The organism is Xanthomonas sp. F10, assembly GCF_014206815.1.
In the GTDB taxonomy this organism is placed as follows: Bacteria; Pseudomonadota; Gammaproteobacteria; order Xanthomonadales; family Xanthomonadaceae; genus Xanthomonas_A; species Xanthomonas_A indica.
Window position 1 is genome coordinate 2,332,368 of sequence record NZ_JACHNP010000001.1, and the last position, 112,899, is coordinate 2,445,266.

Below are 112,899 nucleotides of genomic sequence, written 5' to 3' on the forward strand. Positions count from 1 at the left end.
CACGGTGCCGGCGGTGCACGGCTCGGCCGTGCGGGCCAAGGACGGGCACGTCTACGTGGCGCTGACCAATCTGGACCCCAACCGCAGCGCCAACGTCGCGGTCCAGGTCGACGGCTTGCAGGCGCGCGGCGTCAGCGGCCAGATCCTGACCGCCCCGACCATCGACGCGCTCAACACGTTCGCCCAGCCGCAGGCGGTGCGCCCGGCCGCGTTCGACGGCGCCCACGTGCGCGGCGATACGTTGCAGGTGGCGCTGCCGGCCAAGGCGATCGTGATGCTGAAGCTGCAGTAGTCGCAGGCTACTGTCGCGCCCTCCCCCTGCTGCGTCGCGCAGCAGACCCTGGATGCATGCCACGACGTACACGCGGTGCGCGCTCCTGGCCCCTCTCCCCCCCCGGGAGAGGAGTTGGGGTGAGGGTCGGTCCGCGCCGCACATCCATCCCAGTCCCAAGTCGCCGCTCGAAGGCGCACGCGAGGGAGAGCTACCTGCCAACGCATCCCTCACCTCCCTGCCAGTGAGGGCGAACTGCTCCCATGCGCACGGCGCACTCGCCCCGCTCCCACCAGAGGGCTGGAGTCCTGGGCGGCGCGACCTCCTCCGCGCTAGTCCTCCGGATCGGTCAGCAGCGCGAACAGCGACTGCCCGTCCGGTGCGACCAGGTCACTGACCGCCCAGCAACCGTTGCCGCGGCGCTGCAACTCGATCTTGACCGAGCGCGCCCGCGCCGCGCGGCCGCCGAGCGCGAGCCGGTAGTCCATGCGCACCTCCACCACGGTGGCCTGCGAACCGCCCGAGACCAGGGTGAAGGTCGGCGCGCCCTGGATCTCGCCGTCCTGCGCGCTGGTCCACGGATCGAAGTCCAGCCGGCACACGCCCTCGCGTGCGGCGCAGCGCTGGTCGGCCTGCAACGCGTGCGCGAAGGCCGGCGTCAGCAAGCCGTCCAGGTTCTGCGGCTGCCAGTAGAAATCGCGCGCCTTGTACAGGCGTTCGGCCATCTGCAGCGGCGTCGCACATGCCGGCGGCTGCGCCGCGGCGAGCGCCGGCGACAGGGCAAGCAGGGTCAGGAGGGCAAGACGGCGATGCATGGGCGGCTCCGGCGATCGGGGCCGGCTATGAAGCCCGGTTCGCGACGCGGACGCAAGCACTGGGCATACGCGTGGCGAACAAAACGGTCGCGCGCCGTCACCAAGTGGGCGCGGATACTGCACAGGAACCGCAGTGGACACGTGATCCGTGAGGATCGCCAGCGCCGTCCACGCCCGCTTGGCGACCGCGTCGCGGTGTTGCTTGCCGCGCAAAAAAGAGGAGCCGGCGAACCGGCTCCTCGTCCTCCTGCCGCATTGCCGGATGGCAATCCGGCTCACGCGGCCTTGACCGGCGCATAGCCGTCGAAGGTCATGCTCGCCGATGCCCGTCCCTGGGTCAGCGAGCGCAACGCAGTGGCATAGGCCTGCAGTTGCGCCAGCGGCGCCTGCGCCACGACCTCGGCACGGGCCCCACGCTCTTCGATCGCCACCACGCGTCCCTCGCGCCGCTGCAGATCGCCGAGCACATCGCCGACGCTGTGCGCGGGCGTGTCGATCGCCACCGCCATCACCGGCTCCAGCAACTGCGTGCCGACCTGCGCCAGCGCCGCCTTCACCGCGTCCGACGCCGCGCGCTGGAACGCCAGGTCCGACGAATCCACCGCATGCGCCTGGCCATCGACCAGCACCACCTCCACACCGACCACAGGATGACCGAGCGGGCCTTGCGCCAGTGCCGCGCGCGCGCCCTTCTCGGTGGCGGCGACGAAGGCCTTCGGCACGACGCCGCCGCGGCTGCGGTCAGCGAAGATCACCGCGCCGTCCGCGCGCGGCAGCACATCCAGCACCACCTGCGCGAACTGGCCCTGGCCGCCGTTCTGCTTGGACAGCCGTGCGGCCACGCCCAGCGCGGCCGCACGCGGCGTTTCCTGGTAGGCCACGCGCGGCGCACCGGTGCGCACGTCCACGTGCCACTCGCTGCGCAAGCGCTCCACCATCACCTCCAGGTGCAACTCGCCCATGCCCCAGATCACCGCCTCGCCGGTCTCCGGATCGCTGTCGACGCGGAAGGACGGATCCTCCTGCGCCAGCCGCGCCAGGCCCTGACCCAGCCGCACCAGCTCGGCCGCATTGGCCGCGCCGAGCCGCCACGCCAGCACCGGCGGCTGCGTGCGGATGCGTTCCAGCACCCACCGCGCCTGCACGCCGCTGAGCGTCTCGCCGCTGACCGCGTCCTTCCAGCCGAGCACGGCGACGATCTCGCCGGCCTCGGCCTGCGCCACGTCGTGGGTCCGCTGCGCCTGCACCACCGCCAGCCGCCCGACCCGGCGCGGACGCCGGGCATGCGAGGTCCACACCGTGTCGCCGACGCGCAAGGTCCCCGAGTACACGCGCACGAACGCCAGCGGGCCCTGCGCGGTATGCGCGAACTTGAACACCAGCGCCGCCAGCGGGCCGGACGGATCCGGCGCCAGCAACGTCTCGTGTCCGCCTTCGCCATCGGCATCGCCGTCGGCGTCGGCCCGCGCAGCCACCGGCGGGCGGTCCAGCGGCGACGGCAACCAGTCGACGATCGCGTCCAGCAACGGCTCGATGCCCTTGCGCTTGAACGCCGACCCGGCCAGCACCGGCACGCCGGCGCCGGCCAGGGTGGCCCGGCGCAAGGCGCCGCGCAGCAGCTCGGCGTCGATCGCGCGCTCCTCGAGATAGGCCTGCGCCAGCGCCTCGTCGTGCTCGGCCACCGCAGCGATCAACTGCTCGCGCGCCTCCGCGAACGCGGCTGCCTCCTCGGCATGCCAGGCGCGCGTGTGCAGCTGCCCCTCGTCGTCCCAGGTCAGCAGGCGGCCGCCGACCAGGTCGCTCCAGCCGTCGAAGCCGGAGTCGCCCGGCAACGGCACGCCGACCGCCCAGACCGTCGCGTCGAGCTTGCTGCGCAACTGCGCCAGCACGCCGTCGAACGACGCGCCGGCACGGTCCATCTTGTTGACGAACGCGAGCATCGGCACGCCGTGGCGACGCGCCTGCCGCCACACGGTCTCGGATTGCGGCTGCACGCCGTCGACCGCGGAGAACACCGCGACCGCGCCGTCGAGCACGCGCAGCGAGCGTTCCACCTCGATCGCGAAATCGATGTGCCCGGGGGTGTCGATCAGGGTCAGGCGATGCGTCGGCTGCCCGGCGGGCGCCCACTGCACCTGCACCGCGGCCGCGCCGATGCTGATGCCGCGCGCGCGTTCGATGTCCGAGAAGTCGGTGGTGGCGGCGCCATCGTGGACTTCGCCGAGACGATGGATCGCACCGGCAGCCCACAACAGGCGTTCGGTGAGGGTGGTCTTGCCGGCGTCGATGTGGGCGATGATGCCGAGGTTGCGCCAGCGGGAAAGGGTGTTCGTGTTCATGAGAGAGGTTCCGCATTGCCAACACTGGGGAAGCCGCATGCCCCGGTTGGCGAGGCGGGCATGCGGCTAGGGTTCGGGTTCGGCGGCGTAGTGCATGGCACGTTCTCCTTGGCGTGTCGGAACGGTGGAACAGCGAAAAAAAGGCATAAAAAAAGCACCCATCGGGTGCTTGTCTGCGGCGGACCGGCGATGGCCGGCGTCAGCGCACGGCGTCGTCCATTCCTTCAGGCAGGCGCACCCGGCCTGCGCTGACGCGCAGGGCGTTGGGCAATATCAGCAGCGGTGCGTACGGCATGGCGGCGTGACGATGGGTGCGAATAAGGGCGACAAGTCTGAACCTGTGCGAGGGCCCGGTCAATGCGGGCGGCGCGGCGCCGCTGGAACGCTCGGAGGCGGTGCGTGCAACGCTGGCGCGCATGCACTCAATGCCGACGCCGCACGGACCTACTGCCGTATGCCCCTCCGGCGCCATGGGGCGGAACATTCCGCTCGCACCGCTTCGAATCGTCGCGCCGGTGCGGCAGAGGGCCTGCCGGCACCGGCGCGATGCGCGCATCACCACCCGATGTTGGTGTTCTGTACCAAGCCGGCAGCGGCGTTCGGGCCCTTCCAGAGCACGTTGCCCATCGCCACGCCGTACTGGCCGCCACCCCAGAACAGCGATTCCTTGCCGCTTGAGCGGCAATGGTTGCCGATGATGCTGACTCTGGAGATGTTGTTGAAGAACATCGCGGTGTCGCGCGTGTTGTTGAAGATGTTGTTGTGGACGGTGATGTCGTGGATGCGGCCAACGGTGTCGGAGACCACCGACAACTGGAAGTCGCCGCCTTCGAAGGTGTTGTCGGCGAAGGTGATCGAGTTGGCGTCCTGGCTCAACGAGCACACCACCGTGCCGGGTTGCCCCGACAGCCAGTTGCCGATGCATTTGACGTAGGAGCTGTTGTTGGTGACCTGCACCGAGGCCACCTTGACTTGGTCGATCACGTTGTGCGAGATGTTGATCTCCATGCCGCGGTCGACGTAGACGCCGATGCCCGAACCGGCGGAGGCGAGAATGGTGTTGTTGACGATCCTGACCCCTTCCGGCTGCGCCGACGTCGACCCCAGATAGACGCCCCCGCAGCCGAGCATGTAGTTGCCCTCGACGAACGAATTGATGCCACCGTCGCGGTTGTAGACCGCGTAGTCGCCGATGGAATTGAAGAAACACTCGCGGATCTGGTAGCCCTCGCCGCCGACGCAGTGGAAGCCGTTGGACAGGAACCGCGAGAACGCCACGCCGCGGATCAGGATGGTGCGGTCGTCCGGACGATCCGGTGCGGAGTACGCGTACTCCACGCCGTTCTGCGCGCGGTTCATGCCATCCAGCCCCAGGTCGAACAGTGCGGCATTGCCGCCGAGCACGTAGACCAGGGCCACGTTGGCCGGGAAGTTGTCGCCGGCGCGAATGGCGCAGTTCTGCCCCGCGCCGGCCACCACGAAACCGGCCGCGCTGTTGACCTTGCTCTTCACGAACAGCGGCGCGTCCACCCGATAGGAGCCCGCGGGAAAGAACACGTAGCCGCCATCGGTACCCACGCTGTCCAGGGCCGCCTGGATCGCCGGCTGGTCGTTGCTGGCACCATCGCCGACCGCGCCGAAATCCTTGACGTTGACGATGGCGGACGATGTTGCCGCTGCCTGCGTGGTGTTGGTGTTGGTGTTGGCGCCGGCGACGTCCACGCCGGCGAGCGCGGCCACCCCGGCCATGCCGCCAAGGCCCATGAAGCGGGAAAAATCACGGCGCGACATTCCCGCCGCGGGCCGCTGTCCATTCGAATGCTGTTGCATGTCCATCTCTCGTCTTGGTGAAAAGGGGGCTGCTGAAGAAGCCGCATCGGCGGCAGCGCATGTGATCCGAAAAAAGTTTCAGCCTGCACCGGCCAGCGACGGCGATCATGCCGGAGGCAGCGATGCGCTGTCCGGGGTCGGTCGGGGTCACACGTTCCAGATCTCGCCGAAGACCCGTTCGAAGTTCAGGCCCAGCACCTTGTCGGCGACGCGGGCGCTGTACCCCCGGCGCAGCAGTGCGTCGGCGACGCGTTCGAGCTTGCGCGGGGTATTGGCGTCGGGCAGATAGGGCAGCCGGTTCTCGCCCGGGGCGCCGATGCCGTCGCGGCGGCGCTGCACCAGGTCCGCCTCGAACGCGTGCCGGTCCTGCTCGGTGATCGGGAAAAACAGCGAGTCGGTGCCGATGCCGACATGGTCCTCGCCGCACACGTCCAGCGCGTGCTGCAGGTGGCGCATGTAGTCGGCCAGCTGTGGTTGGCGGCTGTCCTCGGTCAGGAACGGCAGCATGTAGACGCCCATCACCCCACCCTTGCTGGCCAGGGCGCGCAGCTCGGCGTCCTGCTTGTTGCGCGGATGCGCGAACACCGCGGCGCAGCCGGCGTGGGTGATGACCGGCGGGCGCTGCGACAGGGCGATGCCGTCGCGGGTGGTCTGCAGGTTGGAATGGCTCAGATCCAGCGCCACCCCGAGCCGGTTCATGCGCGCGATCGCGTCGCGGCCGAGCGCGGTGACGCCGCCGGTCTCGCCGTCCAGGCAGCCGACGCCGAACGGCGTGGTGCGGTTGTAGGTGAGTTGCATGACCCGCACGCCGAGCTGGCGGAACAGATCGATGCGCGCGGGCTTGTCCTCCAGCATCGCCGCCGACTCGAAGGAGAAGATCAGCGCGACGCGCCCCTCGCGCTTGGCGCGGCGCAGGTCGGCCGGTCGCAGCACCTTGAGGACGTGCTGCGGATAACGCTCGACCAGCGCCTGCGCGGCAGCGATGTCCTGCACGGCGGCCTCGAAGTCGCCAGCCGCACCGCCCAGCGTGGTCTTCAACGCCGACACGCCGGAGTCGCGGAGTTGCTGCAGCAGTTGCGGCGCATCCGCGCCCTCGAACACCTGCCCGATCGAGGCCAGGGCATTGGCATCGAGCACCAGCGCGTGCCGGTACAGCGCATCGGCATCGGCAGCGGCGGCGCTGGCGATGACCGCCCCTGGCAGCAAACCGGCCACTGCGCCCGCCGCACCGGCGCCCAGGCATTGCCGCCGCGTCCATCCCTTGCTCATCGCTCGCTCCCCGGTGCGTCCTGCGGTGTCGGTCCGCACGGGTGACGAGCATGCGCGATGCGCGCGCGAGGCGCCATACCGCGAACCCGCCCCGCCCACCACGTGAAGCGGCGCCCGCATGGATTTCGCGGCCCCGGCCTCCTATCATCCGCCGACACTTCCAGGACGGCCGCCCATGACCACCCCGCAGATGTCGGTGTACTTCTTCCTGCAGGCGGCGGTGATCCTGCTGGTGTGCCGCCTGGTCGGCCTGCTGGCCAGGCGCCTGGGCCAGCCGCAGGTGGTCGGCGAGATGATCGCCGGCGTCGCGTTGGGGCCATCGCTGTTCGGCGCGCTGCTGCCGGACCTGCAGCAGGCGCTGTTTCCCAAGCCGACGATGGACATGCTGTACGTGGCCGCGCAGTTCGGCGTGGGCCTGTACATGTTCCTGGTCGGCACCGATTTCCGCGGCGACCACTTCCGCACGCGCTACCGCAGCGCGATGGGCGTGTCGCTGGCCGGCATCGCCGTGCCGTTCGTGCTGGCGTTCGTGCTGGCGCCGTGGCTGCTGCACGTGCCGGGGCTGTTCTCGACCAAGACCAAGCTGCTGGAGGCCTCGCTGTTCCTGGGCGCGGCCATCGCCATCACCGCGTTCCCGATGCTGGCGCGGATCATCCACGAGCGCGGCCTCACCGGCAGCCCGCTGGGCACCCTGGCGCTGACCGCCGGCGCGGTCGACGACGCCGCGGCCTGGTGCATCCTGGCGGTGGTGCTGGCCAGCTTCGGCGGCAGTTGGGGCAGCGCCTATCTGGCGATCGGCGGCGGCGTGGGCTATGCGCTGTTCATGCTGCTGGTCGGCCGCCACTGGCTGCGCCGCCTGGCGGACCACGTGCGCCCCGACCAGCCGCTGAGCGCCGGCGTGCTGGCGGTGGTGCTGATGCTGTTCTGCACCAGCGCCTGGGCGATGGATGCGATCGGCATCCACGCGGTGTTCGGCGGCTTCCTGCTCGGCGCCTGCCTGCCCAAGGGCGCGCTGACCGAGAAGCTGCGCGAGCAGTTGCAGCCGTTCGTGGTGGTGTTCCTGCTGCCGATGTTCTTCACCTTCTCCGGCCTCAAGACCGAACTGAGCGTGCTGCTGGATCCGCAGATCCTGCTGGCCGCCGGCGTGGTGCTGCTGGCCTCGTTCCTGGGCAAGGGCATCGCCTGCTGGGGCGCGGCACGGCTCAGCGGCGAGAACAACCGCAATGCGATGGCGATCGGCGCGTTGATGAACGCGCGCGGCCTGATGGAGCTAATCATCATCAACATCGGCCTGCAGGCCGGGGTGATCGAACAGGGCCTGTTCTCGATCCTGGTGCTGATGGCCATCACCTCCACGCTGATGGCGACGCCGCTGTTCAACTGGGTGATGCGCCGTGTCGATGCGGGCGAGGCGGCGCCGGCGGTGGCCGGCGGCCGGTCGTAGCGCGATGCCTGCGGCCTGCGCCTACGCAGCAGGCACGCGCCACGCGGGCGGTAGCCCGGCGATCAGGTGCTCCTGCAGGGCGCGCACTTTCGGGGTGAAGTCGTGGCGGTCGGCCACACACAGGTACAGCCGCATCGGTTCGGGAATGGGGCTGGCCGCGCCGGCGGCGGTGTCTTCGAACAAGGCGCGCAAGGCGCCCCGCTGCAGGTAGGGCTGCGCCACGAACGTCGCAAGCCGGGTGATGCCGCCGCCGGCGGCCGCCATGCTAGCGAGCGCATCGATGTCGTCACCGACGAGCGCCGCTGTCACCTCCGCATCGAAGCGCAGCCCGTCGCGGACAAAGCCCCAGCGCAGATAGCGACCATCCACCGGCCAACGCAGCAGCAGGCAGGCGTGGTGCTTTAGTTGCTCCGGCGCCGTCGGCGTGCCGGCGCGCGCCAGGTACTGCGGGGCCGCACAGAACACGAACGGCACCGCAGCGATGCAGCGCGCGACCAGACCATCCTGCAGTTGCGGTTCGATGCGAATGCTCACGTCCACCCCCTCCTGCGCATGGTCGACGCGATGATCGGCGCTCAGCAGTTCGATCGACAGGCGTGGGTATCGCGCCGCCAGCGATGGCAGCAGCGGCGCCAGCACGTGCCGCCCGAACGCAGCGGTGCTGGCCACGCGCAGCCGTCCTTCCGGTGCCGCCTGCGGGTCGGCGACCGATCGCCGCGCACGCTCCAGATCCTGCTCCACCTGCCGTACTTGCGCCAGGTACAGCGCGCCGCGCTCTGTCAGCGCCAGGCTGCGCGTGGTGCGGTTGAGCAGGCGCACGCCCAGGTGCGCTTCCAGGCGCGCGATGTTCTGGCTCACCGCCGCCGCACTCACGCCCAGGGCCTTGGCGCCGCCGGCGACGCTGCCGGCCTCGGCGGTGTGGATGAAGCTGCGGATGGACTGGAGAAGGTTCACTGTACGAGCAGCTATACGCGATGCATTCGTAAGTTGCAGTTTACAAAGTCGCAAGCCGCCCGCGCCTACCGACCCTGCAGGCGCCTTGCTAACGTGCCGCCTCCCGCGCCGCCAGGCCGCAACGACCACCGAGGCATCGCTCATGCAGGATTTCGACAGCGCAACGCCCAGCCGCCCGAAGCTGGACGTCCGCACCACGCCCTTCGTCTTCGCCTTCTACATGGCCGCGATCATGGCCATGCTGATGTGTCTGGTGATCACCGCGGCCAATGCCGGACTCGGCGAGGACTATGTACAGCGCGTGCTCGACGCGTACCGGCTGGCGATGCCGACCGCGTTCTGCTGCATCCTGGTGGTACGGCCATTGGTGATGCGGCTGGTGGCGGCGACCGTGCATTCGCCGCGCTGAGCGGTGGTGGCTGGCGTCGTTGCAGCGCGACAGCGACTGAAGTGCCACATCCGATCTCCGCTGCGCCGCAACCGAGCGGATGCAGGGTGCGGGAGCGGCTTGGGCCGCGGCGGGGCGTGTCCGCTCGAGCCCATCGCGGCGAAAGTCGCTCCTGCAGCACGCTTCCCATCCTCGTTAGCCACGGCCTGAAGCCGCTCCACAGGGAAGCGACGCGCCCGCTTACAACGGCGTCAGCCGCCACAGCCCATAGGGATTGGCGAACAGATCGCCGGGTTGGAACTGGCTGCTGGCCTCGGCCTGGAGCCGATAGCGCGGCGCGCCGTGCGCGACGGCAAAGGTGTGGCCCTCGCGCACGTCGGGCGCTTCGTTGAACAGGTAGCAGGTGAAGGTGTGCAGCAGGCCGACCGGATCGGATGCCGCCTGCGCCGCGACGATCGCGTCCTTCATGCCGAACTGGTGCATGCCGCAGGAATGCACCTGCTCGCCGGTGATGTTGAGCACATAGGCGCGATGGGCACTGCCCAGCGACAGGTCCACGCACAACTGGCGCCAGTCGGCCGGGCTGTGGGCAACGCCGCTGCTTTCCACCTTGACCCCCAGGCCGCCGGCGTCCAGCAACGCCGCAGCCGCGCGCATCATCGTCTCGGCACGCACCCGCGAACCGCCGGCACCGATGAGGTAGACGACGGACGCATGCGTGCCGATGCGCGCCATGTCCGCGGAACCGCGCCAGTGCGGTCCGGCGGCGGCGAACGCGTCGGCCATGCGTGCATCGTACGGCTCGTGCTGCAGTTCGCATGCCTGGCCGCTGTCCATGTGCATCAGCACCTGCCCGGCGAACAGGTAGCCGCCGCTGTCCTGGACGATGCGCGCCAGCAGGTCGGTGCGATCCGGCCATGGCCCGGGAATGCAGAGCACGATCTTGGGAGGCTCGATCAAGGGAGGCGGCTCCTTGCCGTCAGATGGAATCACATGCGCGAGCAGTTCACCGGCATGGCCGCCGCCGCGACGACGCGTCGGCCATGACCGCCGCGATTCAGGTCAGCGCTGTCATCACGCCCTTGCGGTAGGCCGGGCGCTGCTGCAGGCGCTGGTACCAGGCCTGCAGGTGCGGCAGCGCCGGGCGCTCGATCGGCATCTCGAACCAGGCGTAGGCGAAGCTGCCGAGCGGGATGTCGCCCATCGCGAAGTGCTCGCCCGACAGCCACGGTTGCTGCGCCAGCGCAGCGTCGGCGGTGTGCAACAGCGCGGCCGATTGGTCCAGCGCGGCGGCGATCCGGGCGGCGTAGCGCTGCTCGGGCGCGGTGCGCAGCACGCCCCAGAACAGATCGCGGAAGACACCGGCGAAGCGCGAGGTGGTCCAGTCCATCCACTTGTCGCCCTGCGCGCGCAACGCCGGATCCTGCGGATACAGCGTGCCCGGGGCGTAGCGCGCGGCCAGGTAACGCACGATGGCGTTGGATTCCCACAATGCCAGGCCATCGTCCTCGATCGCCGGCACCAGGCCGTTGGGATTGAGCGCGCGATAGGCCGGTGCATCGTTGCCGCCGAACGCGCCGCCAACCTCGATGGAGGTGTAGGCCAGGCCGATCTCCTCGGCGCACCACAGCACCTTGCGCACGTTGCTCGAATTGTGCCGGCCCCAGATCTTCAGCATGTCGACGCTCCCGTTGGGTCGGGCAATTCTACGCCGCCGCGCCGCTCAATCGCCCATCGCGGCGTCCGGCAGGCGCCGGGTCAGCAGCCGCTGCAGCAGGCAGAACAGCAGCAGCAGGCCGCCGATCACGATGCGCGTCCACCACGAGCTGAGCGTGCCGTCGAACACGATCAGGGTCTGGATCGCGCCCAGGATCAGCACGCCGAACAAGGTGCCGATCACGTAGCCGCTGCCGCCGGCCAGCAGGGTGCCGCCGATCACCACCGCGGCGATGGCGTCCAGCTCCAGGCCTTGCGCGTGCAGGCTGTAGCCGGACAGCATGTAGAACGTGCATACCACCCCGGCCAGCGCCGAGCAGAAGCCACTGAAGGCGTAGACGCGCACCTGCGTCGCCTCCACCGGCAGGCCCATCAGCCGCGCCGAGGCCTCGCTGCCGCCGAGGGCGTACACGCAGCGGCCGAAGCGGGTGCACTGGGTCAGCCACATGCCCAGCGCCACCATCGCCAGTGCGATCAGCGCACCGACCGACAGCGAGGCGCCACCGCCCAGCGGCAGCCGCACCTGCGCGATCGCGGTGTACAGCGGGTCGGTGATCGGAATCGAATCGACGCTGATCAGCGTGCTGGCGCCGCGCGCCAGGAACATGCCGGCCAGGGTCACCACGAACGGCTGCAGACGGTAGCGCTGGATCAGCAGGCCCATGCCGGCGCCGAACGCGCTGCCGAGCAGCAGCACCAGCGGGATCGCCGCCAGCGGCGACCAGCCATGGCGCTCGACCAGGGACGCCGACAGCACCGTGGCGAAGGCCAGCACCGCACCCACCGACAGGTCGATGCCGCCGCTGAGGATCACCAGGCTCATGCCGACCGCGGCGATGCACAGGAAGGCGTTGTCGATCAGTAGATTGGCCAGCACCTGCGGCGCCAGGAAGCCGTCGTAGAGCACGCCGCCGGCCGCGAGCATGGCCACGAACAGCGCCACGGTGATCGCCAGCGGCAAACGCGCGCCCTGCAGCATGCCCACCTTGCGCAGGCCGGAGCCGGCCAGGCGCGGTGCCGCCGCACTCATGGCCGCACCTGCGGCGGCGGCCGCTTGATCCAGCCGCGCAGGTTGGCGCGGAAGGCCGGCGACTGCAGCAGCATCACCGCGAACACCAGCAGCGCCTTGATCAGCATGGTGACCTGCGCCGGCACGCCGAACGCGTAGATGGTCGCGGTCAGGGTCTGGATGATCAGCGCGCCGATCACGCTGCCGGCCAGGCTGAAGCGGCCGCCATCGAGCAGCGTGCCGCCGAGGGTGACCGCGAGGATCGCATCCAACTCCATCAGCTGCCCGGCGTTGTTGGCGTCGGCGCTCTTGACGTTGGAGCTGATCAGCAACCCGGCCAGGCCGGCGCTGAACGCGCAGAACACGTACAACAGCACGGCGATCAGCCGCGCCCGCACGCCCGCCACTCGCGCCGCCCGCGGGTTGTGCCCGATCGCACGCACGAACAGCCCCAGCGCGGTGCGCCCCAGCAGCAGTTGCAACGCCACGAACACCGCGGCGACCACGAACAAGGCGAACGGCAGGCCGAGCAGGAAGCCATTGCCGAGGTAGAAGTACGGCGGGTAGTAGATGGTCAGGATCTGCCCGTCGCCGATCAGTTGCGCGATGCCGCGCCCGGCCACCATCAGGATCAGCGTGGCGATGATCGGCTGCATGCCGACCTTGACCACCAGCAGCCCGTTCCACAGCCCGCACAGCGCCGCCACCAGCAGCGGCGCCAGCAGCACCGCCCACAGCGGGAAGCGGCTGTGTTCGCCGCCACCGATCATCCAGGCCGCCACCGTCGCGGCGATCGCCACCACCGCGCCGACGGAGATGTCCAGCCCGCGCACCGCGATCACCAGGGTCATGCCCATCGCCACCAGCGCCAGCGGCGCGGCACGGTTGCCGATGTCGACCAGGCTGCCGTACAGGTGGCCGTCGCGCCATTGCAGGCTCAGGAAACCCGGGTCGAACAGGCCGTTGCCGAGCAGCAGCACCGCCAGCGTCGCCAGCGGCCAGAACAACGGGTGCGCACGCAGCCGCGCCGGCCAGCGCGGCACGGTGGTGTCGGGCGTGGCGGCGGCGCTCATGCCGCACTCCCGGCGATCAGGTCGAAGATCGCACGCTCGCCGCAGCCGCCGGGCAGCTCGCCGACCAGGCGGCGTTCGCGCAGCACCGCGATGCGGTCGGCGATGCGCGCGATCTCGGCGACCTCGGCGGAGATGAACAGTACCGCCATGCCCTCGCGGGCCAAGGCCAGGATCCGGGTCATGATCTCCTGCTTGGCGGCGATGTCGATGCCGCGGGTGGGTTCGTCGAGGATCAGCAGCCGCGGCCGCGTCGCCAGCCAGCGCGCCAGCACCACCTTCTGCTGGTTGCCGCCGGACAGCAGCCCCACCGGCGTCTCCAGGCTGGCGGTCTTGATGCCCAGCACGTCCACGTAGCCCTGCGCGATGCGCACCTGCTCGGCCGGCGCCAGGAACCGGCGCAGACCCATGCGCGCCTGCAGCGCCAGCACGATGTTCTCGCGCACCGACAGCTCGGCGACGATGCCCTCGGTCTTGCGCTCTTCCGGGCACAGCGCCAGGCCGTGGGCGATCGCGTCGGGCGGGCCGCGCAGCGCCACGGCGCGGCCGTCGATCGCCACGCGACCACGATCGGCACGGTCCAGCCCGAACAGCAGCCGCGCCAGTTCGGTGCGGCCGGCGCCGAGCAGGCCGGCCAGGCCCAGCACCTGGCCGCGGCACACGTGCAGATCGACCGGCTGCAGCTGGCCGCGCCGGCCCAGGCCCTGCGCCTGCAGCAGCGGCGCCGCGTCCTCGGGCGCCGCTGCGCGTACCGCGGCGGCGGCCGCAGTGGCGGGATCGAGCGCGCGGCCGACCATCGCCGCGACCAGTTGTGGCGCCGGCAATTCCGCCGGCGTGTATTCGCCGACCAGGCGACCGTTGCGCAGCACGCTGATGCGGTCGGCCACCGCGTACACCTGGTCCAGGAAGTGGGTGACGAACAGGATCGCCATGCCGGCCTCGCGCAGCGCACGCATCACCCGGAACAGCTCGGCCACCTCGCCTTCGTCGAGGCTGGAGGTGGGTTCGTCGAGGATCAGCACCCGCGCCGACACGCCGACCGCGCGCGCGATCGCCACCATCTGCTGCACCGCCACCGGATAGCTGCCCAGCGCGCGGCGCACGTCGACGACGATGCCGAGGCGCTGCAGGCTAGCCTCGGCTTCGCGCTCGACCCGGCGCCAGTCGATGCGCCGCGGCCAGCCGCGCAGCGGATAGCGGCCGGCGAACAGGTTCTCGGCTACCGACAGGTTCGGGCACAGGTTCACTTCCTGGTACACGGTGCTGATGCCGAGGCGTTGCGCCTGCTGCGGCGAGGCCGGCGCGACGAGCGCGCCGTCCAGCGCGATGCGCCCGGCATCGGCCGCCGTCACCCCGGTGAGCAGCTTGATCAGCGTCGACTTGCCGGCGCCGTTCTGGCCCATCAGCGCGTGGATCTCGCCGCCGCGCAGGCGCAGCGCCACGTCCTCCAGCGCGGCCACGCCAGCGTAGGCCTTGCTCAGTCCCTGCGCCTCCAGCACCAGCGGATGCATGCGCGCGCCCTCAGTACTTGCGCTTGGGCAGTTCGGCCGCGGCCTGGTCCTGGGTGTACACCGACTCCTCGACCACGATGCGCTTGGGCAGCGGCTTGCCGGCCCTGAGGTCGCGGATGGCCTGCACCAGTTGCGGGCCGAGCAGCGGATTGCATTCGACGGTGACGTTGAGCTTGCCCGCCTGCATCGCCTCGAACGCGCCCTTCACTCCATCCACCGAGATCACCAGGATGTCCTTGCCCGGCTTCAGCCCGGCTTCCTCGATCGCCTGGATCGCGCCGATCGCCATGTCGTCGTTGTGCGCGTAGAGCACGTCGATGTTGCGCCCTTCCGCCTTCAGGAACGCCTCCATCACTTCCTTGCCCTTGGCGCGGGTGAAGTCGCCGCTCTGCGAGCGCACGATCTGGAAGCGCGGATGCGCCGCGATGATCTCCTTGAAGCCCTTCATGCGATCGATCGCCGGCGCCGAGCCCACCGTGCCCTGCAGTTCGACGATGCGCACCGGCTTGTCGCCGTCCTTCAGCGGCGAACGCTCGACCAGCCAGCGCGCCGCCTTGCGCCCTTCCTCGACGAAGTCCGAGCCGATCAGGGTGACGTAGAGGCTGTCGTCGGACACCTTCACCGCGCGGTCGGTGAGCACCACCGGGATATTGGCGGCCTTGGCCTCGCGCAGCACCGTCTCCCAGCCCGACTCCACCACCGGCGAAAACGCGATCACGTCCACGCGCTGGGCGATGAAAGAGCGCAGCGCCTTGATCTGGTTCTCCTGCTTCTGCTGCGCGTCGGAGAACTTCAGTTTCATGCCGGCATCGGCGACGGCCTGCTTGATCGAGGCGGTGTTGGCGGTGCGCCATTCGCTCTCGGCGCCGACCTGGCTGAAGCCGACCGTGAGATATCCCGACGCCTCGCCCGCGTCCTTGCCGCCGCCGGAACAGGCGGCCAGCGCCATGCCCAGCAGTGCCGCGATTCCCAGCGCCCGCATTCCCGACGTGTGCTTCTGCATAGCCCCTCCTCATTGATGGCACGCTGGCGGCGGACGGGCTCGGAGGCCGCGACGCGCCGCCCACCCTCCCAGGCCGGCGTGCGTTGGTTCGATCAGTTCATGGTGCGGACGTATAGGCAGTCTTGACCGTGGTGTAGAACTCCACCGCATAGCGGCCCTGCTCGCGCGGGCCGTAGCTGGACGCCTTGCGTCCGCCGAACGGCACGTGCGGGTCGACGCCGGCGGTGGGCAGGTTGACCATCACCATGCCCGCCTGCGCGTGCCGCTTGAAATGCGTGGCGTACTTCAGCGAGCGCGTGGCGATGCCGGCGCACAGGCCGAATTCGGTGTCGTTGGCCAGGGCCAACGCGTGTTCGTAGTCGTCGGCCACCAGCACCGCGGCGACCGGGCCGAACACTTCCTCGCGGGCGATGCGGTGCTGCGGCTGCGCGGCGACCAGCGCCGGGCGCAGGTAGTAACCACGGTGCGCACACTCCAGCGCCTCGCCGCCGTAGAGCAGTTCGGCGCCTTCCTCGCGGGCGATGCGCAGGTAGTCGCGGTCCTGTTCGAACTGGCTGGCGCTGGCGACCGGGCCGATGTCCACGCCCGGCTCCAGCGCATGGCCGATCTTCAGCGCGGCCAGCCGCGTGCGCAGGCGCGCGACGAAGTCGTCGTGCACCGCGCGTTCGACGATCAGCCGGCTCGATGCGGTACAGCGCTGGCCGGTGGAGAAATAGGAACCGTTGACCGCGATCTCCACCGCCAGGTCCAGGTCGGCATCGGCCAGCACCACCAGCGGATTCTTGCCGCCCATCTCCAACTGGATCTTCAGCCCGCGCTCGGCGGCCTGCTTGAGCAGCCGGTTGCCGGTCGGCACCGAGCCGGTGAAGCTCAGCGCATCGATGCCGCGCTCGCCGACCAGCGCCTGGCCGACCGTGCTGCCGCTGCCGAGCACCAGGTTGAACGCGCCATTGGGCAGGCCGGCGCGGCTGAGTATCTCGGCCAGCGCCCAGGCGCAGCCGGGCACGATCTCCGCGGGCTTGAACACCACCGTGTTGCCGTAGGCCAGCGCCGGCGCGATCTTCCACGCCGGGATCGCCAGCGGGAAATTCCACGGCGCGATGATGCCGACCGTGCCGACCGGCTCGCGGGTGATCTCGACGTTGACCCCGGGCCGGGTGGAGGCCAGCGTCTCGCCGGGAATACGCAGGGCCTCGCCGGCGAAGAACTTGAAGATCTGCCCGGCACGCGCCGCCTCGCCGATGCTCTCCGGCAAGGTCTTGCCCTCTTCCGAGGCCAGCAGCGCGCCCAGCTCCTGCTTGCGCGCCAGGATCTCGCTGCCGACCGCGTCCAGCGCATCGGCGCGCTGTTGCGGGGTGCTCGCGGCCCACGCCGACTGCGCCGCATTGGCCGCGGCGATCGCCTCGCGCACCGTGGCCGCGTCGACACGGCCGGCTTCGCCGACCGGGGACGACAGGTCGGAGGGATTCTCGTCGGGGGCGAGGTCGTCGCCGGCCACCCAGCGGCCGTCGAGGTAGCTCTGGAACTGTCGGGTCATGCCTACCTCCGTGCGGTTCTACAGCGCGCGCACGCCGCCCAAGGCGAATCCGCTGTCGACGCGCTGCAAGGGATTGACCAGCGCCGCGCCGAACTCGGCCAGTTCGATCTCGAAGCGGTCGCCGGGCTGCGCCTGCACGCCGTCGGCAAAGCTCAGCGTGGCGGTGCCGAAGAAATGCAGGTGCACGTCGCCGGGCACGCGGTGCGCGGCGTACTTGAAATGGTGGTACTCGAGATTGGCCAGCGAATGGCACATATTGGCCTCGCCGGTGACGAAGGGCTTCTCCCAGATCACCGTATCGCCGCGGCGGATGCGGCTGTGTCCGCGCAGGTCGCGCGGCAATGCGCCGCAGCGCAGTTCCGGGCCGACCGCGCAGGCGCGCAGCTTGGAATGGGCCAGGTACAGATAGTTCTGGCGCTCGGTGACGTGATCGGAGAACTCGTTGCCCAGCGCGAAGCCGAGCCGGTACGGCACGCCGTCGCCGCCGATCACGTACAGCCCGACCAGTTCCGGCTCCTCGCCGCCGTCCAGGGCGAAGTCCGGCGAGGGCAGCGGCGCGCCCGGCGCGACCAGGCTGCTGCCGTCGCCCTTGTAGAACCATTCCGGCTGCGCGCCGGGCTGGCCGTCGCGCGGGATGCCGCCGTCCACGCCGAGCTGGAAGATCTTCATCGAATCGGTGAGCGTGCCCTGCGCCGCCTGCTGCTGCAGGTTCTGGTGCATGGCGTCGCGGGTGGCGGCACTGCCCAGGTGGGTCAGGCCGGTGCCGGTGACCCGGCAATGCGCCGGGTCCGGATGGGTCAGCGGCGGCAGGACACGGCCGGCGGCCAGCAGTGCGGCGTAGTCGAGCACGCGCTCGCCGCGCAGTTGCTGCGCCTGCGCCTGCGCCTGCGCCTCCAGGCTGTTGCCGGCGGCCAGCGCCGCGTTGGCCAGCGCGTAGGTGGAGTCCACCTCGCGCAACAGCCGCACCTGGCGACCGTCGTCTTCCACCACGCCGACGCCGGGCGTGCCGGCGTCATCGAGCAACTGGATCAATCGCATGAATCGGTCGCCTGTCGGAATGCGGGCGCGCAGCGCGCGACGCGGAACCCGCGCGACGCGATACGCCGGTCCTATTCTGGCCGGACGACCTATATGCAACAAATATCGGTTTTGGCTTAAGGTATACGAACATTCGTATCTTTCTAAGCGCCATGCCCGCTGCCCCGCCCTGGTTCGTCCGCGCCCGCCTGAAGACCCGGCAATTGATGCTGCTGCTGGCGATCGAGGAGGAAGGCAACATCCACCGCGCCGCCGAGACCTTGAACATGTCGCAGCCGGCCGCGTCCAAGCTGCTCAAGGACCTGGAGGACATGCTGGCGGTGCCGCTATTCGAGCGCCTGCCGCGCGGCATGCGCGCGACCTGGTACGGCGAGGCGATGATCCGCCACGCGCGCATCGCCCTGGCCAGCCTCGGCGAGGCCGGCGCCGAGATCGAGGCGCTGAAGGCCGGCTATGCCGGCAGCGTCGGCGTCGGCGCGATCGCCGGCCCGGCGATGAGCCTGCTGCCGTCGGCGCTGGCCCAGGTCGGTGCGCAGCATCCGCTGCTGCGGGTGAGCCTGCGCGTGGACGGCAGCGACGTGCTGCTGGAGCACCTGGCGCAGAACAAGCTCGACATCGTGGTGGCGCGGCTGTTCGCGCGGCACGACAAGCGCCATCTGCACTACCAGGCGCTGGCCGAGGAAAAGGTCTGCGCCATCGCCCGCCCCGGCCATCCGCTGCTGACGGCGCCGGCGCCGACGCTGGCCGTGCTGGCCGAGGCACCGTGGATCGTGCCGCCGGACGGCAGCGTGCTGCGCCATCGCTTCGAACTGATGTTCCAGAACGCCGGGCTGGAGGCGCCCAAGCGGGTGATCGAGACCTCGGCGCTGGTGGTGCTGCCGCAGTTGCTGCGCCACGGCGACGCGCTGGCGGTGGTGCCGGAGGACGTGGCCCGGCATTTCGCCGACCACGGCAGCGTGGCGATCGTGCCGGTGGCGCTGTCCTGCCGCATGGACGCCTTCGGCCTGATCACCCGCCGCGACTGGCTGCTGTCGCCGGGCGCGCGGATCGTGCTGCGGGCGCTGCAGGAGGCGGCCGCAGCGGTCTACGGCGTCGCCGCGGCAGTGGACGCGCAGTCGCCACCGACGGACAGTGAATCGCGTCGGGACTGAAGTCCCTCCCACAACATTTCCGCCATACCGGCGCACGGCTTTTGTAGGAGCGGCTTCAGCCGCGACGCGCAGTGTGGGACTCACCTGCCACCACCCAAGGACAGCCGATCGCGTCGGGACTGAAGTCCCTCCCACAATGCTTCTTGCCCGTACCGGCGCGGTTCTTGTAGGAGCGGCTTCAGCCGCGACGCGCGCGAAGTGGGAATGCTGCGCCGCTCAGGTCCAGCCGCCGTCCACCACGAACTCCTGCGCGGTGATCGCGCGCGCCTCGTCCGACGCCAGGAACAGCGCCATGCGCGCGATGTCCTCCGGCATCACCTTGTCCGGCAGGCACTGGTTGCGCGCCAGTTCGCGCTCGCCGGCCTCGTCCAGCCACAGGGTCACCTGGCGCTCGGTCATCACCCAGCCCGGGGTCAGCACGTTGATGCGGATCCGCGCCGCGCCCAGGTCACGGGCCAGGCCGCGGGTCAGGCCGTTCACCGAGGACTTGGCGGTGGCGTACACCGGGTAGCCGCCGGTCTTGCTCTGCCAGCCGGTGGAGCCGAGGTTGACGATGGAACCGCCGCCCAGCCGCTGCATGCCCGGCACCACCGCCTGGATGGCGAAGAACGCCGCACGCTGGTTGATCGACACGCAGCGCTCCCAGTACTCCGGGGTCACCGCCTCCAGCGCATGGCGGTCGTCGCTGCCGACGTTGTTGAGCAGCACATGGAAATCGCCCAGCGCGGCCGCCGCGTCGCCGATCGCCGCCTGCAGCGCGGCCACGTCGGTGACGTCGCAGCGGCGCCACCACGGCGCGGTCAGGCCGGCCGCGGCCAGGCGCTCAGCCAGCGCGGCGCTGGCCTCGGCCGCGACATCGACGAAGGCCACCTGCGCGCCCTGCGCGGCGAAGGCCTCTACCAGTGCGGCGCCGATGCCGGAACCACCGCCGGTGATGAAGACGCGGCGCCCGTGCAGGCTGCCGTAGGTTGCGTTGCCGAGGGAGGAAGGCGCCGCGCTTGCCGAGTTGTCCATGCCGTTTCGCTCTAGGTGGATAGGATTTCGATATATGAAAACAAATATCCATTCGAAGATATTTGCTATTTTTCACGTATCAATATGCCCGCTAGCATCCCCCGCGTAAAGCATCCGGGGGCGGCTTGCGCACAAGGCGGATCCCGGCGTCCTGGACTCGAGGAATCCGCCGACATGGGCTCACCCAGCAAACCGCCGCGCCGCAGCCAGGCCTGGTTCGGGCGCGAAGGCAAGCAGGGCTTCTACTACCGCAGCTGGCTCAAGAGCGCCGGCCATCCGCACGACATGTTCGACGGCCGCCCGGTGATCGGCATCTGCAACACCTGGTCGGAACTGACCCCGTGCAACGGCCACCTGCGCGAACTGGCCGAACACGTCAAACGCGGCGTGTACGAGGCCGGCGGGTTCCCGCTGGAGTTCCCGGTGATGTCGCTGGGCGAGACGCAGATGCGCCCCACCGCGATGCTGTTCCGCAACCTCGCCAGCATGGACGTGGAGGAATCGATCCGCGCCAATCCGCTGGACGGGGTGGTGCTGCTGATGGGCTGCGACAAGACCACCCCGGCGCTGCTGATGGGCGCGGCCAGCGTGGACCTGCCGACCATCGGCGTGTCCGGCGGGCCGTCGCTGTCGGGCAACTGGCGCGGGCAGCCGCTGGGCTCGGGCACCGGCGTGATCGAGATGTCGGAGATGGTCCGCGCCGGCACCCTGAGCCAGGACGATTTCGTCGAGGCCGAAGCCTGCATGCAACGCTCCAAGGGCAGCTGCATGACCATGGGCACCGCCTCGACCATGGCCAGCATGGTCGAAGCACTGGGCATGTCGCTGCCGGAGAACGCGGCGATCCCGGCGGTGGACGCGCGCCGCGCGCGGCTGGCGCGGCTCAGCGGGCGGCGCATCGTGCAGATGGTGGAAGAGGACCTGCGCATGTCGCAGGTGCTGACCGCCGATGCCTTCGCCAACGCGATCAAGGTCAACGCGGCGATCGGCGGCTCCACCAATGCGGTGCTGCACCTGCTCGCCCTGGCCGGCCGGGTGGGCGTGCCGCTGCAGTTGGACGACTGGGACCGGCTCGGCTCGCACCTGCCGTGCCTGGTGAACCTCAAGCCGTCCGGCCAGTATCTGATGGAAGACTTCTACTACGCCGGCGGGCTGCCGGCGGTGATGCGCGAACTCGGTGCCGAACTGGCGTTGGACGCGCGCACCGTCAATGGCCAAACCCTGGGCGAGAACGTGGCGCAGGCGCCGTGCTGGAACCGCGAGGTGATCCACCCGCTGGAGGCGCCGGTGCGCGCGGAGGCCGGCATCGCCGTGCTGCGCGGCAACCTGGCGCCGGACGGCGCGGTGATCAAGCCCTCGGCCGCCTCGCCGCACCTGTTGCGGCACCGCGGGCGTGCGGTGGTGTTCGAAAGCATCGAGGACTTCAAGGCACGCATCGACGACGAGGCGCTGGACATCGACGCCGACTGCATCATGGTGCTCAAGCACTGCGGCCCGCGCGGCTACCCGGGCATGGCGGAGGTCGGCAACATGCCGCTACCGCCGAAGCTGCTGCGCGCCGGCATCACCGACATGGTGCGCATCTCCGACGCGCGCATGAGCGGCACCGCCTACGGCACCGTGGTGCTGCACGCCTCGCCCGAGGCCGCGGCCGGCGGCCCGCTGGCGCTGGTGCGCGACGGCGACATCATCGAACTCGACGTGCCCGGCCGCGCCCTGCACCTGGAGGTCAGCGACGAGGAACTGTTGCGCCGACGCAGCGAATGGACGCCGCCACCGGCCCCGACGCGCGGCTGGAGCAAGCTCTATGTGGAGCACGTGCAGCAGGCGCACCTGGGCGCGGACCTGGACTTCCTGGTCGGCGGCAGCGGCGACGCGGTGGCGCGCGATTCGCATTAGCGGTCGCGGTCAGATGCATCCGCCTTGGTTTCGTAGGAGCGGCTTCAGCCGCGACAGGCGTTACCGGTAGAGCCCATCGCGGCTAAAGCCGCTCCTACAGAGGCTCGCGGCGAGCCCACCAGATGCACTGTGGGAGGGACTTCAGTCCCGACGCATTGCGCCGTCGGAAAGCGCACCACTTCGCGCATCGCGGCTGCATGGCAGTCGACTTCGGTAGAAAGTAGCGAACGCCGCCTTCTTCCAGGCGCGACACCACCCCACGTCACCGAACCGTCATCTGCAGCTTCTAGCCTGCCCCGCACCCCAGGGACAAGGCAGGCTCGGTGGCGGCTCCCCCCAAACGCGCATGGGCGCGCATGTTCGCCGAACACGGCCCGGTGCTGCGCGGCTTCTTCGTGCGCCGCGGCGCGCGCGAAGACGCCGAGGACATGGTGCAGGAGACCTATCTGCGGCTGCTGCGCGCGCATCGGCAGCAGGGCGAGGCCATCGCCAATCCCGAAGCCTATCTGTACACCGTCGCGCAGAACCTGGCGCGCGAACAGGCCGCGCGTCGCCGCCAGGCGCCGCTGCGCATCGACGAGATGGAGCAGTTCTCGCAATTGCTGGCGGCGGGAGACGACGTGGAAGACAGCGCACACCGGCGGCAGCGCCAGCAGCACCTGCAGGCCCTGCTCGCCGACCTGCCCGCGCGCACCCGCGCGGTGCTGGTGATGCAGTATCGCGACGGGCTGAGCTACAAGCAGATCGCCGAACGCATGGGCGTGTCGCCGCACATGGTCAAGAAACACGTGGTGCGCGGTCTGTCCGCCTGCCGCCGCGCACTGGCCGACAGCGGAGAGCGCTGGTGAACGACAGCGCCTTCTCGTCGCGCAGCGCCATTGCCGAGGCCGCGCACTGGCATGCCTTGCAGCGCATGCAGCCGCTGGACGCAACACAGGAACAGCAGCTGCTGGACTGGCTGACCGCCTCGCCGCAGCACCTGCGCGAGTACCTGGCGATGCAGCGCGTGGCCGGCGACCTCGGCGAGGCGCTGCGCGGCATGGACCTGGACGTGGATGCCTTGCTGGCCAGCGACGCCGCCGCCGATGGCGCCGCAGCCAACAACGTGATCGCCCTGCCGTTGCCGCGGCGTGCGCCAGCGGCGGCAGAAACGCGCGCGCCGCGCCGCCATGCCGCGCCACGCTGGCGCCTGGCCGCGGCCGCCGCGGTCTGCGCGGTGGCGGTGCTGGTCGGCTGGGCCTGGCCGCGCCCCCAGACCTACCGCACCGCGCTCGGCGAACAACGCCGCGTGCAACTGGCCGACGGCAGCGTGGTGCGGCTCAATGCGCAGACCCGGGTGCGCGCCACGCTGACGCCGTGGAGCCGGACGCTGCAGTTGCTGCAGGGCCAGGCCAGCTTCGTGGTCGCCGCCGACCGCCGCCCGCTGCAGGTACAGGCCGGCGGCCTGCGCGTGGAGGACATCGGCACCACCTTCGACATCGCCCTGCACCGGAATCAGGCCCGCATCGAGGTGTCGTCCGGTCGCGTGCACGTGTGGCGCCAGGACCAGCCGCAGCAGCCGATGCTGGCCGATCTCGGCGCCGGCCAGAGCGCGCGCATCGATACCGCCGATGGGCGGGTCGAACTCGGCAACGAGGACGTCGCGGCCATGCATGCCTGGTGGCAGCACCGCATCGTGTTCCGCGACGAACCGCTGGCCAATGTCGCCGAAGACTTCAACCGGCTCAACCGCACCCGCCTGCTGATCGACGACGCCGACGCGGGTGCGATGCGGCTGACCGGCAACCTGCGCGGCGACGATCTCGCCGCGTTGCGCGCCTTCCTGGATGCGCAGCCGACATTGCAGGTACACGCAAGCGCCGACGGCATCCACGTGCGCAGCCGCGCGCAGACACCAGTGCGCCCGCAGTAGCGTGCAGGGACGTCGCGCGCTGCGCGACGCACGCGTCGTCCAGACCGAATGATCGGCACGCCGTCGCGTGCCATCAGCGCGTCACACGCGTGGTGCACGCGCGTCTTCGTGCGCGCGCGACGCCAGCCCCCGCCGCACGTGTCACAGAAAATTCATCGAAAAACGGTGCCCGATCGTCGCGGTCGCGCCTCGTAGTCCGGGGACAGCGCAGGCAAACGCCCGATGGCGATGCCACGCGCACCACCACCCCGCTCTCACAGGACCCGACGATGCGCCGCACCCTGTTCCTTTCCATCGCCCTCGCCCTGCATGCCGGCGCCGCCGGCGCGCAGACCGCGCCCGTCGCGGTCGGTGCGATTCCCGCGCAGCCGCTGGCGCGCGCGCTCAATGCGTTGTCGCGGCAGACCGGCCTGCAGTTCGTCTATGCCGCTGGCAACACCGGCAATCCGCAGACCCATGGCAGCCGCGCCGGCGCGGCGCCGGAACAGGCGCTGCAGCAACTGCTCGACGGCACCGGCCTGCGCTATCGCTTCCTGACCCCGACCACGGTGACGATCGAGGCGGCGAACGTGCCGGCCGAGGCCGCCGCCACCGTGCCGGCGACCATGACCGCCGCACCGACACCGACACCGACAACGCCGGCGGACGCGCCGGTCAAGCAACTGGACGGCATCCAGGTGCTCGGCAGCTACGCCGGCAGCCTCAGCGCCGCGCTGCGCGAGAAGCGCTATGCCGACAGCGTGGTCGACGTGATCGCCGCCGAGGACATCGGCAAGCTGCCGGCGCAGAACGTGGCCGAAGCGCTGCAGCGCGTGCCTGGCGTGTCGATCGTGCGCGACCGCGGCGAAGGCGTGTACGTGCGCGTGCGCGGCCTCGGCCCCAACTTCCAGGTGACCACGCTCAACGGCCAGACCATGGCGGTCAACGAGAACGTGCGCACCTCCGGCCAGACCGGCCGCCAGTTCCGCTACGACACGCTGCCGGCGGAACTGGTCGCCGGCCTGGACGTGATCAAGAGTCCCACCGCCGACCTGGACGAGGGCGCGATCGGCGGCATCGTCAACGTACGCACGTTTCGCCCGCTGGAACTGGGCAAACCCCTGACCAACGTCTCGCTGGAGTCGAGCCAGGCGCAGCGCACCCACGCCAACGATCCGCGCGTGTCCGGCCTGTTCAACTGGGTCAACGCCGACGGCACCTTCGGCCTGCTGCTCTCCGGCGCCTATGCGCAGCGCAGCCTGCGCCAGGACCGGGTCAACGAAGTGAGCTGGGACTACTACCGCGACGGCGTGCCGGGCGTGCCCGGCGCCCACTACGTGGCCACCGGCCTGCGCCCGACGCTGGAACTGGAGCAGCGCGAACGCACCGGCATCGCCGCCTCGCTGCAATGGAAGCCGAGCGCGGCCTGGGAAACCAACCTGGACCTGCTGTACGCCAAGCAGACCGTGCACTACGACGAATACAGCCTGGGCGTGGGCTTCGACAGCCTGGCCAAGCTCAGCAACCTGCGTGTGGCGCACGGCGGCGTCGCCGGCTTCGACTACCGCAATGGCCAAGTGCAGATCTCGCGCGAGACCTCCGGCATCACCGACGACAACCGCAGCGCGCGCCTGTCCAGCACCTGGAGCGGCGATGCGTGGACGCTGGGCGCGGTGGCGTTCCACTCGCAGGCGCACAGCTACGACTCCGATCCGATCCGGCGTACGCGCCTGCGCAGCGGCACCACCCTGTCGATGCGCGTGGACATGCCGCAGGCCGATGGCGACGACGTGCCCGACTGGCGCTTCACCAACGGCTTCGACCCGACCAACCCGGCCAGCGTGGCCGGGCGCCGCCTGGAATGGCGCGAGATCGATGCGCGCGACAAGGAGGACGCGCTGCAGCTCGACGCCAAGCGCGCGCTCGGCGACGGTTTCTTCCGCGACCTCAAGTTCGGCGCCAAGTACCGGCAGCGATCGCGCACCTACGATCGCGCCGACCTGCTGCTGACCAGCATCGCCGGCGTGCGCTTCCCGGCCGGCAACTTCACCGCGCTGCCGGTGGACGACATGCTCGCCGACGCCAACGGCAGCCTGCCGCGGCAGTGGCTGGCGCCGATCGAATCGACCTTCTTCGGCAGCTGGCCGACCGCCGCGGACCTGGCCAACACGCCCAACAGCGCCGACCTGCAGAACTCCTACGAAGTGAAGGAGAAAATCGGCTCGGCCTATGCGATGGCCGACTTCGGCAGCGAACTGGCCGGCCGCGAACTGCGCGGCAACCTCGGCGTGCGCCTGGTGCGCACCGAGCAGACCACCGACGGCCACGCCGACGTCAACGGCAGCGCGCAACCGGTGCACTTCGCGCGCAGCTACAGCAACGCGCTGCCCTCGTTCAACGCCGCCTGGGACGTGCGCGAGGACATGGTGCTGCGCAGCTCCGCGGCCAAGGTCATCACCCGCCCCGACCTTACCGACCTGTCGTCCAAGCTCACCTTCAATTCCAGCGGCGAGATCCTCACCGCCAGCGGCGGCAATCCGTCGCTGCGCCCGTTCGAGGCCTGGCAGTACGACCTGACCTTCGAGTGGTACATCGACGGCACCTCGGCGCTGACCGGCGGCGTGTTCTACAAGGACATCTCGCGCTTCATCCAGACCCAGCTGTCGAACCTGCAGTACCAGGGCCAGACCTACCTGCTCTCGTCCAAGACCAACGGCAGCCAGGCCAGCGTCAAGGGCGTGGAAGTGGCCTACCAGCAGGTCTTCGCCGGCCTGCCGGCGCCGCTGGACGGGCTGGGCATGCAGCTCAACTACACCTGGACCGACAGCGAAGCCACCTACCGCGACGGCAGCCGCACCTTCACCGACAGCCTCGAAGGCGTGGCCAAGAACACCTACAACGCGGTGCTGTTCTACGAGAAGGGACCGCTGATGGCGCGGGTGAGCTACAGCTGGAGCGACGACATCGTCAACGCGGTCGGCACCGCCAACGTCGCCACGCTCAACAGCGACCAGTTCGGCAGCCTCGACGCCAACGTGGCCTGGAAGGTCAACGACACCCTGTCGGTGTTCGTCAACGCGATCAATCTCACCGGTGCCGTGCAGCGCCAGTACGTCGGCGACCGCCTGTTCGGCGGCTACACCGACTACGGCTGCACCTGGTCGGTGGGCGTGCGCGCACGCTTCTGATCCGCCGCGCTGCCGCCGCGCGCGGCAGCCGCCCGGCGCCCGTTGCCTGCACGGCCGCGGGCGCCCGCCATCGCACCGTGCGCCGCGCGCGCGGCGCACCACCTCTGCCTGGAGCTTGCCGATGCCACCGCTGTCGCACCTCGCCGCCCTTGCCCTGATCGCCCTCGCGCCGCTGGCCTGCATCGCGGCACGCGCGCAACCGGTCGCGACAGAAACGCTGGAAAAAGTCGTCATCCTCAAGCGCCACGGCGTGCGCGCGGCGATGTCCAGCACCGAGCAACTGGAGCGCTACTCGGCGCGCCCCTGGCCGCGCTTCGCGGTGCCCGCCGGCTATCTCACCGCGAACGGCGCGGCACTGGAACGGCTGTTCGGCGCCTACTACCGCGCACGCTACGCGCCGCTGGGGCTGTTCGCCGGCGACGGCTGCGCGGCCGCGTACTACTGGGCCAACCGCACCCAGCGCACCGTGGCCTCGGCACAGGCGCTGGCCAGCACGCTGACCCCGGGCTGCGCCAACCCGGTGCACAGCGTCGCCGACGGCACCTCCGATCCGCTGTTCGACGGCGTGCCCGCCCTGCGCACTCCCGCCGCGGTGTCGCAGATGCGCGCGGCCATCGCCGGCCGCATTGGCGGCGATGCGCAGGCCTGGAATGCGGCCCAGGCCGACGCGGTGGACAGCCTGCAGCAACTGCTGCTGCAGTGCGCGCAACGGCCCTGCCCGGCCGACGCCGGCAGCGGCAAGCTGCGCCTGGATGCGGTGCCGGCACGACTGGGCGACGCCGAGGACGCGATCCCCGGCATCGAAGGCCCCGCCGCGGCCGCCTCCGGCCTCAGCGAAAGCCTGCTGATGGGCTGGGCCGACGGCCAGGATTTCGCCGCGCTCGGCTGGCGCGACGTGGACGAAGCCAGCCTGTTGCGCGCCTTCGCCCCGCACCAGGCGGAATTCGCGCTGCGCCTGCGCGCGCCGGCAGTGGCACGTATGGCCGCCTCGCCGCTGGCGGCGCGACTGCTGGCGACGCTGCTGGATGGCAGCGGCCAGGCCACGCACGCCGAACCGATCGGCGGCACGGCGCGGCTGGTGGTGTTGTCCGGCCACGACGGCACCCTGACCCTGCTGGCCGGCATGCTCGACCTGCACTGGCAACTGCCCGGCTACCAACCGGACCAGACCGTGCCCGGCGGCGCACTGGTGTTCGAGCGCTGGCGCCGCGCCGACGGCGAGCGGGTGATCCGCCTGCGCTACACCGCGCAGAGCCTGGCGCAGCTGCGCGAACGCCGCGCGTTGACGCTGCAGGCGCCGCCGCTGAGCTCGCCCGTGTTCATCCCGCAGTGCAGCCGCCCCGACGCCGCCTACGACTGCCCGCTGCCGGCCTTCGCCGCCGCGGTCGAGGCCGCGCTCGATCCGCGGTTCCTGACCCCATGACGCCACGTGCGCCGGCCCGCCCGGTCGCGCGGCGGCATCGGTGCCTTCCGGCACCGCCCCTGGCGCTCGCGCCATCCGCTGTTCCTCCCAACCCGCAAGAGGCGATTCATGATCCAGCATCTACGCACCCTCGTGAGCTACGGTATCGGATTGAGCCTGGCCTGCGCCGGCGTGGCCCACGCGCAATCGGACGTCGGCGTCCTCGACGTGCTCACCTACAACGTCGCCGGCCTGCCGCAGGGCATTTCCAGCAGCAACCCGGCCGCCAACACGGCGCAGATCGCACCGAAGCTGGCGCCCTACGGCCTGATCAACGTGCAGGAAGATTTCAACTACCACGCCACGTTGTACGCAGGCGACAAGCACCCCTACCGCACGCCCACCAGCGGCGGCGCGGCGATCGGCGATGGCCTCAACACGCTGAGCAACTACCGCTTCGACGACTTCACCCGCGTCAAGTGGGACAAGTGCAACGGCACCGACTGCCTCACTCCCAAGGGCTTCAGCTACATGCGCGTGCGCCTGGACGACGGCGTGCTGCTGGATGTGTACAACGCGCACCCCAACGCCGGCACCGAGAGCGGCGACCTGGCTGCGCGGCGCGCCAACATCAGCCAGCTCTCGCAGTTCATCCAGACCTGGTCGGCCGGCAACGCGGTGCTGGTGATGATGGATTCCAACACCCGCTACACCCGCGCCGACGACAACATCCGCGAACTGATCGCCGCCAACGGCCTGACCGACACCTGGGTCGAGCTGGTCAAGGGCAGCGCACCGGCCGCCGGCGCCGCACCGCTGCTGTGCGGCACCCCGCCGAGCAACGACTGCGAGGTGGTGGACAAGATCCTGTACCGCGACGCGCCGCAGCTGACCCTGGTCGCCAACCGCTACAAGCTCGACGACGGCAACTTCTACGACAGCGACGGCAAGCCGCTGTCCGACCACTACCCGCTGGCCGCGCAGTTCGGCTGGGCGGTCGGCACCACCGTGCGCACCAGCGACCAGTTCGGCGGCCCGCACGGCACCCCGTTCAACGACATCGCCAAGGGCGCCGAGCAGCGCACCATCGCCAGCGTGACCCTGCGTGGCGCCGAGCGCCTGGACGGCATCGCGCTGGGCCTGGACAACGGCAGCACCCTGGCCCATGGCGGCAGCGGCGGCGATCCGGTCGCCCTGCGCCTGGGCAGCAACGAGCGCCTGACCTCGGCGACGCTGAGCGTGGGCCAGTACAACGGCCATACCCGGCTGTTCTCGCTGAGCCTGCGCACCAACCAGGGCCGCAGCCTCAGCGCCGGCACGCCGACCACCGAGACCTACACGCTCACCGCGCCCAGCGGCTGGCACATCGCCGGCTTCACCGGCCGCGACGGCGACGAGATCGACAAGCTCGGCGTGGTGTACCGCAAGGATTGACCGACCCGCGGGCGCCATCGCGCCTGCGGCATCGCAACGGCAACGGCGCGCGTGGCGACGCGCGCCGTTCGCTGCGCGAAAACATCATGGCCTGACTGCGATCGATGGCCGATCGCACGCATTCGTGTGCAGCGAATGGATGCATTGCATGCTGCCGGGGCGAGCGGAGCGCTCCACGCCAGCCGCGCGATGCGACGGCGGCACGACCCGGGCCGCGCCATCGCACACACCACGCCGCGATCCGCAGCGATGACGCCCACAGGAGTGGCGAAGACGCGACCGCCGAAGCGGGGCTTATTCGCTTGCCGCTTCCAACGCCTGCGCCAGGCGTTCCACCGCGATCACCTCCATGCCCTTGACCGTGCCGGTCTTGGGCGCGTTGGCCTTGGGCACGATGGCGCGCTTGAAGCCGTGCGTGGCGGCCTCGCGCAACCGGTCCTCGCCGTTGGGCACCGGGCGGATCTCGCCGGACAGGCCGACCTCGCCGAAGGCGATGGTCTTCTCCGCCAGCGGCCGGTCGCGCAGCGACGACAGCACCGCCAGCAGCACCGGCAGATCGGCCGCGGTCTCCTGCACACGGATGCCGCCGACCACGTTGACGAACACGTCCTGGTCGCCGACCACGATACCGCCATGGCGGTGCAGCACCGCCAGCAGCATCGCCAGTCGGTTCTGCTCCAGCCCCACCGCCACGCGTCGCGGATTGGACAGCGGCGAGGCATCGACCAGCGCCTGCACTTCCACCATCAGCGGCCGCGTGCCTTCGCGGGTGACCATCACGCAACTGCCGGGCTGGTGCGCGCTGCCGCCGGAGAGGAAGATCGCCGACGGATTGGAGACTTCCTTCAGCCCCTTCTCGCCCATCGCGAAAACGCCCAGTTCGTTGACCGCGCCGAAGCGGTTCTTGAACGCGCGCAGCAGGCGGAAGCGGCTGCCGCTCTCGCCCTCGAAATACAGCACCGCATCGACCATGTGCTCGAGCACGCGCGGGCCAGCGATGCCGCCCTCCTTGGTGACGTGGCCGACCAGGAACACCGCGGTGCCGGTCTCCTTGGCATAGCGCACCAGCCGCGCCGCGCTCTCGCGCACCTGGCTGACCGAACCGGGCGCGGCGGTCAGCGCCTCGGTCCACAGTGTCTGCACCGAGTCGGCGACGATCAGCTTGGGCCGCGCGGCGCTGGCGTGCTGCAGGATGTGCTCGATACCGGTCTCGGCCAGCGCATTGAGCCCATCCAGCGGCAGGTCCAGGCGCACCGCGCGCCCGGCGACCTGGCCCAGCGATTCCTCGCCGGTCACGTACAGCACCGGCAGGGTGCCGGCCATCTTCGCCAGCGCCTGCAGCAACAGCGTGGACTTGCCGATGCCGGGATCACCGCCGATCAGCACCACCGCGCCTTCCACCAGGCCGCCACCGAGCACCCGGTCGAACTCGCCGATGCCGGTGGACACGCGCGCCTGGTCGCGATGCTCCACGTCCTTGAGCGCGGTGATCTTCGGCGTCTCGGCCTTGCCGGCCCAGCCGCTGCGGCGCGCCGCGGCCGGCGCCTTGGCCGTGGCCGCGCTCTCCAGCACGATCTCGCTCAGCGTGTTCCAGGCGCCGCATTCGACGCACTGGCCCTGCCATTTGGTGTATTCGGCGCCGCACTCGCCGCAGACATAGGCCGTTTTCGCTTTCGCCATCTGGTTCTGGTCCGCTCAGACAATGCATCAGCATAGTGGCTGGCGGTCTCAAGGTCCGCGACGGAGGTGCCCCACGCTGGTCCAACGGCATCGGCGAACCGAAAAACCACGCATTTTTGTAGGAGCGGCTTCAGCCGCGAACGGGCTTTGACGGTAATGCCCCGTCGCGGCTGAAGCCGCTCCTACGACAGACGCACCGTATGCCCCCTCAACGCAGCGACGGCGATCGATCACGCGCCGCACCGCACGGCGCAACGCGCTGCCCCGCCACCCGGCGGACCACGCCGGGCGAGGGACATCCGCCAACCTCAACGCGCCTTGTACAACTCGCTCAGGCGATCCGGGGTGCCGGCGATGCGCTCCAGGTGCGGATACTGCAGGCCGCCGTGGTAGGCGATGCGCAAGGTGTCGTAGCGGTCGCCGCGCTTGACCAGCAGTTCGATCGGGGCGCTGCCGCCCTTGGCCGCGGTGATCGCGTCCTTGAGCGCCTCGGCGCTGTACTCCTGGCCACCGACCGCGACCACGCGGTTGCCGGCGATGAGGCCGGCGTTGAACGCCGGGCTGTCCCACAGCACGGCCTGCACCTGGCCCTGCTGGTCCAGGCTCAAGCCCAGCGAATAGCTCAGGTCCAGGCTCTTGTTGCGCGCCTCGCTGGTCTTGTTGGCCGCGTTCGGCTGATCGGTATAGACCAGCTTCCAGCCGCTGGCCTCGATGCCGCCCACCAGCGAACCGTGCTCATCGAGACGGCTGCGCAGCAGGGTCGCCCAGTCGTACTTGGCGATGCCGTCGAGCGTGGCGACGATGTCGTCGAAGGTGTAGGGGTTCACGTCCCAGGCGCCGTCGTGCATGCCGAAGAACGCCTTGGCGAAGTCGTCCAGCGAGCGCTTGCCGCCGCTGAGCTCGCGCAGCTTGGCGTTGACCTCCAGCCAGACCATCTGCCCGCCGGAATAGTAGTCCTCGCTCAGCTGGTAGCTGCGGTAGGCGCGCGGCCGGCGCATCGACATGGTCGGGTCGTTGGTGGTGTCCTGCAGCGCGCGCCAGGCCAGGCCGGGCCGCCCGCGCTGGTAGGTGGCGGCGACGTTGGCCAGCATGTCGCGTGCCTGGTCCTGGGTCCACAGCCCCGCGCGCGCGGCGATCACCTCGCCCCAGAACTGGGTCTGGCCCTCGTACAGCCACAGCAGGCTGTCGCCCATCGGCACGTTGAAGTTGGGCGTGGCCAGGTCGGCGCCGCGGCGGTACTTGCCGTTCCAGGAGTGGTTGAACTCGTGCGCGAGCAGGTCGCGCATCTCCCAGCTCTTGTCCCACTCGGTGAAGTAGTCCAGCGGGCCGCTGTTCTCGCTGGAGCGGTGGTGCTCCAGGCCGATGCCGCCGAGCTTGTCGGTCAGCGCCAGCAGGAACTCGTAGTGGTCGAAGTGGCGCGCGCCGTACAGCTTGTCCATCTGCTGCACCAGGGCCACGTGCGCCTTGACCTGCTCGGGCTTGGCCTCCAGCGACTTGGGCTTGTCGGCGAACACGTTCAGCGCCACCGGCGCCTTGCCCTTGTCGTCCAGCACGATGCGCTTGTAGTACTTGCCGGCGAACATCGGCGAGTCGACCAGGTCGTCGAAATCGATCGGCTTGAAGGTCACCGTGTCGCCGGTTCGCGAGGCGGTCTCCAGCGCCGTGGCGTAGTCCCAGCCGGCCGGCAGGGTCACGCTGGCCTGCGCCTTGATGTTGCGCGCGTACACCCCGGCCGGATACAGCGCGGTGGTGTTCCACTGCAGGTTGAGCATCTCCGGGGTCATCATCACCCGGCCCTGGCCGTCGCCCTGCGAGGACAGGAACTGATACTCGGCGACGATCTCGCTGACGCCGGCGGGCACGTCGATCTTGAACGCATAGACGTCGTACTGATCGCGCGTCCACGGCAGCACCTTGCCGTTGGCCTTGATCACCAGCCCGGCCAGCTTGTCGATCGGGCCGGTCGGCGAATGGTTGCCGGGGATCCACTGCGGGTACAGCAGGGTCATCGGTCCCGGCGCGGCCGGGATGGTGGTGCGCACGCGGAAGATGCGGTGCGCCAGATCGGTGGCGTCGACATCGATCTTCAGCGTGCCGACGAACGGCACGTCGCGCGGCGGGGCGGTCTGCGCCGAGGCCTGGAACGCGACAGTGGCGGCCAGCAGCAACGGCGCCATCCAGGCGGTGGACTTTCTCATGGGGTCTCCAGGGGGGCGAACGACAGCGGACAAGCAAACCCCCATGCTATGCCCGCGCCGCCGCCGCGTGCCATGCCATAGGTCATGCCCGCGGCGATCGCCGCGCCTGGGCGCCGCGCTCGGCTAGACGCGAACCCAGCAGACGCAGCGGATCGCGCTTCAGTACCTGCGCACGGGAAAGCGCCCGGAGAACCCATCGAACACGGCACGCTCCACGTCGAGACGATGCCGAAACTCCGCCGAATCGGTCATTCCGAAGCCGAGTTCATCGGCCTGCCCCGCCGCGAGGCCGGCGAAGATGGCGTCGCAGAAGTCGTCCAGGTCCGCGCCATGGGCCATGCCAGGGCCTGCCAGGCCGGTGCGGACGGCGGGTGGGATGATTTCCACGACCCTGACCGGCGTCGCGGAGAGCGCGAAGCGGAGGTTGACCGTATAGCTGTGGAGCGCGGCCTTGCAGGCGCTGTAGACCGGGGCGAACGGCTGCGGAACGAAGGCGCCGCCGGAGGAGACATTGGCGACGAGCGCAGGCTCGCCATGCTGCCGCAACAGCGGGACCAGCAAATGGTTCAGATGCACGACGGCAGCGAACAGGATGTCGATCTCGCGCTGGCGCTCGGCCCAGGGCGCCTGGTCGTCGGCGAGCGCGACGCGTCGCTGGATGCCGGCGTTGTTGACGACCACGCGCAGCCCGGGATGCCGCGCGTGCAGGTACTGCGCGAGTCGCTCGCGCTCTTCGGCCACCCCGATGTCGTTGACCAGGGTCTGCAGGCCGGGCGCGGCCTTGGCCGCGCGGTCGAGCTTGCCGGCATCACGGCCGGTGACCAGCACGTTTGCGCCTGCGGCCAGGAAGCGCTGCGCAAGGCCGAACCCGATGCCGTCGCTGCCGCCGGTCAGCAACACTTCCACACCTGCAAAGGTCGTTGCAGACATCGTCCTCGCCTCCATCGAATGCGGGCCGCTCGGCAGGCATCGCCTGCCGGCCCATGGCCGCGCTCAAGTTGTCATGTCAACCCAGGAATACGCCCATCGGGTTGTCATGTCAACCGGCGGCGTCTATGGTGACCGCATGAAACACGCGCGACTTTCCACACGCGAGCTGGCGATCTGGCACGCCTTCAAGCAGATGGGCCAGACGGTGATGGCGGCCGTCGAAAAGGACCTGGCCGCCGGGGCCGGCCTGACCGGCAGCGACTTCGGCGTGCTGTCGCGGCTGGTGGATCTGGGCAAGGGCGAACTGCGCCAACAGGCGCTCGCCGATTCCATGGGATGGCACAAGAGTCGGCTGTCGCATCAGCTCACGCGCATGCAGGCGCGCGGCCTGGTCCGCCGCAACGGCAGCGAGCCGCGCGTGGTGACGGTCGCCATCACCGCCCTGGGCCAGGACAAGATCGCGGCGGCACGCTCGGTCCACGCCGCCTCGGTCAGAGCCCGGCTGCTCGACCGCCTCAGCGCGGAAGACGCGCAGACACTGCTGAAACTCGCCGCGACGCTCGGAGCAGACCAGCACTGACCTCGGCGCGCCGCGCCTCGTTTCCGCAGGGCGCACGGCGTAGCTGCAGGCTTGCGTCGCCTTGGTACGCCGATCGCGCTCGCGCAGGTGCCGGCCCGCCACGCCGATGTCGGGGCGCTTGGCCTGCCCTTGCAGCGCTGCCGGGCTGCGGCCCGTACAACGCAAAAGGCCGCCCGGAGGCGGCCTTTGCGAACCTGCGGCGGTGCCGCCCTCAATGCATCATGTTGACGTTGAGGTTGTGCATCACCCACAGCGAGCCGACCACCACGATGCCGATGATCAGCAGCGAGAACAGGCCCACGTGCACGTTGGAGCGCTGTTCGGCCGAACGGTCCATGTGCAGGAAGTAGATCAGGTGCACCAGCATCTGCACCGCGGCCAGCACCGCGATGACGATGACGGTGACGCCGCGCGGGAACGCCCCGCTCATCACCATGCCGAACGGGATCACCGTCAGGATCACCGCCAGCACGAAGCCGACCAGGTAGGACTTCAGGCCGCCGCCATGGCCGTGCTCGGCGTGCGCATCGGAGGACGAATGATGGTTGGCCATTACAGCGCTCCCAGCAGGTAGACGATGGTGAACACGCCGATCCAGATCACGTCCAGGAAGTGCCAGAACAGGCTCAGGCACGCCAGGCGGGTCATGTTGCGCGGGGTCAGGCCATTCTTGGCGATCTGGATCACCAGCACCGTCATCCACAGCAGGCCCGAGGCCACGTGCAGACCGTGGGTGCCGACCAGGGTGAAGAAGGCCGACAGGAACGCGCTGCGGCCGGGGCCGGCGCCCTCTTCGATCAGGTGGTGGAACTCGTAGAGCTCCATGCCCAGGAAGCCCAGGCCCAGCGCCGCGGTGACCGCCAGCCAGCCGTACAGGCCGCCCATGCTGCGCTTGTTCGCCGAGATCATCGCCAGGCCGAAGCCCAGGCTGCTGAACAGCAGCAGGAAGGTTTCCACCAGCACGAACTTGAGGTCGAACAGTTCCTTGGCGGTCGGGCCGTCCACCGTCGCACCGGCCAGCACCGCATAGGTGGCGAACAGGCCGGCGAAGATGAGGCAGTCGCTCATCAGGTAGACCCAGAACCCGAAGACGGTGTTGCCGCCCGCGTCGTGATGTTCGTGGTCGTGGTCGTGGCCGCCCGCGTGGGCGGCGTGGGGATCGAGCGTCGTGGAAGCCATGGTTCAGACCGCCTTTGCGGCGTTGGCCGCGTGTTGCTGTTCCAGCAGGGCGAAGCGCGCGTTCTCGATGCGCTCCACTTCCTCCGCCGGGACCCAGTAATCGATGTCGTCATCGAAGGTGCGCGCGATGAAGCTGCCGATCATGCCGACCAGGCCGATCACCGCCATCCACCAGATGTGCCAGGTCAGCGCAAAGCCCATGACGATGCTGAACGCGCCGATCCAGAAGCCCGCCGCCGTGTTGCGCGGCATGTGGATCGGTTCGTACTTGGCCGGACGCGTCCAGCCCTTGCCCTTGAGCTTGTCTTCCCAGAACTGGTCGCGGTCGTCGATGTGCGGCAGCACCGCGAAGTTGTAGAACGGCGGCGGCGAGGAGGTCGCCCACTCCAGGGTCCGGCCGTCCCACGGGTCGCCGGTCAGGTCCAGGTTGTCCTTGCGCTTCCAGATGCTGTAGCCGATCTGCACCAGGTTCAGGAAGATGCCGGTGCCGATGATCGCCGCACCCGCCGCGGCCACCATCAGCCACGGCGCCCACTCCGGATGGTTGTAGCTGTTCATGCGCCGGGTCATGCCCATGAAGCCGAGCACGTACAGCGGCATGAAGGCGATGAAGAAGCCGATGATCCAGCACCAGAACGAGGCCTTGCCCAGCTTCTCGTTGAGCTTGAAGCCGAACGCCTTCGGGAACCAGTAGGTCAGGCCTGCCAGGTAGCCGAACACCACGCCACCGATGATCACGTTATGGAAGTGCGCGATCAGGAACAGGCTGTTGTGCAGCACGAAGTCCACCGCCGGGATCGCCAGCATCACGCCGGTCATGCCGCCGATGACGAAGGTGATGATGAATCCGATGGTCCACAGCACCGGTGCGGTCATGTGCACGCGGCCGCGGAACATGGTGAACAGCCAGTTGAAGATCTTCACGCCGGTGGGGATCGAGATGATCATCGTCGTGATGCCGAAGAAGGCATTGACGTTGGCGCCCGAACCCATGGTGAAGAAGTGGTGCAGCCACACGATGAACGACAGCACGCCGATGCACGAGGTCGCGTACACCATCGAGGTGTAGCCGAACAGGCGCTTGCGGCTGAAGGTGGCGATCAGTTCGGAGAAGATGCCGAACGCCGGCAGGATCAGGATGTAGACCTCCGGGTGGCCCCAGATCCAGATCAGGTTGACGTACATCATGGCGTTGCCGCCACCGTCGTTGGTGAAGAAGTGCGTGCCCAGGTAACGGTCCGCACCCAGCAGCGCCAGCGCCACGGTCAGGATCGGGAACGCGGCGATGATCAGGATGTTGGTGATCAGCGCGGTCCAGGTGAAGATCGGCATGCGCATCAGGGTCATGCCCGGCGCGCGCATGCGCATGATCGTCACGAAGAAGTTGATGCCTGTGAGCAATGTGCCCAGGCCCGAGATCTGCAACGCCCAGATGTAGTAGTCGACACCGACGCCTGGACTGTATTCCAGCCCGGACAGCGGCGGGTAGGCCAGCCAGCCGGTCTGCGCGAACTCGCCCACGCCCAGGGAGATGTTGACCAGGGCCGCGCCGGCCACGAACAGCCAGAAGCTCAGCGAGTTCAGGAACGGGAACGCCACGTCGCGCGCGCCGATCTGCAGCGGCACGATCAGGTTCAGCAGGCCGGTCATGAACGGCATGGCCATGAAGAAGATCATGATCACGCCGTGCGCGGTGAAGATCTGATCGTAGTGGTGCGGCGGGAAGATGCCTTCGTTGCCGCCGTGCGCGATCGCCTGCTGGGTGCGCATCATCGCCGCGTCGGCGAAGCCGCGCAGCAGCATGACCAGCGCCACCACGATGTACATGACACCGATGCGCTTATGGTCGACCGAGGTGAACCACTCCTTCCAGAGATAGCCCCACAGCTTGTACTTGGTGACCGCGGCCACCACCAGCAGGCCGAGCAGGCCGGCGCCGCCGAGGGCCGCCATGATGATCGGCTCGTGGTAAGGAACCGCCTCGAGCGTGAGTTTGCCTAGCATCACTTGTCTCCAGAAGTGCACATGGCGACCGGCTCAGCAGCCGATGCCGGATGAGCGTCGTGGCCTTCCATCTTGTGGCCCTTGCCCATCATGTATTTGTCGATCAACGACTTGAACAGGCCGTCCTGCACCGAGGCGTAGTACGTCACCGGGTAGGCGGCCTTGTCGTTGCGGTTGGCCGCCAGCACCTGGAACTCGGCCTGGTTCAGCGTCTTCTGCGACGCCTTGACCTTGGCCACCCACGCGTCGAAGCCGGCGCGGTTGGTGGCGTGCGCGGCGAAGCCCATCTTCGAGAAGCCGTGGCCGCTGTAGTTCGCCGACAGGCCGAACATCTCGCCCGGCTCGTTGGCGATCAGGTGCAGCTTGGTCTCCATGCCGGCCATCGCGTAGATCTGCGTGCCCAGGTGCGGGATGAAGAACGAGTTCATCACCGTGTCGGAGGTGATCTTGAAGTTCAGCGGCGTGTCGACCGGGAACGCGATCTCGTTGACCGTGGCGATGCCCTGCTCCGGATAGATGAACATCCACTTCCAGTCCAGCGCCACCGCCTCGATGGTGATCGGCTTGACGTCCGACTCCAGCGGCTTGTATGGATCCAGCGCATGCGAGGAGCGCCAGGTCAGCACCGCCAGGACCAGGATGATCATGCACGGGATCGACCACACCACCACCTCGATCGCGGTGGAGTGCGACCAGTTCGGCTCGTAGCGCGCCTTGGTGTTGGATGCGCGGTAGCGCCAGGCGAAGGCCAGGGTCATCACGATGACCGGGATCACCACCAGCAGCATCAGCACCACCGAGGTGATCAGCAGCGTCTTCTCGTCGTGGCCGATCTGACCCTTGGGGTTGAGGATGGCCGAGTTGCAGCCAGCCAGCAGCAGCGCGGCCAGCAGCAACAGACCGGAGCGCAGCGAGCGCCGGAGTTGTTTCAACGGAATCATCGAACGATCCAATTGCGTAGGGGATGCGAACCGCGCGGGAGCGGGAGGCGGGGCGCCGCACAAGGGCTGTCCCGCGTCCGCCGCGGCATCCGGGCCGGCATGCGCGATCAACGACGCATTTTATGCTGCCGCGCCGCAACTCCGGAAGCCATTGACAAGCCCAAGCGGGCGCCAGGCCGCGTTTTTATGTGCGACACATTGCCGCACCCGGCTGCGACACGGCGTCGCAGGTCGCCGCGTCCACGGACGTGCGTCGCAGAAAGCGGCATCGCAGAAACCAGGAAGGCAGCCTCGCGGCTGCCTTCTGGATGCAACTGGTGCCGGAAACAGGAGTCGAACCTGCGACCTACGCATTACGAATGCGCCGCTCTACCGACTGAGCTATTCCGGCGGAACTGGCAATTCTAGGCGTCGGCCCGTGCCGGGGTCAATCGCTGCCCGGGCCTTCGCGCGCGCGCCGCAACCGATGGGTTACCCTCCCGCCCCCGTCGTCCGCATCCCCCGCGCATCGTGAAGTTGTTCGCCTGGTTCTGGCTCGCGTTCCTGCTGTTTTTCGCCCTGCCCTTCCCCTGCATCCTCTACTTCGGCAGCGATTGGCCACGCGTACTGGCCCAGCCCAGCTCGCCCGCATGGGCGCTGACCCTGCTGGCGCTGTCGCTGTGCCTGTGGCTGCACCTGCTCTACGCCTACCTGGACACGCTGCTGCTGATGCCGGGACGCGCACTGCAACGCGTGCGCCACATCCTCGCCCACGGCGTGCGCCGCGAGGCGCTGATCGAACGCGCCGCACCGACCGGCGCCGAGGTCAAGGGCTGGCCGCAGCTGTCGCTGACCCTGGCCTTCGACAACCTGTCCGGCACCCCCATCCGCGACACCCTGGTGATCGTGGACCGCAAGCCGGCGCAACGCCGCTTCGAGAGCGGCCGGACCGTGCCGCTGCGGCTGAGCACCACGCCGGGATCCACCCCGAACCTGGTGCTGGAAGACGCCGAGCCGGCCCTGGACCGCACGAGCCTGTGGCGCCGCGCGGCCGGCGCCGTGCTGCTGGTGGTCCTGGTCGGTGCGGCCTACGTCGTGGCCTGGCGCTTGCAGAACCGCGGGCTGGGCTGGACCTTCCTGACCTTCAACCACCCGCTGCTGATGTGCGCGCTGGTGCTCAACGGCTACCTGCTGGCGCTGCGCGTGATCCTGCGCGTGATCCGCAACAACGCCACCGACGAGACCCTGACATACCGCGGCCTGCGCGCCCGTGCACGGGTGCTGGACGTGCGCCAGACCGGCACCACCCTCAACGAGCAGCCGCAGGTGGAGTTCCGCGTGGCGTTCGAGGACGCGTCGGGCACTCCACACGAAGCGACGATGCGACGGTTCGTGTCGCTGCTCGATGTCGGGCGGCTTCCGCGCGAGACGGTGTCGGTGCTGTACGACCCGCAGCACCCCGCCCGCGCCGACCTGGAGCTGCCATGAAGACGCCGTCCACCCCACTGGTCTTCGCCTGCGTGGTCCTGCTGCTCGGCGGCCTGGCCTTCGCCGGCGGCGCCTGGGACACCATCCGCGTCACCCTGCAGGCAGCGCCCCCGCAGGCGACGGACCCGGCGGCCGCCCTGCAGGCCACCTCCACGCCACAGTCGCTGGCGGTGACCCCGTCCGCCCCGCCTGCTGCCGAACCGGCGCCGCCGGCATCGCGCGGCAACCTGCTGTTCGACCCGGAGCGGCTGCGCGCGGCGCGGCAGGCGCTGGCGGACCTGCCCGACCTGCAGGGCCACGACCTGCGCGTGTTCCATGCCGTGCATTTCTACGACGGTCGGATCGGACTCCAGTTGCTGGACCCCGCACGGCCGGGGCACGTGGACGACTACAGCTTCCACGACGAGGCCTGGCACAAGGGCGCACCGGTGGATCCGCGCATGTTCGGCCCGTTCCTCAAGCCGGCCACCGACACCGCCGCCTTGCAGGACATCGATTTCGAAGGTGCCTATCGGGTGGCCACGGCCCTGAAGGAACAGGGCGAGGCGCTGCAGGCCGAGCCGGAGAAGGTGGATCACGTGTACGTACTGATCGGCCGGCGCGGCCGCTTGCGCTGGATGCCCGATGGCGTGGAAGGCGATCGCGTCACCATGGGCATCCTGTTCGATGCGCAGGGGCGGCCGCGGGGCATGCAGCGCCAGTGAGCGTTGGTGGCCGCGGCGCGGCCAGGCGCCGGAGGCCAGACGTGCGATGCCGGCACCGCTGCCAGGACGCCTCGCGCTCATGTGAGGCGGCTTCGGGGCGCCGCCAACCCCCTGTTGGCGCGCGCATCGCGCCCGTCTCGGCTATCTCGTGGGAGCGGCTCTTGTCCCCTTTTCGGGATCAGCCGCGACGGGCGTTCCCGATAAAGCCCGTCGCGGCTGAAGCCGCTCCTACGAGAAAACCTGCATCCGGCTCGATTGCGGTGAAAGCGGGTTGGTCGCAGTGCCCATCAGCAGCGCCGGGCGCGACGCAATGGCAGTCGCGGCTGAAGCTGCTCCTACGGCTCGCCACGACGGGCGCCTGCCTTGCAGAAGCGCGTGACCGGACGCGTCCGTCAGTCGACCAGGCGCAGCCGCAGTTCCTTGGGCAGGGCGAACACCATCGATTCCGGTTCGCCCGCCAGTTCGGACACGCCGTCGGCGCCGAGTTCGCGCAGCCGCGCGATCACCCCGTCCACCAGCACCTGCGGCGCCGAGGCACCGGCGGTCAGGCCGACCCGGCGCTTGCCGGCGATCCAGGCCGGGTCGATCTCGTCGGCGCCGTCGATCAGGTAGGACTCCACTCCGTCGCGCCGCGCCAGCTCGCTCAGCCGGTTGGAATTGGAGCTGTTCGGCGAGCCGACCACCAGCACCAGGTCGCACTCCCTGGCCAGGTCGCGCACCGCGTCCTGGCGGTTCTGGGTGGCGTAGCAGATGTCGTCGTTCTTTGGGCCCTGCATCGCCGGGTAGCGTGCACGCAGCGCCTCGATGATGCCGCGGGTATCGTCCACCGACAGCGTGGTCTGGGTGGTGTAGGCCAGGTTCTCCGGCTGCTTCACGTCCAGCGTGGCGACCTGCTCGATGTCCTCGACCAGGTAGATGCGGCCGGTGCCGCATTCGCGGTCCCACTGCCCCATCGTGCCTTCCACCTCCGGGTGGCCGGCGTGGCCGATCAGCACCACGTCGCGGCCGGCACGGCAGTGCCGGGCCACCTCGAAATGCACCTTGGTGACCAGCGGGCAGGTCGCGTCGAACACCTTCAACCCGCGCCGCTCGGCTTCCTGGCGCACGGCCTGGGCCACGCCGTGGGCGCTGAAGATCACCGTATTGCCGTCGGGCACTTCGTCCAGTTCCTCGACGAAGATCGCGCCGCGCTGCTTGAGGTCGTCGACCACGAAGCGGTTGTGCACCACCTCGTGGCGCACGTAGATCGGCGCACCCAGGGTTTCGATGGCGCGCTTGACGATCTCGATCGCGCGATCGACGCCGGCGCAGAAGCCGCGGGGGTTGGCGAGCAGGACATCCATTAGCTAGATCCGCCGGCCGCAGGGGACCAGGCGCTTCGACAGGGAGAGTGGCACCGATTATCCCGCTTTTCGCTTCGCCTTGCCGTCGAACACGCCGAACAGGGCGATGCCGATGGCGCCGGCGACGATCGCCGAGTCGGCGATGTTGAACGAGGGCCAGTAGTGCTCGCCCACGTACCACTGGATGAAATCGACCACGTGGCCGTGCATCAGCCGGTCGATCACGTTGCCGATCGCCCCGCCGATCACCAGCGCGTACGGCAGCGCGCTGCGCCACTCGCCGCGCGGCGTGCGCGCCAGCCACCAGGCCAGCAGGGCGCTGATGCCCACCGCCAGCGCGGTGAAGAACCAGAGCTGCCAGCCGCCGGCCTGGCTCAGGAAACTGAATGCAGCGCCGGTGTTGTAGGTCCGGTACCAGTTCCAGAAGCCCGGAATCACCGGCACCGCGGTGAACTCGGGCAGGCTGGCCAGCACCCAGGCCTTGCTCCACTGGTCCAGGCCGATCACCACGGCCGACAGCAGCAGCCAGATCAGGGCGGAGGGGTTGGGTCGTGCGGTCATGCGGGAAGTCCGCCTTGGGCGAAGAAGGATAGGGAGGACGGCCGGCGCCGCAGCCACGGCGCCGCCGCTGGCCCCGGCGACGCGCAGGTGACGTGGCCGGGGACGGGACTCAGAACCAGCGGCGCTCCTCGCCCGGTCCTTCGATGTTGCTGACGCAGCGGCCGCACAGCTCCGGGTGCGCCGGGTCGGCGCCGACGTCGGCGCGGTAGTGCCAGCAACGCACGCACTTGGGCTTCTCGGTGGCCTGGGCGCTGACGAAGATCTCGTCGGTCGTGGCCTCGCGCACCACCACGTCGCCGCTGATGAACAGGAAGCGCAGTTCCTCCTGCAGCGGCTGCAGCTTCGCCGCGGTGGCGGCGTCGGCGGCGACGGTGATCTCCGCCTCCAACGCCGCGCCGATCACGCCGTTGCCACGCATCGGCTCCAGCACCTTGGCCACCTGCTCGCGCAGCGCCAGCAACTGGTCGAAGTCGGCCGCGCTCAGCGGCGCGTCTTCCGGCAACGGCGCTAGGCCCTCATACCAGGTCGCGAACAATACATTGCCCAGGTGCGCGCCAGGCAGGTAGCCCCACAGCTCGTCGGCGGTGAAGCTCAGGATCGGCGCGATCCAGCGCACGAAGGCCTCGGCCACATGGAACATCGCGGTCTGCGCCGAGCGCCGGCCGTGCGAGTCCTCGGCCATCGTGTACAGCCGGTCCTTGGTCACGTCCAGGTACAGCGAACCCAGGTCCACGCTGCAGAAGTTCAGCAGCGCCTGCACGATCGCGGCGAAGTCGTAGCGCGCATAGGCGGCCTTGATCTGCTCCTGCACCTCGTAGGCGCGGTGCACGATCCAGCGATCCAGCGCCACCAGCTCCGGCAGCGGCCGCAGGTGCATGGTCGGGTTGAAGCCGTGCAGGTTGCCGAGCAGGAAGCGCGCGGTGTTGCGCAGGCGCCGGTAGGCGTCGGCGTTGCGCTTGAGGATCTCCTGCGACAGCGACATCTCGTTGCTGTAGTCGGCCGAGGCGATCCACAGGCGCAGGATGTCCGCGCCCAGCGTCTTCATGATGTCCTGCGGCTCGATGCCATTGCCCAGCGACTTGGACATCTTGCGGCCGTGCTCGTCCACGGTGAAACCGTGGGTCAGGCACTGCCGGTACGGCGCGGCATGATCCAGCGCCACGCCGGTCAGCAGCGAGGACTGGAACCAGCCGCGGTGCTGGTCGGAGCCTTCCAGGTACAGGTCGGCCGGCTTGGGCAGGCCGCGTTCGGTCAGCACCGCCTCGTGGGTGACGCCGGAATCGAACCAGACGTCGAGGATGTCGGTGATCTTCTCGTAGTCGGCCGCCTCGTCGCCGAGCAACTCGGCAGCGTCGAGCGCGTACCACACGTCCACCCCGCCCTCCTCGACGCGGTCGGCGACCTGGCGCATCAGCTCGGTGCTGCGCGGGTGCGGCTCGCCGGTCTCGCGGTGCACGAACAGCGCGATCGGCACGCCCCAGGTGCGCTGGCGCGAGATCGTCCAGTCCGGGCGCCCGGCCACCATGCCGGCGATGCGCGCCTGGCCCCAGGCCGGATACCAGTGCACGCCCTCGATGGCCTGCAGCGCCTCGGCGCGCAGGTTGGCCTGCTCCATCGAGATGAACCACTGCGGCGTGGCGCGGAACGCGATCGGGGTCTTGTGCCGCCAGCAATGCGGGTAGCTGTGGACCATGCTGGCGCGCGCCAGCAGCAGCCCGCGCCCGGCCAGCAGGTCGGCGATGACGTCGTTGGCCTTCCAGATGTGCAGCCCGGCCAGTTCCGTGCCATCGACCGCGGGGGTCGACGGCAGGTACACGCCGCGCGCATCGACCGGGTTGATCTGCGCCGCGCCGTAGCGCTCCAGCAGCCCGTACGGCTTGACCGCCACGTAGTCCTCCTGGCCGTGGCCGGGCGCGGTATGCACCGCGCCGGTGCCGTCGGTATCGGACACGTGGGTGCCGAGGATCACCGGCACGTCGCGCTCGTCGTAGAAGGGATGCGCCAGCACCTGGTGTTCCAGCGCCGCGCCGGCGACGCGGCCGTGCACCACCACCTCATCGACGCCGTAGCGCTGCAGCGCGCGCTCGGCCAGCGCGTCGGCCAGCACCAGCCAGCGGCGGCGGCCGTCGCGGGCCGGGCCTTCGACCAGCGCATAGACCAGCTCAGGCCCCAGCGACACCGCCAGCGAGGCCGGCAGCGTCCACGGCGTGGTGGTCCAGATCGGCACGGCCACTTCGGCACCGTCCGGCAGGGTGGCGCCGAACGCGGCGGCCAGCGCCGCGCCGTCGCGGGCGGTATAGGCCACATCTACCGTCGGCGACTGCTTGTCGGCGTACTCGATCTCCGCCTCGGCCAGCGCCGAACCGCAGTCGAAGCACCAGTGCACCGGCTTCACGCCGCGGGTCAGGTGGCCGTTGTCGACGATCCTGGCCAGCGCGCGGATCTCGTTGGCCTCGAAATGGAAGTCCAGCGTGCGGTAGGGATTGTCCCAGTCGCCGATCACGCCCAGGCGCTTGAAGTCGCGGCGCTGGATATCGATCTGCTCGTTGGCGTACTCACGGCACTTCTGCCGGAACTGCACCGCATCCAGCTTGACCCCGACCTTGCCGAACTTCTTCTCGATCGCGATCTCGATCGGCAGGCCATGGCAATCCCAGCCCGGGATGTACGGCGCATCGAAGCCGGACAGGTACTTGGACTTGACGATGATGTCCTTGAGGATCTTGTTGACCGCATGCCCGAGGTGGATCGCGCCATTGGCGTAGGGCGGGCCGTCGTGCAGCACGAACAGCGGCCGGCCCTGGGCGTTGTCGCGCAGCTTCGTGTACAGGCCCTCGTTCTCCCAGCGCGCCAGGATGTCCGGCTCGCGCTTGGGCAGGTCGCCGCGCATCGGGAACTCGGTCGCCGGCAGGTGGAGGGTGGCTTTGTAGTCCTGGGTCACGGGCAGTTACCGGTCGGTGGTCTTCAGGGGGAGGTCCGCGCGCGGGGCGGCGGACACGGGCGGCAGGCCCGTGGCGGCCGGCGCGGCGAGCAGTTGCCGCGCCAGCGCGGCGTCGCGGTGCATCTGCGCGGTCAGCGCCGGCAGATCGGCGAAGGTTTCCTCGTCGCGCAGCTTGGCGACGAACTCCACCTCGATGTGGCGACCGTACAGGTCGCCCTGGAAATCGAACAGGTGCGCTTCCAGCAGCGGCTCCACGCCCTGCACGGTCGGGCGGGTGCCGAAACTGGATACCGACGGCCACGGCTGCGCCGCCACCCCATGCACCCAGGTGGCGTAGATGCCGGACAGCGCCGGGGTCCGCGCGAAGCGCAGGTTGGCGGTGGGATAGCCGAGCGTGCGCCCGAGTTGCTTGCCGCGCACCACGCGGCCGCCGATCGCGTACGGGCGGCCCAGCAGCTCGGCGGCATGGGCGAACTCCCCGGCCACCAGCAACTCGCGGATGCGGGTGCTGGAGATGCGTTCCTCGCGCAGGTGCACCGGCGCGATCTCGTCGGCGGCGAAGCCGTGCTGGGCGCCCAGCGCGCGCAGCAGCGCGATGTCGCCGCCACGCTTGTGGCCGAAGCGGAACGCCGGGCCGATCCAGACCTCGCGCGCACGCAGGCGCTCGACCAGCACGCGCTGCACGAAGTCCTCGGCGCTCATCGACGCCATGCGCCGGTCGAAGCGCAGCAGGCCGACGCTGTCGATACCGAGCCGGTGCAGGCCCTGCACCTTGGCCCGGGCCAGGGTCAGCCGCGGCGGCGGCGCGGCCGGGGCGAAGAACTCGCGCGGCAGCGGCTCGAAGCTCAGCGCCACCGCCGGCACGCCCGCTTCGCGCGCGCGCGCGATCGCCTGCCGCACCAGCGCGCGGTGGCCCAGGTGCAGGCCATCGAAGGCGCCGATGCAGACCACGCTTCCCTGCGGGAACAGCGTCCCGCCCTCGACGTCTCTAAACAGCCTGCTCATTCCTCGGTCCGAAGCGCCGGCGCGGGAGGCGCCGGTCGATGATGCGTAACCGTCGAGTATAGCGGGTGGGGGCTGGGCTCGGGGCTCGGGGCTCGGGGCTCGGGACCCGGGACTGCAGCATTGGCGTCCGGAGCCAGACCGCCGCCAGGCGATCAGCAAAAACAGAGTGGTCGTTTTTTGTGGGAGGGGCGTCAGTCCCGACGGGCCTTACCGGGAAAGCCCGTCGGGACTGAAGCCCCTCTCACAGTGCAATCGCAACCGCCATGCACGCGCGGAAACATCTCGGGTCCCGGGTCCCGGGCCCCGGGCCCCGAGTCCCGGCTTTTCTCAACTCTCGCGCAGATCCCGCGGCCGGAAGCCCAGCGCCAACAAGGCAACCAGATACACCGCGCCACCGCCACCCACCAACAGCAGCAGGCTGCCGATGCGGTGCCACTTGTCCATGGTGGTGAACGCCGGCAGCCAGTGCAGGCCCAGCGCCAGCACCGCGGCCATCGCCGCGCAGGCCACGCCCAGGCGCAGCAGGTAACCGCCCCAGCCCGGCTTGGGCTGGTAGACCTGGTCGCGGCGCAGCCAGCGCCACAGCAACGACAGGTTGAGGTAGCTGGCCACCGCGCTGGCCAGGCCCAGCGCCAGGTGCAGGCCCGGCACCGCCTCCAGCGCCGCGCGCACGCCCTGCGCGCGCAGTTCCGCCGGCACCCACAACTGGTACAGGATCGCCAGGAACAGCAGGTTCAGCGCCATGTTGGCGACCAGCGCGGCGACGCCGGCGCGCACCGGCGTGCGCGTGTCCTGGCGCGAATAGAACGCCGGCAGCAACACCTTGAGCAGGGCGAACGCCGGCAGGCCGAAGCTCAGCCCGAACACCGACATCGCCGCCATGCGCGTGTCGAAGGCGGTGAACTTGCCGTACTGGAACAGGGTCGCCACCAGCGGCTGGCTCAGCAGCATCAGCCCCAGCATCGCCGGCACCGCGATCAGCAGGGTGGTCCGCAGCCCCCAGTCCAGCGCACTGGAAAAGCCCGCGCGATCGGTCTTGACGTGGTGCCGCGACAGCGCCGGCAGGATCACCGTGCCCAGGGCCACGCCGAACACGCCCAGCGGCAGTTCCAGGAAGCGGTCGGCCTGCGACAGCCAACTCTGCGAGCCGGCGTACAGGAACGAGGCGATCACCGTGTCCAGCAGCAGGTTGATCTGCGCGATCGAGGAGCCGAACAGGGTCGGCACCATCAGGGTCAGCACCCGACGCACGTCCGGGTGCTGCCAGCCCCAGCGCGGCAGGGTCAGCAGGTCGATGCCGCGCAGGGCCGGCAACTGGAACAGCAACTGCAGCACGCCGGCCACCAGCACCGCCCAGCCCATCGCCAGGATCGGCACCTGCAGCCGCGGCGCCAGCCACAGCGCGCCGGCGATCATGCACAGGTTGAGGATCACCGGGGTCAGCGCCGGCAGGCCGAAGCGGTGGAAGCTGTTGAGCGCGCCGCCGGCCAGCGCGGTCAACGACACGAACAGCAGGAACGGAAAGGTCAGCCGCAGCAGGTCGACGATCAACCCGAACTTGGCCGGGTCGTCGCTGGCGCCGGGGTTGAACAGCAGCGCCACCTGCGGGGTGAAGATCAGCCCCAGCGCGGTGACCAGCAGCAACACCCCGCCCAGGGTGCCGGACACGCGCGACATCAGCGCGCGCAGGTCGGCGTGCGGGCGGGTTTCCTTCACCTCGGTGAACACGGGCACGAAGGCGGTGGCGAACGAGCCCTCGGCGAACAGCCGGCGCAGGAAGTTGGGAATGCGGAACGCCACCCAGAACGCGTCGGTGGTGGCGTTGGCGCCGAAGGAAATGGTGATGGCCTGGTCGCGCACCAGCCCCAGCACGCGCGAGACCATGGTCATGCTGCTGAAGGAGAGCAGCCCGCGGAGCATGCGCGGCGTGCTCATGCGGCAACCCTCTTGACAATTGGCTTGACGCGAATGTTTGGACGCTTCATACTCTCCCGCTTGTTTTTATCCACCACACAGCTTTCCAGGAAACCACCACCGTGGCCAATATCAAGTCCGCCAAGAAGCGCGCCAAGCAGACCGTCGTGCGCAACGCGCGCAACACGGCTCAGCGTTCGATGCTGCGCACCGCCGTCAAGAAGGTCATCAAGGCCCTGGACGCCAACGACGCAGCCGGCGCCGAAGCCGCTTTCGCCATCGCCCAGCCGATCCTCGACCGTTTCAGCTCGCGCGGCCTGATCCACAAGAACAAGGCTGCCCGTCACAAGAGCCGCCTGAGCGCCCGCATCAAGGCGATCAAGACCGCCGCCTGATCGGCTGCCGTCGACGCCGGGAGCGCCTGCGCTTCCGGCTGCACCACGAAAAAGCCCGGCCTCGGCCGGGTTTTTCGTGTGCGCATCACCCCGCCCTGCGCGCCGCGGTGCGGCGCAGCGCTCAGGCGCCATCGGCGGCTGCCTCCAGCGCGTCCTCGCGCTGGCGGTCGAAGAACGCCATCACGTCCTTCATGATCGGCCAGGTGCCTTCGCGGCCCAGCGCCGACACCAGGTACCAGGGCTGGGTCCAGCCCAGCTCGGCGACGACCTGCTCGGCCAGCGCGCGCGATTCGTCCTCGAACATCAGGTCGGCCTTGTTCAGCACCAGCCAGCGCGGCTTGGCCAGCAGCTCCGGATCGTGCTTCTGCAGCTCGCGCTCGATTGCGCGCACCTGCTCGGTCGGCGAGACGCCGTCCACGCCGCCCTCCATCGGCGCCAGATCCACCAGGTGCAGCAGCAGGCGGGTGCGCTGCAGGTGACGCAGGAACTGCGCACCGAGGCCGGCGCCATCGGCGGCCCCCTCGATCAGCCCCGGAATGTCGGCGATCACGAAGCTGCGGTAGGCCTCGACGCTGACCACGCCCAGGTTCGGGTACAGCGTGGTGAACGGATAGTCGGCAACCTTCGGCGTGGCGGCGGACACGGCGCGGATGAAGGTGCTCTTGCCGGCATTGGGGAAGCCCAGCAGGCCGACGTCGGCCAGCAGCTTCAGCTCCAGCTTGAGCGTGCGCTGCTCGCCCTCCTCGCCCGGCGTGGCCTTGCGCGGCGCACGCGTCACCGAGCTCTTGAAATGCATGTTGCCCAGGCCACCCTTGCCGCCCTGCGCGACCAGCAGGCGGTCGCCGTGCGCGACCAGATCGCCGATGACCTCGTCGGTCTCGACGTTGACCACCACGGTGCCGACCGGCACGGTGATGGTCAGATCCTCGCCGGCCTTGCCGTACATCTGCCGACCCATGCCGTTCTCGCCGCGCTGCGCGCGGAACGCGCGCTGGTGGCGGAAGTCGACCAGGGTGTTGAGATTCTCGTCGGCAACCAGCCACACGCTGCCGCCGTTGCCGCCATCGCCACCATCGGGCCCACCCAGCGGGATGAACTTCTCGCGGCGAAAGCCGATGCAGCCATTGCCACCATTGCCGGCCGTGACCTGGATTTCCGCTTCGTCTACCAACTTCATGGGATTCGGGATTCGCGATTCGGGATTGGAAAGAACCACCGGACGCCGCAGTTTAGCGACCCCGGCAAAAGAACGGAGGCAGGAATCGCAGGACGCAATGGAATCCGCTTTGGCGAATCCCCAATCCCCAATCCCGCCATCCCGGCCACCAAACGAAAAACCCCGCCGAAGCGGGGCTTTCGTCAGCAAGCCTGCGCCATGGCGCAGGCCCTGGACACCGGAACTTACGCCTCGGTGACCACGCTCACAGTGCGGCGCTTCTTGGCGCCCTTCACCGAGAACTCGACCTTGCCGTCGACCAGCGCGAACAGGGTGTGGTCGCGGCCCAGGCCGACGCCGGCGCCCGGGTGGAACTGGGTGCCGCGCTGACGCACGATGATGTTGCCGGCTTCGATGGCCTGGCCGCCGAACATCTTCACGCCCAGGTACTTCGGGTTGGAGTCGCGGCCGTTGCGCGAGGAACCTACGCCTTTTTTGTGTGCCATGACTGCTGCTCCTTACTTCTTGTCGCCACCGGCGATGCCGGTGATCTCGATTTCGGTGTAGTGCTGCCGATGACCCTGACGCTTCATGTGGTGCTTGCGGCGGCGGAACTTGATGATGCGCACCTTGTCGGCGCGGCCGTGGGCCACGACCTTGGCGGTGACGGCGGCGCCCTTCAGCGCATCGCCGATCTTGATGCCGTCGCTGTCGCCCAGCATCAGGATGTTGTCGAACGTGATCTCGTTGCCGGCTTCGACTTCGAGCTTTTCCACGCGGAGCGTTTCGCCCTGCGCGACGCGGTATTGCTTACCGCCGGTGACCAGTACTGCGTACATGACCAGACTTCCTCTGTAGTTATTGTGGTCGTTCCCGCCGTGCCGTTTCGGGCAGACAGGAGCGGGATTGTAAGCCGCCGCGCGCGGCAGGGTCAAGCCCACCCAGGCCCGGACTGTCAAGGCCCGCGGGCCGGGACCGCTGCCTGAACCAGCCAGCCGCCGGCGCCCGGCGGCGCTGGGATCCGCGGCAATTGCCCCCACCTGACAAGCTGGGTACGCTGATCGATTGCCGTCCCCTTTCCGCCCCCTCACTGGCCAGCGGCACCGCCACGGCCGGCACATTCCGGAATCTTTTCATGGCGATGGATTACATCCGCATCCGCGGCGCGCGGACGCACAACCTCAAGAACCTCGACCTCGACCTGCCGCGCGACAAGCTGATCGTGATCACCGGCCTGTCCGGGTCCGGCAAGTCCTCGTTGGCGTTCGACACCATCTACGCCGAAGGCCAGCGCCGCTACGTGGAGTCGCTGTCGGCGTACGCGCGGCAGTTCCTCAGCGTGATGGAGAAGCCCGACATCGATCACATCGAAGGCCTGTCGCCGGCGATCGCGATCGAGCAGAAGTCGACCTCGCACAACCCGCGCTCCACCGTCGGCACCATCACCGAGATCTACGACTACCTGCGCCTGCTGTACGCGCGCGTCGGCCAGCCGCGCTGCCCCGACCACGGCTACCCGCTGGAGGCGCAGACGGTCAGCCAGATGGTCGACCAGGTGCTGACCCTGGACCCGGAGCAGCGCTACATGCTGCTGGCGCCGGTGATCCGCGAGCGCAAGGGCGAGCACGCCCAGGTGTTCGAGCAACTGCGCGCGCAGGGCTTCGTGCGCGTGCGCGTGGACGGCGAGCTGTACGAGATCGACGCGGTGCCGGCGCTGGCGCTGCGCCAGAAGCACACCATCGAGGCGGTGATCGACCGTTTCCGCCCGCGCGAGGACATCAAGCAGCGCCTGGCCGAGAGCTTCGAGACCGCCCTGAAGCTGGCCGACGGCATGGTGGCGGTGCAGTCGCTGGACGACACCGCGGCCGCGCCGCACCTGTTCTCGTCCAAGTACAGCTGCCCGGTCTGCGACTACTCGCTGCCGGAACTGGAACCGCGCCTGTTCTCGTTCAACGCGCCGATGGGCGCCTGCCCGAGCTGCGACGGCCTGGGCATGGCCGAGTTCTTCGATCCCGATCGGGTGGTGGTGCATCCGGAGCTGTCGCTGTCGGCCGGCGCGGTACGCGGCTGGGACCGCCGCAACGCGTACTACTTCCAGTTGATCGCCTCGCTGGCCAAGCACTACAAGTTCGACGTCGACGCGCCCTGGCAGTCGCTGCCGGCGAGCGTGCGCCAGGCGGTGCTGTACGGCAGCGGCGACGAGACCATCACCTTCACCTACTTCACCGACGCCGGCGGCCGCACCCAGCGCAAGCATCGCTTCGAAGGCATCATCCCCAACCTGGAGCGCCGCTACCGCGAGACCGAATCGCCGGCGGTGCGCGAGGAACTGGCCAAGTACATCAGCGAACGGCCGTGCCCGGACTGCAAGGGCGCGCGCCTGAACAAGGCCGCGCGCAACGTGTTCGTCGCCGACCGCCCGCTGCCGGACCTGGTGGTGCTGCCGATCGACGACGCGCTGAGCTTCTTCCGCCAGCTCGACCTGCCCGGCTGGCGCGGCGAGATCGCCAGCAAGATCGTCAAGGAGATCGCCGAGCGGCTGGGCTTCCTGGTCGACGTCGGCCTGGATTACCTCACCCTTGAGCGCAAGGCCGACACCCTGTCCGGCGGCGAGGCGCAGCGCATCCGCCTGGCCAGCCAGATCGGCGCCGGCCTGGTCGGCGTGATGTACGTGCTCGACGAGCCCTCGATCGGCCTGCACCAGCGCGACAACGAACGCCTGCTCGGCACCCTCACCCGCCTGCGCGACCTCGGCAACACGGTGATCGTGGTCGAGCACGACGAGGATGCGATCCGCCTGGCCGACTACGTGCTGGACATCGGCCCCGGCGCCGGCGTGCACGGCGGCGAGGTGGTCGGCCACGGCAGCGTGCAGGACCTGCTGAAGGCGCCGCGCTCGCTGACCGGGCAATACCTGTCGGGCAAGCGCCGCATCGAGATCCCGACCAAGCGCCACAAGGCCAATCCGAAGATGACCCTGCACCTGCGCGGGGCCACCGGCAACAACCTCAAGAACGTCGACCTGGACATCCCGGCCGGCCTGCTGACCTGCATCACCGGCGTGTCCGGCTCGGGCAAGTCGACCCTGATCAACGACACCTTGTTCACCCTGGCGGCCAACGAGATCAACGGCGCCTCGCACAGCGTGGCGCCGTACCGCGAGATCGAGCACCTGGACCTGTTCGACAAGGTGGTGGACATCGACCAGTCGCCGATCGGCCGCACCCCGCGCTCCAACCCGGCCACCTACACCGGCCTTTTCACGCCGCTGCGCGAACTGTTCGCGCAGGTGCCGGAAGCGCGTTCGCGCGGCTACTCGCCGGGCCGCTTCAGTTTCAACGTGCGCGGCGGCCGCTGCGAGGCCTGCCAGGGCGATGGCCTGATCAAGGTGGAGATGCACTTCCTGCCGGACGTGTACGTGCCTTGCGACGTCTGCCACGGCAAGCGCTACAACCGCGAGACGCTGGAGATCCTGTACAAGGGCTTCAACATCAACGACGTGCTGGAAATGACCGTCGAGGATGCGCTGAAGCTGTTCGAGCCGGTGCCGTCGATCGCGCGCAAGCTGGAAACCCTGGTCGACGTGGGCCTGAGCTACATCAAGCTCGGCCAGAGCGCGACCACCCTGTCCGGCGGCGAGGCGCAGCGCGTGAAGCTGTCCAAGGAGCTGTCGCGGCGCGATACCGGCCGCACCCTGTACATCCTCGACGAGCCGACCACCGGCCTGCACTTCCACGACATCGAGGCGCTGCTGGGCGTGCTGCACAAGCTGCGCGACGAAGGCAACACCGTGGTGGTGATCGAACACAACCTGGACGTGATCAAGACCGCGGACTGGATCGTCGACCTCGGCCCGGAAGGCGGCCACCGCGGCGGCACCATCCTGGTCACCGGCACGCCGGAAGACGTGGCGGCCTGCCCGCAGTCGTACACCGGCCAGTTCCTGGCGCGGATGCTGCCGTCCACCAGCGCACGCCCGGAGCAGCCGGCGGCGATGGCCAACAAGCCCGATGCGCGCCCGCCGCGCAAGGTCAAGCCGGAAAAGCCGGCGAAGAAGCAGGCCGTGGCGGCAAAGAGCGACAAGGCCAGCAAGAGCACCACCAGTACCGGCACCAAGAAGAAGAAGGACGTTTGATGAGCAGCGAACACAAGATCCTGGCGCGCATCCCGATCAGCGTGCGCTGGCGCGACATGGACAGCATGGGCCACGTCAACAACGCCAAGTACATCTCCTACCTGGAAGAAGCGCGCGTGCGCTGGATGCTGGGCGTGGAAGGCGTCTCGATGAGCGACCGCATCGCACCGGTGGTGGCGGCGACCAACGTCAACTACCGCGCACCGATCGTGTGGCCCAACGACATCCTGGTCGAGCTGTTCGTCGAGCGCCTGGGCACCAGCAGCGTGACCATCGGCCACCGCATCGTCGACCAGCAGGACGAGAGCCGGCTCTATTCCGACGGCAACGTGGTGGTGGTGTGGATGGACACCCAGACCGGCAAGAGCGCACCGCTGCCGGACGCGGTGCGCAAGGCGACGAGCTGAGGCCTGTGCCTGCGCCGGGGCACGCCCGGCGCAGGCAAACCATCGCAGTACCGGCGGCATTCGCGCTTGAATTCGCCGGGCAGCGCGCGACCGCCCCGCGGGGCGTACCTAGTCCAGCACCTGCAGGCACCTCTAACAGCCCGCTTTTTGCAGCGCCGCAGCCCTTGTAGGAGCGGCTTCAGCCGCGACGCGCGTTGCAGTGAATGCCTGTCGCGGCTAAAGCCGCTCCTACGAGTACCAAGGAACTCCCCTTACATCGCCTGCTTGCGCACGGTCAGCGTCGCGTCGGCCTTGCCACCATCTTCCAATTGCAATTGCAGCGGCACGGCCTGGCCTTCGGTCAGCGCACCCGTGCCCTGCATCAGCATCAGGTGCATGCCGCCGGGCTTGAGTTCGACGCGGGCGCCGGGGGCCAGCGGCACACGCTCGACCGCGCGCATCCGGCTGACGCCGGCCACCAGCGTGGTCTCGTGCAGCGACACATCGCCGAAGCGGGGGCTGCTGGCCCCAGTGACCGTGACCGCCTTGCCGCAGCCGTTGTGGAGCACGCCATAGCCGGCGGTCATCGGCATGGCCGGATTCGGCGGCAACCGCACCCAGCCCTGCTCCAGGGTGAGGCAGGCCGGTTCTGCGGCCGACGCCGCGGTGGCGACCACGCATAGCACCATCAATACGCCAGCGAATGGTTTGGTTATCATCGCCGCGGTTCCTTCTTCGAAAGCAGACCGCAGCATGACGACGCTCATCGACGTGATCAACCACGGCCCCATCCGCGAGCTGCGCCTGGCGCGGCCGCCGGTCAACGCGCTGGACACCGAGCTGTGCCAGCAACTGATCCAGGCGATCGAGCAGGCCGGCGCCGACGGCGCGCACGGCCTGGTGCTGTCGGGCAACGAGCGGCTGTTCTCTGCCGGCATGGACGTGCCGCACCTGCTCAGTCACGGCGACGACCGCGCCAAGCTGCTCGCCAGCTGGCAGCAGTTCTTCGGCGCGGCGCGCGCGCTGGCCGCCAGCCCGATGCCGGTGGTGGCGGCGCTGACCGGCCACGCCCCGGCCGGCGGCTGCGTGCTGGCGCTGTGCTGCGACTACCGGGTGATGGCGCGCAGCCCCGAGCCGGCGCGTCCGGTCACCATCGGGCTCAACGAGACCCAGGTCGGCCTGGTCGCCCCGGAAGGCATCCAGCGCCTGCTGCGGCGGGTGGTGGGCGCGCACCGCGCCGAACGCCTGCTGGTCGGCGGCGACCTGGTCAGCGCCGAGCGCGCGCTGGAGATCGATCTGGTCGACGAATTGGTCGACGCCGACCTGGTGGTGGCGCGCGCGCTGGCCTGGCTGCTGGAACTGCTGAAGCGGCCGCGGCAGCCGATGCTGCAGACCCGCGCCATCGCCCGCGCCGACCTGCGCGCGGCGCTGGCCGACGAGCACATCGGCCTGGAACGGCTGATCGACGACTGGCAGGCGCCGGACACCCAGGCCGCGCTGCGCGCGCTGGCGGCGCGGCTGGGCAAGGGCTAGTAGGGCTAGGGCGTGCCATCGATCCCCGGGCATGCCGCGCCACGGTTGTGCGCGTCCGGGTGAGCGGGACAGAAAGACGTGCCCCCAGGCCCGAGCGATCGCGCGGCCGCAGGCGCGCGCGGACGGCCCGGTATAATCGGCGCACGTCCGTCGCCAGGCCCCGCCTCTTGTCCGCCAAGCCCGCCCCCGTCGTGTCCGAACTGATCGAGCTGCTGTCGCTGGAGCGGCTGGAGGACAACCTGTTCCGCGGCCAGAGCCGCGACATCGGCACCAAGTACGTGTTCGGCGGCCAGGTGCTGGGCCAGGCGCTGTCGGCGGCGCAGGCCACGGTGGAGAACGCGCGCCGCGTGCACTCGCTGCACGCCTACTTCCTGCGTGCCGGCGACATCGAGCATCCCATCGTCTACGACGTGGACCGCACCCGCGACGGCGGCAGCTTCTCGGTGCGCCGGGTCACCGCGATCCAGCACGGCAAGGTGATCTTCTTCTGCGCGGCCTCGTTCCAGGAACAGGAAGACGGCGCCACCCACCAGCTGAAGATGCCGGAAGTGCCGCAGCCGGAAGACATCGAACCGACCCCGGCGGCACGCCCGGAAGTGCTGGCGACGCTGCCGACCAAGGTGCAGCGCTGGCTCTCGCGCGGCGGGCCGTTCGAGTTCCGCCACGTGTATCCGCGCGACGAACTGAATCCGCCCAAGCGCCCGCCGTTCCAGCAGATGTGGCTGCGCCTCAGCGAGCCGGTCGGCGATGCGCCGGAACTGCACCAGGCACTGCTCGCCTATGCCTCGGACTTCCACCTGCTCGGCACCGCCACCTTCCCGCATGGCATCAGCTACTACACGCCGAACGTGCAGATGGCCTCGCTCGACCACGCGCTGTGGTTCCATCGCCCGTTCCGCGCCGACGACTGGCTGCTGTACTCGCTGGACAGCCCCAGCGCGCAGGGTGCGCGCGGCCTGGCGCGCGGGCAGTTCTTTACCCGCGACGGCACCCTGGTGGCCAGCACCGCGCAGGAAGGCCTGATCCGCGTGGTGCCCGACGCCGATGCCGCGGCGCAGGTTCCGGCGAAGCGCTGAGGACACCGACATGCGTCAGATCTTCAGCAGCCAGCGCGTGGAAACCGCCGAAGGCGTGGCCGCGCTGCTGCGCGATGCCGGTATCGAGGTGCGGCTGAGCAACGGCCGCTCCTACCGCAGCCGCCGCAGCGGCCAGTTCAGCTATCTCGACCCGGTGGCGGCGCAGGCCCAGCCCACGGTGTGGGTGGTGCATGCCAACGACCAGCCGCGTGCGCGCGAACTGCTGCGCGACGCCGGGCTGCTCGACAGCACCCGCCGCGATCCCGAACAGGGCCGTGCGCCGTACTTGAACGAGTTCCGCTCGCAGGTGGAAGTGGACGCCGGCAAGCGCTGGGCCTGGCGCATCCGCATCGCCCTGCTGCTGGCGATCGGCGCGGCGGCGCTGGTGACGGTGCTGCGCCACCGCGACAACCGCGCGCCTACCGCCGTACCGGCCCAGCCCGCCGCGACGCAGCAGGCCACGCCACCGGCGCAAGACACCGGCAGCGATGAGGTGCGCGTGCGCGTGCAGCCGGCGCCGCGCGGCAACTGAGGCAGCGCGCGCGGCGCCGTGCTGCGCGCATCGGCGACGACGTATCGTGACTGATGCAGGATCCTGTCTGCCTGCGCCGCACTGCGCGCGCAGCCCACGCCTGCACTAGCGCGACGCCGCGTCGCGCACGCGAACGCGAACGCCCCACCTCCCACACAGCAAAACGCCCCTGCACCTTGCGGTACAGGGGCGCGGTCGATCGGCGCCTTGATGCAGTGAAGCCGTGTTGCGGCGAATGACTCAGTTGTTGTCCGGCGCCGGCATCGGCGGCGGCGGCGTGTCGCCACCGCGCGGTCCGGCCGGGCGGTGCGCCCAGCGCTTGGCCTGCGCCGCATCGAACTCGGCGCGGCTGAGCATGCCGTCCTTGTTGGTGTCGGCCGCGGTGAACCAGGCATCGCGATGCTGCTTGGCGCGCAGCTCGAAGTCGGCACGGTCGATGTAGCCGTCCTTGTTCACGTCCATCTTGTCGAAGCGCGCGGCGAGCTTGGGATCGGCCTGCGCTTCGGCGCGGCTGATGCGGCCGTCCTTGTTGGTGTCCAGCTTGGCCATCATCGCGCCGGGCACGCCGTGTCCACCCGGGCCACCGTGGCGGCCGTGCCGCGGCCACTCGTCGCGGCTGAGCTTGCCGTCGTGGTTCTTGTCCAGCGCGTCGAAATGTTCGGCCAGGCGCGGATCGGCGGCGGCTTCGCTGCGATCGATGACGCCATCGCCGTTCTTGTCGAGCGTGGCGATGCCGCCGGCAGCGGCAGGCGCGGCGGGATCGGCCGGCGGCGGCGGAACCGCGTAGGCGGTTCCGGACAGGACGGCCAGCACGGCCAGGGCAAGCAGCGGGTTGCGAGACTTCATGGGTCACTCCCTGAGGATGATGAGGAACCTGCCAGGACGGCAGGCGTCCGGCGCCGCGGGCGGCCCGCGCAACGGGCCGGCGCCGTGGCGCCTTCCCTGCAGACAACGCCCCGCCGTCGCCGCGGTTGACCCACGGCCGGGCGTATTCATGGACGGGACAGTCGCGGCCCCTGCGATGGCGAAGCGCTATGCTCAGGGCATGGCCATCCATTCCGACGCCAGCGACGACCTGCGGCTGTTCCAGACGGGCCAGCACGCGTGCGGCTACTGGCCCGAGCGGCAAGCCCGCGACCTGGTGCTGGACCCGCACGACCCGCGCCTGGGCGCGCTGTATCCGCTGGCGTTGAGCTGGGGCTTCCGCCGCTCCGGCGACCTGGTCTATCGCCCGCACTGCGATCACTGCCGTGCCTGCGTGGCGGTGCGCATCCCGGTCGAGGACTTCGTACCCGATCGCAGCCAGCGCCGCTGCCTGGCGCGCAACGCCGATGTCGAGGTGCGCATCGTCGCCGCCGAACGCAGCGAGGAACAGCTGGCGCTGTACCAGCGCTACCTGCAGCATCGCCATCCCGGCGGCGGCATGGACGATCACGGCGCACACGAGTTCGACCAGTTCCTGATCGGCCGCTGGTCGCACGGGCGCTTCCTGGAACTGCGGCAACGCATGCCGGATGGAAGGCGTGGGCCGCTGCTGGCGGTGGCCGTCACCGACATCGCCGCGCAGGCGCTGTCGGCGGTCTACACCTTCTACGACCCGGACGCCGGCGCGCGCGGCCTGGGCACGCTGGCGATCCTGCAGCAGATCGCCTGGGCGCGACGCGACGGCCTGCGTCATCTGTATCTGGGCTACTGGATCCGCGGCCACCAGAAGATGGACTACAAGCGCCGCTTCCGGCCGTTGCAGGCCTACGACGGCCGCCACTGGCGCGACTTCGACGACTACCTGCGCCAGCTCGGCGGCTAGCCCACGGCAACCGATACCGCGCTGCCCAGCCGCTGCCGCCGCACGTCGCCGCGCCATCGTGCGGACATGCAGCGCATGCGAAACTTGGCGCATGACATCACGCCTCCTCCTGCTCGCCCTGACCCTGCTGTGCGGCGCCTGCGCGCACACCGCTCCCACCGCCCCTGCGATGACCGACGCCCCCGCGCCAGCCGCCACGACGCTGCGCTTGGCCACCTACAACACCTCGCTCAATGCCGACGCACCCGGCGGCCTGATCGCCGCGCTGCAGGGCGACAGTGCGCAGGCACGCAAGATCGCCGCGGTGCTGCAGCAGGTGCGACCTGACATCGTGCTGCTCAACGAGTTCGACTACGACGACGCGCACCGCGCCGCCGACCTGTTCGAACAGCGCTACCTGGCGGTACCGCAGCCGCATGGCGGTGCGGCGCTGCGCTATCCCTACCGCTACCTGGCGCCGGTCAATACCGGCGTGCCCAGCGGCCTGGACCTGGACAACGACGGCCACGTCGGCGGCGAAGGCCGTGCGCGCGGCAACGACGCCTGGGGTTTCGGCCTGCATCCCGGCCAGTACGGCATGCTGCTGCTGTCCAGGTACCCGATCGACACCGCGGCGGTGCGCAGCTTCCGCCTGTTCAAGTGGAGCGCGATGCCCGACGCGCTGCGCCCGGTCGATCCGGCCACCGGCCGCTTCTTCCACAGCGACGCGGTGTGGGCGCAACTGCGGCTGTCGTCGAAATCGCATTGGGACGTGCCGGTGCGTACCCCGCTGGGCGTGCTGCATGCGCTGGTGTCGCATCCGACCCCGCCGGTGTTCGATGGCGCGGAAAAACGCAACGCCGCACGCAACCACGACGAACTGCGGCTGTGGCGCGATTACCTGGACGATGCCGGCAGCGGCAAGGCGCGCTGGCTGTGCGACGACGCCGGCCGCTGCGGCGGGCTGGCCGCCGATGCGCAGTTCGTGATGCTCGGCGACCTCAACAACGACGTGATCGACGGCGACGGCCGCCACGACGCGATCCGCGCCCTGGTGACGCATCCGCGCGTGCTGCAATACCCCACCCCGCACAGCGCCGGCGGCGAAGAGACCACCCGCGCCTACGCGGCCACCGGCATCGACCATCGCGGCCCGCCGCAGCAGGTCACCGGCGATTTCGGCCCCAAGGCCGGCACCATGCGCCTGGATTACGTGTTGCCGTCGCGCAACTTCCGCTATCTGGACAGTGGCGTGTTCTGGCCGGCGTCCAGCGATCCCGCCGCCGCCATCGCCGACGGCAGCGACCACCATCTGGTCTGGGTCGACGTCGCCGCGGGACCGTAAGCGCGGCGCACCCCGCGGCGCTTGCAGCGCCCCACAGGCGGCCGATCGGCCGCCTTTTCTTTTTGCCACACCAGCCGCCATGTCCCCAGGGGCTGGCTTGCCGCCAGTGCAACTGCATCGATCGCCTGGCCGAAGGCGCCACGGGCATGTGAACTACCCGACTTTCGGCAAACACCGGCGGACCAGGGCCGCGCCGCAGACGTTCCGCGCCGCGCGCCGGCATCGGCCTTGATCCAGATCAAGGGCAACACCGCGCCGACGCGGTCCAATGCCTTCCGCACCCGGTCGGGATGCGCAAGCGGAAGGCGAGCATGCGAACGCAACAGTTGCAACAGGCGCTGGAAGGCCTCAACGGCGCCACCGCCGACATCGAGGCCTCGGCGCTGATTTCCCTGGACGGGCTGATGATCGCCTCGGCGATGCCGCAGGGCATGGACGAGGACCGCGTCGGCGCGATGTCCGCGGCGCTGCTCGCGCTGGGCGAGCGCAGCGCGCGCGAACTGGCGCGCGGCGCGCTGGAGCGGGTGCTGATCCAGGGCGAGTCGGGCTACGTGATCATGAGTGCGGCCGGCCGCGAGGCGGTACTCACCGTGCTGGCCAAGCCCAGCGCCAGGCTGGGCCTGGTGTTCCTGGACATCAAGCGCGCCGCGCAGGCGCTGCAGCAGATCCTGTAGGGGGCCGCCATGCCGCTGCCGCCGATGGATCCGCCGCACGAGCCGCACCGCAGCACCGAACTGCGCTACCACGACGGCAGCCGCCGCACGGTGTACTGGAGCGAACGCGAGGTGGCCTACCCGGACGGGCGCCTGATCGTTTCGCGCACCGACCTGGACGGCATCATCACCCACGCCAACGACGCCTTCGTCGAACTCAGCGGCTGGCCGCGCGAACTGCTGATCGGTGCGCCGCACTGCATCCTGCGCCACCCGGAGATGCCGCGGCGCGCGTTCCGCGCGCTGTGGGAGACCGTGCTGGCCGGCGACAAGTGGCACGGCTACGTCAAGAACCTGCGCCGCGACGGCGCCTGCTACTGGGTCTACGCCACCGCGCTGCCGAACGTGCGCGACGGCCGCGTGGTCGGCTTCACCTCGGTGCGGCGCAAGCCGTCGCGGCGACGCATCGACGCGCTGCAGCCGCTGTACGCGCAATGGCTGCAGGACGAGCGCGCGGAGACGCCGGCATGAGCCATACCTTCCTGGTCGCGCCGGACTTCGCGCCCGAATACTTCGGCGGCTGGTACCTGCTCAGCACGGTGTTGCAACGCCGTGCCGGCATCGGCCTGCGCCTGCTGATGCCGGCCGACGCCGCCGAACAGCGGCAAGTGCTGGACGGCGGCGGCGTCGACCTGGTGTACGCCAGCCCTTTCGACGCCAGCGCGCTGATCCGCCACCGCGGCTATCTGCCGCTGGTGCGGCCGCGCGGGCACGCCGACGAGGTGGTGATCGCCACCGCGGCCGAGGCGCCGGCGCGCTGCGTGGAAGACCTGCCCTACGGGTGCCGCATCGCCCTGACCGCCAACCACGACGTGCGCCTGATCGGCCTGCGCCTGCTGGAGCCGGCCGACCTGGAGCCGGAACGCATCGCCTGGCGTCCGGCCAGCAGCTATGCCGCGGTCGCGCGGCTGCTGCTCGAAGGCGAAGCCGACGCCGGCCTGTTCCTGGCCACTGCCTACCACGGCCTGTCGCGGCTGACCCGCGCGCGGCTGCGCCCGCTGGTGGAAAGCGCGCTGTGCGACATCGGCCACGTGCTGTTGGCGCATCCGCGCCTGGGCCCGCAACTGCCGGTGCTGCGCGAGGCCCTGCTCACGCTCGGCGATGCCGCGCACCGCGACGACCAGGCGGTGCTGGACGCGCTGGGCCTGGAACGCGGCTTCGAGGCGATGGCCATGGAGGACGCGGAATTCATGATCGACCTGATCGACACCCTGCTGGACTGAGGCGCCCATGGCCACCACTCCCGCTCGCGATCCCGCACGCCTGGTGATGCGTACCCATGCCCGCGCCCTGCTGCGCGATCCGCGCGACGCCGCCGCGCACCTGGCGCGGCTGCACGCCGCGCTGCAGTTGCACGACAACGAACCGACCCAGGGCGTGCTCGCCGACCTGTTCGTGGCCCTGCCGCGGCACGACGTCGCCCTGCGCCAGCTGGCGCTGCAGATGGCCGCGGCGCATCTGCCGCCGCACGTGGCCGAGGCCTTCCAGCGCCACAGCCAGGGGCATGCGCTGCTGCCGATCAACGCCCTGGCCACGCGCTGGAGCGTACTGGCGCGCCCGTCGGCCGACGTGCCGGCGCGGGTGCGCCGGGCCAGCCCGGACCATTCTCGGCGGATGGTGCGCGAAGTGGTGGAGGCGCTGTGCGACGGCGCGCCGATCGCCGCGGCGCGCTGCGAGCGCGAGTTCCTGGACTACTGCATCAGTTGCCAGGACAAGCTCGCCTTCATGCTCGCCACGCGCGAACTGCGCCGCCACGCACTGGCCCTGGGCGACCGCTGGGACCGTACCGCGCGCTGGCTGCAACAGCGCGAACCGTTGGGCGGCCGCAGCGTCGACGCCCTGTCCTTTTCCAGCGCGAGTGCGCCGCGATGACTGCCCCCGAACCGACCAGTTCCGAACCGACTTGGCTGATGCCGACCCCGCATGGCGTGCTGCACGGCTTCGCCAGCGCCACGCCCGACCGCATGCAGCGCGCGTTGCAACTGCTGCTCGGTGCGCACGGTGCGTTGTCGCTGCAGGAATGGCGCCAGCGCGTGGGCGGCGACGCGCAGCGCCTGCTGCAGGACGCGCGCGACCAGCAATGGGTGCAGTTACTGCGGCGCGCCGTGCCGGGCCCGGAAATCCGCCTGGACGATTTCGCCCAGCACGTGATCGCGCCGCTGTCGGCCGAACGCCGCGCGGTGCTGGCCTCCGACAGCGGCTTCTGCCTGGGCCATGCCGGCCTGGACCAGGAGCAGGCCGAGACGCTGAGCGTGGCCGCGGCCGACTTCGCCGGCTTCGCCCAGCGCCAGAGCGCACGCGGCTGGCACGGCGCGCACCGCTACGTGGCGTTCTACAGCGAGCCGCAACTGCTGCTGCCGGACTGGTCGTTCGTGCCGTTCTGGGTCGACGGCGCCGGCTACTGGCTGGTGCTGGGCGGCGAGGCGCTGCTCAACAACCTGGCGATGGTGGAACTGGTGTGGAGCATCCGGCTGGCGGCGGCACGGTTTGCGCCGCCGGCCTGAGCGGCCGGGATTGGGGATTCGGGAGCGGGGATGAAAAAGCGGGCTTGTCTTGCGGCCCGCTTTTCCCGTGCGCGAAGTTTCAGGCATCGAGGTCGATGGTGAGGGCGGCAGCGGCGTCGCGGGCGGTCTGGCGCGCCTGTTCGATGTCGGCGCCGCGGGCCAGGGTCACGCCGACGCGGCGGTGGCCGTGCACGCTGGGCTTGCCGAACAGGCGCAACGCGGTGTCCGGCGCCTGCAGGGCGGCGTCGACGTTGCCGAAGCGCGGCACGCCTTCGCCGTGCGCCAGCAGCGCGCACGAGGCCGACGGGCCGTTCTGGCGGATGGCGGGAATCGGCAGGCCGAGGATCGCGCGCGCATGCAGGGCGAACTCGCTCAGTTCCTGCGACACCAGGGTGACCAGGCCGGTGTCGTGCGGCCGCGGCGACACTTCGCTGAACCAGACCTCGTCGCCCTTGACGAACAGCTCCACGCCGAACAAACCCCAGCCGCCGAGATCGTCGGTGACCGCGCGGGCGATGTCCTGCGCCCGCTGCAGGGCCAGCGCCGACATCGGCTGCGGCTGCCAGCTCTCGCGGTAGTCGCCGTCCTTCTGCCAGTGCCCGATCGGATCGCAGAACGCGGTGCCGCCGGCGTGGCGCACGGTCAGCAGGGTGATCTCGTAGTCGAAGTCGATGAAGCCCTCGACGATGCAGCGGCCGGCGCCGGCGCGGCCGCCGGTCTGCGCGTACTCCCAGGCCGCATCGATGTCGGCGGCGCTGCGCAGGGTGCTCTGGCCCTTGCCGGAGGACGACATCACCGGCTTGACCACGCACGGCAGGCCCACCGCGGCGATCGCTTCGCGGTATTCCTCTGGCGTATCGACGAAGCGATACGGCGAAGTCGGCAGGCCCAGGGTCTCGGCGGCCAGGCGGCGGATGCCTTCGCGGTCCATGGTCAGCCGCGCCGCGCGCGCGGTCGGAATCACCCGCTGGCCGAGGTCGCGCTCCAGCGCCACCAGGGTTTCGGTATGGATCGCCTCGATCTCCGGCACGATCAGGTGCGGCTGCTCGCGCGCGATCAGCTCGCGCAGCGCCATCGCATCGAGCATGTCGACCACGTGGCTGCGGTGCGCGACCTGCATCGCCGGCGCATCGGCGTAACGGTCGACCGCGATCACTTCCACGCCGAAGCGCTGCAGTTCGATCGCCACCTCCTTGCCCAGCTCGCCGGAGCCGAGCAGCAGCACGCGGGTGGCGGAAGCGGACAACGGGGTTCCCAGAGTGACCATGGCGGCGGCGCCTGCGCGGAGAGGGGGCACCATTCTAACGGCCCGGCGCTCCTCGCCGGCACGCAGCGAAGTGCTATCTTCTGCAGCGTCACTGGGGATGTCGCCATGCACGCACGCAGCGCCGAAAACCGCCACGGCACGCCCTGCCGCACCGCCGGGGAGTGCCCATGCAATCGCTGATGCCGGCCGAGGCGTACATCGACGAGGCCTGGTTCGCCCGCGAACGTACCCAGCTGATGATGCCGCTGTGGCAGTTCGTGGCGCCGCGCATGCTGCTGGACAAGCCCAACGCCTTCGTGCGCCTCTCGGTGTGCGGGGTGGATGTGGTGGTGCAGAACATCGACGGCGAACTGCGCGCCTTCGACAATCTGTGCCTGCACCGGCAGAACCCGCTGCAGCAACAACCGCAGGGCGTGCGCCCGCTGGTGTGCAGCTACCACGGCTGGCGCTACGGCGCCGACGGCGGCGTGGACAACATCCCCTTCCAGGACGATGCCTACCGCCTGGCCCCGGAGGCGCGCGCCTGCCTGCGGCTGCGCCGCTTCGCGGTGGCCTGCATCGGCAAGCTGGTGTTCGTGAACCTGTCGGCCGCGCCGATGCCGCTGGAGGCCCAGTTCTCGCTGGAGGCGCTGGAAATGCTGCGCGCCGCCTCCGAGCAGTTCGACGACGAAGTGCTGGTGGCGACCTTCGAGGCCAACTTCAACTGGAAGCTGGCCTACGAGAACCTGCGCGACGCGCTGCATCCGCGCTTCGTGCATGCACGCACCTTGGCGCAGCAGGTCAAGTTCCAGGTGCAGATGGACGATGCCGGCATCGCCGAGGCGCGCCGCTACCACGCCGAGGGCAGCGCCTCGCGCGAGGCGCACCTGGCGCGCCTGCGTGAGTTCAGCAGCGGCGGGCTCAACGAGCCGCTGCTGGCGATGGCGCACTACCCCTGGCACGCGCACGTCGAACGCTTCGGCACCGACGACTGGTATCTGAACTGGCTGCTGTACCCGAACCTGCACATCGCCTCGGGCTCGGGTGGCTATTCCTTCATCATCGAGCACCACCAGCCGGTGTCGGCGCAGCGCACCGACCTGCTGGTCTACTACGTCACCGCACGCAAGAAGCATCGCTATCCGGGTTCCGACGCGGTGCTGCTGGGGCATCTGCACGGCGCCGAGAAGGTGCTGCGCGAGGACATCGACATCATGGAACAGGTGCAGTCGGGACTGCGCGCCGGCGCCCCGCGCGCCGTGCTGGGCGACTACGAGCACGCCAACATGCAGATCGAACGCTGGTACATGGACGTCATGGAGGGCCGCCATGTCCTCTGAAAAATACGTGGTCGGCAGCGGTGCGCTGCTGCGCTGGGCGCTCGCGGCCTGGGCCGAGGCGGCGCCGGACTGCGTGCTGCACCCGCTGGACGTGGCGCAGGGCAAGGACTACCGCTTCGACCTGGATGCCCTGCATGCGCTGGCCGACACCGGCGCCACCGCCTTCGTCGCCTGGGGCGCGCAGTTCCTCAACTTCCGCCGCCAGGAGCTGATGGGCGAACTCAAGGCCCGCGGCTTCAAGATGCCGCCGCTAATCTGCCGCGGCGCGCAGGTGGCGGCCAGCGCGCGCGTCGGCGAGAACTGCGCGATCGGCGCCGGCGCCATCGTCGATGCGCACTGCGACATCGGCTTCAACGCCTGGATCGGCGCGGCGGCGGTGCTGGAATCGGCGGTCAAGGTCGGCGCCTCGGCGTGGATCGAGGCCGGCGTGACGCTCGGTGCCGACGCGCAGATCGGCGCCCAGGCCACCCTTGGCCGGCAGGTCGACATCGGCCCCGGCGTACGCATCGGCAAACGCTGCCAGATCGAGATCCCCGGCCGCTACCGCAACGACATCGCCACCGGCACCCACCATCTCAGCGGTTTCCGCACGCCGGTGCTGATCCTGGGCGGGTGAGTGGTCGCCGCTTGCAGGCGGCGGGATTGGGGATTAGGGATTCGGGATTGGCAAAAGCGGGGCAATGACGGGCTGACACCGTACCGACTGCCTGCTGCCAGCCGGGGACATTGCCTCCAACTTGCATTCGACGACCTCGGCCAGGCAGCGACCGGCTCGCTCTCGCAGTGACTTTCACTTCGAAACAACCAGATCCGGGATTCGCGCAAGTAAACCCCTTTGCCCGTCGCGTGCCTAGCTTCTACCAATCCCGAATCCCGAATCCCGAATCCCGGCTCCTCACCAATCCCGAATCCCCAATCCCGAATCCCGGCCCTCTTGCAACCTGATATCAATTTGATATCTTTTCGTCCAACCACCCAAGGACGTCCACCATGAAAGAGCAGCCCCGTTCCTCCCTGCCCGGCATTCCGATGATCGTGGGTCTGGTCCTGGTGTTCGTGGCTGGGGCCGGCGCGATCGTTGCCACCGGTGTGCTGCAGCCGTCGGCGATGCCGTGGACCCTGCTGGTCGCGATCCCGGTGCTGACCATCGCGCTGTTCCTGGTGGTCGGCCTGTACGCGCTGGAACCGAACCAGGCCGCGGTGCTGAGCCTGTTCGGCCGCTACGTGGGCACGGTCAAGGATCCTGGCCTGCGCTGGAACAATCCCTTCTTCAGCAAGCGCAAGGTCAGCCAGCGCGTGCGCAACTTCGAGAGCGGCCGGCTCAAGGTCAACGAACTGGACGGCAGCCCGATCGAGATCGCCGCGGTGATCGTGTGGCAGGTGATGGACGCGTCCGAGGCCGTCTACAACGTCGACGACTACGAGAGCTTCGTGCATATCCAGTCCGAGGCGGCACTGCGTGCGATGGCCACCAGCTATCCCTACGACCAGCACGAGGACGGGCAGATCTCGCTGCGCAGCCACCCCAACGAGATCAGCGAACAGCTCAAGCGCCACCTCGACGAACGCCTGACCCAGGCCGGCGTGGACGTCATCGAGGCGCGCATCAGCCACCTCGCCTACGCCCCGGAAATCGCCCAGGCGATGCTGCAGCGGCAGCAGGCCAACGCGGTGATCGCCGCGCGCACCCGCATCGTCGCCGGCGCGGTGGGCATGGTCGAGATGGCCCTGGCCGAACTGCAGAAGAACGGCGTGGTCGAGCTGGACGAGGAGCGCAAGGCGCACATGGTCAGCAACCTGCTGACCGTGCTGTGCTCGGACCGCGGCACCCAGCCGATCGTCAACGCCGGCTCGCTGTACTGACGTGTCCATGAGCATGCACGCCATCGCGCCGCTGGCGCTCGCCCTCTCCGGCCTGCCGGCCCTGGTCATCGCCGCCTGGGTCGGCGGCAAGGGCGACGACCGCGCACGCGGGCTGGGCCTGCGCTGGGCGCTGATCGGCCTTGCGATCCTGATCGGCGCGGCGGCGCTGTACTGGACCGGCGGCCAGCGCGCCGGCGTCTATGCGGTGGCGATCGCGCTGCTGCTGACGGTGAACGCGCTGATCGTGTCGATGCTGCTGCACCTGCGGCGCAGCGACGCCGCGCGGCAGGAGCGGTCATGAGCGAGAAGAAGGCCTACCCGCTGCGCATCAACGCCGACGTGCTGGCGGCGGCGCAGCGCTGGGCCGACGACGAATTGCGCAGCCTCAACGCGCAGATCGAGTACGTGTTGCGCGACGCGCTGCGCAAGGCGGGCCGGCTGCCCAAGCCCGGCGACGACAAGGAACGCACATCATGAGCAAGCGCTGGGAATATCTCACCGTCGAGGCCAAGACCACGCTGATGCTGGGGCTGAAACTGGACGAACTGCAGGCCGATCTGAACAAGCACGGCAAGCTCGGCTGGGAACTGGTCAACGTCCTCACCCTGCCGGGCACCAAACCGCTGATGATGTTCAAGCGGGAGGTGTGACATGCATCCGCATCGGGTTCTCGCGCCTGCACGGGTGGCGCTGCTGCGCCCGCGCTCGGCGCTGGCAGCGGCCGCCGGCGCGCTGCTGGATCGCCTGCAGGCCGGCGGCTTCGCCGCGGTCGAAGCCGACCAGCACCGCGATCCCGCCCTGAACCACCTGCGTATCGCCCGTCGCGATGCACCCGGACCGGCCGCGTACGCGACGCCCGACCACGTCCTCCCGACCCTGATCGCCGATGTCGTCGCCTGCGTCCGCGCCCTGCCCGCCACCCACGGAGCCACGCCATGAGCCGACCGCGATCCACGTCGCCCTCGCCGGCACGACAGTATCCGGTGGCACCGGCGCATCGGCTGGGCCTGGCCGTGTGGCTGTGGCTGCCGCTGCTGCTCGTGGCCGCGGTGATCGGCGCCTTTGCGCTGCACGCCGCACGGCCCGGCGCGCTCTGGTGGCATTTCGGATTATTGGCCCTGATCGGTGTGGCCGGCACCGCCACCTTCGCGCGGCAGCGCGTGCTGTTGCGCGACGGCCTGGTGGAAATACGGGCGACCTTCCTGACCAAGCGCGTGCCGCTGCCCGCGCTGCGCCTGGAGGCCGCGCGCGTGGTCGCGCTGTCCGAGCACACCGGCTTCAAGCCGGCATTGAAGCTGTTCGGTTTCGGCTACCCCGGTTTCCACGCGGGCTACGTCCGGACCCGCGACGGGCACAAGGCGTTCTGCCTGATCACCGGCGATCGCGTGCTGGCCGTACCGCTGCACGAGGGCGGCTGGCTGCTGCTCAGCGTCGAACAGCCCAGGCAGGTGCTGCAGGAATGGCAGACGCTCTCGGCGCGGGCGCCCGGCGGCGAAGGGACACCCCGCGCGGCCCGCCGCCTGGCCTGAGTCCGACACGCGTCGCCGGGTCGTCGCTGTTGCGACCGGCCGCACAGGGCACGACATGCTGCGCGCGGTGCGGCAAGTTCTCGCGGTTCGCACGCGTCCAGTACGTCGAGGAGGCCAAGTCGGACGTTCTGGCGTCTGCAAGACGATATGCTGGAACACCAGCCACGCTCGTCCTCGTCGCCAGCCGCGCGCGTCACGACGACGACGACGTCGCCCTCCACATGACGCCTCAAGGATCGGCCCGATGGACGACCCAGCGCCCCGCGAGATTCCCACCACCGCCCCGGCGCTGCCGCCGACGCTGTCGGCGCGGCTGCACGGGCTGCACTGGCACCGCAATCTGGTCGGCGAAGCCGGCGCCCAGGTCTACCGGCTCGACGGTGCCGGCACGCCGGATCTGTACCTCAAGCGCGGCACCGGCATCTCGCACGACGAGGTGGTGGCCGAGTTCGCACGGCTGCACTGGCTGCGCGGGACAGGCTGCGTGCCGCGCGCACTGCATTTCGAGGCCGACGCCGCTGGCGCCTGGCTGCTGAGCGAAGCGTTGCCGGGCAAGACCGCCTACCAGTGGCTGCAGGACGCGCCCGCGCAGGCCGAGCGCATCGTGCAGGCGCTGGGCGAGTTCCTGCGTCGCTTCCATGCCGTGCCGATCGACACCTGTCCGTTCGACGCGAGCCACCCGCTGCGTTTGGCCGCGGCGCAGCAGCGGCTGCAGGCGGGCCTGGTCGACACCGAGGACTTCGACGCGGCGCGTGCCGGCTGGTCGGCGGACGCAGTGTGGCAGGCGATGAGCGCGCTGCTGCCGCTGGCCAGCGAACGCGTGCTGTGCCACGGCGACTATTCGCTGGACAACATCCTGCTCGACGCGGCGGACCACGTCGTCGGGGTGATCGATCTCGGCCGTGCCGGGGTCGCCGATCCGTACCAGGACCTGGCGATCCTGGCCAACTGCCTGGACGAGTTCGGCCCGGCGCTCGCCGGCGGCTTCTTCGCCGCGTACGGCATCGCTACGCCGGACCGCAAGCGGCTGCAGTTCCACCAGTTGCTCGACGAGTTCTTCTGAACCGCGTCCGCCGCATCGTGCGCGGCGCGGCAGGATTGCCCGCGCGACTGGCCGCCCGCGGTGCTTGGCTCTACCCTGTGCCGATGCGCACCGTTCCCCACCTGCTGCTCAACACCGAGTCCATCGAACTGCTGCCGGCCGCGCGGCTGCGCGCCCGCAGCAACGCCGACGCGCGCCAGCTCGCGCAAGCGACCTGGCTGCTGCGGCGCAAGCACGACGGGCGCTACCTGGCGACCGCGAACGCACACGGATTGCACGCGCTGGTGCCGAGGCTGATGCACGAACCCGGCATCGACGCGGCACTGGATCGGCTCGACGCGCTGCCCGCACGCGGCGCACTGCGCGAAGCCGACGCCTGGTTGCCGCTGCACGCGCTGCAGGAACAACTGGACCAATTGGGCCTGGCCGCCGACGCCTACGCGCAGCGCAGCGGCCTGCCGCTGCAGCCGGAGCCGGCCACCCTGCACGCGGCCGGCAACGACCGCTACCGGCGCCCGCTGTGGCTGAGCGCGGGTGCCGCACGCGCCTGGCATGCGCTGCGCCGTGCCGCCGCGCGCGATGGCGTGGTGCTGGAGGCAATCTCCGGCTATCGCAGTCACGCGTATCAACTGGGCATCTTCGCGCGCAAATTCGCCCGCGGGCAGACCCTGGAGCAGATCCTCGCGGCCAATGCCGCACCGGGCTTCAGCGAGCATCACAGCGGGCACGCCCTGGACATCGGCACGCCCGGCGAGCCGCCAGCGGAGGAAAGCTTCGAACGCACGCCCGCCTTCGCCTGGCTGCGCACGCACGCCGGCGCCTTCGGCTACCGGATGAGCTATCCGCGCGACAACCCGCATGGCATCGTCTACGAACCCTGGCACTGGTGCTGGCAGGAGGCCGCTTGCGCATGATCCGTTCCCACACCCGCCGGCCGCGCGCCGGCACCGCCGCTTGGCGGGCGCTGACGCTGCTGGCCCTGGCGCTGCCCAGCTGCGCCGCCGCGCAATGGCACGACCGGCAGGGCCAGCCCCTGCCCGACAGCGCCGAGCGCGGGCACGACAAGGCCTTCGCCGCCGCGCTGCAGATCGCCGACGACGCCGACTTCGCCACGTTCGCGCAGGAGTGGGGGCAGACCGAGGCCGCGCATGCGCCGCAGCTGCGCACGATCGCGCGCGTGCATCGCGGCCAGTTGCTGCGCGTGGCGCTGCTGTACTCCGGCTGCGCGCCCAGCCCCAACAACGGCGGCGCCTGCGATGCGCAGATGAGCCTGCGCGTGCTCGGCCCCGACGGCAGCACCACCCTGCAGGATCCGATGCGGCCGCTGGGCATGGGCGGCCCGCCGGCCGCCGCCGGCCTGCTGGAACTGGCACCGCTGTCGGTGCAACTGCGTTTCGAGGACAGCGACCCCCTCGGCACCTACACCGTGCAGGTCACGGTCAACGATCCCAGCCAGGACGCGTGGGTGCGCCTGAAGGCGCAGATCGAGTTGGTGGCCGCCCCCTGAATGGCCCACTGCCCCGTCTGTTCCAAGGACAGCGTCGTTGATGGACGAGCACATCGATCATAGCCGCCGTGCCGCCAGCGCCACGCTGCTCGGCGCGGGCGCCGCCCTGGCGCTGCCGGGATGCGGCCGCAGCGCCCCGGATCCACTGGAGGTCGGCGACATCGCCGCCATCGACCGGACCCGTGTCGCACGTATCGCGCAACCGCGCAGCACCGCGGAGGTGGACGCCCTGCTGCGCGACAGCAACGGCGCGGTGTCGGTCGGGGGCGCGTGCTACAGCATGGGCGGCCAGGTCAGTGCCGCCGATTCGCTGCATCTGGATCTGCGCAGCCTGATCGGCGTGGTGCGGCTGGATCGGGAAGCGCAGCGGATCCGCGTGCGCAGCGGCATGCGCTGGCGCGATGTGCAGGACCAGATCGATCCGCACGATCTTTCGATTGCGGTGATGCAGAGCTACAGCAACTTCAGCGTCGGTGGCTCGATCTCAGTCAATTGCCACGGCCGCTACCTGCACGCCGGTCCCATCGCGCACACGGTGCAGGCCCTGCAACTGGTCGATGCGCAAGGCAGCGTGCACGAACTCGACCGCCAGCGCGACCCGGCGCTGTTCGCCGCGGCGATCGGCGGCTACGGCGGCCTCGGCGTGATCACCGAAGCCGAGCTGTCGCTGGCGCACAACGATCTGCTCGAACGCCACGTCCAGCAGCTGCCACTGGCCGACTACCCGGCGTTCTTCGCCGAACGCATCGCCAGCGATCCGCTGGCGGTCATGCACAATGCCGATCTGATGCCGCCACGCTTCGACCAGCCGCTGGCGGTGACCTGGCGGCGCAGCATCGCGACACCGACCGAACCTCGCCGGCTGCTGCCCCGTGGGCAGGACTACGCGCGCGAACGGTCCCTGATCTGGGCTGCCTCGGAGCTACCGATGGGTCCATGGCTGCGCGAGCGCTACCAGACCGAACCGCTGCTGCACACGCCGGCGGTTATGCGCCGCAACTGCCAGGCCAGCCTGGATGCGAATGCGCTGGAGCCGCGCACGCGGCGCCTGTCCACCTTCCTGCTGCAGGAATACTTCGTGCCGGTGGCGGCATTCGCCGCATTCGCACAGGACATGGCAGCGATCCTGCGACGCCATGAGGTCAACGCGCTCAACGTCTCCATCCGCCACTCGCCTGCCGACACGGTGGCGTTGCTGCGCTGGGCGACGCAACCGGTGTTCTCGTTCGTGCTGTACCACAAGCAGCGCAGTGGGATGGCCGCGGACCGTGACGCGGCGGTATGGACGCGGCAACTGATCGATGCCGCACTGGCGCACGGCGGCCGCTACTACCTGCCGTACCGTCTGCATGCCAGCACACGCCAGTTCGCCGCGGCCTATCCGGAGGCAGAGGCGTTCGCGCGGATCAAGCACCAGGTCGACCCGCAAGGGCGCTTCCGCAACCATCTATGGGACAAGTACCTGCCGCGTGCATAACCGGTACGCGCGCGCCTGACAGGGCAAGAGCCGAGACGGCACGCAGCGGAGTGCCAGCGTCAACGCCGCAGCGCATCCCCCGCCCACAGCAGCCAGCCCAACATCAGCGTGGTGCCGCCGATCGGCGCCAGCCGGGTCGGCCACTGCGCCAGTGCGTTGCCGGCCAGGCTGCCGGAGAACAGCAAGGTCCCCAGCAGCAACAGGCACAGCGCAACACGTCCGAGCAGGCGCTCGCTGCGGCGGCCCAGCGCCGCCAGCGCCACGCCGTGGCCGAAGGCGTACAGCGCCGCGGTCTGCAGGTGCGATTGCGCCAGGGGCTCGGCCACGCCGTGCGAGGCATAGGCGGACAGGCCGATGGACACGGCCGCGAGCAGTGCGCCGGCGCTGCTCAGCCAGAACGGCCCGCGCGTACGGCGATCGAACGTCAGCATGTGCGATCCCTCCGGGAGCACGGCAGCGTTTGCCGCCCCCCCCATAAACAGAACGCGCCGCAAGATGCGGCGCGTTCCGGTTCACTCGTCCACCAGGGCAGGACTTACTTGATCGCCCAGTAGATGTCGTAGGTGCCTTCCGGCGAGAACGACTTGTCCACCCCGCCCTTCCAGGCTTCGTACGGACGGTCGGTCACGTCGTAGCCGCTGGTCGCCGCCCAGGCACGCAGCGCGTTGCGCGCCGCATCCAGGCCCGCCATGTGGCCGGTGTAGCTGGCGAAGGCGGAACGGTGCGCTTCGGTCCGCACGTAGGTCACCGGAGCGCCCTGCGGGATGGTCACCTTCAGCGGCTCGCCAGCGGCGGCAACCGGGGTGGCATCGACCGGCGCGGCAGCCGCGTCGTCCTTCTTGTCGTCCTTCTTCTCATCCTTCTTGGCGTCGTCCTTCGGCGCGCCACCGGCACGCTTGCGCACCGGCTGGGCGACGTCGAACGCGTACTTGTCGGCGCCGAAGTCGGTGGTGACGATGCGCACCGGACCGGCCGCTTCCAGGCCGTTGGCGTCCATCACCCGCTTGATCCACTCCTGGTTGTCCTTGATGGACTTCTTGATGGAGTCGTTGTCGCGGTCGATGTTGCCGGCGTTGACCACCAGCAGGTCCTCGGCCGGGACGTCGACGACCTTCAGATCCTTCAGCGGGGTGTCGTCGGAGCGGTAGTCCACGTTCGGCACGGTGGCCAGCACGTTGCTTAGGCGCGACAGACCCAGCTTGATGTCGTCGCCGACATGGCGGCTGACGTACAGGCCGGCGTAGCGACCCAGCAGGTCCCAACCGTACTTGACGGTGTAGTCCTGGGTGATCTTCACGTTGCGGCCGTTCTTGCCGGTCGACTCGAGCTTGAACGTGGTGGTCTTGTCCTTGCCCTTGGTCTCGTCCTCGATGGCGATGACCACGTCCTTGTTCTTCTCGGTCGAGGTGATGGTCCAGCTACCCTTGCCGATGTAGCCCTCCTTGGAGCTGTAGTCCAGGCGCGCGCCGACGCCGGATTCCGGGCCGGAGAGCTTCAGCTCGATGCGCGGGTCGCGCAGCACCAGGGGGTTCCAGTCCTTGAACCGACGCAGGCTGTTGACCGTGTCATAGACGATGGTCATGCGCCGATTGGTCTCGACGCTTTCGGACATGTGACGCTCCGAGGGCAGCACCACGCCGACAATGACGAACAGGCCAGCCACGATCCCCAGGGCGATCAGGAACTCGATAATACGGGTCATTCAGGAGGTCTCCGGGGCCGATCCCACGGCCGGGTTGATGAAGCGAAGCGCCCATCCTAGCAGGCTTCGCTGTCCGTGGTCAGCACATCACGGAATGCCGCTTCGCCCCCTGCCGCAACGGGCTTGCGCGGTGCCGGCGACGGCCGCGGGAACGGCGCCGCGGGCAACCAGACCATTGTCCTGACAGCAGCACCGGACAGGCCTGCGCGGCCGGTCCGCGACCGCATCGAAGCGAGCAACGGCGGCACCATCGGGCCGACGGGCGTACCGCAAGACTGCTCGGCCCAGGCCAGACCACTTGCCTGCACGGGACAAGCCTGCCCCGCCTGTGGCGGCACCTCGTGCACGGCACCCGGCTGCACCGCAGCCGCCCGACATGCGCGTTACCGGTCTCCGCGGGCCGTCATCCTGTCTCGTTCAGACCACCTGCAGCGCCGGGCCGGGCCTCCGGTCCGTCAGACCAGCTGCAGCTCGAACGCCTTCAGCACCGCCCGCGTGCGGTCGCGCACGCCGAGCTTGGAGAGAATGTTGGAGACGTGGTTCTTGATCGTGCCCTCGGCCACGCCCAGCGAATTGGCGATCTCCTTGTTGGAGAAGCCGCTGGCCATCAGCCGCAGGATCTCGGTCTCGCGGTCGGTCAGCGGGTCGGGCCGGTCCAGGCTGACGAAATCGTTGCGCATGTGCTCCAGGCCCGAGAGCAGGCGCTGGGTCACCGCCGGCTGCACCAGCGAGCCGCCAGCGGCCACGGTACGGATCGCGCCCACCAGTTGCTCCAGCGACACGTCCTTGAGCAGATAGCCCTTGGCCCCGGCCTTGAGCCCGGCCAGCACCAGTTGGTCGTCGTCGAAGGTGGTCAGGATGATGGTCGGCGGCAGCGCCGCGGCGCGCGACAGCACCTGCAGCGCCTCCAGCCCGGACATCGAGGGCATGCGCATGTCCATCAGCACCACGTCGGGCAGCACCTGCGGGATCAGCTCCACCGCCTGGCGGCCGTCGCTGGCCTCGGCCACCACCTCGATGCCGCCGTCCAGCGCCAGCAGCGAGCGGATGCCCTGCCGCACCAGGGTTTGATCGTCGACCAGGCAAACACGGATCATCACAACACTCCTTGGGGAACGGCGGGCGGCAGCAGGGTGGCGGCGCCGGGAACCGCGGCGCGCAAACGGAAACCCGCGCCGGGCGCGGCCGTCACGTCCAGGCTGCCGCCGTACTGGCTCAGGCGCTCGCGCATGCCGCGCAGGCCGTTGCCGGGGGCCAGCGTCTCGCAACCGCGGCCGTCGTCGCGCGCCTGGATCACCACTTGCGGGCCGTCGCGGCGCACCTCGATCCACAGATTGTCGGCCTGGGCGTGGCGCACCGCGTTGGTGATGATCTCCTGGGTGCAGCGCAGCAACACGTGTGCGCGCTCGGGATCCTCCACGGTCAGCGGCTCCTCCACCTGCAGATGGATCTGCAGCGACGGCACCCGCTCGGCCAGCGGCCGCAGCGCCGCCGCCAGGTCGATCGCGCCGCTGTCGCGCAGCTGGCTGACCGCCTCGCGCACGTCGGTTAGCAGCAGCTTGGCCAGGGTATGCGCCTGCTGCACGTGCTCCTGGGCACGGCCCTCGGTGATGTGGCCGGCCACTTCCAGGTTCAGGCTCAGCGCGGTCAGGTGGTGGCCGAGCAGGTCGTGCAGTTCGCGCGAGATGCGGGTGCGCTCGTTGACCCGGGCGCTCTCGGCCAGCAGCGCGCGGGTGGCGCGCAGTTCGGCGTTGAGCTGGCGCTGCTCCTCCCGCGCCTGGGTCTGCTGGCGCGCGACCAAGCTGGTGACGAAGATGAACATGGAGAAGCCGCCGTACAGCAGCGACTGCATCAGCGCCTCGAACGGCGGGAAGCCGATGGTCAGGTACACCGGCAGCACCGCCAGCTGGCTCAGCAGCAGCCAGGCCACGCCGGCACGTACCGGCAGCAGCCAGGGAATCACCCCTGCCGCCACCATCATCAGGATGCTGCCCAGCCCCGAGCGGTGCAGATAGCCGACCGCCAGCGCGCAGATGGTCAGCAGCACCAGCATGCCGCGGTCGTACCAGCGCACGCCGTCGCCGCTGTGCAGGCGCCGGGTCAGCAGGAAATAGACCACGCCGAAGCCCAGGTAGCTGGCCAGCAGCAGCCATACCTCGCCGCTGGGCATCCGTCCCGACTCCTCGACCGGCTCCCAGTACAGGTACAGCAACGGCATGCAGATGACGGCCCAGGTGAACAGGCCGGCATAGCGCAGGACGCGGGTATGGCTGAGATATCCCAACATGCGGCCATCTTAGGATGAACGGCGCGCATTGCACTCCCACGGAAGTCATGCCGGCGCGGCTCGCCGCCCCGGGTCGCGCGTGCGATAATCCGGCCCGGCGGCCCGCACGGGGCCGCGCGCGCATCAGCAATGGAGTCTCAATGTCGATCGTCATCCGCGACGTGCGCGAGCACGAGCTCGATTCGGTCCTGGCCCTGAACAACAACGCCGGACTGGCGATCCTGCCGCTGGATTCGGCCAAGCTGCACCGCTTCTACGAAACCGCAGAGTACTTCCGCGTCGCAGAGCGCGACGGCAACCTGGCCGGCTTCCTGGTCGGCTTCGGCAGCGACAGCGACCACGACAGCAGCAATTTCGCCTGGTTCCGCGAGCGCTATCCGCAGTTTTTCTATATCGACCGCATCGTGGTGGCCAGCCGCCGCCGCGGCGGTGGCGTCGGCCGGGCGTTCTATGCCGACGTGCAGAGCTATGCCGAGTTGCGCTACCCGCAACTGGCGTGCGAGGTTTTTCTGGATCACGGCGCCGATGCGGCGCTGCTGTTCCATGGCAGCTTCGGCTTCCGCGAAGTGGGCCAGAACACGATGAACGAAGTGGAGGTGCGTGCGAGCATGCTGTTGAAGGATCTGTGCAGTTACACCTGGGTGCGCGAAACCTATGGCGACACCCTGCCCGAGCTGCCCTGGGCCGGCCATGCCCATCGTCTGCAGCGGGCGCAGCGCCCGACCGGGACCTGAGCGTGTCGTCGGTGAATCTGGATTTCGAGCAGGCCGGCGAACTGAAGATCGGCCAGGTCGGCATCGCCAACCTGCGCGTGCGCACGCTGGACGTGGCGCGGCTGAGCCAGGAGATGCGCGAGCGCGTGCAGCGCGCGCCCAAGCTGTTCGGCCGTGCCGCGGTGATCATCGATTTCGGCGGTCTGGCGCAGACCCCGGACACGGCCACCGCGCAGGCGCTGCTGGACGGCCTGCGCGACGCCGGCGTGCTGCCGGTGGCGCTGGCCTACGGCACCCGCGAGATCGAGGAACTGTCGGTGGCGCTGGGCCTGCCGCTGCTGGCCAAGTTCCGCGCGCAATACGAGCGTTTCGACGGTGGCGCAGTCGCCGCCGCGCCGGCGCCGGTCTCGCCGCCGCCCCCGCCTCCGCCGCCGCCCGCTCCGGCGGCGCGGCCGCAACCCGGGCGCATGCAGAAGAACGCGGTGCGCTCCGGACAGCAGCTGTATGCGGAGAATTGCGACCTGACCGTGATGGCCACCGTCGGCGCCGGCGCCGAGGTGATCTCCGACGGCAGCATCCACATCTACGGCACCTTGCGCGGTCGCGCGCTGGCCGGCGCCCAGGGCAACACCGAGGCGCGGATCTTCTGCCGCGATTTCCACGCCGAACTGGTCGCCATTGCCGGCCACTACAAGGTGCTGGACGATATTCCCAAGGAACTGCGTGGCAAGGCCGTCCAGGTCTGGCTGGAGCAGGACCAGATCAAGATCGCCGCGCAAGACTGACGCGGCCCTACCACGAACGTATCAGGAGATAGTCCTTTGGCTGAAATTATCGTTGTCACCTCCGGCAAGGGCGGCGTCGGCAAGACCACCACCAGCGCGAGCCTGGCCTGCGGGCTGGCGCGACGCGGCAAGAAGGTCGCCGTGATCGACTTCGACGTGGGCCTGCGCAACCTCGACCTGATCATGGGCTGCGAGCGCCGCGTGGTGTACGACTTCGTCAACGTGGTGCACAACGAAGCCACCCTGAAGCAGGCACTGATCAAGGACAAGCGTTTCGACAACCTGTTCGTGCTGGCCGCCTCGCAGACCCGCGACAAGGACGCGCTGACCCAGGAAGGCGTGGAGAAGGTGCTCAAGGACCTGGCCGCCGACGGCTTCGACTACATCGTCTGCGACTCGCCGGCGGGCATCGAGAAGGGCGCGTTCCTGGCGATGTACTTCGCCGACCGCGCGGTGGTGGTGGTCAATCCGGAAGTGTCCTCGGTGCGCGACTCCGACCGCATCCTCGGCCTGCTCGACTCCAAGACCCACAAGGCCGAGAGCGGCAAGAGCCTGCCCGCGTTCCTGCTGCTGACCCGCTACAGCCCGGCGCGCGTGGAAACCGGCGAGATGCTGAGCATCGCCGACGTCGAGGAAGTGCTCGGCCTGAAGGCGATCGGCGTGATCCCCGAATCCGGCGACGTGCTCAACGCCTCCAACAAGGGCGAGCCGGTGATCCTCGATGGCGAATCGCCGGCCGGCCAGGCCTACGAAGACGCCGTGGCGCGCATCCTCGGCGAGGAACGTCCGATGCGTTTCATCTCCGTGGAGAAGAAGGGCTTCTTCACCAAGTTGTTCGGAGGGTGAGCATGGGACTATTCGATTTCCTCAAGACCAAGAAGAACACCGCCGAAACCGCGAAGAACCGCCTGCAGATCATCATCGCGCAGGAACGCAGCCAGCGCGGCGGCCCGGACTACCTGCCACTGCTGCAGCGCGAACTGCTGGAAGTGATCAAGAAGTACGTCAACATCGACGCCGACGCGGTCAAGGTGGACCTGGTCAAGGACGGCGAGCACGACGTGCTCGACATCTCCGTGGCCCTGCCGGAAGGGCCGACGCCCTGAGGCCGCGCGTCGGCCGTGGCCGACGCCGCGGCTGACGCGCCGGTCCAGCCCGGCGCCGCGACGGGCCGTGCCTGCGGTGATCGGGCGCGCCGCCGCGCCCTTTCCCTCCCAACGACGTCCAGACGATGCAGACCGATGCCGCCCTTCCCGCTGCCGCCGCCCAGGTGCTGACCGTGGGCGCGATCGGCCTGGACGCGCCGCGCGCGCTGCTGGCCGGCTACGGGCTGGCCCTGCACCGCGTCGCCGATGGCGCCGCCATTCCCGGCAGCTACTGGGGCGAGCCGGAGGCAGGGGTGATCGCCAGCGACGTCTACGTGCGCGACGACACGCCGGTGCATTCGCTGCTGCACGAAGCCTGCCACCTGATCGTGCTGCCGCCGCAGCGGCGCGCGCAGGTGCATACCGACGCCACCGACTCGGTGGAAGAGGAAGATGCCACCTGCTACCTGCAGATCGTGCTGGCCGACGCCCTGCCCGGCGTGGGCCGCGCGCGGCTGATGGCGGACATGGACGCCTGGGGCTACACCTACCGGCTCGGCTCCACCCGCGCCTGGTTCGAGCAGGACGCCGACGACGCGCGCGCCTGGCTGGCGCAACGCGGGCTGCTGCCGGCACAGGCCTAGCGTTCTTTCCTACGGCGCGGGCGACGACGACGCCGCGCCTTGTGGCTTCAAGGCGCTGCTCAGGTCCAGCGTCGCGTGGGTGCCGCTGCCGGCCAGCGAATCCAGGTGCAGCGCCCAGCCCAGGTGCTCGCACAGCCGCGCGATCAGGTCCAGGCCGATGCCGCTGCCCTCGCGGCTGCCGCCGCCGCGCGCCATGCGCATGTAGATCGCGCTGATCTCTTCCGGACTCATGCCGTGGCCGGGGTCGTCGATGCAGACCACGCCCGGCGCCGGCATGGTGATCTCGATCCGGCCCTTGTCGCTGTTCTCGATGGCGTTGCGCAGCAGATTGCCGATCGCCACCTGCACGATCGCCAGCGGGGTCAGCACCTCGCACGGCGGCAGCGGCGCCAGCACCAGTTCCAGGCGCTTGTCCGCGCACAGGTGGCGGTGATCCTCGACGATCTCCGGCAGCAACTGGTCCAGCCGCACCAGGTCGTTGCCGCGCGCCAGCCGCGCCGGATCCTTGGCCAGCACCAGCAGCAGCGAGATCAACTGGCCCACGCCGCTGGCGGTGCGGCGGATGCGCAGCAACTGGTTGCGTACGCTGGGCGGCACGTCGTGCTGCTCCAGCGCCAGCTCGGCGGCGCCGCCAATCACCGCCACCGGGGTGCGCAGTTCGTGGCTGGTGCTGTCGATGAAGGCGCGCTCGCGCTCCACGAACAGGTCGTTGCGCGCCAGGTAGTCGTTCAGCGCCTCGGCGATCACCACCTGCTCGGCGCTGGCACGCGGATGCACCTCGATGCGCTGCCCGGGCCGGTCCGGCCGCAGGCTGCCGATGCGCTGGGCCATGTCGATCAGCGGCTGCACCACCCGGCCCATGCCCCAGGCCACCAGCGCGCCGAGCAAAAGCACCGCCACCGCGTTGGACACCAGCATCCACAGCGCCAGGTTGTCCTCGTGGTCGTGCAGTTCGGTGATGTCCAGCGCCAGGGCCAGGCGGCGCCCGCGCACGTCCTGCACCAGCACCACCTTCTCGCTGCCTTCCAACTGCACTTCGTCGTGCAGGCCGGGCCCCAGCGCCGCCACGGCCGGTGGCAGCGGTGCGCCGCCCTCGTTGCCGTACAGGCTCACGGTACGGGTGTCGATCCATCGGTAGTCCGGATCGGCGGCGCTGCGCGCCAGGAAGTGGTCCAGCTCGGAGGTCAGCAGCGAGCGCCAGGTGAGCTGCTCGGCCTGGTCGTTGACGATGTAGCCATGCACGAACACCGCCAGCGACAGCAGCGCCGCGTAGCCCACCAGCCACAGGGTCAGCCGCTGCCGCAGCCCGGCCCTAGTCGGCATGCTCGCCCTCGTGGGGGCCGACCACCGCCAGGCGGTAGCCGATGCGCGGCAGGGTGTGGATCAGCTTGGCCGCGAACGGGCCGTCGACGCTGCGGCGCAGGTCGTAGATGTGCGAGCGCAGCATGTCGCCGTCCGGCGGTTCGTCGCCCCACAGCGCCTGCTCCAGGCGGTCGCGGGTGACCGCGGCCGGGCTGGCCTGCATCAGCACCTCCAGCAGCTTGCGGCAGGCCGGGTACAGGTGCAGGGTGCGCCCGCCGCGGGTCACCTCCAGCGTGGACAGGTCCAGTTGCAGGTCGCCCACCCGCAGCAGCTTGCTGCGGCCGCGGCCGCTGGCGCGCACCAGCAGCGCCTCCAGCCGCACTTCCAGCTCCGGCAGCGCGAACGGCTTGGTCAGGTAGTCGTCGGCGCCGGCGCGAAAACCGGCGATCTTGTCGGGCAGTTCGTCGCGCGCGGTCAACATGATCACCGGCACGTCGGCATGGTGCTCCTCGCGCAGCGCGCGCAGCACCTGCTGCCCGTCCAGCCGCGGCAGCATCCAGTCCAGGATCAGCGCGTCGTAGCGCTGGGTGGTGGCCAGGTGCAGCCCGGTGACGCCGTCCGGCGCCGCATCCAGGGTGTGGCCGCGCACCTCGAAGTAGTCGAACAGGTTGGCGACCAGGTTCCGGTTGTCTTCTATGACCAGCAGCCGCATGGGGGCGCTCGAATTCGGGGGACGGACCCGCCCATGCTAGCGGAAGCGTGTCGGAACGCCGTCAGAACGGCGGCGCATCTTGATCGAATCTCGACAAAACCTGGAAAGGATCCCAACACGACGGTCTCAGGCTGCCCTCCCCGCACGCCACCGCCGAGGCCCGACCGCCCCGTTCCCGAGCCCCTTCCCACCTCCCAGCCGCCGGTGGCCCGGCGCTTGCATGACCGCGGCCGTGCGCAACCTTTGCTGAAGCCTCGGCCCTCCCATCCCGCAGTTCCGACAGCTATCCGACACCTGCAACCCGACCATGCCCTCACTTTCCCGCCGCCCCTGGCCGCCTTCGTCGACCATGCTCAGTACGCCCCTGCGATTGTCCGCTGCGGCGGCGCCCTCTCTCGGCGCACGCCGGTACTTCTATCTCTCCCACCTGTGGGTGCCGCTGGCGCTGGTGCTGCTGGCCAGCACCGTGCTGATGGGCCTGGGCGGCGATTTCTGGATCGCCGACCTGCTGTATCGCTGGGAAGGCGGGCAATGGGCGCTGAAGGATGCGGCGCTGACCCGTAGCCTGATCCACCACGACGGCAAGATGCTCAGCGCCGCGGCGTGGGCGGTGACCGCCGCGCTGGCGGTGTGGGCGTGGCGCCGTCCCGATGGCCGCCGCTACCGTCTGCCGTTGCTGTACCTGTTGCTGGTGGTGGGACTCAGCACCGGGGTGGTGTCGCTGCTGAAGTCGGTGACCCACATGGACTGCCCCTGGGACCTGACCCGCTACGGCGGCGAGCGGATCTTCGTGGGCCTGTTCGAGACCCGCCCGGCGGGCATGCCGCGCGGGGTATGCTTCCCCGCCGGTCATTCCAGTGCCGGCTATGCCTGGGTGGGGCTGTACTTCGTCGCGCTGGCGCTCAAGCCGGCCTGGCGCTGGCCAGCACTGGCGATCGGCCTCGGGGGAGGCTTGCTGTTCGGTCTCGGCCAACAGCTGCGCGGCGCGCATTTCATGTCGCACGACCTGTGGACGCTGGCCCTGTGCTGGGGCGTGGCACTGGGCCTGTACCGGGCGATGCTGTGGCCGGACGCGATGGCGTCGCAGGCCGATCGGCGCCTCTCCATCACCAACGATTCCGCCGCATGAGCCATCCCGTCGCCCCGCCCTCGCCGTCCACCGCCTCCCGCGCCCGCTGGTGGGCCTGGCGCCCGCAGCTGAGCAACGAGATGCTGGCGCTGGCGGCCAGCGCGTTCTTCGCCCTGGCCTGCAACGGCATGTTCTGGCGCAGCGCGATGAGCGGCCACGCCGGCGACGTGAAGCTGGCGCTGTCGCTGTTCCTGCTGCTGCTGGCGGTGCACGGCCTGCTGCTCGGCCTGCTGCTGTGGCGCGGCATCGCCAAGCCGGTGCTGACGGTGCTGCTGATCACCACCGCGTTCGCCGCGCACTACATGAACAGCTACAGCGTCTACCTGGACGCGGACATGCTGCGCAACGTGCTGGCCACCGACCACAAGGAATCGCGCGAGCTGATGACCCCGGCGCTGATCGCGCCGCTGCTGTTCTACGCGGTGCTGCCGATCCTGGTGCTGTGGCGGGTTCGGCTGATCCGGCGTTCGCCGCTGAAGGCGCTGGCGATCCGCGCCGGTTTCCTGGTCGGCATGCTGGCGCTGGGCGGCATCGCCGCGATGCTCTCGTTCCAGGACCTGTCGGCGATGATGCGCAACCATCGCGAGATCCGCTACCTGGCCACGCCGATCAACTACCTGGTCGCGCTGCGGCAGAACTTCAAGTCCGACAGCCCCACGCGCAAGGCGCCGAAACTGCCGCTGGAACACGACGCCAAGGCCACCGCGCGCGCGCCGGGCAGCAAGCCGCGGCTGCTGGTGGTGGTGCTGGGCGAGACCGCCCGCGCGCAGAACTGGGGCCTCAACGGCTATGCGCGGCAGACCACGCCGGAGCTGGCCAAGCGCGACGTGATCAACTTCCCCGACATGCACTCCTGCGGCACCAGCACCGAGGTCTCGGTGCCGTGCATGTTCTCGCCGTTCGGCCGCCACTACTACAACGAGAGCAACATCCGCAAGCACCAGTCGCTGCTGCACGTGCTCGAGCACGCCGGCATCGCCACGCTGTGGCGCGACAACCAGTCCGGCTGCAAGGGTGTGTGCGACGGCCTGCAGATCCAGCACCTGGACGACGCCAAGGATCCGCAGCTGTGCAAGGACGGCCGTTGCATGGACGAGATCCTGCTGCAGGACCTGGCCGCGCAGGTGCGCGCCAAGCCTGGCGACCGCGTGGTGGTACTGCACCAGCTCGGCAGCCACGGCCCCAGCTACTTCGAGCGCTACCCGGCCGCGTTCCGTCGCTTCACTCCGACCTGCGACACCGCCGACCTGGGCAACTGCAGCCGCGAGCTGATCACCAACGCCTACGACAACACCCTGCTGTACACCGACCACCTGCTGGCGCGCACCATCGACACGCTGCAGGCGATGCCCGACTACGATACGGCGATGATCTACCTCTCCGACCACGGCGAGTCGCTGGGCGAGAAGGGCCTGTACCTGCACGGCGTGCCCTACGCGATCGCGCCGCAGGAGCAGACCCACGTACCGATGGTGATGTGGTTCTCGCCGGGCTTCGCCAGCGCGCGCGGCCTGGACCTGGCCTGCCTGCAGGCGCGGTCGCGCCGCTACGCCGACCAGGACAACCTGTTCCCGTCGGTGCTGGGCTTGATGCAGGTCAGGACCGGCGTCTACGAGCGCTCGCGCGACCTGTTCGCGCAGTGCGCCAAGCCGCAATGACCGGGCGTCCACGCGCCGCCCTGGCGTGATCGAACACGGCGGCGCGGCCAAGGGCGCGCCGCGCGAACTTGCGGCGGTGCGGGCGGCCCACTAGCCTTCCGGGCAATCGCCCTGCAAGGATTCGCCGTGAACCACCGCTCTCCGCTGCTCGCGCTGTGCCTCGGCGCGAGCCTGCTGACGCTGTCCGCCTGCCGCAAGGAACCCGCGGCCGAGACCGCCGCCCCGGCCGCAGCACAGCCCGAGGGCGAAAGCGCCGACCAGTTCGTCGCCCGCATCAACGAGGAGTACCGCGCGCTGCTGCCGGAGCTGACCGCGGCGCAGTGGCTGTCGGCCACCTACATCAACGGCGACAGCGAGCGGCTGGCGGCCAAGGCCAATGCGCGCTGGCTGAGCACGCTCAACGGTTGGATCGCGCAGGCGCGGCGCTACGACGGCAAGCAGATGTCGGCCGACAGCGCCCGCGCGCTGCGCCTGCTGCAGCAGATGACCGCGATGCCGGCGCCGCACGATCCGGCGCGGCTGGCCGAATTGGCCGCGCTGGCGACGAAGATGGAGGGCGCCTACGGCGCCGCGTCCTACTGCACCGGCGAAGGCGATGCGCGGCGCTGCCGGCAGTTGGGCGAACTGGAGGACGTGCTGCGCCGCAGCCGCGACTACGACCAGCAGTTGGATGCCTGGCAGGGCTGGCACGCCGCCGTGCAACCGATGCGCAAGGACTACCAGCGCTTCGTCGAACTGGTCAACGAGGGCGCGCGCGACATGGGCTATGCCGACACCGGCGCGCTGTGGCGCAGCGGCTACGACATGCCGCCCGCGCAGTTCGCCGCCGAGACCGATCGGCTGTGGACCCAGGTCAAGCCGTTGTACGAACAGCTGCATTGCTATGCGCGCGGCAAGCTCGACGCCGAATACGGCAAGGACAAGGGCGAGGTGGCTGGCGGCCTGCTGCCGGCGCATCTGCTCGGCAACATGTGGCAGCAGGACTGGAGCAACCTGTGGGACCTGCTGCAGCCCTATCCCGGCGCCGGCAGCCTGGATATCACCGACGCACTGGAACGGCAGTACCAGGGCGACCTGAGCGCGGCGCTGGCGCGGCGCAACGGCGACACCTCGGCGCAGGCGCGGTTCATGGCCCAGCGCGAAGCGCAGTTGCTCAGCGCGCGGCAGATGACCGAGCGCGCGCAGGACTTCTACACCTCGCTGGCGATGCCCAAGCTGCCGGACAGCTACTGGACGCGCAGCCAGTTCATCAAACCGTTGGACCGCGACGTGGTCTGCCACGCCAGCGCCTGGGACATGGACATGGCCGGCGACGTGCGCACCAAGATGTGCGTCAAGCCGAACGAAGAGGACTTCACCACCATCTACCACGAGCTCGGCCACCTTTATTACGACCTGGCCTACAACCCGCTGCCGCCCCTGTTCCAGGCCGGCGCCAACGACGGTTTCCACGAAGCCATCGGCGACACCGTGGTGCTGGCGATGACCCCGCAATACCTGCATTCGATCGGCCTGGTCGATGCACCGCAGGTCGGCCGCGAGGCGCTGATCAACGCACAGATGCGCATGGCCCTGAGTAAGGTGGCGTTCCTGCCGTTCGGGCTGATGATCGACCGCTGGCGCTGGGGCGTGTTCGACGGCTCGATCGCCGCGGACCGCTACAACCAGGCTTGGTGGGAACTGAAGGCCAAGTACCAGGGCGTGGCGCCGGCGACGCCGCGCGGCGAGGACTTCTTCGACCCCGGCGCCAAGTACCACGTGCCGGCCAATACCCCCTACACCCGCTACTTCCTCTCGCACATCCTGCAGTTCCAGTTCTACAAGAGCCTGTGCGATGCGGCCGGCTACAAGGGCCCGCTGTACGAGTGCACCTTCTACGGCAACAAGGAAGCCGGGCAGAAGTTCTGGTCGATGCTGCAGCGTGGCGCCAGCCAGCCGTGGCAGGCCACGCTCAAGGAACTGACCGGCAGCGAGCGCATCGACGCCGGCCCGCTGCTGGAATACTTCGCGCCGATGCAGGAATGGCTCAAGCAGCAGAACCAGGGACGGATGTGCGGGTGGGACCCCGCGGCGCAGGCGTCGGCACAGGCCAGTGCGGCCACCCCCGCTGCATCCGCGCCCCCGCCAGCGCCGACGACGCCACCGCGCCAGCGCTGAGCAGCCACGCGTCCCGCCAGCGGATCAGTCGTCGGCCAGCCGTGCCCAGCGCTCGTGGTCGCGCCAGATCCCGCCGATGCGCAGGTAGCGCGGCGAATAGCCTTCGCGGCGGAAGCCGGCGCGCTGCGCCAGGGCCAGCGAGCGGGTGTTGTCCGGCTGGATGTTGGCTTCCACCCGGTGCAGGCCCAGTTCGGCGAAGGCATAGGCCACGCACAGGCGCAGCGCGTGCGTCATCAGTCCGCGGCCTTCGCAGCCGGCCATGGCGTGGTAGCCCAGGTAGGCGCTCTGGAAGCAGCCGCCGACCACCTGGCTGAAGGTGAACAGGCCGGCGAGCGCGCCCGTGCTGCGTTCGCGCGCCAGCAGGGCGATGTTGCTGCCGTCCAGGGTCTGCGCGTACCAGGCCTCGAACCCCGGCACGTCGGTGAACGGATAGGTCCACGGGTGATGCAGGGCGACGCTGGCGCGGTGCGCCTGGATCAGCGCCATGCCGTCGCGGCGCCGCACCCGCGCCAGCGACACGGCCTCCTGCGCAGCCTGGCCGGCGCTCTGGCCCATGGTCTCAGGCCGGCGCCGTCGCGCCGCCGTCGTCGCGGCGCATGACCTGGGCGTGGCGCGTCTTGAACTCCTCGAAGCTCAGGCCCTGCGCCTGCGCATCGGCCTGCGCGGCGTCCTTCAGCGCGTCCGAGTACATCAGCCGCACCGGCGTGCCGGCGCGCTCGTGCAGCTCCGCCGCCTGCATGATCAGCGACAGCACCTGCGCGGCGCTCTCGCTCTGCCCGGCGATGCGCCCGTCCATGCCCAGCACCCACTCGCCGTCGCGGCGCACGATGCCGGCCAGCAGGGTGCGCTGCTGGTCGCGCAGCTCCGCGTGCGGTTCGATGGGCGCGGCCGGCGCGGCGCCCTCGGCGCGGTGGCGCAGGCGCTCGGCCAGCTTCTTGCGCAGATCGCGGCGCTGCTTGGACTGGATGGACATGCGGTTTCCTCAACGATGACCCGACGACGATAGCCCAACCGCGGCCATGCTCACAGCGGATCGGCCGGCTCCAGCCGCGGCACCTGCGCGTCCGGCCGCGGCAGGCGCTTGCCGCTGCGCCGCTCCCAGCGCCAGAAGCCCCAGCCCAGCAGGAAGAACGCGCCCGAGCCCAGCGCCAGGTGCAGGGCATGGCCGCTGAGCAGCGGCGACAGCACCCCGGCCACCAGCACGGTGACCATCAACTGGGTGAAGGCCTGCAGCGACGAGGCCAGCCCACGCTGGCGCGGATACATGTCCAGCACCGCCAGCGCCAGGATCGGGAAGATCAGCGCGGTGCCCAGGCCGGCGAAGAAGATCGGCAGCACCGCCCACGGCAGCGCGATGGCCGGCACCAGCGCGGTGTAGGCGATGTTGCCGGCCATCGACAGGCCGCAGCAGACGAAGCCGAAGCGCACCTGGCGCATCGGCCCCAGCCGCCCGGCCATGCGCCCGGACAGGAACGCGCCCAGGGTCATGCCGCCGATGGTGGGCAGGAACAGCCAGGCGAAGTCGCGTTCGGTCTTGCCCAGCAGGTCGATCATGAACACCGGCGCCGAGGCGATGTACAGGAACACCCCGCCGAAATTGAACGCACCGGCCGCGGCCAGGCGTTGGAAGCGCGGATTGAGCGCGATGCCGATGTAGTCGCGCAGCAGCGTGCGCGGCGCCAGCGGCGTGCGCGCCTGCGGCGGATGCGTCTCCGGCATCCAGCGCAGGGTCGCCAGCAACAGCAGCGAGGAGAAGCCGACCAGGAACCAGAAGATCAATGGCCAGCCGCGGCCGCTGCCCAGGATCCAGCCGCCGATGACCGGCGCGATCGCAGGGGCGATGCCGAAGATCATCGACACCTGGCTCATCAGCCGCTGCGCATCGTCGCCATGGAACAGATCGCGGATCACCGCGCGGCCGACGATCATGCCGACGCCGGCCGAGACGCCCTGCAGCGCGCGGAAGACCAGCAGGGTCGGCAGGTCGCGCGACAGCGCGCAGCCTGCCGAGGCGAGCATGAACACGACCAGCCCGGCGACGATCACCCGCCGCCGCCCCAGCGCGTCCGACAGCGGCCCGTGTGCCAGGCCCATCACCGCGTAGGCCAGCAGGTACACGCTCACCGTCTGCTGGATCGCCACCGGATCGGCGTGCAGGCGCTGCGCCAACTGCGGGAACGCCGGGAAGATGGTATCGATGGAGAACGGGCCGAACATCGCCAGCCCGGCCAGCAACAGGGCCATGCGGCGTGTGGACACGGACGGGAGCGTCATGGGGACATCATCCTGAAAAGCCGGCGGCGGCGGCCACGGGACGGGCGCACACGCGACGACGCCGTCCGGCATGGACGGGCGTGAGAGAAAGGAGTGCGGTCATGATACGCGCGGCGGCCGCCTGCGCGCATCCGCCGCGGCCTCCCCATTCAGCCTGGCGTGGGGACGAACGGCCCGCCGTGGGCGCCGCCGGCCACGCTATAATCGCGACGCAGCAAGGTGGGAGAAGCGGGGCGACCCGCTGCCGAAGGCGCAAACGCCCGTAATCGCTCAGGCCCGATACCACCCGCACCAAGACTCTGGAGAGACCGGTCAAACCCGGCGCCGAAGGGGCACGAAGCGCAGCGCCAGCCGCCGCTTCCAAACTCTCAGGCAAAAGGACAGAGGGGCATTGGGAAGACGCGTGCTTCCCGTCGATCGTGCCCGCCGCTGCGGCCCGACGATGGCCTTGCGCGCGTCCCCGCCTCCTCGTGCCTTCCTCAGCCGGACGACTGCCATGTCTCACACCTCTTCGCTGCGCGACCTCGAACACCATTCGGCTTTCATCGAGCGCCACATCGGCCCGAACGACGCCGAGATCGCGCACATGCTGCGCACCGTCGGCCACGACTCGCTGGAGGCGATGACCGACGCCATCGTGCCGGGCAACATCAAGTCGCCGGCCGCGCTGGCGCTGCCCGACGCCATCACCGAGGAGGAGGCGCTGGCCAAGATCCGCGCCATCGCCGACAAGAACACCGTGTTCCGCAGCTTCATCGGCCAGGGCTACTACGGCACCCACACGCCGAAGGTGATCCTGCGCAACATCCTCGAGAATCCGGCCTGGTACACCGCCTACACTCCGTACCAGGCGGAGATCTCGCAGGGCCGCATGGAAGCGCTGATCAACTTCCAGACCATGTGCGCCGACCTCACCGGCATGGAGATCGCCAACGCCTCGCTGCTGGACGAAGCCACCGCCGCGGCCGAGGCGATGACCCTGGCCAAGCGCTCGGCCAAGTCCAAGTCCGACACCTTCTTCGTGCACGACGCGGTGCACCCGCAGACCCTGGAGCTGCTGCGCACCCGCGCCGAGCCGCTGGGCATCGTGCTGCGCGTGGGCACGCCGGAGGAAGCGCTGCAGGCCGAGTGCTTCGGCGTGCTGCTGCAGTATCCCGATAGCTTCGGCCACATCGGGGACCACAAGGCGCTGGCCGACGCGGTGCACGCGCAAGGCGGCCTGGTCGCGGTCGCCACCGACCTGCTCGCGCTGACCCTGATCGCCGCGCCCGGCGAATGGGGCGCGGACATCGTGGTCGGCAACTCGCAACGCTTCGGCGTGCCGTTCGGCTTCGGCGGCCCGCACGCCGCGTTCATGGCCTGCCGCGACGCCTACAAGCGCTCGATGCCGGGCCGCCTGATCGGCGTGTCGATCGACGCCGCCGGCAACCCCGCCTACCGCCTCACCCTGCAGACCCGCGAGCAGCACATCCGCCGCGAGAAGGCCACCTCCAACATCTGCACCGCGCAGGTGCTGCTGGCGGTGATGGCCTCGATGTACGCGGTCTACCACGGCCCCGAGGGCCTGGTGCGCATCGCCCGCCGCACCCACCGCCTGGCCGCGATCCTGGCCGCGGCGCTGCGCGGCGCCGGCGTCGCCGTCGGCGAGCGCTTCTTCGACACCCTGCACGTCACCGGCGTCGACGCCGAGGCCATCCATGCCAAGGCGCGTGCGGCCGGCATCAACCTGCGCGCGATCGACAGCACCGCGCTGGGCATCAGCCTGGACGAGACCGCCACCCGCGCCGACGTGGTGGCGCTGGCGCAGCTGTTCGGCGCGCAGGCCGACGTGGACGCGCTCGATGCCGCCACCGCCGACGCGCTGCCGCCGCAGCTGCTGCGCCACAGCGCGTTCCTGCAGCATCCGGTGTTCAACACCCACCACAGCGAGCACGAACTGCTGCGCTACATGCGCGCGCTGGCCGACAAGGACCTGGCGATGGATCGCACCATGATCCCGCTCGGCAGCTGCACCATGAAGCTCAACGCCACCGCCGAGATGATCCCGGTCACCTGGCCGCAGTTCGGCGCGATCCATCCGCTGGCCCCGGCCGAACAGAGCGTGGGCTACAAGCAACTGATCGACGAACTGGAAGCGATGCTGGTCGAGTGCACCGGCTACGACGCGGTCAGCCTGCAGCCCAACTCCGGCGCGCAGGGCGAGTACGCCGGCCTGCTGGCGATCCGCGCCTACCACCGCGCCCGCGGCGAAGGCCATCGCGACATCTGCCTGATCCCCGAATCGGCGCACGGCACCAACCCGGCCTCGGCGCAGATGTGCGGCATGACCGTGGTGGTGACCAAGTGCGACGGCAACGGCAACGTCGACGTCGCCGACATCCGCGCCAAGGCCGAGAAGTATTCCGACCGCCTGGCCGCGCTGATGATCACCTACCCGTCCACCCACGGCGTGTTCGAGGAAGACGTGGTGGCGATCTGCGAGGCGGTGCACGCGCACGGCGGCCAGGTCTACACCGACGGCGCCAACATGAACGCCCTGGTCGGCCTGGCCAAGCCCGGCAAGTGGGGCTCGGACGTGTCGCACCTGAACCTGCACAAGACCTTCTGCATCCCGCACGGCGGCGGCGGCCCCGGCGTCGGCCCGTGCGCGGTGAAGGCGCACCTGGCGCCGTACCTGCCGCGCACCCTCGGCGGCGACGGCGACGTCGGCATGGTCTCGGCGGCCAGCTTCGGCTCGGCCTCGATCCTGCCGATCAGCTGGATGTACATCACCATGATGGGCAACAGCGGGCTGCGCAAGGCCACCCAGGTCGCGCTGCTCAACGCCAACTACATCGCCAAGCGCCTGGCGCCGTACTACAAGACCCTGTACACCGGCCGCAACGGCCTGGTCGCGCACGAGTGCATCCTCGACGTGCGCCCGCTGGAGAAGACCAGCGGCATCGGCGCCGAGGACATCGCCAAGCGCCTGATCGACTTCGGCTTCCACGCGCCGACGCTGAGCTTCCCGGTTGCCGGCACGCTGATGGTGGAGCCGACCGAGAGCGAATCGCAGCACGAGCTGGACCGCTTCATCGACGCGATGATCCAGATCCGCGAGGAGATCGCCGCGATCGAGGATGGCCGCCTGGACCGCGAGGACAATCCGCTCAAGCACGCCCCGCACACCGCCGCGCAGGTCACCGCCAGCGAGTGGACCCACGCCTACCCGCGCGAACTGGCTGCGTTCCCGCTGCCGACCCTCAAGCAGCAGAAGTACTGGCCGCCGGTGGCGCGCGTGGACAACGTGTACGGCGACAAGAACGTGATGTGCGCGTGCATCCCGGTGGAGGCGTACAAGGAAGACGCGGTGGTCTGACCGCAACGTCGTTCGACGATGCATCCGAGACCCAGCCTCGCGCGCGAGGCTGGGTTTTTTTTGCGTGCGCATCGCGCATCGCGGTAGACAAGTGCGCCGTCACCCGGCGCGTTGTACGGCTCGTTCACGCCGTGCCGCCCAGGATCGAGACTTCCGCCACGCCCGCGCCCTCACGTATCGGGCACACCACCGCGACGCCTTCTTCCGCCACGCACCGGAGCGACCTTCCATGGCCAGCCGCAAGCGCACGCCCAGCGATCCCGCATCGTCCACCGCCCTCGTCGCCACCGCCGCACCCGCCGATCAGCGCGGCCATGGCGATGAATTGCATCAGCAAGCAGGCGGCACGCATCCGCCGCTGACCACCAACCAGGGCATTCCGGTCGCCGACAACCAGAACTCGCTGCGCGCCACCCCGCGCGGGCCGACCCTGCTGGAAGATTTCATCCTGCGCGAGAAGATCACCCACTTCGACCACGAGCGCATTCCCGAGCGCATCGTGCACGCGCGCGGCAGCGCCGCGCACGGCTACTTCGAGCTGACCGCCTCGCTGGCCAAGTACACCACCGCCTCGCTGCTCACCGAAGTCGGGGTGAAGACCCCGGTGTTCACCCGCTTCTCCACCGTGGCCGGCGGCGCCGGATCGGTGGACACGCCGCGCGACGTGCGCGGCTTCGCGGTCAAGTTCTACACCAAGGAAGGCAACTGGGACCTGGTGGGCAACAACATCCCGGTGTTCTTCATCCAGGACGCGCTGAAGTTCCCCGACCTGATCCACGCGGTGAAGATGGAGCCGGATCGCGGCTTCCCGCAGGCCGCCAGCGCGCACGACACGTTCTGGGACTTCGTCTCGCTGATGCCCGAGTCGCTGCACATGATCATGTGGGCGATGAGCGACCGCACCATCCCGCGCTCGTTGCGCATGATGGAAGGCTTCGGCATCCACAGCTTCCGCCTGCTCGATGCGGACGGGCGCAGCACCTTCGTCAAGTTCCACTGGCGGCCGAAGCTCGGCCTGCAATCCACGATCTGGGACGAGGCGGTGAAGCTGGCCGGCGCCGATCCGGACTTCCACCGCCGCGACCTGTTCGAGGCGATTCAGCGCGGCGACTTCCCGGAATGGGAACTGGGCGTGCAACTGTTCACCCAGGAACAGGCCGACAGCTTCCCGTTCGACCACCTGGACGCCACCAAGCTGATCCCGGAGGAACTGGTGCCGCTGCAGATCGTCGGGCGCATGGTGCTGGACCGCTGGCCGGACAACTTCTTCGCCGAGACCGAGCAGGTGGCGTACTGCCCGGCCAACATCGTGCCCGGCATCGACTTCTCCAACGACCCGCTGCTGCAGGGCCGCCTGTTCTCCTACCTGGACACCCAGCTCAGCCGCCTGGGTGGGCCCAATTTCCACCAGTTGCCGATCAACGCGCCGAAGTGTCCGTTCGCGAACATGCAGCGCGATGGGCACATGCAGATGGGCGTGCCCAAGGGCCGCGTCGCCTACGAACCCAGCTCACTGCAGGCCGACAGCCCGCGCGAGACCGCGCGCGGCTTCGTCAGCCATCGCACCCAGCCCGACGACGGCGCCAAGGGCCGCGTGCGTGCCGAGAGCTTCGCCGACCACTACAGCCAGGCGCGGCTGTTCTACCGCAGCCAGACCCCGCCGGAACAGGCGCACGTGGCCTCGGCGCTGGTGTTCGAACTGTCCAAGGTCGACACCGCGCACGTGCGCGAGGCCGTGGTCGGGCACCTGCGCCACATCGATCCCAAGCTGGCGCAGCGCGTCGCCGACGGCCTGGGCATGGACGGATTGCCACCGGCGCCGCCGGCCGCGGTCGCCCCGCAGGACCTGCCGCTATCGCCGGCGCTGCAATTGATCGGGCGGATGAAACCCACCCTGCAGGGCCGCGCGATCGGCATCCTGATCGACGAGGGTTCGGACGCCAAGACCGTGCGCGAGCTGCGCAAGGCCGCCAGCGACGCCGGTGCGGCGGTCAAGATCGTGGCGCCCAAGCTGGGCGGTGCCGTGCTCAGCGACGGCAAGCGCCTGATCGCCGACGGCCAGTTGGCCGGCACGCCCTCGTTCGTGTTCGACGCGGTGGCAGTGGTGCTGTCGGCCGAGGCCGGCAAGCGGCTGAGCAAGGAATCGGCAGCCATCGACTTCGTCAGCAACGCCTTCGCCCACCTCAAGGCCATCGCCGCCGACGCCGGCGCGCAGCCGCTGCTGAAGGCCGGCAACGTGCAGAAGGATGCCGGCGTGATCGAGGCCAGCGACAGCAAGGGCTTCGTCGCCGCCGCCAAGACCCGGCAGTGGAGCCGCGAGCCGAAGCTGCGCCTGCTGGCCTGATCAATGCGTAGTTCCCGCCATGGCGCCGCACGGTGGCGCCATGGCGAGACCCGCATTTCCGCCACCGTCCGCCGCCGCCCGACGAGGCGTCCGAGACCGACCCTGGGGCCTGCCTGACGACCGCCCGAACATCACCTGGTCAATTTTTCGCCACCCCTCTTGACACTGTTGTGTCACGGGCCGGCATCGGCCTTATCCACAACCTTATGCAGAAGTCATCCACACCCCCTGTGGACAACGGCTCACTGCCACCCTCACCTGAACATAACAACTAAGTCGTTGATCCGTCGTCATAAAGCCTGTCACGGACTTGACAAGAAGCGCGCAAGCCACTCCAAGGTGGCCGCCGGGCGAGGCGTGCGGCAAAAACTTATCCCGAACCTGGGAGCGCCGCGTCTACAGCGAGGAGAGGTGAAGGGACCGTGAAATCTTCACCTGTTCGCGACGAACGGTAGGCGCTCCCGCGCCTTGCCACAGACGGGTCCAGCGAAACCCCATCCGCGGTCGCAGCCCCACCCTGAATCTGATGCAGCGCAGCAGACTTGGCGCCCGCTGACGGCCCGGCATGGGTGCCGGGTGTCTCGCCAACGAGAACCCACGCCACCGTCTTACGGGGTCAGGATCACCTTGCGGCAGTCCTGCTCCTTCTTGTCGAAGATCGAGTAGCCCTGCGCCGCCTCGGCCAGGCTCAGGCGGTGGGTGATGATCTCGTTCGGGCGCAGCCGGCCTTCGCCGATGTGCTCCAGCAGTTCCGGCATGAAGCGCTGCACGTGGGTCTGGCCCATCTTGAAGCTCAGCCCCTTGTCGAACGCATCGCCGAACAGGAAGCCGTGGATGAAACCGGCATACACGCCGGGCACGCTGACGGTGCCGCCGCGGCGGGTCGCAGCGATGCACTGGCGCAGCGCAGTGCCGCTGCTGCCTTCCAGCTTCAGCGTGGCCATCACCGTCTCCACGGTGCTGCCCTTGGCTTCGAAGCCCACCGCGTCGATGCTGGCATCCACGCCGCGGCCGTCGGTCTGGCCGACGATGATGTCGGCCGGATCGTCCACTTCTTCGAAGTTCAGCGGGATCACGCCATAGGTGCGCTGGGCGAAGTCCAGCCGATACGGATAGCGGTCGACCATGAAGATACGCTCGGCGCCGAGCATGCGGCAGCACGCCGCGGTCATCAGGCCGACCGGACCCGCGCCGAAGATCGCCACGGTGCTGCCCTGGCGTACGCCGGCATTGAGCGCGGCCTGATAGCCGGTGGGCAGGATGTCGGACAGGAACAGCACCTGCTCGTCGTGCAGCACGTCCGGCACCACCAGCGGGCCGACGTTGGCCTTGGGCACGCGCACGTATTCGGCCTGGCCGCCGGCCACGCCGCCGTACAGATGGCTGTAGCCGAACAGCGCCGCCGGCGGCCGGATGCCCTTCTGGTTCAGCGCCGCGCCCTTGCCGGTGTTGGTGGTCTCGCAGGCGGCGTACTCGGTCAGGCGGCAATGGAAGCACTCGCCGCAGGCGATCACGAAGGGGATCACCACGCGGTCGCCCTTCTTCACCCGCTGCACGTCCGGGCCGACCTCCTCCACCACGCCCATGAATTCGTGCCCGAGCACGTCGCCGGTGTGCAGGTCGGGGATCTTGCCGCGGTACAGGTGCAGGTCCGAGCCGCAGATCGCGGTGGCGGTGACGCGCAGGATGATGTCGTCGGTCTCCACCAGCACGGGGTCGGGAACGGTTTCCACGCGCACGTCCCGGGTGCCGTGATAGGTCAGAGCTTGCATGGGTGGTTCCTTTCGTCTGCGAACACGTGTGTGCAGTGTCGCTGCCGGCACCGTGCATCGTCGGTGACCATGCCGTGAGTCCGATGTCGCGACCGCGGTGCATGCCTTGCAGGCAGTGCCCTGCGTGCACGCGCTGCCGCTGCATTACCATGCGCCGTCCCCACTGCGAGCCGATGCCATGCCCGACAGCCTCCACGACCTGCAAACCGCCCAACGCGCCTTCGCCGATGCCCGCGACTGGGGTCAGTTCCACAGTCCGCGCAATCTCGCCGCGGCGCTCTCGGTGGAAGCGGCGGAACTGCTGGAACATTTCCAATGGCTGGACGATGCGCAGAGCCGGCAACTGTCTACAGAAAAAAAGCAGCAGGTCGGCAGCGAGATCGCCGACGTGCTGCTGTATCTGGTGCAGCTGTGCGACAAGCTGGACATCGATCCGATCGACGCCGCGCAGCGCAAGATGCTGGCCAACGCTGCCAAGTATCCGGTGGAGCTGGCCAAGGGCCGCATCACCAAGTACACCGAGCTGTAAGCACGCCAGGCGACTTACAGGGCGGAAGTGCAATGCGCGGCGGCGGCGTGCGCCGCCGCGCATCATGAGCGGCTAGGCGCTCGTGCGCGAACTGCGCTTGCGTGTGGACGACGTCTTGCTGGCCGCGCGCTTGCTGGTCGTGCGCTTGCTGGAGGCGCTCTTCTTCGCCGGTGTCTTCCTGGCGGTCGACTTTTTCGAGGCCGTCTTCTTCGAGGCCGTCTTTTTCGTCGCCGCCTTCTTTGCCGAAGAGGCCTTGCTCGCAGCCTTCCTGGCCGTTGCCTTTCTCGCCGACGTGGACTTGGCCGTGCTCTTTTTCGCGGAGGACGTGCGCGTACCGGACTTTTTGGCGCGGGTCTGCGCCGCCTTCTTGGCCGCGGCCTTGCGCACCGTTGCCCCCTTGGTCTGCGCGGCCTTCTTCGCCGCCGTCGAGCGGCTGCTGGCGCTGCGCTTCTTCGCCGCGCGCTTGGTCTGCGTCGACAGCGCCTCGCTGCCCACGGTCTTGCGCGCCGTCGTGCCCTTGCTGGCGGTCTTGAGCGCCTTCTTGGCGCCGCGCGAGCGCGTGGGCGACGGCTTGCCCTGCTTGCCGCCCTTGGCTTCTTCCTGCGCGATCTTCTTCTTGGTTGACTTCGACGCGGTCTTCGATGCACCGGTCTTGACCCCGGCGCGGCGCGCCTTGGACAGGCCGATGGCGATCGCCTGCTTGGTCGACTTCACCTGGGTCTTTCCCTCGCGCACGCGGTCGATCTCCTCACGCACGAATTCGCCGGCCTGGGTCGTGCCAGCCTTGCCTTCGCGCTTGGCGCGGCGCGCACGGGTGGTGGTGGATTGCTCCGGCATCGATACGTCTCCTGATAGCGGCCACGACGGCCATCCGCTTCGGGTGTAGCAACGCTCAGGTCAAGAGCAGGCATACGATAGGCGAAGCGCGCGTGCATGCGCCCGCAGGCAGACGATGGCGCGATCAGCCGTCGCGGCCGCACAGCGCCGGCGAATAGGCCTGGATGGCGTGCTGGATCGGCGCGTGGCGCCCGTACATCAGCACAGCGACCAGGCCCACCGACAAGATGGCGTACACCCGCAGGCGAGCAGGCAGCTGCGGCGCCCCGTGCCACCGCAGATAGCAGGCCGTGGTCGCGGCGCCGACGACCACGCCGACCGCGACCTCGGACAGGCTGTGCGCACGCGCGTAGACGCGAGCAATGGCGATCACGCTGGCGATGGCGAGCCCGCCGGCCACCGCCAGCCGCGGCCGCGGGCGGGCGCGCAGGCACAGTATGCAGGCCATCGGCCACACGGACGCGGCAAGCATGGTGTGTCCGCTGATCACCCGGAACTGCAACGCGCGCAACTCCACGCCGCAGCCGGCGTAAAGAATCTTGGTCGCGCCAACCAGGGCCGCGGCGGTCGCCACCAGGCCCAGCCAGGTGCCGGCGGCGCGCCACCCGCCACTGCCCTGCGCCAGCCAAACGGCGCAGACCAGCGCCAGCGGCAAGGTCATCGCCGCGTCGCCGAAGTTGCTGATGGCAGACCACATGCTGGGAAAAACGTCCTTCGGCGTACGCGTCGTTTGGGGCGCCGACGCGGTGCGCCGTGGCCGCCATGATACGGGCGATCGCTCGAACGGGAGGATCGTGGTGCGCAGCGCGCGACGAAGGCGCGAGCGCGGCCACGACAAGCCCGGCCCTTGATCCATCCGCCGCATTGCCCTGCGCGTACCGGGGCTTCCCGAACCACAGCCAGCCCCTCGTAGGAGCGGCTGCAGCCGCGACCGGCTTTACCGGGAATGCCCCTCGCGGCTGCAGCCGCTCCTACAGCACGGGCCCCCGAAGCCATCAAAGGCGCCCTGACGCCGCTTCTGCACGACACCCTGCATCTGTTCGCGTGCGGCGCAAGCACTGGGCCGCATCCGTTCCTCAGTTCGCGCGTGCGGCGCGCCGCTCCGCGACCTCGCACGGTGCCGGCTCCCAGCCGAACACGCTGCGCCCGCCATAGGCATGCGATTGCGCGCGCTCTTCGGCGATGTAGTCCTCCACCGACGGACCGCGCGCGGTCGGCTCGAGCAGGCGCGCCTGCGCGTCCAGGCGGCGGATCGCCTCCAGCTTCTCCTCGCGGCCCAGCTTGGCCTGCGCGACCGCGGTCTTGAGCACGCCGATGGTGTGGTCGTAGACCCGCGTCGGCACCGGGAACGGATGCCGGTCCTTGCCGCCGTGGGCCAGCGAGAAGCGCGCCGGATCGCTGAAGCGGCATGGCGTGCCATGCAGCACCTCGGCCACCAGCGCCAGCGCGCGTACGGTGCGCGCGCCGACGCCCGGCACCTGCAGCAGATCCTGGAAATCGCGCGGGCCGCAGTCGGCGGCGGCGGCCAGCGCGCCGTGCAAGCGCCGCACCACGACGTCGCTGCCGCGCACATCGTGGTGGTCGGGCAGCGATAGATGCGGCAGGTCGGCCGGGCGGCGCTCGGGCACCGCAACCGCCACCGGCGCGAACAGGTCGCCGGTGGCGGCGAACAGCGCATCGGCAGCCGGCGCGGCGCCGGCCTGCGCTGCAGCTGCGGCGGCCGGTGCCGGCGCCTGCGCAGCCTCCAGCGCTGCGTATTCGCGGGCGATGCGCTCCGGCGCCAGCGTCTGCAACAGGTCCACCTGTGCCGCGCGCGCGGCGGCGGCGCGATGATCGGCAAGATTGACGATACGGCCCTGGCGCGGACCGTCGATGGCCGCATGCGGCGCGTCGACGAAACTGCTCAGGCCTTCCGACAGCCAGTGGTAGCGGCGCGCCTGCTTGCGCGCACCATGCATGCCTTGCTGCACCACCACCCAACGCCCGTCGTCGCTGACAATGAAGCCGTGCAGGTACAGGTCGAAGCCGTCCTGCACCGCGGCGCTGTCGACCTTGGCCACCAGGCGGCTGACCCGCGCCAGGTCCGCGCCGTCCAGGCCGGTGCGCTCGCCCACCGCCTGCAGCTCGTCCGGCGTGGCCCGCGAATGCCGCCCGCGGCCGCCGCACACGTGGATGCCCAGTTCGCCGGACAGCGGCGCCAGGCCGCGCTTGAGCGCGCCCAGCACGCTGGTGGTGATGCCGGAGGAATGCCAGTCCATGCCCATCACCGCGCCCAGCGACTGGAACCAGAACGGATGCGCCAGGCGCCGCAGCAATTCGTCGCGGCCATAGCTGTGCACGATGGCCTGGCACATCACCGCGCCGAGCCGGGTCATGCGCGCGCCCAGCCAGTGCGGCACGCGGCCACCGTGCAGGGGCAGATCGGCGCTGCCGGAACGTCGGCTCATGGGGGCTCCGGGAATGACGGTGCACCAGGGTAGCCAGTGCCGGTCTCAGCGCGCGAGCCGCTAGCTAGCGAATGCTGAGCGGTTCAGTGCGGGCCGGTGCACGACGCGTGTCGAATCGGCTGCATCCGCCCGATCGCTACGGCGGTCGCGGCTGCTGACCCAAGGCCACGCTGAGCCGCACCTACAGGCACAAAGACATGGCGCAACCGCGCACGCTTCACGTCGGCGGCACCGCGCGCTCACATGGTACTGCCGCGCGCGGCGCTCAGATGGGAACGGTCGTCTGCCGCCGGGTCGCGCATCGCGTGCGCCAGATTTTTCGCATCACACGTGTAGACGACACCACGCTGGCGGCGCCCGCGATGCGCGCCGCCGCGCCTTCCCCCAGCAGGAGACGCGCCATGCACGATCACGATCCCGACCACTCCGCCGGACGCCGTCGTGCGCTCGGTGCCCTCGGCAGCGGCCTGGCCGCTGGCGGCGCGCTGGCGATGTCCGCGGGCGCAAGCGCGCAGCCCGCAGCCGCCAGCGGCGCTGGCGCCGCCCGCCCGCCGATGCAGAACCCGCGCACGCAGTATCCGCGGCCGCCGTTCGACACGCCGAAACAGGAATGGCCCGGGCTGGCCTCGAAGATGGTGCCGGTGCCCGATCACGGCGAGCGCAGCTACGTCGGCTCCGGCCGCCTGAGCGGGCGCAAGGCGCTGATCACCGGCGGCGACTCGGGCATCGGCCGCGCCGCAGCGATCGCCTTTGCCCGCGAAGGCGCGGACGTGGCGATCAACTACCTGCCGCAGGAGGAGTCGGACGCACGCGAGGTGGTCGCGCTGATCCGCGCGGCCGGGCGCAAGGCCGTGGCCATTCCCGGCGACCTGCGCAATGCCGCGTTCTGCAAGCAACTGGTCGCACAGGCGGTGCAGCAGCTCGGCGGCCTGGACATCCTGGTCAACAATGCCGCGCGCCAGACCGCGCAGAAATCGCTGCTGGACATCGACGATCAGCAGTTGGACGACACCCTCAAGACCAACCTCTACGCGCTGTTCTGGATCACCCGCGCGGCGCTGCCGCATCTGCCGTCGGGCGCGGCGATCATCAACACCACCTCGATCGTCGCCGACGACCCGCCGGAATCGCTACTCGACTACGCCACCACCAAGGGCGGCATCGTCAGCTTCACCAAGAGCCTGGCCAAGCAACTCGCGCCCAAGGGCATCCGCGTCAACGCGGTGGCACCGGGGCCGTACTGGACGCCGCTGCAGCCCAGCGGCGGGCAATTCATGGACAAGCTCAAGACCTTCGGGGCCGACGGTCCCACCGGCCGCCCCGGCCAGCCGGCGGAGATCGCACCGATCTACGTGCTGCTGGCCTCGCAGGAATCCAGCTTCACCACCGGCAGCGTGTTCAGCAGCGTCGGCGGTCGCGGCAACGTGGGCTGACACGCCGTAGGGCGTCATGCCATGCCGTCGTAGGAGCGGCTTCAGCCGCGACAGGCATTCCAGGGAACGCCTGTCGCGGCTGAAGCCGCTCCTACGTGGTTACACCAGCGACGGGCGTTCGCTGCCACAGCCGATCACCCCAACAATTCCGCCGCAAGGAACGGCGCCGTGCGGCTGTCCGCCTGCCTTGCCACCACCTGCGGCACACCGGCCGCCACCACCTTGCCACCCGCGCCGCCCGCACCCGGCCCCATGTCGATGATCCAGTCGCTGGCGGCGGCCACGCGCATGTCGTGCTCCACCGCCACCACCGTGTTGCCCGCCTCCACCAGCCCATGCAACTGCCGCAGCAGCGTGTCCACGTCGGCCGGATGCAGGCCGGTGGTGGGTTCGTCCAGCACGTACACGGTGCCGCGGCGCTGCGCACGCTGCAGTTCGGTGGCCAGCTTGATGCGCTGTGCCTCGCCGCCGGACAGTTCGGTGGCCGGCTGGCCCAGCCGCAGATAGCCCAGACCCACCTCCACCAATACCTGCAGCGGACGCGCGATCGGCACATCGCTGGCGAAGAAATCCAAGGCCTCCGCTACAGTCATCCGCAGCACCTGCGCGATGTTGCGGCCGTGCAGTTCGATCTCCAGCGTCTTGGCGTTGTAGCGCGCGCCCTGGCAGGTCGGGCACGGCGCATACACGCTGGGCATGAACAGCAGTTCCACGCTCACCGCGCCCTCGCCTTCGCACGTTTCGCAACGGCCCTTGGCCACGTTGAAGGAAAAACGCCCGGCGTGGTATTTGCGCTTGCGCGCCGCGGGCGTAGCCGCGAAGCGCTTGCGCACGTGATCGAACAGGCCGGTGTAGGTCGCCAGGTTGGAGCGCGGCGTGCGCCCGATCGGCGCCTGGTCCACCTGCACCAGCCGCCGCACGTGCTGCAGGCCGTCGGCGATGTAGCCGTCGGTGGCGACGCGCGCACCGCGCTCCAGCGGATCCAGTTCCTCTTCCGCCTCGGCCGGCGCCTGCCCCAGTTGCGTGCCCAGCAACTCCACCAGCGCCTGGCTGACCAGCGAGGACTTGCCCGAGCCGGACACGCCGGTGACGGTGGTGAACACGCCCAGCGGAATGTCCACGTCGAGCGCGACCACGTTGTTGCGGCTGACCTCGCGCAACTGCAGCCAGGCCTCGGGCGTGCGCGGCGCATGGGCGGCAGCTTGCGGTTCGGCGAACAGGTAGCGGCGCGTGGACGAGGCCTGCACCTGCGCCAGTCCCGCCGGCGGACCGCTGTACAGCACCTGCCCGCCGTGCTCGCCGGCACCGGGGCCGACATCGACGATCCAGTCGGCATGGCGGATCACGTCGATCTCGTGCTCGACCACGAACAGCGAATTGCCCGCGCCCTTGAGCTGGTCCAGCGCGCCGAGTAAGGCCTGCGTGTCGGCCGGATGCAGGCCCGCCGACGGCTCGTCCATCACGTAGACCACGCCGAACAATTGCGAGCGGATCTGCGTGGCCAGGCGCAGCCGCTGCAGTTCGCCGGGCGACAGCGTCGGCGTGCTGCGCTCCAGCGTCAGATAGCCCAGGCCCAGCGCCTCCACCACCTGGATCCGCGCCAGCAGGTCCTGGGCGATACGCTGCGCGGCCAGCGCCTGCTCGGGGTGCCGCGCGCGGCCCTGCAGGCGGCCCTCGGCCGCGGGCCGCAACACGGCGGCCACCTCGCCGAGCGGGCGCTGCGACAGCTCGCCGATGTCCAGCCCGGCGAAGGTCACCGACAGCGCCTCGCGGCGCAGCCGCTTGCCGTCGCAACTGGGGCACGCGGTGCTGATGAGGTACTGCGCCACACGCTTCTTGATCAGCGCGCTCTGCGTGGTGGCGAAGGTATGCAGCACGTAACGGCGCGCGCTGCTGAAGGTGCCCATGTACGCCGGTTCCTGCTTGCGCTTGAGCGCACGCTGGGTCTCGGCCAGGGTGAAGCCGGGATACACCGGTACGGTCGGTTGCGCGTCGGTGTACAGGATCCAGTCGCGGGTCTTCTTCGGCAGCTTCGCCCACGGCACGTCGACGTCGTGGCCGAGCGTGGTGAGGATGTCGCGCAGGTTCTGCCCGTGCCAGGCCGGCGGCCACGCCGCGACCGCACGCTCGCGGATGCTCAGCGAACGGTCCGGCACCATCGACGCCTCGGTGGCGTCGTAGATGCGCCCCAGCCCGTGGCAGGTGGGGCAGGCGCCGGCCGGCGTGTTGGGCGAGAAACCGTCGGCGTGGATGATGCCCTGCCCCGGCGGATACGTGCCGGCACGCGAATACAGCATGCGCAGCGAGTTGGAGATGGTGGTGACGCTACCCACCGACGAGCGCGTGCTAGGCGCGCCGCGATGCTGCTGCAGCGCCACCGCTGGCGGCAGCCCATCGATGGCGTCGACGTCGGCGACGCCGGCCTGGTCGATCAGCCGCCGCGCATAGGGCGAGATCGAATCCAGATAACGCCGCTGCGCCTCGGCGAACAGCGTACCGAACGCCAGCGACGACTTGCCCGAACCGGACACGCCGGTGAACACTACCAGCGCGTCGCGCGGCAGTTCCACGTCCACGTCCTTGAGGTTGTGCTCGCGCGCACCGCGGACGCGCACGAAACCGGAAGCGGCGGAAGCGGGAGGCGTGGACATGGGCTGGGCCGACAACGCGAAGGAGCGCGCAAGCTTAGCCGGTCGGCCGACATCGGCGTGTCGCGGCCATCGCGCTACAGCGCGCTTGGTCGGTCGTCGGCGAAGACGCACCGTCCCGGTGACGCAGGTGTCAGCTCAACGCGGGCGCCGTCAGCGTCTCGGCGTTCTCGTCGCGCGCGGCCAGCGCCTGCATCCGCGCCACCGCGCTGGAGAAAGCGCGCAGCACCGCCACACCGCGTTCGGCATAGATGGCATGCAGCGCCTGGTAGTACCACAGCGTACCGTCGCGGCCGGCGGTGAAGCGCTCGAACACCGCCGTGCCGACCTCGGGATCTTCCAGGTCGGCGACGATGCTGCGCGCGTTGTAGAGCTTGTCGCAGGCCGACACCAGCAACACCGCGTCCGGCGCCTCGGCCAGATGCGCCAGATACGCCTGCTTGCGGATGCGCCAGTCGCGGCGTTTGGCGGGCACGTCCGCGGGCACCGCCTTGCGTTCGGCCGTGGCGTCGGTACAGGCCATCACCATGTCCGCCACCGCCTCGCCGAACTGCGCGCGGATCACCGCCTCGTGCCCGGCGCCGCAATCCTCCACCACGTCGTGCAGCAGCGCCGCGATCGCCTGGTCCTCGTCGCCGCCGGCCTCCAGCACCAGCGTCGACACGCCCAGCACATGACTCAGATACGGCACCGTGCCGCCCTTGCGGAACTGGCCGGCGTGGGCGATGCGCGCATAGTCGACGGCACGCGCGTAACGTTCGGTGAGAGCGGTCATGCGGCGATCCTGACGGAACAGGCCGGCATTATCGCCAAACTGGCCGCCGTGAGCGCGTGCAGACGCGCGTGGTCATGGCCTCCGTTCAAGCCGCGCGTGGCAGGCATCGCGTGCGTCATCGGCCGTGAGTGCTTGCATGGATACGGACTACCGCGCAGCCCTGGCCTGATCGAAGCTCCCTCCCCGCTTACACTTGTCTGCTCCGTCGCAACGCACCGCACGCATACATGGACGTCCGTCATCTCGACCAGCACGCACCGGAACTGCCGCAGATCGCCGCCTGGTACCACGCGGCATGGGGCCAGGAGGCAGGCTTCTCGCTGGACGACGAACTGCGCCAACTGCAACGCGCGCCGGATGCAAACGGCCTGCCGCGGCGGCTGGTGGCCTTCGACGGCGCCCACGCGATCGCCGTGGCGCAACTGAAATACCGGGAAATGGACGCCTTCCCCCAGTACCCGTATTGGCTGGGCGGCGTGTACGTGGACGCGGCCTATCGCGGACGTGGCATTGCCGGCCGCCTGCTCGACCATGTCCTGACCGACGCCGCGACCCTGGGCCTGGGCGCGCTGTATCTGCAGACCGAGCACCTGGACGGCGGCCTGTATGCCCGCCACGGCTGGCAGCCCGTGCAGGAAGCCGATTCCTACGGCAGCCGCGTGCTGCTGATGGTGCGCCCGGTCGGCTGAGCGGGGGCCCGCGTCGTCGCGCCTGCACATTACTTTTCCCCCGCGCCGCGTTAACGTGGCGCTTGGAAAGATGGAGCGGCCTTCCCTAACCTACCGCTCGATCCACACACGCATGAACGCAGCGCCGAGGATGCAACCCACCATGATCACCGACACCGCCCACGCCGTGGACGATACCGCCACCGACAGCGCCCCGACCCCGCCCGCGCGCCGTGCCGCCATCTCCGGCCGCGCCGCCGCGCACAGCGTGTACCGCTCGCCGCTGTCCGCCGACGACGCAGGCGACGACGCGCTGCGCCTGCGCGAACAACGCGCCAAGCGCGCGGCGCAGGTGGCCGCGGTCGGCACCGTCGCCGCCCTGGCGGCCGTGGCCCTGATCGCCTGGCGGCGCGCGCGGCGCTGACCGCGCAACAGCACCTGGCGCATCCGGCATGATGCGCCGAGCAGGAAGCTCGCCACCGCCCACGCAAGGAACGTCCTCATGACGCCATGGCACCGCATTGCCCAATTCGCCGGCCTGGCGCTGGTCGCCAGCGCATGCAGCATGCCCGCCGCCGCCCGCAAGACGCCCATGGCCTCGGCGGTGCTGCGCGTCCCGGCCGACCTGCCCAACCAGCGCCTGTTCGACTGCGCCGAATCCAGCATCGCCACCCTGTCCGAGACCAGCAGCTCCTGGCCCAAGGTCACTCGCGAAGACCCGGCGCAGGGCATCCTGGAATCGGGCGACTTCCCCGAAACGAACCGCAGCGGCTTTCGCCTGCGCCTGGAGCGGCCACCGGGCGCGAACCAGGCCAAGCTCGCCCTCAAGGGCGCCGGCGCCTATTTCGTCGACCTGGGTGTCGACCAGGCGATGCAGGATCTCAAGACCGCACTGGATCGCTGCGTCGCCACGCAACCACACTGAGTCCGCCGAACGGAACACGGCGGTTCTGATCCCCGCTTCATTCATCTCGACCAAGGAAGGACACGACCATGCCCAATTATTCCATCGAAGCCCGCTCGCTCGGCGTCATCGGCATCGCCGGCCACGCCTTCTGGGTGCTGCGCGACGAACGCGGCAAGGCCGTGGCGGAACTGCACGGCCTGGCCACCGACCGCCAGACCGGCCAGGCCATCCCCATCGGCACCGACGCCACCCGGCACGCGCTGCGCGCCTGGCACTACCCGCACGATCCTGCCTATGCACGCTCCATCGGCGCGAAGGTCGACAGCACCACCTACATCCGCGACGACCAACCGTCACGCACGGTGGCCACCGGCGACAAGCACGAGATCCTGGAGCGCTGGAATACCGCGGTACGCGCCGTGCCGGAACTCAACGCACAGGACCGCGACTATCCGAACTACGGCTTCAAGGTCTTCGGCGAAACGGTCAACAGCAACTCCGCCTACCGCACCTTCGGCGAGCTGATGGACGTGCCCGTGCAGGGTTTCCCTGGACGCCTCGAACCGGGCATCGACAACCGCATGCTGTCGCCGGAACGCACCGAGGAACTGCGCTACCACGCACTGGACGAACGGGAGCAACAACGCGCGCCAGCCCCCGCGGCCGACCCCACGCGCGCCGACCACCCCGATCACACGATGCTGCAGCAGATCCGCGACAAGGTCCACGGGCTCAATGGCCCCGGCCAATTGAACCCGGCCGACAACGACCGCGTCAGCGCGAGCCTGTACGCCCTGGCCAAGCAACACCACTTCAGCAGCGTCGACCAGGTCGCGCTCAGCCAGCAGACCGCAACCGCCGCCGCGGGCGAAAACATCTTCATCGTGCAGGGCGCAGCCAACGATCCGGCCAAGCAGCGCGCGCATATGTCCACGGCGGAAGCGGCGCAGACGCCGGTGCAGCAGTCCTATGCGATTGCGCAGGCGCAGCGGCCGGAGCCGCAGGCCCAGACGCAACAGGTGGAGTCACCGGCGCAGACGCAAGACGCGCAGCCGCGGCCACTGGTGCACGCGCTCTAGCTTTACGAACGTGCAATCGGCCGCCAGCAACATGCATGGCGGTCACCGACCGCATCGGGCGACGCGAGGAGCGTTTCCGTACAAGACAGTGCCTTCGCTGCACTCGACGCTGGCGTCGCAGGGCACTACGTTGGGGCTGGTTTCACTCACCCCCCGGCCAACCCGCCGCCAGCGCGTCCAGGCAGAGCGCCGTCATCATCCACGGCGTCCGCGTCTTCAAGATCGCCCACTTCACGCGCAATCCCGGCCTGCGGATCGGGCTGTGGCGCTTCGCGGTCCAAGTCTCCGTCCTTCGGCGTGGGCACCTTGGCCGTATCGTCGACACCCTTACCGTTCGTAGCGTCATGCGTGTTCATCTCGCCTCTCCTCGTGTGTCTTTCGAGGCTACGGCGCGGGCCGTGAACACGGCTGCTGGATGGTGTCAGGATGATGCAGTGATCATGTGCCGCCACAGAGCACTACTGCAATCACTGCGCTCGCGCCCCGCCGTTTCTGGCAAAACGCGCACAGCCAATGGAGCGAGTGCCTGCCATTGCACTCGCGTGAATCGCGCTGTCACACCACTCCATGCCCCTCCACAAACACCGCCCCGTCACCTCCACCGCCGCTCTGCCGCAGCCGGCCTTCTACCTCCAGTGCCTCCAGCGACACATCGGCGCCAAGGTCAGTCGCCACACCTTCCAGCGTCAACCCCACCCACCGATCGCGGCCGGCATGCTTGGCGCGGTACAGCGCCGCGTCGGCGATGCGCAGGCTCAGCGGCCAGTCGCCGCCGGGGTGGGCGGGGAACAGGCTCACGCCCATCGACACGGTGAGGGCGATGCGGCCGGTCGGGCGCACCAGCGGTTCGGCCTGCAGGCGCTCGCGCAGGCGGCGGAACAGGCGCGGGGCGTCGGCCAGGGTGCCGCCGGGGCAGATCCACAGGAATTCTTCGCCACCCCAGCGGGCGATGATGTCGGTGCTGCGTGCGCACTCGCGCAACAGGTCGCCCAGGTGCATCAGGGCGTGGTCGCCGCCTTCGTGGCCGTGCAGGTCGTTGACACGCTTGAAATGGTCGACATCCAGCAGCGCGATCAGCAGCGGCTCCTGCGTGCGCTCGGGCGTCGCGGCGGCCTCGCGTGCCTGCAACCAGGCGGTGATGTAGCGGCGGTTGCGAAGGCCGGTGAGGGCGTCCTCTTCGCTCTGGCGGCGGATGGTGGCGGTAAGCTGTTCCAGTTCGCGGTGCTGGGTCTGGATCTCGTCGTTCTTGCGCGCCAGTTCGGCGTTGATGCGCCGGCGCACGCGGCCTTCGCGCACCTTGAGCAGGAAGAAACCGGCGAGCGCCAGCAGCGCGGCCAACAGGCCGTAGAGCACGCTGCGCTGGCGCTGTTCGCGCGCCTGCAGTTGCGCGTAGGCGGCCTGTTCGGCGGCGCGGGTGCGGCCGAGCGCGGCCAGCTCGCTCTTCTTGCGCGCCAGGTCGACCGCCGATTCGAGCTCGGCGATGCGGGTCTTGGATTCGACGTTCACCGCGTCGTCGTTGACCGCCTTGTATTCGCGCATCAGCACCAGCGCCTCGTGGTCGCGACCGAGCGCGTCGAGGTTGTCGATCATGCGTGGGTACAGTTCCAGCCGCCGCGGCACGTTGTCCGAGTGCGCGAACAACTGCCGCGAGCGCTCGAACGCGGTGGCCGCGGCCTCGCGCTGGCCGAGGTCCGCCAGGGCGACGCCAAGATTGGAATAGACGATGGCGGCTTCGCCGTTGTCGCCGTGATCGCCACCACGCGCAACGTTCTCCAGCGCCGCGGCGGCTTCGCGCAACAGCGGCAACGCCTCCTGCGGGCGATGCTGGCGACGCAGCACGTTGGCGAGGTTGTTCAGCGGCCCGATCACCGACGCCTTGTCGTCGGCGCGCGCCGACGCCAGCGCCTGCCGGTAGATGGCCTCGGCACGCGGCAGTTCGTTGGCGCCTTCGTAGGCCGAGCCGAGGTTGTTGAGTACGTCCGCGCGCGCCAGTCCCTTGCGCGGCTTGGCGTCGTAGGCGGCCAGGGCACGCTGGCCGTATTCGATGGCTTTTTCCCATTCGTGGGCATACACGAACACGCCGGTGGCGTTGTGCAGCATGGCGGCGTCGTCCGGTTTGCCCAGCGCCTTGCCCACGCGCTCCACTTCGAGCACGGCGGCGATGGCATCGGGCATGCGGCCCTGCTGCGAGGACACGATGAAGATGATCTGGTTGGCGTTGTACTCCACCAAGTCGGGATGGGTGCGCACCTTCGACAAGGCGATACGGGCGACGCGCAGGGCGTCGTCCTGCGCGCCCATCAGGTAGTAGGAAGCAGCGAGCATTCGCCACAGTTCAGCGATCTTTGGTTCGTCCGGCAGTTCTTTTTCCAGGCGCCGCATCTCGCCCTCAAGCTGGGCGATGCGAGCAGCATCGCGGGGCCGCCAGATGTCGCCATTGAGCTTTTTGAGCAAACGCAGCCGCTGCTG

General features: G+C 69.7%; 102 protein-coding genes, 1 tRNA gene, 1 pseudogene and 1 riboswitch (2 of these 105 running past the window's edge). Of the genes and pseudogenes, 54 read left to right on the forward strand and 50 right to left on the reverse strand.

The window, feature by feature from the left end:
- Positions 1 to 292 carry the end of an alpha-L-arabinofuranosidase C-terminal domain-containing protein gene (locus tag FHR56_RS10160; RefSeq protein ID WP_160947697.1) on the forward strand. 1,232 nt of this gene lie to the left of the window's left edge, so 292 of the gene's 1,524 nt are visible here — the last part of the coding sequence; its start codon lies beyond the left edge, outside the window; its stop codon occupies positions 290 to 292.
- 311 nt (positions 293 to 603) lie between these two features.
- Here FHR56_RS10160 and FHR56_RS10165 read toward each other — a convergent pair whose 3' ends face one another.
- The 4 genes from FHR56_RS10165 to FHR56_RS10180 form a co-directional block, all read right to left on the reverse strand.
- The gene (locus FHR56_RS10165) at positions 604 to 1,086 is read right to left on the reverse strand and encodes a hypothetical protein (RefSeq protein ID WP_160947672.1); all 483 of its coding nucleotides are present in this window, start codon (positions 1,084 to 1,086) and stop codon (positions 604 to 606) included.
- 275 nt (positions 1,087 to 1,361) lie between these two features.
- A complete protein-coding gene (gene fusA, locus FHR56_RS10170) occupies positions 1,362 to 3,425 on the reverse strand; it encodes an elongation factor G (protein WP_160947671.1) in 2,064 nt (687 codons plus the stop codon).
- A 555-nt stretch (positions 3,426 to 3,980) separates the two neighbouring features.
- Positions 3,981 to 5,216 (reverse strand): glycosyl hydrolase family 28-related protein, encoded by a 1,236-nt coding sequence (locus tag FHR56_RS10175; RefSeq protein WP_160947670.1) that lies wholly within the window; start codon positions 5,214 to 5,216, stop codon positions 3,981 to 3,983.
- Positions 5,217 to 5,402: 186 nt separating this feature from the next.
- Positions 5,403 to 6,524 (reverse strand): membrane dipeptidase, encoded by a 1,122-nt coding sequence (locus tag FHR56_RS10180; protein ID WP_237473317.1) that lies wholly within the window; start codon positions 6,522 to 6,524, stop codon positions 5,403 to 5,405.
- Between the two features lie 175 nt (positions 6,525 to 6,699).
- Between FHR56_RS10180 and FHR56_RS10185 the strand changes: the two genes are divergently transcribed.
- Complete coding sequence (locus FHR56_RS10185; protein WP_160947669.1) at positions 6,700 to 7,968, forward strand: cation:proton antiporter; 1,269 nt, start codon at positions 6,700 to 6,702, stop codon at positions 7,966 to 7,968.
- A 21-nt stretch (positions 7,969 to 7,989) separates the two neighbouring features.
- On the opposite strand, the gene FHR56_RS10190 is transcribed toward FHR56_RS10185, so the two are convergent.
- Positions 7,990 to 8,922, reverse strand: coding sequence for a LysR family transcriptional regulator (locus FHR56_RS10190; protein ID WP_160947695.1), 933 nt, complete (start codon positions 8,920 to 8,922; stop codon positions 7,990 to 7,992).
- 142 nt (positions 8,923 to 9,064) lie between these two features.
- Here FHR56_RS10190 and FHR56_RS10195 point away from each other — a divergent pair, with 142 nt between their 5' ends.
- Positions 9,065 to 9,331 carry a DUF2798 domain-containing protein gene (locus FHR56_RS10195; protein WP_160947668.1) on the forward strand — a complete coding sequence of 89 codons (267 nt, stop codon included), beginning with the start codon at positions 9,065 to 9,067 and terminating at the stop codon, positions 9,329 to 9,331.
- 219 nt (positions 9,332 to 9,550) lie between these two features.
- On the opposite strand, the gene FHR56_RS10200 is transcribed toward FHR56_RS10195, so the two are convergent.
- The 8 genes from FHR56_RS10200 to araD1 form a co-directional block, all read right to left on the reverse strand.
- Positions 9,551 to 10,270 carry a hypothetical protein gene (locus FHR56_RS10200; protein ID WP_160947667.1) on the reverse strand — a complete coding sequence of 240 codons (720 nt, stop codon included), beginning with the start codon at positions 10,268 to 10,270 and terminating at the stop codon, positions 9,551 to 9,553.
- A 97-nt stretch (positions 10,271 to 10,367) separates the two neighbouring features.
- On the reverse strand, positions 10,368 to 10,988 hold the full coding sequence (locus FHR56_RS10205; RefSeq protein ID WP_160947666.1) for a glutathione S-transferase: 621 nt from the start codon (positions 10,986 to 10,988) through the stop codon (positions 10,368 to 10,370).
- Positions 10,989 to 11,033: 45 nt separating this feature from the next.
- Entirely contained in the window at positions 11,034 to 12,056 is a 1,023-nt protein-coding gene (yjfF, locus tag FHR56_RS10210) for a galactofuranose ABC transporter, permease protein YjfF (protein ID WP_160947665.1), read from the reverse strand.
- Complete coding sequence (locus FHR56_RS10215; protein ID WP_160947664.1) at positions 12,053 to 13,108, reverse strand: ABC transporter permease; 1,056 nt, start codon at positions 13,106 to 13,108, stop codon at positions 12,053 to 12,055. Before FHR56_RS10215 ends, yjfF begins: the two co-directional genes overlap by 4 nt.
- Positions 13,105 to 14,616, reverse strand: coding sequence for a sugar ABC transporter ATP-binding protein (locus FHR56_RS10220; protein WP_160947663.1), 1,512 nt, complete (start codon positions 14,614 to 14,616; stop codon positions 13,105 to 13,107). Before FHR56_RS10220 ends, FHR56_RS10215 begins: the two co-directional genes overlap by 4 nt.
- Before the next feature lie 10 nt (positions 14,617 to 14,626).
- Positions 14,627 to 15,619 (reverse strand): ABC transporter substrate-binding protein, encoded by a 993-nt coding sequence (locus FHR56_RS10225; RefSeq protein WP_160947662.1) that lies wholly within the window; start codon positions 15,617 to 15,619, stop codon positions 14,627 to 14,629.
- A gap of 97 nt (positions 15,620 to 15,716) precedes the next feature.
- On the reverse strand, positions 15,717 to 17,156 hold the full coding sequence (locus FHR56_RS10230) for an aldehyde dehydrogenase family protein (RefSeq protein WP_160947661.1): 1,440 nt from the start codon (positions 17,154 to 17,156) through the stop codon (positions 15,717 to 15,719).
- A gap of 18 nt (positions 17,157 to 17,174) precedes the next feature.
- A complete protein-coding gene (gene araD1, locus FHR56_RS10235; protein WP_160947660.1) occupies positions 17,175 to 18,194 on the reverse strand; it encodes an AraD1 family protein in 1,020 nt (339 codons plus the stop codon).
- 152 nt (positions 18,195 to 18,346) lie between these two features.
- Between araD1 and FHR56_RS10240 the strand changes: the two genes are divergently transcribed.
- Positions 18,347 to 19,345, forward strand: a complete 999-nt coding sequence (locus FHR56_RS10240) for a LysR substrate-binding domain-containing protein (protein WP_160947659.1) — start codon at positions 18,347 to 18,349, stop codon at positions 19,343 to 19,345.
- Between the two features lie 216 nt (positions 19,346 to 19,561).
- On the opposite strand, the gene FHR56_RS10245 is transcribed toward FHR56_RS10240, so the two are convergent.
- A complete protein-coding gene (locus FHR56_RS10245; protein ID WP_160947658.1) occupies positions 19,562 to 20,359 on the reverse strand; it encodes an SDR family oxidoreductase in 798 nt (265 codons plus the stop codon).
- 174 nt (positions 20,360 to 20,533) lie between these two features.
- On the opposite strand from FHR56_RS10245, the gene FHR56_RS10250 reads away from it, so the two are divergent.
- From FHR56_RS10250 to FHR56_RS10275, 6 genes are all read left to right on the forward strand, one after another.
- Positions 20,534 to 22,258 (forward strand): IlvD/Edd family dehydratase, encoded by a 1,725-nt coding sequence (locus FHR56_RS10250; RefSeq protein ID WP_160947657.1) that lies wholly within the window; start codon positions 20,534 to 20,536, stop codon positions 22,256 to 22,258.
- A 323-nt stretch (positions 22,259 to 22,581) separates the two neighbouring features.
- Entirely contained in the window at positions 22,582 to 23,106 is a 525-nt protein-coding gene (locus FHR56_RS10255) for an RNA polymerase sigma factor (RefSeq protein ID WP_184502487.1), read from the forward strand.
- Between the two features lie 65 nt (positions 23,107 to 23,171).
- Positions 23,172 to 24,170, forward strand: a complete 999-nt coding sequence (locus FHR56_RS10260) for a FecR domain-containing protein (RefSeq protein WP_160947694.1) — start codon at positions 23,172 to 23,174, stop codon at positions 24,168 to 24,170.
- Between the two features lie 269 nt (positions 24,171 to 24,439).
- A complete protein-coding gene (locus FHR56_RS10265; protein WP_160947655.1) occupies positions 24,440 to 27,337 on the forward strand; it encodes a TonB-dependent receptor in 2,898 nt (965 codons plus the stop codon).
- Positions 27,338 to 27,452: 115 nt separating this feature from the next.
- A complete protein-coding gene (locus tag FHR56_RS10270) occupies positions 27,453 to 28,760 on the forward strand; it encodes a histidine-type phosphatase (RefSeq protein WP_237473316.1) in 1,308 nt (435 codons plus the stop codon).
- Positions 28,761 to 28,868: 108 nt separating this feature from the next.
- A complete protein-coding gene (locus FHR56_RS10275; RefSeq protein ID WP_160947654.1) occupies positions 28,869 to 30,173 on the forward strand; it encodes a jacalin-like lectin in 1,305 nt (434 codons plus the stop codon).
- Positions 30,174 to 30,467: 294 nt separating this feature from the next.
- Here FHR56_RS10275 and radA read toward each other — a convergent pair whose 3' ends face one another.
- The 3 genes from radA to FHR56_RS10290 form a co-directional block, all read right to left on the reverse strand.
- Positions 30,468 to 31,853 (reverse strand): DNA repair protein RadA, encoded by a 1,386-nt coding sequence (gene radA / locus FHR56_RS10280; protein WP_160947653.1) that lies wholly within the window; start codon positions 31,851 to 31,853, stop codon positions 30,468 to 30,470.
- A gap of 308 nt (positions 31,854 to 32,161) precedes the next feature.
- Positions 32,162 to 34,051 carry a tetratricopeptide repeat protein gene (locus FHR56_RS10285; RefSeq protein ID WP_160947652.1) on the reverse strand — a complete coding sequence of 630 codons (1,890 nt, stop codon included), beginning with the start codon at positions 34,049 to 34,051 and terminating at the stop codon, positions 32,162 to 32,164.
- Between the two features lie 159 nt (positions 34,052 to 34,210).
- Complete coding sequence (locus FHR56_RS10290; RefSeq protein ID WP_343160763.1) at positions 34,211 to 34,951, reverse strand: SDR family NAD(P)-dependent oxidoreductase; 741 nt, start codon at positions 34,949 to 34,951, stop codon at positions 34,211 to 34,213.
- On the opposite strand from FHR56_RS10290, the gene FHR56_RS10295 reads away from it, so the two are divergent.
- Entirely contained in the window at positions 34,923 to 35,561 is a 639-nt protein-coding gene (locus FHR56_RS10295; protein ID WP_237473315.1) for a MarR family winged helix-turn-helix transcriptional regulator, read from the forward strand. The two genes, FHR56_RS10290 and FHR56_RS10295, sit on opposite strands and share 29 nt — an antisense overlap.
- 211 nt (positions 35,562 to 35,772) lie before the next feature.
- Here the strand turns inward: FHR56_RS10295 and cyoD are convergent, their stop codons facing one another.
- The 5 genes from cyoD to FHR56_RS10320 all read right to left on the reverse strand — a co-directional run bounded on the left by cyoD (position 35,773) and on the right by FHR56_RS10320 (position 40,076).
- Positions 35,773 to 36,114 (reverse strand): cytochrome o ubiquinol oxidase subunit IV, encoded by a 342-nt coding sequence (gene cyoD / locus FHR56_RS10300; RefSeq protein ID WP_019796085.1) that lies wholly within the window; start codon positions 36,112 to 36,114, stop codon positions 35,773 to 35,775.
- Complete coding sequence (cyoC, locus tag FHR56_RS10305) at positions 36,114 to 36,740, reverse strand: cytochrome o ubiquinol oxidase subunit III (protein WP_010341156.1); 627 nt, start codon at positions 36,738 to 36,740, stop codon at positions 36,114 to 36,116. Before cyoC ends, cyoD begins: the two co-directional genes overlap by 1 nt.
- Positions 36,741 to 36,743: 3 nt before the next feature.
- A complete protein-coding gene (gene cyoB, locus FHR56_RS10310) occupies positions 36,744 to 38,744 on the reverse strand; it encodes a cytochrome o ubiquinol oxidase subunit I (protein WP_160947650.1) in 2,001 nt (666 codons plus the stop codon).
- Entirely contained in the window at positions 38,744 to 39,685 is a 942-nt protein-coding gene (gene cyoA / locus FHR56_RS10315; RefSeq protein ID WP_160947649.1) for a ubiquinol oxidase subunit II, read from the reverse strand. Before cyoA ends, cyoB begins: the two co-directional genes overlap by 1 nt.
- 315 nt (positions 39,686 to 40,000) lie before the next feature.
- A tRNA-Thr gene (locus FHR56_RS10320) sits at positions 40,001 to 40,076 on the reverse strand.
- Positions 40,077 to 40,195: 119 nt separating this feature from the next.
- On the opposite strand from FHR56_RS10320, the gene FHR56_RS10325 reads away from it, so the two are divergent.
- Complete coding sequence (locus tag FHR56_RS10325; RefSeq protein WP_160947648.1) at positions 40,196 to 41,152, forward strand: hypothetical protein; 957 nt, start codon at positions 40,196 to 40,198, stop codon at positions 41,150 to 41,152.
- The gene (locus FHR56_RS10330; RefSeq protein ID WP_160947647.1) at positions 41,149 to 41,856 is read left to right on the forward strand and encodes a hypothetical protein; all 708 of its coding nucleotides are present in this window, start codon (positions 41,149 to 41,151) and stop codon (positions 41,854 to 41,856) included. Before FHR56_RS10325 ends, FHR56_RS10330 begins: the two co-directional genes overlap by 4 nt.
- A 392-nt stretch (positions 41,857 to 42,248) precedes the next feature.
- Here the strand turns inward: FHR56_RS10330 and ispH are convergent, their stop codons facing one another.
- The 5 genes from ispH to murJ form a co-directional block, all read right to left on the reverse strand.
- Positions 42,249 to 43,199 (reverse strand): 4-hydroxy-3-methylbut-2-enyl diphosphate reductase, encoded by a 951-nt coding sequence (gene ispH, locus FHR56_RS10335; RefSeq protein ID WP_160947646.1) that lies wholly within the window; start codon positions 43,197 to 43,199, stop codon positions 42,249 to 42,251.
- Between the two features lie 57 nt (positions 43,200 to 43,256).
- Positions 43,257 to 43,760 (reverse strand): signal peptidase II, encoded by a 504-nt coding sequence (gene lspA / locus FHR56_RS10340; protein WP_019797822.1) that lies wholly within the window; start codon positions 43,758 to 43,760, stop codon positions 43,257 to 43,259.
- A gap of 109 nt (positions 43,761 to 43,869) precedes the next feature.
- Positions 43,870 to 46,701, reverse strand: a complete 2,832-nt coding sequence (gene ileS / locus FHR56_RS10345; RefSeq protein ID WP_160947645.1) for an isoleucine--tRNA ligase — start codon at positions 46,699 to 46,701, stop codon at positions 43,870 to 43,872.
- Between the two features lie 6 nt (positions 46,702 to 46,707).
- Positions 46,708 to 47,706, reverse strand: coding sequence for a bifunctional riboflavin kinase/FAD synthetase (locus FHR56_RS10350; protein WP_160947644.1), 999 nt, complete (start codon positions 47,704 to 47,706; stop codon positions 46,708 to 46,710).
- A 327-nt stretch (positions 47,707 to 48,033) separates the two neighbouring features.
- Positions 48,034 to 49,626, reverse strand: coding sequence for a murein biosynthesis integral membrane protein MurJ (gene murJ, locus FHR56_RS10355; RefSeq protein ID WP_184502616.1), 1,593 nt, complete (start codon positions 49,624 to 49,626; stop codon positions 48,034 to 48,036).
- 116 nt (positions 49,627 to 49,742) lie between these two features.
- Between murJ and rpsT the strand changes: the two genes are divergently transcribed.
- A complete protein-coding gene (gene rpsT, locus FHR56_RS10360; protein ID WP_010341167.1) occupies positions 49,743 to 50,015 on the forward strand; it encodes a 30S ribosomal protein S20 in 273 nt (90 codons plus the stop codon).
- A 121-nt stretch (positions 50,016 to 50,136) separates the two neighbouring features.
- Here rpsT and cgtA read toward each other — a convergent pair whose 3' ends face one another.
- The 3 genes from cgtA to rplU form a co-directional block, all read right to left on the reverse strand.
- Positions 50,137 to 51,192 carry an Obg family GTPase CgtA gene (cgtA, locus tag FHR56_RS10365; RefSeq protein ID WP_160947642.1) on the reverse strand — a complete coding sequence of 352 codons (1,056 nt, stop codon included), beginning with the start codon at positions 51,190 to 51,192 and terminating at the stop codon, positions 50,137 to 50,139.
- Between the two features lie 224 nt (positions 51,193 to 51,416).
- Complete coding sequence (rpmA, locus tag FHR56_RS10370) at positions 51,417 to 51,677, reverse strand: 50S ribosomal protein L27 (RefSeq protein ID WP_010341169.1); 261 nt, start codon at positions 51,675 to 51,677, stop codon at positions 51,417 to 51,419.
- A 12-nt stretch (positions 51,678 to 51,689) separates the two neighbouring features.
- A complete protein-coding gene (gene rplU / locus FHR56_RS10375) occupies positions 51,690 to 52,010 on the reverse strand; it encodes a 50S ribosomal protein L21 (protein ID WP_010341170.1) in 321 nt (106 codons plus the stop codon).
- Between the two features lie 296 nt (positions 52,011 to 52,306).
- On the opposite strand from rplU, the gene uvrA reads away from it, so the two are divergent.
- Positions 52,307 to 55,306 (forward strand): excinuclease ABC subunit UvrA, encoded by a 3,000-nt coding sequence (gene uvrA / locus FHR56_RS10380; protein WP_160947641.1) that lies wholly within the window; start codon positions 52,307 to 52,309, stop codon positions 55,304 to 55,306.
- Positions 55,306 to 55,713: a thioesterase family protein gene (locus FHR56_RS10385; RefSeq protein WP_160947640.1), complete on the forward strand. Its 408-nt coding sequence runs from the start codon at positions 55,306 to 55,308 to the stop codon at positions 55,711 to 55,713. Before uvrA ends, FHR56_RS10385 begins: the two co-directional genes overlap by 1 nt.
- A gap of 251 nt (positions 55,714 to 55,964) precedes the next feature.
- Here the strand turns inward: FHR56_RS10385 and FHR56_RS10390 are convergent, their stop codons facing one another.
- The gene (locus FHR56_RS10390) at positions 55,965 to 56,411 is read right to left on the reverse strand and encodes a copper chaperone PCu(A)C (protein WP_160947691.1); all 447 of its coding nucleotides are present in this window, start codon (positions 56,409 to 56,411) and stop codon (positions 55,965 to 55,967) included.
- 34 nt (positions 56,412 to 56,445) lie between these two features.
- Here FHR56_RS10390 and FHR56_RS10395 point away from each other — a divergent pair, with 34 nt between their 5' ends.
- The 3 genes from FHR56_RS10395 to FHR56_RS10405 all read left to right on the forward strand — a co-directional run bounded on the left by FHR56_RS10395 (position 56,446) and on the right by FHR56_RS10405 (position 58,833).
- Positions 56,446 to 57,225 (forward strand): enoyl-CoA hydratase/isomerase family protein, encoded by a 780-nt coding sequence (locus tag FHR56_RS10395; RefSeq protein WP_160947639.1) that lies wholly within the window; start codon positions 56,446 to 56,448, stop codon positions 57,223 to 57,225.
- 167 nt (positions 57,226 to 57,392) lie between these two features.
- Entirely contained in the window at positions 57,393 to 58,301 is a 909-nt protein-coding gene (tesB, locus tag FHR56_RS10400) for an acyl-CoA thioesterase II (RefSeq protein ID WP_010341175.1), read from the forward strand.
- Positions 58,302 to 58,311: 10 nt separating this feature from the next.
- On the forward strand, positions 58,312 to 58,833 hold the full coding sequence (locus FHR56_RS10405; protein WP_184502488.1) for a DUF2007 domain-containing protein: 522 nt from the start codon (positions 58,312 to 58,314) through the stop codon (positions 58,831 to 58,833).
- Between the two features lie 240 nt (positions 58,834 to 59,073).
- Here FHR56_RS10405 and FHR56_RS10410 read toward each other — a convergent pair whose 3' ends face one another.
- The gene (locus FHR56_RS10410) at positions 59,074 to 59,679 is read right to left on the reverse strand and encodes an EF-hand domain-containing protein (protein ID WP_160947637.1); all 606 of its coding nucleotides are present in this window, start codon (positions 59,677 to 59,679) and stop codon (positions 59,074 to 59,076) included.
- 199 nt (positions 59,680 to 59,878) lie between these two features.
- Here FHR56_RS10410 and FHR56_RS10415 point away from each other — a divergent pair, with 199 nt between their 5' ends.
- The 7 genes from FHR56_RS10415 to FHR56_RS10445 all read left to right on the forward strand — a co-directional run bounded on the left by FHR56_RS10415 (position 59,879) and on the right by FHR56_RS10445 (position 65,181).
- Entirely contained in the window at positions 59,879 to 60,640 is a 762-nt protein-coding gene (locus tag FHR56_RS10415; RefSeq protein ID WP_160947636.1) for an arginyltransferase, read from the forward strand.
- A gap of 91 nt (positions 60,641 to 60,731) precedes the next feature.
- Positions 60,732 to 61,964 carry an endonuclease/exonuclease/phosphatase family protein gene (locus tag FHR56_RS10420; protein ID WP_160947635.1) on the forward strand — a complete coding sequence of 411 codons (1,233 nt, stop codon included), beginning with the start codon at positions 60,732 to 60,734 and terminating at the stop codon, positions 61,962 to 61,964.
- A gap of 290 nt (positions 61,965 to 62,254) precedes the next feature.
- On the forward strand, positions 62,255 to 62,638 hold the full coding sequence (locus FHR56_RS10425; RefSeq protein WP_202405153.1) for a roadblock/LC7 domain-containing protein: 384 nt from the start codon (positions 62,255 to 62,257) through the stop codon (positions 62,636 to 62,638).
- Between the two features lie 9 nt (positions 62,639 to 62,647).
- Positions 62,648 to 63,148 carry a PAS domain-containing protein gene (locus tag FHR56_RS10430; protein WP_160947634.1) on the forward strand — a complete coding sequence of 167 codons (501 nt, stop codon included), beginning with the start codon at positions 62,648 to 62,650 and terminating at the stop codon, positions 63,146 to 63,148.
- Positions 63,145 to 63,900 carry a PhnD/SsuA/transferrin family substrate-binding protein gene (locus FHR56_RS10435; RefSeq protein ID WP_160947633.1) on the forward strand — a complete coding sequence of 252 codons (756 nt, stop codon included), beginning with the start codon at positions 63,145 to 63,147 and terminating at the stop codon, positions 63,898 to 63,900. Before FHR56_RS10430 ends, FHR56_RS10435 begins: the two co-directional genes overlap by 4 nt.
- Before the next feature lie 7 nt (positions 63,901 to 63,907).
- The gene (locus FHR56_RS10440) at positions 63,908 to 64,549 is read left to right on the forward strand and encodes a hypothetical protein (protein ID WP_237473314.1); all 642 of its coding nucleotides are present in this window, start codon (positions 63,908 to 63,910) and stop codon (positions 64,547 to 64,549) included.
- The gene (locus FHR56_RS10445; RefSeq protein ID WP_160947632.1) at positions 64,546 to 65,181 is read left to right on the forward strand and encodes a hypothetical protein; all 636 of its coding nucleotides are present in this window, start codon (positions 64,546 to 64,548) and stop codon (positions 65,179 to 65,181) included. The genes FHR56_RS10440 and FHR56_RS10445 overlap by 4 nt, the downstream gene beginning before the upstream one ends.
- A 79-nt stretch (positions 65,182 to 65,260) precedes the next feature.
- Here FHR56_RS10445 and purT read toward each other — a convergent pair whose 3' ends face one another.
- Positions 65,261 to 66,448 (reverse strand): formate-dependent phosphoribosylglycinamide formyltransferase, encoded by a 1,188-nt coding sequence (gene purT, locus FHR56_RS10450; protein WP_160947631.1) that lies wholly within the window; start codon positions 66,446 to 66,448, stop codon positions 65,261 to 65,263.
- Between the two features lie 167 nt (positions 66,449 to 66,615).
- On the opposite strand from purT, the gene FHR56_RS10455 reads away from it, so the two are divergent.
- From FHR56_RS10455 to FHR56_RS10510, 12 genes are all read left to right on the forward strand, one after another.
- Complete coding sequence (locus tag FHR56_RS10455; RefSeq protein ID WP_160947630.1) at positions 66,616 to 67,767, forward strand: Rieske 2Fe-2S domain-containing protein; 1,152 nt, start codon at positions 66,616 to 66,618, stop codon at positions 67,765 to 67,767.
- Positions 67,757 to 68,383 (forward strand): DapH/DapD/GlmU-related protein, encoded by a 627-nt coding sequence (locus tag FHR56_RS10460; RefSeq protein WP_160947629.1) that lies wholly within the window; start codon positions 67,757 to 67,759, stop codon positions 68,381 to 68,383. The genes FHR56_RS10455 and FHR56_RS10460 overlap by 11 nt, the downstream gene beginning before the upstream one ends.
- 374 nt (positions 68,384 to 68,757) lie before the next feature.
- Positions 68,758 to 69,630: an SPFH domain-containing protein gene (locus FHR56_RS10465; RefSeq protein ID WP_160947628.1), complete on the forward strand. Its 873-nt coding sequence runs from the start codon at positions 68,758 to 68,760 to the stop codon at positions 69,628 to 69,630.
- Positions 69,631 to 69,643: 13 nt separating this feature from the next.
- The gene (locus FHR56_RS10470; protein ID WP_160947689.1) at positions 69,644 to 69,931 is read left to right on the forward strand and encodes a hypothetical protein; all 288 of its coding nucleotides are present in this window, start codon (positions 69,644 to 69,646) and stop codon (positions 69,929 to 69,931) included.
- Positions 69,928 to 70,107, forward strand: a complete 180-nt coding sequence (locus FHR56_RS10475; RefSeq protein ID WP_148828821.1) for an Arc family DNA binding domain-containing protein — start codon at positions 69,928 to 69,930, stop codon at positions 70,105 to 70,107. The genes FHR56_RS10470 and FHR56_RS10475 overlap by 4 nt, the downstream gene beginning before the upstream one ends.
- The gene (locus FHR56_RS10480) at positions 70,104 to 70,280 is read left to right on the forward strand and encodes a DUF4177 domain-containing protein (RefSeq protein ID WP_019798882.1); all 177 of its coding nucleotides are present in this window, start codon (positions 70,104 to 70,106) and stop codon (positions 70,278 to 70,280) included. The genes FHR56_RS10475 and FHR56_RS10480 overlap by 4 nt, the downstream gene beginning before the upstream one ends.
- Position 70,281: 1 nt before the next feature.
- Positions 70,282 to 70,569 carry a hypothetical protein gene (locus FHR56_RS10485; RefSeq protein WP_184502625.1) on the forward strand — a complete coding sequence of 96 codons (288 nt, stop codon included), beginning with the start codon at positions 70,282 to 70,284 and terminating at the stop codon, positions 70,567 to 70,569.
- Entirely contained in the window at positions 70,566 to 71,159 is a 594-nt protein-coding gene (locus tag FHR56_RS10490) for a hypothetical protein (protein ID WP_160947627.1), read from the forward strand. The genes FHR56_RS10485 and FHR56_RS10490 overlap by 4 nt, the downstream gene beginning before the upstream one ends.
- A gap of 244 nt (positions 71,160 to 71,403) precedes the next feature.
- Complete coding sequence (locus FHR56_RS10495) at positions 71,404 to 72,222, forward strand: APH(3') family aminoglycoside O-phosphotransferase (protein WP_160947626.1); 819 nt, start codon at positions 71,404 to 71,406, stop codon at positions 72,220 to 72,222.
- An 83-nt stretch (positions 72,223 to 72,305) separates the two neighbouring features.
- The gene (locus FHR56_RS10500) at positions 72,306 to 73,115 is read left to right on the forward strand and encodes a M15 family metallopeptidase (RefSeq protein ID WP_160947625.1); all 810 of its coding nucleotides are present in this window, start codon (positions 72,306 to 72,308) and stop codon (positions 73,113 to 73,115) included.
- Positions 73,112 to 73,708, forward strand: coding sequence for a hypothetical protein (locus FHR56_RS10505; RefSeq protein ID WP_160947624.1), 597 nt, complete (start codon positions 73,112 to 73,114; stop codon positions 73,706 to 73,708). Before FHR56_RS10500 ends, FHR56_RS10505 begins: the two co-directional genes overlap by 4 nt.
- A gap of 40 nt (positions 73,709 to 73,748) precedes the next feature.
- Complete coding sequence (locus tag FHR56_RS10510) at positions 73,749 to 75,185, forward strand: FAD-binding oxidoreductase (protein ID WP_160947623.1); 1,437 nt, start codon at positions 73,749 to 73,751, stop codon at positions 75,183 to 75,185.
- A 59-nt stretch (positions 75,186 to 75,244) separates the two neighbouring features.
- Here the strand turns inward: FHR56_RS10510 and FHR56_RS10515 are convergent, their stop codons facing one another.
- The 4 genes from FHR56_RS10515 to FHR56_RS10530 all read right to left on the reverse strand — a co-directional run bounded on the left by FHR56_RS10515 (position 75,245) and on the right by FHR56_RS10530 (position 79,174).
- Entirely contained in the window at positions 75,245 to 75,616 is a 372-nt protein-coding gene (locus FHR56_RS10515; protein ID WP_160947622.1) for a DUF423 domain-containing protein, read from the reverse strand.
- 104 nt (positions 75,617 to 75,720) lie between these two features.
- On the reverse strand, positions 75,721 to 76,887 hold the full coding sequence (locus FHR56_RS10520; RefSeq protein WP_019797156.1) for a polyketide cyclase: 1,167 nt from the start codon (positions 76,885 to 76,887) through the stop codon (positions 75,721 to 75,723).
- 455 nt (positions 76,888 to 77,342) lie between these two features.
- A complete protein-coding gene (locus tag FHR56_RS10525) occupies positions 77,343 to 77,984 on the reverse strand; it encodes a response regulator transcription factor (RefSeq protein WP_010341202.1) in 642 nt (213 codons plus the stop codon).
- Positions 77,984 to 79,174, reverse strand: a complete 1,191-nt coding sequence (locus FHR56_RS10530) for a sensor histidine kinase (RefSeq protein ID WP_160947621.1) — start codon at positions 79,172 to 79,174, stop codon at positions 77,984 to 77,986. The genes FHR56_RS10525 and FHR56_RS10530 overlap by 1 nt, the downstream gene beginning before the upstream one ends.
- A 140-nt stretch (positions 79,175 to 79,314) precedes the next feature.
- On the opposite strand from FHR56_RS10530, the gene FHR56_RS10535 reads away from it, so the two are divergent.
- From FHR56_RS10535 to FHR56_RS10555, 5 genes are all read left to right on the forward strand, one after another.
- Positions 79,315 to 79,908: a GNAT family N-acetyltransferase gene (locus tag FHR56_RS10535; RefSeq protein ID WP_160947620.1), complete on the forward strand. Its 594-nt coding sequence runs from the start codon at positions 79,315 to 79,317 to the stop codon at positions 79,906 to 79,908.
- Positions 79,909 to 79,910: 2 nt separating this feature from the next.
- Positions 79,911 to 80,672 (forward strand): septum site-determining protein MinC, encoded by a 762-nt coding sequence (minC, locus tag FHR56_RS10540; RefSeq protein ID WP_160947619.1) that lies wholly within the window; start codon positions 79,911 to 79,913, stop codon positions 80,670 to 80,672.
- A 36-nt stretch (positions 80,673 to 80,708) separates the two neighbouring features.
- Positions 80,709 to 81,518, forward strand: coding sequence for a septum site-determining protein MinD (gene minD, locus FHR56_RS10545; protein WP_160947618.1), 810 nt, complete (start codon positions 80,709 to 80,711; stop codon positions 81,516 to 81,518).
- 2 nt (positions 81,519 to 81,520) lie between these two features.
- A complete protein-coding gene (gene minE, locus FHR56_RS10550) occupies positions 81,521 to 81,778 on the forward strand; it encodes a cell division topological specificity factor MinE (RefSeq protein WP_017910131.1) in 258 nt (85 codons plus the stop codon).
- A 125-nt stretch (positions 81,779 to 81,903) separates the two neighbouring features.
- Positions 81,904 to 82,401, forward strand: a complete 498-nt coding sequence (locus tag FHR56_RS10555) for a hypothetical protein (RefSeq protein ID WP_017910132.1) — start codon at positions 81,904 to 81,906, stop codon at positions 82,399 to 82,401.
- Positions 82,402 to 82,410: 9 nt separating this feature from the next.
- Here FHR56_RS10555 and FHR56_RS10560 read toward each other — a convergent pair whose 3' ends face one another.
- Positions 82,411 to 83,724, reverse strand: coding sequence for a HAMP domain-containing sensor histidine kinase (locus tag FHR56_RS10560; RefSeq protein ID WP_160947617.1), 1,314 nt, complete (start codon positions 83,722 to 83,724; stop codon positions 82,411 to 82,413).
- Positions 83,714 to 84,415: a response regulator transcription factor gene (locus tag FHR56_RS10565; protein WP_010340248.1), complete on the reverse strand. Its 702-nt coding sequence runs from the start codon at positions 84,413 to 84,415 to the stop codon at positions 83,714 to 83,716. Before FHR56_RS10565 ends, FHR56_RS10560 begins: the two co-directional genes overlap by 11 nt.
- A 349-nt stretch (positions 84,416 to 84,764) precedes the next feature.
- Between FHR56_RS10565 and FHR56_RS10570 the strand changes: the two genes are divergently transcribed.
- The 3 genes from FHR56_RS10570 to FHR56_RS10580 all read left to right on the forward strand — a co-directional run bounded on the left by FHR56_RS10570 (position 84,765) and on the right by FHR56_RS10580 (position 89,359).
- Positions 84,765 to 85,544, forward strand: coding sequence for a phosphatase PAP2 family protein (locus FHR56_RS10570; protein WP_160947616.1), 780 nt, complete (start codon positions 84,765 to 84,767; stop codon positions 85,542 to 85,544).
- A complete protein-coding gene (locus FHR56_RS10575; protein WP_160947615.1) occupies positions 85,541 to 87,202 on the forward strand; it encodes a phosphoethanolamine--lipid A transferase in 1,662 nt (553 codons plus the stop codon). Before FHR56_RS10570 ends, FHR56_RS10575 begins: the two co-directional genes overlap by 4 nt.
- A gap of 126 nt (positions 87,203 to 87,328) precedes the next feature.
- Positions 87,329 to 89,359 (forward strand): M2 family metallopeptidase, encoded by a 2,031-nt coding sequence (locus FHR56_RS10580; RefSeq protein WP_160947614.1) that lies wholly within the window; start codon positions 87,329 to 87,331, stop codon positions 89,357 to 89,359.
- A gap of 24 nt (positions 89,360 to 89,383) precedes the next feature.
- On the opposite strand, the gene FHR56_RS10585 is transcribed toward FHR56_RS10580, so the two are convergent.
- From FHR56_RS10585 to FHR56_RS10595, 3 genes are read right to left on the reverse strand one after another with little or no spacing between them, the layout of a single operon-like run.
- A complete protein-coding gene (locus tag FHR56_RS10585) occupies positions 89,384 to 89,914 on the reverse strand; it encodes a GNAT family protein (protein WP_184502489.1) in 531 nt (176 codons plus the stop codon).
- Positions 89,915 to 89,918: 4 nt separating this feature from the next.
- A complete protein-coding gene (locus tag FHR56_RS10590) occupies positions 89,919 to 90,332 on the reverse strand; it encodes a hypothetical protein (protein WP_160947613.1) in 414 nt (137 codons plus the stop codon).
- Between the two features lie 50 nt (positions 90,333 to 90,382).
- Positions 90,383 to 91,633: a multidrug effflux MFS transporter gene (locus FHR56_RS10595; RefSeq protein ID WP_237473313.1), complete on the reverse strand. Its 1,251-nt coding sequence runs from the start codon at positions 91,631 to 91,633 to the stop codon at positions 90,383 to 90,385.
- A gap of 289 nt (positions 91,634 to 91,922) precedes the next feature.
- Positions 91,923 to 92,027, forward strand: a riboswitch (glycine riboswitch).
- 102 nt (positions 92,028 to 92,129) lie between these two features.
- On the opposite strand from FHR56_RS10595, the gene gcvP reads away from it, so the two are divergent.
- Both gcvP and FHR56_RS10605 read left to right on the forward strand, forming a co-directional pair.
- Positions 92,130 to 94,991 (forward strand): aminomethyl-transferring glycine dehydrogenase, encoded by a 2,862-nt coding sequence (gene gcvP / locus FHR56_RS10600; protein WP_160947612.1) that lies wholly within the window; start codon positions 92,130 to 92,132, stop codon positions 94,989 to 94,991.
- Positions 94,992 to 95,220: 229 nt separating this feature from the next.
- Positions 95,221 to 97,335, forward strand: coding sequence for a catalase (locus FHR56_RS10605; RefSeq protein WP_160947611.1), 2,115 nt, complete (start codon positions 95,221 to 95,223; stop codon positions 97,333 to 97,335).
- A 608-nt stretch (positions 97,336 to 97,943) separates the two neighbouring features.
- On the opposite strand, the gene FHR56_RS10610 is transcribed toward FHR56_RS10605, so the two are convergent.
- Positions 97,944 to 99,107, reverse strand: a complete 1,164-nt coding sequence (locus FHR56_RS10610; protein ID WP_019796056.1) for a zinc-dependent alcohol dehydrogenase — start codon at positions 99,105 to 99,107, stop codon at positions 97,944 to 97,946.
- Positions 99,108 to 99,285: 178 nt separating this feature from the next.
- Here FHR56_RS10610 and FHR56_RS10615 point away from each other — a divergent pair, with 178 nt between their 5' ends.
- Complete coding sequence (locus tag FHR56_RS10615) at positions 99,286 to 99,636, forward strand: nucleotide pyrophosphohydrolase (protein WP_160947610.1); 351 nt, start codon at positions 99,286 to 99,288, stop codon at positions 99,634 to 99,636.
- A gap of 321 nt (positions 99,637 to 99,957) precedes the next feature.
- Here the strand turns inward: FHR56_RS10615 and FHR56_RS10620 are convergent.
- The 3 genes and pseudogenes from FHR56_RS10620 to FHR56_RS10630 all read right to left on the reverse strand — a co-directional run.
- A pseudogene (locus FHR56_RS10620) lies at positions 99,958 to 100,473 on the reverse strand (DUF6496 domain-containing protein); the annotation flags it as partial.
- Between the two features lie 124 nt (positions 100,474 to 100,597).
- Positions 100,598 to 101,170, reverse strand: a complete 573-nt coding sequence (locus FHR56_RS10625) for a phosphatase PAP2 family protein (protein ID WP_160947609.1) — start codon at positions 101,168 to 101,170, stop codon at positions 100,598 to 100,600.
- A gap of 379 nt (positions 101,171 to 101,549) precedes the next feature.
- Complete coding sequence (locus FHR56_RS10630; protein ID WP_160947608.1) at positions 101,550 to 102,920, reverse strand: DUF763 domain-containing protein; 1,371 nt, start codon at positions 102,918 to 102,920, stop codon at positions 101,550 to 101,552.
- 554 nt (positions 102,921 to 103,474) lie between these two features.
- Between FHR56_RS10630 and FHR56_RS10635 the strand changes: the two genes are divergently transcribed.
- Positions 103,475 to 104,353: an SDR family oxidoreductase gene (locus tag FHR56_RS10635; protein WP_202407019.1), complete on the forward strand. Its 879-nt coding sequence runs from the start codon at positions 103,475 to 103,477 to the stop codon at positions 104,351 to 104,353.
- A 134-nt stretch (positions 104,354 to 104,487) separates the two neighbouring features.
- Here FHR56_RS10635 and FHR56_RS10640 read toward each other — a convergent pair whose 3' ends face one another.
- Both FHR56_RS10640 and FHR56_RS10645 read right to left on the reverse strand, forming a co-directional pair.
- A complete protein-coding gene (locus FHR56_RS10640; protein WP_160947606.1) occupies positions 104,488 to 107,004 on the reverse strand; it encodes an excinuclease ABC subunit UvrA in 2,517 nt (838 codons plus the stop codon).
- 130 nt (positions 107,005 to 107,134) lie between these two features.
- Positions 107,135 to 107,776, reverse strand: coding sequence for an HD domain-containing protein (locus FHR56_RS10645; RefSeq protein WP_160947605.1), 642 nt, complete (start codon positions 107,774 to 107,776; stop codon positions 107,135 to 107,137).
- Positions 107,777 to 108,003: 227 nt separating this feature from the next.
- Here FHR56_RS10645 and FHR56_RS10650 point away from each other — a divergent pair, with 227 nt between their 5' ends.
- The 4 genes from FHR56_RS10650 to FHR56_RS20605 all read left to right on the forward strand — a co-directional run bounded on the left by FHR56_RS10650 (position 108,004) and on the right by FHR56_RS20605 (position 110,430).
- A complete protein-coding gene (locus FHR56_RS10650) occupies positions 108,004 to 108,465 on the forward strand; it encodes a GNAT family N-acetyltransferase (protein WP_160947604.1) in 462 nt (153 codons plus the stop codon).
- A gap of 142 nt (positions 108,466 to 108,607) precedes the next feature.
- The gene (locus FHR56_RS10655; RefSeq protein ID WP_237473312.1) at positions 108,608 to 108,868 is read left to right on the forward strand and encodes a hypothetical protein; all 261 of its coding nucleotides are present in this window, start codon (positions 108,608 to 108,610) and stop codon (positions 108,866 to 108,868) included.
- Positions 108,869 to 108,946: 78 nt separating this feature from the next.
- Positions 108,947 to 109,369 carry a hypothetical protein gene (locus FHR56_RS10660; RefSeq protein WP_160947602.1) on the forward strand — a complete coding sequence of 141 codons (423 nt, stop codon included), beginning with the start codon at positions 108,947 to 108,949 and terminating at the stop codon, positions 109,367 to 109,369.
- Positions 109,370 to 109,437: 68 nt separating this feature from the next.
- Entirely contained in the window at positions 109,438 to 110,430 is a 993-nt protein-coding gene (locus FHR56_RS20605; RefSeq protein WP_237473311.1) for an XVIPCD domain-containing protein, read from the forward strand.
- A gap of 146 nt (positions 110,431 to 110,576) precedes the next feature.
- On the opposite strand, the gene FHR56_RS10670 is transcribed toward FHR56_RS20605, so the two are convergent.
- Positions 110,577 to 110,786, reverse strand: coding sequence for a hypothetical protein (locus FHR56_RS10670; RefSeq protein ID WP_184502626.1), 210 nt, complete (start codon positions 110,784 to 110,786; stop codon positions 110,577 to 110,579).
- 199 nt (positions 110,787 to 110,985) lie between these two features.
- Positions 110,986 to 112,899, reverse strand: partial view of a GGDEF domain-containing protein gene (locus tag FHR56_RS10675; RefSeq protein WP_160947601.1) — the 3' portion only. The gene runs 315 nt beyond the window's last position; 1,914 of the gene's 2,229 nt are visible here — the last part of the coding sequence; the start codon falls outside the window, past its right edge — the gene reads right to left on this strand; it ends in the stop codon at positions 110,986 to 110,988.

Excerpts from the sequence above, each read along its gene's own strand:
- FHR56_RS10165 (WP_160947672.1), bottom strand. The coding sequence starts at position 1,086 with ATGCATCGCCGTCTTGCCCTCCTGACCCTGCTTGCCCTGTCGCCGGCG.
- fusA (WP_160947671.1), bottom strand. The coding sequence starts at position 3,425 with ATGAACACGAACACCCTTTCCCGCTGGCGCAACCTCGGCATCATCGCC.
- FHR56_RS10175 (WP_160947670.1), bottom strand. The coding sequence starts at position 5,216 with ATGTCGCGCCGTGATTTTTCCCGCTTCATGGGCCTTGGCGGCATGGCC.
- FHR56_RS10180 (WP_237473317.1), bottom strand. The coding sequence starts at position 6,524 with ATGAGCAAGGGATGGACGCGGCGGCAATGCCTGGGCGCCGGTGCGGCG.
- FHR56_RS10185 (WP_160947669.1), top strand. The coding sequence starts at position 6,700 with ATGACCACCCCGCAGATGTCGGTGTACTTCTTCCTGCAGGCGGCGGTG.
- FHR56_RS10195 (WP_160947668.1), top strand. The coding sequence starts at position 9,065 with ATGCAGGATTTCGACAGCGCAACGCCCAGCCGCCCGAAGCTGGACGTC.
- FHR56_RS10205 (WP_160947666.1), bottom strand. The coding sequence starts at position 10,988 with ATGCTGAAGATCTGGGGCCGGCACAATTCGAGCAACGTGCGCAAGGTG.
- yjfF (WP_160947665.1), bottom strand. The coding sequence starts at position 12,056 with ATGAGTGCGGCGGCACCGCGCCTGGCCGGCTCCGGCCTGCGCAAGGTG.
- FHR56_RS10215 (WP_160947664.1), bottom strand. The coding sequence starts at position 13,108 with ATGAGCGCCGCCGCCACGCCCGACACCACCGTGCCGCGCTGGCCGGCG.
- FHR56_RS10220 (WP_160947663.1), bottom strand. The coding sequence starts at position 14,616 with ATGCATCCGCTGGTGCTGGAGGCGCAGGGACTGAGCAAGGCCTACGCT.
- FHR56_RS10225 (WP_160947662.1), bottom strand. The coding sequence starts at position 15,619 with ATGCAGAAGCACACGTCGGGAATGCGGGCGCTGGGAATCGCGGCACTG.
- FHR56_RS10230 (WP_160947661.1), bottom strand. The coding sequence starts at position 17,156 with ATGACCCGACAGTTCCAGAGCTACCTCGACGGCCGCTGGGTGGCCGGC.
- araD1 (WP_160947660.1), bottom strand. The coding sequence starts at position 18,194 with ATGCGATTGATCCAGTTGCTCGATGACGCCGGCACGCCCGGCGTCGGC.
- FHR56_RS10240 (WP_160947659.1), top strand. The coding sequence starts at position 18,347 with ATGCCCGCTGCCCCGCCCTGGTTCGTCCGCGCCCGCCTGAAGACCCGG.
- FHR56_RS10245 (WP_160947658.1), bottom strand. The coding sequence starts at position 20,359 with ATGGACAACTCGGCAAGCGCGGCGCCTTCCTCCCTCGGCAACGCAACC.
- FHR56_RS10250 (WP_160947657.1), top strand. The coding sequence starts at position 20,534 with ATGGGCTCACCCAGCAAACCGCCGCGCCGCAGCCAGGCCTGGTTCGGG.
- FHR56_RS10260 (WP_160947694.1), top strand. The coding sequence starts at position 23,172 with ATGCAGCCGCTGGACGCAACACAGGAACAGCAGCTGCTGGACTGGCTG.
- FHR56_RS10265 (WP_160947655.1), top strand. The coding sequence starts at position 24,440 with ATGCGCCGCACCCTGTTCCTTTCCATCGCCCTCGCCCTGCATGCCGGC.
- FHR56_RS10275 (WP_160947654.1), top strand. The coding sequence starts at position 28,869 with ATGATCCAGCATCTACGCACCCTCGTGAGCTACGGTATCGGATTGAGC.
- radA (WP_160947653.1), bottom strand. The coding sequence starts at position 31,853 with ATGGCGAAAGCGAAAACGGCCTATGTCTGCGGCGAGTGCGGCGCCGAA.
- FHR56_RS10285 (WP_160947652.1), bottom strand. The coding sequence starts at position 34,051 with ATGAGAAAGTCCACCGCCTGGATGGCGCCGTTGCTGCTGGCCGCCACT.
- FHR56_RS10295 (WP_237473315.1), top strand. The coding sequence starts at position 34,923 with ATGCCGTCGCTGCCGCCGGTCAGCAACACTTCCACACCTGCAAAGGTC.
- cyoD (WP_019796085.1), bottom strand. The coding sequence starts at position 36,114 with ATGGCCAACCATCATTCGTCCTCCGATGCGCACGCCGAGCACGGCCAT.
- cyoC (WP_010341156.1), bottom strand. The coding sequence starts at position 36,740 with ATGGCTTCCACGACGCTCGATCCCCACGCCGCCCACGCGGGCGGCCAC.
- cyoB (WP_160947650.1), bottom strand. The coding sequence starts at position 38,744 with ATGCTAGGCAAACTCACGCTCGAGGCGGTTCCTTACCACGAGCCGATC.
- cyoA (WP_160947649.1), bottom strand. The coding sequence starts at position 39,685 with ATGATTCCGTTGAAACAACTCCGGCGCTCGCTGCGCTCCGGTCTGTTG.
- FHR56_RS10330 (WP_160947647.1), top strand. The coding sequence starts at position 41,149 with ATGAAGACGCCGTCCACCCCACTGGTCTTCGCCTGCGTGGTCCTGCTG.
- ispH (WP_160947646.1), bottom strand. The coding sequence starts at position 43,199 with ATGGATGTCCTGCTCGCCAACCCCCGCGGCTTCTGCGCCGGCGTCGAT.
- lspA (WP_019797822.1), bottom strand. The coding sequence starts at position 43,760 with ATGACCGCACGACCCAACCCCTCCGCCCTGATCTGGCTGCTGCTGTCG.
- FHR56_RS10350 (WP_160947644.1), bottom strand. The coding sequence starts at position 47,706 with ATGAGCAGGCTGTTTAGAGACGTCGAGGGCGGGACGCTGTTCCCGCAG.
- murJ (WP_184502616.1), bottom strand. The coding sequence starts at position 49,626 with ATGCTCCGCGGGCTGCTCTCCTTCAGCAGCATGACCATGGTCTCGCGC.
- cgtA (WP_160947642.1), bottom strand. The coding sequence starts at position 51,192 with ATGAAGTTGGTAGACGAAGCGGAAATCCAGGTCACGGCCGGCAATGGT.
- rpmA (WP_010341169.1), bottom strand. The coding sequence starts at position 51,677 with ATGGCACACAAAAAAGGCGTAGGTTCCTCGCGCAACGGCCGCGACTCC.
- rplU (WP_010341170.1), bottom strand. The coding sequence starts at position 52,010 with ATGTACGCAGTACTGGTCACCGGCGGTAAGCAATACCGCGTCGCGCAG.
- uvrA (WP_160947641.1), top strand. The coding sequence starts at position 52,307 with ATGGCGATGGATTACATCCGCATCCGCGGCGCGCGGACGCACAACCTC.
- FHR56_RS10385 (WP_160947640.1), top strand. The coding sequence starts at position 55,306 with ATGAGCAGCGAACACAAGATCCTGGCGCGCATCCCGATCAGCGTGCGC.
- FHR56_RS10390 (WP_160947691.1), bottom strand. The coding sequence starts at position 56,411 with ATGATAACCAAACCATTCGCTGGCGTATTGATGGTGCTATGCGTGGTC.
- FHR56_RS10395 (WP_160947639.1), top strand. The coding sequence starts at position 56,446 with ATGACGACGCTCATCGACGTGATCAACCACGGCCCCATCCGCGAGCTG.
- FHR56_RS10405 (WP_184502488.1), top strand. The coding sequence starts at position 58,312 with ATGCGTCAGATCTTCAGCAGCCAGCGCGTGGAAACCGCCGAAGGCGTG.
- FHR56_RS10410 (WP_160947637.1), bottom strand. The coding sequence starts at position 59,679 with ATGAAGTCTCGCAACCCGCTGCTTGCCCTGGCCGTGCTGGCCGTCCTG.
- FHR56_RS10415 (WP_160947636.1), top strand. The coding sequence starts at position 59,879 with ATGGCCATCCATTCCGACGCCAGCGACGACCTGCGGCTGTTCCAGACG.
- FHR56_RS10420 (WP_160947635.1), top strand. The coding sequence starts at position 60,732 with ATGACATCACGCCTCCTCCTGCTCGCCCTGACCCTGCTGTGCGGCGCC.
- FHR56_RS10425 (WP_202405153.1), top strand. The coding sequence starts at position 62,255 with ATGCGCAAGCGGAAGGCGAGCATGCGAACGCAACAGTTGCAACAGGCG.
- FHR56_RS10430 (WP_160947634.1), top strand. The coding sequence starts at position 62,648 with ATGCCGCTGCCGCCGATGGATCCGCCGCACGAGCCGCACCGCAGCACC.
- FHR56_RS10435 (WP_160947633.1), top strand. The coding sequence starts at position 63,145 with ATGAGCCATACCTTCCTGGTCGCGCCGGACTTCGCGCCCGAATACTTC.
- FHR56_RS10440 (WP_237473314.1), top strand. The coding sequence starts at position 63,908 with ATGGCCACCACTCCCGCTCGCGATCCCGCACGCCTGGTGATGCGTACC.
- FHR56_RS10445 (WP_160947632.1), top strand. The coding sequence starts at position 64,546 with ATGACTGCCCCCGAACCGACCAGTTCCGAACCGACTTGGCTGATGCCG.
- purT (WP_160947631.1), bottom strand. The coding sequence starts at position 66,448 with ATGGTCACTCTGGGAACCCCGTTGTCCGCTTCCGCCACCCGCGTGCTG.
- FHR56_RS10455 (WP_160947630.1), top strand. The coding sequence starts at position 66,616 with ATGCAATCGCTGATGCCGGCCGAGGCGTACATCGACGAGGCCTGGTTC.
- FHR56_RS10460 (WP_160947629.1), top strand. The coding sequence starts at position 67,757 with ATGTCCTCTGAAAAATACGTGGTCGGCAGCGGTGCGCTGCTGCGCTGG.
- FHR56_RS10465 (WP_160947628.1), top strand. The coding sequence starts at position 68,758 with ATGAAAGAGCAGCCCCGTTCCTCCCTGCCCGGCATTCCGATGATCGTG.
- FHR56_RS10470 (WP_160947689.1), top strand. The coding sequence starts at position 69,644 with ATGCACGCCATCGCGCCGCTGGCGCTCGCCCTCTCCGGCCTGCCGGCC.
- FHR56_RS10475 (WP_148828821.1), top strand. The coding sequence starts at position 69,928 with ATGAGCGAGAAGAAGGCCTACCCGCTGCGCATCAACGCCGACGTGCTG.
- FHR56_RS10480 (WP_019798882.1), top strand. The coding sequence starts at position 70,104 with ATGAGCAAGCGCTGGGAATATCTCACCGTCGAGGCCAAGACCACGCTG.
- FHR56_RS10485 (WP_184502625.1), top strand. The coding sequence starts at position 70,282 with ATGCATCCGCATCGGGTTCTCGCGCCTGCACGGGTGGCGCTGCTGCGC.
- FHR56_RS10490 (WP_160947627.1), top strand. The coding sequence starts at position 70,566 with ATGAGCCGACCGCGATCCACGTCGCCCTCGCCGGCACGACAGTATCCG.
- FHR56_RS10495 (WP_160947626.1), top strand. The coding sequence starts at position 71,404 with ATGGACGACCCAGCGCCCCGCGAGATTCCCACCACCGCCCCGGCGCTG.
- FHR56_RS10500 (WP_160947625.1), top strand. The coding sequence starts at position 72,306 with ATGCGCACCGTTCCCCACCTGCTGCTCAACACCGAGTCCATCGAACTG.
- FHR56_RS10505 (WP_160947624.1), top strand. The coding sequence starts at position 73,112 with ATGATCCGTTCCCACACCCGCCGGCCGCGCGCCGGCACCGCCGCTTGG.
- FHR56_RS10510 (WP_160947623.1), top strand. The coding sequence starts at position 73,749 with ATGGACGAGCACATCGATCATAGCCGCCGTGCCGCCAGCGCCACGCTG.
- FHR56_RS10515 (WP_160947622.1), bottom strand. The coding sequence starts at position 75,616 with ATGCTGACGTTCGATCGCCGTACGCGCGGGCCGTTCTGGCTGAGCAGC.
- FHR56_RS10520 (WP_019797156.1), bottom strand. The coding sequence starts at position 76,887 with ATGACCCGTATTATCGAGTTCCTGATCGCCCTGGGGATCGTGGCTGGC.
- FHR56_RS10525 (WP_010341202.1), bottom strand. The coding sequence starts at position 77,984 with ATGATCCGTGTTTGCCTGGTCGACGATCAAACCCTGGTGCGGCAGGGC.
- FHR56_RS10530 (WP_160947621.1), bottom strand. The coding sequence starts at position 79,174 with ATGTTGGGATATCTCAGCCATACCCGCGTCCTGCGCTATGCCGGCCTG.
- FHR56_RS10535 (WP_160947620.1), top strand. The coding sequence starts at position 79,315 with ATGTCGATCGTCATCCGCGACGTGCGCGAGCACGAGCTCGATTCGGTC.
- minE (WP_017910131.1), top strand. The coding sequence starts at position 81,521 with ATGGGACTATTCGATTTCCTCAAGACCAAGAAGAACACCGCCGAAACC.
- FHR56_RS10555 (WP_017910132.1), top strand. The coding sequence starts at position 81,904 with ATGCAGACCGATGCCGCCCTTCCCGCTGCCGCCGCCCAGGTGCTGACC.
- FHR56_RS10560 (WP_160947617.1), bottom strand. The coding sequence starts at position 83,724 with ATGCCGACTAGGGCCGGGCTGCGGCAGCGGCTGACCCTGTGGCTGGTG.
- FHR56_RS10565 (WP_010340248.1), bottom strand. The coding sequence starts at position 84,415 with ATGCGGCTGCTGGTCATAGAAGACAACCGGAACCTGGTCGCCAACCTG.
- FHR56_RS10570 (WP_160947616.1), top strand. The coding sequence starts at position 84,765 with ATGCTCAGTACGCCCCTGCGATTGTCCGCTGCGGCGGCGCCCTCTCTC.
- FHR56_RS10575 (WP_160947615.1), top strand. The coding sequence starts at position 85,541 with ATGAGCCATCCCGTCGCCCCGCCCTCGCCGTCCACCGCCTCCCGCGCC.
- FHR56_RS10585 (WP_184502489.1), bottom strand. The coding sequence starts at position 89,914 with ATGGGCCAGAGCGCCGGCCAGGCTGCGCAGGAGGCCGTGTCGCTGGCG.
- FHR56_RS10590 (WP_160947613.1), bottom strand. The coding sequence starts at position 90,332 with ATGTCCATCCAGTCCAAGCAGCGCCGCGATCTGCGCAAGAAGCTGGCC.
- FHR56_RS10595 (WP_237473313.1), bottom strand. The coding sequence starts at position 91,633 with ATGACGCTCCCGTCCGTGTCCACACGCCGCATGGCCCTGTTGCTGGCC.
- gcvP (WP_160947612.1), top strand. The coding sequence starts at position 92,130 with ATGTCTCACACCTCTTCGCTGCGCGACCTCGAACACCATTCGGCTTTC.
- FHR56_RS10605 (WP_160947611.1), top strand. The coding sequence starts at position 95,221 with ATGGCCAGCCGCAAGCGCACGCCCAGCGATCCCGCATCGTCCACCGCC.
- FHR56_RS10610 (WP_019796056.1), bottom strand. The coding sequence starts at position 99,107 with ATGCAAGCTCTGACCTATCACGGCACCCGGGACGTGCGCGTGGAAACC.
- FHR56_RS10615 (WP_160947610.1), top strand. The coding sequence starts at position 99,286 with ATGCCCGACAGCCTCCACGACCTGCAAACCGCCCAACGCGCCTTCGCC.
- FHR56_RS10625 (WP_160947609.1), bottom strand. The coding sequence starts at position 101,170 with ATGTGGTCTGCCATCAGCAACTTCGGCGACGCGGCGATGACCTTGCCG.
- FHR56_RS10630 (WP_160947608.1), bottom strand. The coding sequence starts at position 102,920 with ATGAGCCGACGTTCCGGCAGCGCCGATCTGCCCCTGCACGGTGGCCGC.
- FHR56_RS10635 (WP_202407019.1), top strand. The coding sequence starts at position 103,475 with ATGCAGAACCCGCGCACGCAGTATCCGCGGCCGCCGTTCGACACGCCG.
- FHR56_RS10640 (WP_160947606.1), bottom strand. The coding sequence starts at position 107,004 with ATGTCCACGCCTCCCGCTTCCGCCGCTTCCGGTTTCGTGCGCGTCCGC.
- FHR56_RS10645 (WP_160947605.1), bottom strand. The coding sequence starts at position 107,776 with ATGACCGCTCTCACCGAACGTTACGCGCGTGCCGTCGACTATGCGCGC.
- FHR56_RS10650 (WP_160947604.1), top strand. The coding sequence starts at position 108,004 with ATGGACGTCCGTCATCTCGACCAGCACGCACCGGAACTGCCGCAGATC.
- FHR56_RS10655 (WP_237473312.1), top strand. The coding sequence starts at position 108,608 with ATGATCACCGACACCGCCCACGCCGTGGACGATACCGCCACCGACAGC.
- FHR56_RS10660 (WP_160947602.1), top strand. The coding sequence starts at position 108,947 with ATGACGCCATGGCACCGCATTGCCCAATTCGCCGGCCTGGCGCTGGTC.
- FHR56_RS20605 (WP_237473311.1), top strand. The coding sequence starts at position 109,438 with ATGCCCAATTATTCCATCGAAGCCCGCTCGCTCGGCGTCATCGGCATC.
- FHR56_RS10670 (WP_184502626.1), bottom strand. The coding sequence starts at position 110,786 with ATGAACACGCATGACGCTACGAACGGTAAGGGTGTCGACGATACGGCC.